Raw genomic sequence first — 115,343 nt, 5'->3', positions numbered from 1 at the left:
GTCTTGCATAGAATCAAAATCTATTAATTCCAACTGATAGTTATTCCCACGGTCTTGATAGTCCTTGATAGCTTCATAATCGTACTTTGGTTTTCCACCACTATCGGGATCATAGAATACCAGTGCACCATCAGTATGTTCTAGCATAAATTCTTGCCATAGTTTCAATTGCCTAGGATTATGATAACTCATATTACTAACTTTATTAACATAGTCCGCATTTCTTAAAAAAACATTTAACAATGTCTGGTTGGCCTCATTCCATTGACTACCGAACTCTGCAAACGGCAACATTACTGCATGTTTAATATTATAGTCTTTTTTCTTAATTTCTTGAACTGCTTTTCCAACAATTTGTTCTGTTCCCATTTGCGCGCCAGTTAGAATCCATTCGGTCCCATCTTCGGCGTAATTGGTAATCCTTTGTTCAAAAAAGTCTTGAATTACTTTAGCTTTTGGGTCATTATCTTTAAAAATACCTAACTCATAAGAGCGGTACCCGGTGATCCATAAATTTTTAATCATAAAGAATCCCCCCAATAATTAATATCTTTACCATCATGGTATAATTTGCACAGTAGGAGTTGATATTTTGAAAATAAACTACCCCGATGGACGAATTTTTAACAGTCCATCAAAACCTTCTCCAAAGGTTAGCACCGAAACGACTGCCAAAAAGAAAATGATTTTTGGTGATCGTGGGATGACTTTGGAAGAAGAAATTAATGAAAGCAACAAGTATTACCGTAGTCACGAAGTTGCCGTAATTTATAAAAAACCAACACCGCTTCAAATTGTTAAAGTTGATTATCCTAAAAGAAGTCGGGCTGTCGTTAGAGAAGCCTATTTCAGACAAGCATCAACAACTGACTACAATGGCGTTTACCGCGGTTATTACGTTGACTTTGAGGCCAAGGAAACCAAGAATAAAAATACCTTTCCATTGAAGAATTTCCATCAGCACCAAATTGACCATTTGAGGATGTGTCAAAAACAAGGTGGCATCTGTTTTGTTATTATAAAATATGTAACCTTAAAACGCTATTTTGTAATGCCAGCAGATGATCTCTTCGAACACTGGGATGCGCAAAAACATGAGGGTGCCAAATCGATCCAATTGCAAGATATCATCGACTGTTCGATTGAAATCAAAGCTAATTACGATCCTACTCTACCCTATATTGATGCGGTACAACAATTAATAGAAAGTGGGAAGGAGAAACATGAATAATAAAAGTATATTCACCTTCAAAAATATTTTTAAATGGATTGCATCTATCCTTGCAGTTTTAATCGGAATATTTTTGTTTATCTTCGTATACTATGCCTTCAGCGCTCCAGCAGTCAGCCAGGAGAATCTCCAAAGCGGTGGTTCTTCAACCATTGTTGATTCATCTGGTAAGACGATTGCTTCACTAGGAGACAATAAGAGAAATTACGCAACAATCGACAAAGTTCCCCAAACAATGCAAGATGCTGTAGTTTCAATTGAAGATAAAAACTTCTACAACGAACCACTTGGAGTTGATCCAATCAGAATTGCTAAATCAGCCTTCAATAATGTTACTAAAGGAACGCTGCAAGGTGGTAGTACTTTAACGCAACAATTGATTAAGTTGACCGTCTTCTCGACTGATACCAAGGATCAAACCTTTAAACGTAAAATGCAAGAAGCTTGGCTGGCCATGCGTGTCAGTCAAAAATTCTCTAAGCAACAAATTTTGGAATTTTACATTAATAAGGTTTATCTAAATAATGGTATATACGGTATGGAAACCGGAGCTAAATATTACTATGGTAAGACCTTGAAACAACTGACCTTGCCAGAAATGGCACTTTTAGCGGGTCTGCCAAACGCGCCAAGTAATTACGATCCGTATACCCACCCTACTGAAGCAAAACAAAGACGTGACCTCGTTATTAGAGCTATGTATGATAACAATAAAATTACCAAAGCCCAAGCTGAGGAAGCTATCAATACGCCGATCAGCAGTGGGTTGCAACCCTATAAGAAAGTAAGCAACAGTAATAATAACAAACGTATTATTTCTGATCCTTACATCAAGGAAGCTATTACTGAAGTTAAGAAGAAAGGCTTTGATCCATATCGAGACAATTTAAAGATTACTGTCAATATGGATTACGATGCTCAAAGAAAACTTTACAACATCGTTAACTCTTCTAATTATGTTCAATTCCCTGATTCCAAGATGCAAGTTGGAGCTTCAATCGTCAACCCTAACAATGGTAAGGTCGTTGCCATGGTTGGTGGTCGTAACTTAGGCGATATTCAATTTGGTTTGAACCGAGCTGTTCAGACCGGCCGTAGCAATGGTTCAACTATGAAACCTATTTTGGACTACGCTCCAGCGATTGAATATCTTAACTGGTCAACGTTCCATCAAGTTGATGACTCTGAGTACACCTACCCTGGTACCGATATTCAGTTGAAAGACTGGGATGAACAATACGAAGGTGAAATGAGTATGAGAAAAGCGCTTGTTAACTCTCGTAATGTTCCCGCCATCAGGACTTTATCAGCGGTTGGCTTTACTCAAGCTAAGACATTTGCTAAGAAACTTGGCATTACCATCGGTAGCGACGAAGGATTATCAGCTGGTATCGGTAGTAAAGTTTCTTCACTTCAAGGAGCTTCTGCTTATGCAGCCTTCTCTAATGGTGGAACTTATTACAAACCATATTATGTTTCAAAAATCGAGACAGCTGATGGTTTAGTTCACAACTACAGCAAGTCTGGTACTGAAGCAATGAAAGATTCAACAGCTTACATGATCACCGATATGCTCAAGGGCGTGCCTGAATCATACGCTACTTACGCTAACATTTCGGGATTACATCAAGCTGGTAAGACTGGTACAACTAACTATTCTAATGAAGCTATTGCAACAAATGCTGCTTTAAGTGGTACGGCAATGGATTCATGGTATAACGGTTATACAAAGAATTACTCAATGAGTGTTTGGACGGGTTATGATTCACCAAACCAAAGTGGTATTTCATCAACCTACCAATCAGTTGCTGGTAAGATTTACAAAGCTGAAATGAGCTACTTGGCAAATCAAACTAACAGCAATCCTAACTGGAAGAAACCTAGTTCAGTTGTGTCTGCGATGATTAAAACTTCAAGTACAAGCACACCAATTGTAGCTTCTCCAAGTTCTAGTTCATCATCATACACAAGAGAATTATTCGTTAAGGGACACGCTCCATATGACCCTTATAAAGACTCTGATTACAGTACAAGCAGCGCTTCTAGCTCAAGCACTAACCAAGTAACAACTAGTCGTCCATCAAGTAGCAGTTCTGAATCTAGCGATGAGGAAAATGACACTACTTCCGATAGCAATAGTGAAACTGGTACTGGTTCAGATAAGGATAATTCAACTAACAGTAATTCCACGACATCTGATAATAATTCAACAACCAATAACAACAGTAATACCGGTTCAAACGACAGCAATGGCGGTACCACTTCAAATAACAATAATGGTAGTACTTCGACCGGTAACAACAATAGTAACGGCGGTGGTACAACTACTGGCGATTCTAACGGTGGTGGCACATCCACTGGTGGAACTGGTAACACTGGTAGTACAACTAATAGTGGTGCTACTACAAATAGCTCATCCACTGCTGAATAAAAAAAGTGGAACGGAACATGTTCAACTTTCGAGTATTAAGTTAAAAAAGTACCCTGTAATCCGATTTTGGATTACAGGGTACTTTTTATTTTTCTTCATTTTCTTTATTTAAACGATCACAGTCTAAAATCAATTGGTTGGTTTCTTTAGCTGGATCAGTCTTCATCGAATACTTTCGACCATATTCAATCATCGTATGGTGTGCTCGGTGTAACTCTTCAGGTTCCATGACACCGACAATCTTTTTTTCAACTTGGACTGGATTAGACTTAGCATCAACGAAATGAAGTCGTTTGGAAATGGCTGATACATGTGTATCAACCGCAAAAGTTGGCTGACCGAAAACATCGCTTAAAACAACATTAGCCGTTTTTCGCCCTGCTCCTGGTAACTTCATAATCCCGGCCCGATTTTCTGGCACCACATCGTTCATCTCTTCATGGACAATTCTGGCCGTCTCAATGATGTTTTTAGCTTTGTTATGAAACAGACCGACACTCTTGATAATTTGTTCAACATCCGAAATATCGGCATTCATCAAGTCTTTTGGTTCAGGATATTTTCCAAACAAAACCGGAGTGACCTTATTAACTGAAACATCAGTTGCTTGAGCACTCAAAATAACTGATACCAAATATTGAAATGGTGTTCTGGGATCAAGGGATGGACCAACTGGTCCGACATCTTCTTCCATCTGGTGAATTGCCCAGACAATTTGATCATCTTTTAACATATTAATATCCCAGCTTCTTTCGACGTTCTTGTAATTGTTCCGCTGACTTAATATTACTCTTTTCCCAACTAATTAGGATTCGATCCATATATTTCAATGAATATGCTTGATTCAAAACAGCTTCACGCAATGACAAATCAATTAAATCAATACTGTAATGATCGTCATCAATCCACTGATGAATCTGTTCCTGTTCAATTGGTGACAATGGCCGCCCAAATTCAACTTCAACTTTTTTGAACAACTCTTCCGTATCAGACATCAATTTGTCCTTTTGGTTGGATTGTCTCTCCTGACTCAACAAGTTTTTAATACGATGAAAGATTGGTGTCAAAGAATAAATGTCACGTTGTTGATGATGATCCATGACCGTCTTCAATTCAATGATACCAAGTTTGATCATGCCCTGAATAACCGCATAAATACTTGTCTCATCCATACCGGTATCATTGGCTAAGTCCTTGGCCATAGGGAAAGTATTTCCTTGTTGGGCGTACATAGACAAAGCCAAATAGACTACCAAATCTTTTTCAGTCATACCTAATTTGTGGTAGTTTTTCAAAACTAAATTGTTGATATTAGTGCTGCCACTGTCGACAAAACTATTAAATAATTCATCGTTCATATTATTTACTCCAGTGAATAAAAAAAGCCCGAGAACACAATTAATCTCGACTTTTTTTAAGAAAATTTTATTATGCCGCCTCCGGTTGACAGCAATTTTCACTGCTATGGGGACCGGCGCGAGCCAAGGTCTCGCACCTCGATTTTGAACTTCGCAAAATACGCGAATTTCAAAATTCGTCCAGTGTTGTAAGAGCTAAAGCTCTAATAACACCTCCATTGCAGGTGAAATTGCTGTCAACCTCCGGCTAGGGTATTTATAACGCTAGGTTTTGAATTTCTAATAATCATAATTGAATGACTATTTATTCGATCTATATAATATTTAGAATTTGCTGCAACCGGCAAAAGAGTCGGAGGAGCTGAAAGGTATTAACATGCAGTGAAAGTGGCGTTATTGCTTTAGCAATTACACCACCGGGCGAGTTTGGATACTTGCGGTTTTTGCAAGCATTCAAACCGAGGTTCGAGACCGCACTTTGGCTCGGACCGGTCCGCACAGCAGGTTAATACCTTTCAGCTCTGGAGACGGAAAACCTAAATATTATTGATAATTTGTAAACTCTTCCCTGTTCTAAAATCAATCAAGTTATACCCGATACTGCCATTCTTCTTTTGGAATGCTACTTCCCAAGTTGGCTTATTTTTATATAAACCAAGATTGATGTGGAGAATCTTTTTAGCACCATAGTTAGAAGCAACGGTATCAACAACTGTTTGACGAACAGGAGCGTTGTTTTTATTGAAAATTTCTGTTTTACCACTTTTGGCATTGATGATAATATAGCGATACTTTTGGCCTTTAGTTAAACCGCCTACGGAATAGTATTGCTTTTCTCGCGTATAGTTACCGAAATAATCTGGTTGAATGATACCCGCTTTTTCTTTAGCAATGTCATTAGCTTGCGACTTTGCACTCGAATATGGTGCAAAAGAAAGATTCAAATAGGTTAACGCTGAGACCACTGCTAATGCAATCAGAGATAAAGTCAATAAGATTTTTGTACTTCTATTCATAATACGTCCTTTTTTAAATAACAAAGATATTAATAACGAGTAGTGCCGATTAAGTATGCAAACTCTTCCACCCATTGATGAGAAATTTCTATTCATTCATAAAAAATAAATTAGTTGGAAGAGCTGAGAGTATTCATATGCAGCGAAAGTGGCGTTATTGCTTTAGCAATTACACCACCGGGCGTATTGGAGACCTGCTGGTTTTGCAGGGCTTCAATCGAGGTCCGAGACCGTTCTTTGGCTCGGGCCGCACCGCGTAGCAGATAAATACTCTCAGCTCTGGAAACGGCACATCAACAAACACTACACGTTACATTCTAGCAATATTTTACCTAATTCAGAAATTCATTTATATCTTTCTTAATTAAATCCATATCCTCGTTGATTATTGGTAAACCCTTTGGCAATGAATCTAAAATCATTTTACCGTAGCTCTTCGTCAAAATTCGATTATCTAACAATAGAATGACACCACGATCTGTCGGTGTTCGAATCAATCTACCTAATCCTTGACGCAATTGTAAAATGGCGTTTGGCAAAGAGTCCACTTTAAAGACGTTCATATCTTGTTGCTTAAGAATGTCCTGTTTAATCTTCACATCTGGTTGTTCAGGAGATTCGAATGGAATTCTTGTTACAATCAAAATTTCGAGAACTTTCTTAGGAAAATCGACACCCTCCCAGAAGGAATTAGCACCTAATAGCACGGAACGTTGACCAATAGCAAAACGCTTCTTGATTTTCTCATTCGAGCCAGTTACGCCTTGAGCCAAAATTTCCCACTTCTCTTTGACATCAGTACCCATTAAACGCTCGTAGACTTTGCTCAACGTGTTCAATGAGTTGAATAGAATCATTGTTTGATGATCGAGATTATCTAGCACATCAACGATATAACTTGTCACCATGTCAAAGTAAGCATCGCTTGAAAGTGATTGAATATCTGGTAAGTCAGCAGGCAAGTAAATCTTACTATTCTTCGAAATACTATTGGTATCAGGCAGAATCACCATTTGATTAATCTGATTTTGATTGAGCTGTGTATCCAAGATGAAGTGTGAGAAATCCTTTTGAACGGTAATAGCCGCCCCAATCGCAAAAATTTGACTGAATCGATCAGTTGTTTCCGCAATTAAATCGTGAATATCATACTGTCTCCAGCTGATTTTCAACGTCTTAGGATCATAGTAGTCACGCATATCCAGTTGGACACCAAATTTATTATCATCACCTTGAAGTGCTTGCAATAATTCATCCAAGTTCTTCAAAACAGTTTCCAACTTACTATTCTCAATCGTCAAATTAGAAATAACCTTTGATAACTCAACCGAAATAAAGTTCTTTTGGAAATTATATTGGTCGAATAATGTCTCGACACGGTTAGAAATCAATGATAATTCCACAATCAAATCTGACAATAATTCAATCATTTCAGAATTTTTCTTACCGAATTCATTACTGCTATCGAGAATTGAAACAAAGTTCTCACGATCTTTGAATCGAACCTTGTTACGAACGTAGTTGCCAAATATATTGTATTCAAGGCGTTCCATTAATTCGTCAACCGCTTGGAAATGAGTCTCCATATTTTGAAGATCTTGATAATTCCAAAGTTGAGTTGTCACCTCAGTAAAGGCATAACGCAATGTAACTCGATTTTGGTACAAAATATCGCTGATTTTCTTGACGTATTCATTCATCTGCAAGAAATCAATTGTTGGTGAACTAGCATCCCGCAAGCCACCAGCAAAGTGATTAGCTTCGTCAATAACTAAATAAGAATTTCCACCCCAGAATTGACTATCCAAATGACGTGCTAAGAATGCTTGATTAGTAACTAGAATTTTTGATTCTAAATAACGATTCTGTTGATACATCCAGAAATCATCATTGCTAAAAATCGTATTTTCCTTCGGTTCACCGCGATGACGAATAATACTGAACAGCGGACTGTTGTAGTTAGTTAAATGTAACTCGCTCAAGTCACCTGTTGTTGTCATTGTTAGCCAGACGATAATTTTCATCTTCAAAATAGCAGTGTGACTGTGCAAACGATAATTATCCAGTGCTTCAAAAAATCTGTCTAGGTCGATAAAGTTATAGCTACTTTTGACAATTTCAGCGTGGTAATTATTATTCGTTACTTGATTCAACAATGGAATCGATTGCTCAAGAATTTGTTGCTGCAAGACTTTGGTAGTTGTTGCGACAACTAACTTCTGGTCATTATTGACCAAATAAGACAATGGCAATAAGTAACCCAAAGTCTTACCAGCACCAGTCGGCGCTTCAATCAAATTCCATTTTTTTACTTTGTCACGGTGTTGGCTTGTCTTGTAAATGTTATCCATCAATTTGGATTGATTAACTCGATAATCCAAAACGCCGTCTAATAATTCTTTTTTGGCTTCACGGGTTAAAGGATATTTAGTCGAGTGATCAATCTGTTCACTGACGTGATAATCCTTTTTGCGTAAGATCAAGCCATTTTTTTCAAACAGATAAGCTGGCAAAACTTCTGTCCGAGCTGTCTGTTCCCGTTCTTCCAAAATAGTTTTAAAAACTAAATTAGTTTCACGGATTGTATTCTTACCAAACTTAGTTAACATTCGTAACGTTTCCAACGGCAATTGTTGAATCCGTTTCAAAATGATTAAAAATAACTCAGCAGTTACGTGGGCATCACTGTTGGCACTGTGCGGATTCTTATGTTCAATGCTTAAATAATGCGTTAAATCTTGTAACTTATAACTGCTGATTGTTGGGAAAAGAATCTGCGCTAATTCAACAGTATCGATAGCTTTGATATTCAGTTGATTCATTCCGATACGTTTAAGTTCACGATTTAAAAAGGTCAAATCAAAATTCACGTTATGTGCAATAAAAACTCGATTTTTTAAAAGTTTAAAAATATCAGGTGCAACTTCTTCAAATGTTGGTGAATCCTTAACATCGTCATCACTCAAGCCGGTTAAAGCTGTGATGCGACCAGGAATTGGTACCTTGGGATTGATCTTTTGATCATAAATATGTGTAATTTCACCATCTTCGATAAGGGCACAGCCGAATTGAATTATACGCCCGTTGTCGTGCCAATTAGAATTGGTCGTCTCTAAATCAACAACAGCGTAAGAATTTTTCAAATCATTCACCTCTCATCTTTTGTTGTCCTAAAGGCTGACAGCTTCGTTAGTCTTCAAGAAATAAAGATATTTACCCTTTACGGGTTGATTTTTAATGGCAGAGATTGCCTCTGCATATAAATTGACTTGTCCAGAATATTTCGAAATTAATTCCGAATGATTTTCAGCTGTGACATGATCTGTCTTATAGTCAAAAATTGTTATTCCGCTGTCCAATTCAATCACACCATCAATAATACCATGAACTAATATTTTATCGTTAGTGGAATAGTCTTTGATGTCGGTTTTGAACAACTTTTCGGCTGGCATCAAGATTGAACATGGAAATTCTCGACTAACACGCTCATGATTTTGGACAATTAACTGTCCTAAGTCACTCTGATAAAAGTCAGCTAAACTTTGACGGTCAATCTTTTCAGCCAATTCGTCAGTCAATAATTTTTGATTGACCAAATCTTGAATCAATTCGTCAAAGTCTTCAATTGTTGGAGTTTTTTCAATAGAAATCTTTTGTAGGACTAAGTGAGTTGCACTACCTACCTCAGCGTTAGTGACTTTCTTTGATTTGGTCAAAAATTGTGGCTTATCGAATGAACCAAGATTGTAACGAGAACGGTCTTCAAGCAAATCTTCGGCCATGTTCTCATCATCTGGATCTGCGAATAATCCTTTGATTTCAGAAACAGATTGATATGCGGTTGTCTCAACTGATTCTTGATATGGATATTTGAAATCTAAAATACCAGCGACTGACTTTTTGAAGGTTTCATTGATTGGTTCTGGAGCAGCCTTAGGAATAATGATTTCTTTAGCTTGGTTAGTTGTCGAAGCAACGGGGATAACGTTAAATCGTAGCTTAATAGCTTCGTCGTAATATTCCTCAGTATCAACGCCATTCAAAGTACTCATCCCAACTAAATTTTGAAAACTATTAGCACCTAGTCTAGCTGAAGCATTGAGTCGTCCGCCAGTTGAAGGTTTATCAAATGCTTGGAATAACTTGGATTCATCTTTCGCAAATCCAAACATGATCAATTTTTGCTTAGCACGTGTTAAAGCAACATACAAAAGACGCATTTCCTCAGAAACTGTTGAGATCTTCTTTTGATTACTAATCACACCACGTTGCATAGTCCGATATTGTAAACGTGTCTCATTATCAGCTAAGGTGATTCCAATACCCTTTTGAGCATCAAAGACGGTATTGGAGTTAACATCCATCATATTGAAGTTCTTACTCATATCCAAATACATGACGATTGGAAATTCCAATCCTTTGGAACCGTGGACTGTCATAACTTTGACGGTATCATCATTGGCTTCAATACTATTTGGTTGTGCTAAATCTTTATCGAGATCTTGCATGCGTTGAATAAAGCTGATGAATTGGTGCAATCCTTTGAAGTTATTTTCTTCATAAGCATTAGCACGTTGATACAGAGCGTGTAAATTGGCAGCACGTTGTTTTCCACCAGGCATCCCTGAAACGTATTCCAACAGACCAGTTTCTTGATAAATTTTCCAAATCAAGCGAGCAATACTGTTCTTATTGGCAAAGTCACGATAACTTTCTAACTGCAACAAGAATGATTTCAATTTATTTTGAATATGGTTATTGGCATCTTCTTGGTTCAAATACTTCTGAATGGCTGTGTAATACATATTTCGCTTGTCGATCAAGCGAATTTCAGCTAATTCTTCTTCATTTAAACCAACAATTGGTGAACGCAAAACAGCTACCAATGGGATGTCTTGATACGGATTATCAACAATGTTAAGCATTGCCATCATGATTTGCAATTCAGTCGTTTGGAAATAGTTTTGAGCATCAGTCACCATTACTGGCACATTAACCTTCGAGAAATAAGACACAATATCAGTGTTGTTATCACGAGTTCGAGCCAAAATCGCAATATCTGAATATTTCAAAGGACGAATCTTCTCAGCTTCAGTATCTTTATCCATCTTACTATCGTATATTTCAAAACCACTGCCAACCAAAGATTGAATCTTAGCTGCAGCTGCACTGATCAATGTTTGACGTTTACTGATTTCGGCTTGATTACTGAGACTTTCCTCGTTCAATTCATCAGTTGGCTCTTCACTATCATCTTCGTCATCAGGTGCTAAATAAATGTTAAATTCATTTTCAGTGTCAACTGAGTCAGGAAAACTAGTTCCGGTAACTAACTTAGCTTTTTCATCGTAGTCAATATCCCCAATTTGCTTATCAAAGATACGAGTGAAAATTTGATTGACAAAGTCATCAACTGCTTTAGAAGAACGGAAGTTTTTGGATAATTGAACTAATTCAGCATCATTGTCGTCCCTTTGGAAACGGTCGTATTTTTCTGTGAATAGTCTAGGGGCAGCTTGACGGAAACCGTAGATTGACTGCTTGATATCGCCAACCATGAAGCGGTGATTGCTGTCACATGACAATAAATCAACAATTCGATCCTGCATTTCATTAACATCTTGATATTCATCAATCATTAATTCATTAAATTTATTTTGATAGAACTCTTGCGCAATCTTACGACCATCCACGGCACCGTTAAGAATATCAACGGCTTTATGTTCCAAATCGTTGAAATCTAGTACATGACTGTTGGTCTTTAAATCATCGAATTTCTTGATAAAGCGACGTTCCACTTCGACTAATTTATTAATTAAGGCTTCAGCGTCACGTAAAGACTGATTTATTTCATCTTCAGACCGCACAAAATAATCATCAACTAGCGTTTTACGACGTGTGGTGAAGTTTGAAGCCATTTTTCCCGCAGCCTTCATCAGGGTATCATCTTTACCCTCTTTGTCAGCCTTGCCCACTTTATCCTTCTTAGCATCAATCTTGAAAGTCATCAATTCTTCACGTAACTCTTGATAAGACATCTGTGACATTGACTCTTCCAGATGACCGATTTTTTCATCACGTTCTCTTAAAACGGGCATATATGAGTTTGCTAATTCATCACTACCAACAAAATCCACGGTCTCACGGTTATACTGACGTAAATCTTCTAGTCTCTGTTTGATTTGTGGCAAGAACTCCTGCTTATAAAAGTCTGTTTCAACAAAGCTATCTTTAAATTGGTAAGGTGTCACCAGATTATCCAACCAAGTATCAGTATCACGGTTAGTAATCGCAAAATTATAAGTTTTAAAGATAACGTCTTTCAAGCCATCATCGGAACGGTCATTAGTAAAGTTATTCGTTAAGTCGATAAAATCGGCATCATCTTTACTGTAATATTCGTCACGAATCAAGTCATAGGCTTGTTCTTGAATAATCGATTTTTCGGTATCATCACTCAATAAGCGGAAATTTGGATCCAAATCAATGACGTAGTAAAACTTCTTGATAACACTCAAACAAAATGCGTGAATCGTACTGATATTAGCCATCGGCACATGATAAATTTGTTTCTGTAAGTGATGTTTAACTGCAGAATCATCAGTCTTATTAACTTCTTTTTTCAGAGCACGTAAGAGTTTTTCTTTCATCTCTTGGGCTGCAGCTTCGGTAAAAGTCACTACAAGTAAATGTTCAATGTCTTCTGGCTGATGATTTTTGTCACCAATTAGTTCACGCAAGATACGTTCGATTAAGATTGTCGTTTTACCAGAACCAGCCGCAGCTGAAACTAAAACATCATGTCCACGATGTTCAATCGCTTTTTTTTGATCATCAGTCCATTTAGGCATTATCTTCCTCCTCTAAAACTTCACCGATTTTATCTAAGACGTCTTCCTTGTTGTAATTAATGATGTCGTGATATTCATTTTCAGGCAACATCGCATCAAACTCAAAAATTGGTCGATAGTCACTGTATTGCAAAGCTGTCTTTTTAGCGTAGCGATATGGATTCAATTGCAATTTTCCAGAATAAATCTTTTCACCAGCATTTTTAATCAAATGACGGTTGTAATTGAGAATCTTAAATAAATCGTCGTCAGTAATAACTTCTTTTTTGCTAAATCCAACGACTGGCGACTTATCAGATCTCTTAGTATTTTTATTTCTAGCTTCCAAATCAAAATTATCTAGTAATTCTTCATCATTGAGTAGAATCCCTTGCAACTTGAATTTACTCAAAATTTGTTGCTGCAATGGAGTACCGGTTTTCTTCAATGGAATAAATGGATTAACGATGTGCTCGTATAAAGCCCCGCCAATTTTGATGTCCTTGTTACCATCTTTGAAACGGTCCAAGTTTTCGCTAACACTCTGGATATATGTTGGCATTTGCATCGTAATTCCATCAAGAAATTGTGAGTAATCAAATTTTCGATCACTAGATTTGTAGTCAATGATTGCTAAATATGAACGGTCGTCAAGTTCCATTTCATCAATTCGGTCGATTTTTCCACGAACATAAATCTCATGTCCATCAGGCAAGTGATAAACCATATATGGTAAATCCTCTTCATTATTCAAACGCCCAAAGGTAACTTCAGAACGCTTAGGAACAAACTTATTCCGTTTATACTGCAATTTCATATTCTTAACCAATTGCACCAAGGTACTCTGCAACTTACTAGAAATATAAAGCATCCGGTCAGATGACTTAAAAATTTTGTTTTCTGGCAATTCAGCTTGCTCAGCAAATAAATTGCCGACAAGAGCTGTGATTTCGGTATCTTCAAAGTCTACTAGGTTCTTCCCCGTCTTATTCAAATACTTAACTAGTGCATCCAAAACAGCATGGAAAATTGATCCTGTTTGAGCTGGAGTGATTTCGAATAATTGACGCGGATATAAACGCAACCCATATTTCAAGAAATACTCATATTCGTTCATATAGAATGTTTCCAACTGTGAAATCGAAACTTGAATCTTGTCACCATACAAGGCACTTACGGTTTCAGGGGTCAGAGCACTAGGCTCATTTTTGTACGCTAATGAACTCAAGGCAAAATCGGCGACTTCTGGTTCACGTTGTGTTAATTGATTTTTGACAAAGTTCCAAGCATTCGGCACGTCAACTCGTTTATCCAAAGCGGCACGTGATACACGAATCAAATAATTCAATGTCGATGCTTTGGAACCGATATATTCTAGGACATGACTATAATCAGCTTCCACAATTTCGGGATTTGCCAATTTATCTTCAATCGTCAAATCAAAATGTTGTTGAATGCGTTTAACATAACTCGATAGATCCTGCTGTTTACTATCTTCCGACAAGTTTGGATACGTGAAAATCAAACGCGTTGAACTAGTTGTAAACGTAATGTCATGCAAGAATGGTTCCGAATTATTGACGACTTCATCAGAATCTTTCAAGAACTTACCATCGGTTAAATTCTCATTTAAGAAACCACGTTCATCATCGGTTACCAAATTATTGGAAACGGTCGAACCGGGCATGTTGCTCGTTGTACTACCTAGAATAAATGTAACTTTTCGATTATCTGGTTGAATCATCCCTATTTCAGAGATACTGACAGCATCCAAGGTTGATGGAACTTGTGAATATGTGGCGCTTTCAAAGGCAGCATCCAAAATACTGATGAAATCTTTAGAATCGAATGTCTTCTCACCAAAGACTGATACGTATTCATCAAGAATTTGATTGAATAAATTGACAATTTGAACTGGTTGATCGGCCAAAGTGAGATTTTTCTCTTCGGTGGCCTGTTGTTGCCACTTTAATAGCTCCGTGAAAACACCGTTTTTATTTAAAAATTCATAGAGAGCGGCAGCACTAGTAGTTGAATCGGCTGGATCATCTAAAAATTTGGTCAATTGTTTAGCGATATTTTTAATAAATGCCTTGATAACGTTAATTTGTTTAAATTCATTCAAACGCACTGAATCAGTCTTTGAATCTAATTTAACAGTTGGACTAAAGGTATCACCCATCCAATTACGCTTGGTAATTCCGTTCGCCAAAGCATAGTTTTCAGTTAAATCGACTGCCTGACGGAATCCTTCAATGTCATTAGTGTATTCTTCGGGAATTAACAATTCCGTCCGCAAGAGACTGATTACGTCATCTTCTTGCATCCCGCGGTCGTGAATTGCAAATAAGAGATCCAACAAACGTTTGAAGGGATGGTTAGCCATTTTCTTTTGTAAATCAATGAAGTATGGCACTTCATTATTTTCCATAAACGACTCAATAAAGGAACCATATTCAGACAGATTACGGGCTACAATCAAAAAATCTTTATAACGATAATCTTGGCGGGCCACTAATCGTCTGATATACGAACTAATGGCTGATACTTCAGTCTGCTTATCGGTTGCTTTCCAAATCTGAATTGAATTCTTGTTATCCAGCGTACTAGGCTTAATCGTACCTACTCCACTAGATTGAATCCAATAATCTTCCAATTTAGCTAAATCTTGGTTAATACGTAAATCTTTGGCAAAAATACTGTGTGTTTCCATACGTTGATTGTGAGCAAATTCAGTTAATTGCTGATACGTACGTACTGGACGCATGAAAAACTCTGAATCATCTTCGTCATTGATAGCTTTGTCGGTGAGCACCAATGAAACATTGAGATTATGACTATTAATAGCCATCGTTTCAACCAAATTAAGTTCAGCGGCTGTAAACGTTGAGAATCCCTCAATATAAAAATGATAATGTGATGTATCAAGTCGTTGATTGAGAAAATCTGCTAAAGCTTCTAATTGAAAATCATTTGTTTTATAACCTTGAATTTTTTGTAAGTATTCACTGTAAATTAAGTTAAGTTCAGCAATTTTGTCAGCGAAGACATCTGTCTGGTTTTGAGCCAATACAGAGCCGATATCATCTGGTTGAACTTGACCATTCAAAAATTCGTCGAATTGGGAAATCATCTGGTCGATAAAACCAGGTTTATCGATCATGTGTTTAAAAATCTTCAAGTCCTTTTGATGTGCTTGAACAATTTCTTTTAGTAACATGGCTGATTTAGTTTGCGTTAAGGTTTCTAAATTATAATCACTACTGTCACGCAAAAAATACCAAGCCAAACGTGAGAAGGAGAAAGTTTGAACATTGTTTGTCGCAACAATCTTCCCGTCTCCTTGATCAAATGATTTGAGAATATTTATTTCGGATTCAAATTTAATATGATTGGGAACAAGAAAGAAAAATTGTCCCTGAGGATCTTTTTGGAAATCTTCTTGAAACAATTCCATCATCTTTTGATGGTGGTCATATTGATTTTTACCAAGTACAAAATTTAATGTCATTTTTAATCACCCGCAAAAATTTTATCATAGTTAATTGTAAGAAAGTGGAAATCATTGGAATAGATGTATAAAATAAAGACTTAGAGAATATGAGGTGAGCATGTGCTTAAAGGAATAGGTAAAAGTCATGGAAAAACGATTATTATGGGAGAACATGCGGTAGTTTACGGCTACCCCGCCTTCGCAATTCCCCTTTTGAGTACCCCCGTGATTGTTAAAATAAAACAAAGTCAAGCAAATTTTCTAACTTCAAAGTACTATGCCGGAAAAATTGACAAAATCCCTGACTCATTATCAGGCGTTAAATATTTAATTGATTTATTAGATAAGCGCTTAAATCAAGAACATATCAAGTACACCATCAGTATTGACAGTGGTTTGCCAATCGAGCGTGGTATGGGTTCATCAGCTGCCATTGCGGCCGCAATTACTCGTGCATTCTTTGACTGTTTCAATCAGCCACTGGATCACCAGCTATTATTAGATTACGTCAACAAGTCGGAAACTATCACACATGGTAAAGCAAGTGGCTTAGATGCTTTAACTGTTAGTTCTGAAGATCCAATTAAATTTGGTAAAGACGTTGCTCCCAAACACTTTAATTTCAATTCTGATGGTTTTATCGTGATTGCTGATTCAGGCGTCAAGGGTAAAACTAAAGAGACTGTCGCTGATGTCAGAAAAATGTATGAAGCTGATCAAAAAAAGACTGGTGCCTACTTACAACAATTAGGTGACTACGCGACATCTGCCAGTGAATATTTAACAACTGGACATCTCAAGCAATTAGGATTGGTTTTTTCTTTAGCCAATGAAATTTTGACTAAATTAAATCTTGCCATTCCTAAAACTGACAAATTAATCGAAGCTGCTAACAGTGCTGGTTCCCTAGGTAGTAAAATCACTGGTGGTGGCCGTGGTGGCTGTATTATCTGTCTAGCTAGAAATTTGAAAAATGCTCAGATGATTCAAAAAGCTTTGGTTAAAGCTGGAGCCGAACAAACTTGGATTCAGCCACTATCAATTTATGGGGAGGACTCAGACGTTGACTAGAACAGCTCGAGCCTATACAAATATTGCTTTGATCAAATATTGGGGTAAGAAAAATAAACAATTGAAGTTACCCTATACAAACAGTTTATCCTTAACACTTGATCGGTTCTATACCGAAACTAAAGCAACGATTATCGATTCTGACAAAGATGTTGTTTACCTAAACAATCAATTGCTCGATGATACGCAGAACAAACGAATTCTCAATTACTTAGAAACAGTTCGAAATTTCTACTCTTTTACGGAACACTTTCAAATAGACTCAGTTAATCACGTTCCAACTTCCGCTGGATTCGCTTCATCAGCTTCAGGTTTTGCGGCACTTGCAGCAGCCATCAATGAGACCAAACAACTCGACTTAAATCGCCAAGAGTTATCAATCTTAGCTCGTAACGGTTCTGGATCGGCTAGTCGTTCCATCTATGGTGGGTTTGTCGAATGGCAAGCGGGACATGACAATGAGTCTTCTTTTGCTGTGCCAATTGACGAAACGCCAGAGATTGATTTAGCTTTATTGTCGGTAGTGATAAATAAGCATAGTAAGAAAATTTCTTCGACTGTGGGGATGGAAAATAGCGTAAAAAGCTCCCCTTTTTATCCAAATTGGGTTACACTGGTGTCTTCAGAGATAAAAGAAATTAAGCAAGCAATTGCCCAAAAAGATCTTCAAAAAATTGGTGAAATTTCGGAACACAATGCGATGAGTATGCATGCTCTGACACTTTCTGCCGATCCTTCGTTCACATATTTTGCACCGGAAACTATTCGGATTATTCAACTAATTCAGGAATTACGTCGAAAAGGTTTGTTTGCGTATGCTACAATTGATGCCGGTCCAAATGTTAAAATTATATGTACGAAAGAATCGCTTCCTAAGGTTCAGACATACATCGAACAACAATTATCAGATGTCACAACCGTTGTGGCCAACATTGGTCCTGGTATCCAATACATCTGATACAAATTGAAAGGTATGATATTTTTGTCTACAGGAAAAGCACCTGGAAAATTATATTTGGCTGGAGAGTATGCTGTTGTTGAAACGGGCTTCCCTGCTGTCCTAACTTCAGTTAACAAGTACGTTACCGTGACAGTAAACAAGTCTCAAAATGGTGGTACTATCCAATCCAAAAACTTAAATAAGGAATTGATCCACTGGAACCGTCAAGGTACGGAACTAGTCTTCGACGATTCAGAAAGTCAATTGCAATATATTTTGGCAGCTATCAAGTTCGTTGAAAAGTATGCACTTGAAAGTGGTAGTAAATTAAGTTATTACGACCTACTTGTAACAAGCGAACTTGATTCTGAAGATGGTAAAAAATATGGTTTAGGCTCTTCAGCCGCTGTAACTGTTGCCGTAGTTAAAACTTTAGGTGATTTTTATCACTTAGGTCTTACAGCAATGGATATTTACAAAATCTCAGCTATCTCCCACTTGTCAGTTCAAGGTAATGGTAGCTTAGGCGATATTGCTGCAAGTGCCTTTGGTGGCATCGTAGCTTACTATTCACCTGACCGTAACTGGATTTTCAATATGATTAGAAATCACAGTATTACTGAGATTTTGACTCTTGATTGGCCTCAATTACAAATCAGTAGTCTTGAATTGCCAGACGACTTGGAATTAACCGTTGGTTGGACTGGTTCTCCAGCTTCAACTTCAATCCTAGTTGACCGGATTGCCTTAACAAAGGCACAAAAGGTCGAAAAGTATCAAAACTTCTTAAGTGCTAGTCGTCAAAGTGTTGAGAATTTAATCAACGGCTTTAAGACTAACAATGCGACATTAATTAAAGAAATGTTCAGCAAGTATCGTGAACTATTGAAAGATCTTGCTGAATTTAGTGATGTTCATATTGAGACAGAACTCTTAACGAAGCTCTGTGATATTGCCGAGAATCTTGGTGGTTCAGCTAAGACTTCTGGTGCCGGTGGCGGTGACTGTGGAATTGTTTTGAGTGACAAAAAACTTGATGTTGCTGAACTTAAAAAAGAATGGCAAGCAGTCGGCATCACCCCATTAACTCTAAAAATCGGAGACACAATCGCTCATGCCTAAACAGGATGCACAAATGCAACGTAAGGTTGAACATCTTTTCTTAGCGGAAAAGTTTTTTACTGACGAATCATTTGCTGATTTTGACAGCGTTCGACTATTGCACGATGCTTTACCTGAATTACGTCTACAGGATATTGACTTATCGACTAATTTTCTCGGTAGCAAGATGGCTCTACCAATCTATTTCAATGCAATAACCGGTGGTTCTCGTCAATCAGCTCAATTTAATGAAGAATTGTCACAATTAGCTCATACGCTGTCTATTCCTGTTTCCAGTGGCTCAATGGGCGTTTATTTGCGTCTACCAGCGGAAACTAAGGCCTCATTTACAACTCTTCGGGAAAATAATCCGGACGGCTTTGTCATGGCTAATGTATCCGCCAAAGCTAATGCCACTCAGGCTCAAGAAGCAATTGATTTGTTAAAAGCTAATGCTTTGCAGATTCATCTAAATGTTTTGCAAGAGTTGGCTATGCCTGAAGGTGATCAGGAATTCTTTTGGTTAGATAATATTAAAGATATCGTCAGTCATGTGTCAGTTCCTGTGATTGTTAAAGAAGTTGGCTTTGGCCTCTCTCAAAAGAACTTAGCTCAATTATATCGAGCTGGCGTGCGCAATGTTGATATCTCCGGTTTCGGCGGTACCGACTTTGCTCAAATCGAGAGTGCCAGAAATCATGAATTAGATTTAACTTATCTTGACCGTTTTTCTTTATCCACGGTTGAATCACTTTTGGAATCTCTTCCCTATCAAAATAAGATGACCATTTTCGCTTCTGGAGGCGTTAGAACACCAATGGATGTTATCAAGGCGATTCGGATGGGTGCTAGCGCTGTAGGGATGTCAGGCTTAGTCCTCCACCATCTACAGAAGTATTCTCTCAGTGAAACGGAAATCTTCTTCGAAGAATTTACTAAGCAATTACGTTTGATTATGGCCGCAATCGGTGCTAAATCTATTGCAGATATAAAAAAAGCTCCCATCGTATTCGATGAGAACTTAGTAAATTATATGAAACAACGAAATATTAAATTCTAACGTCTAAGCCCTTTGGGATAGACGTTTTTTATTTGTTGATTACTGTAACGACCCCAACTGAATAGTTTACCTTGATATGATAAACCAATCCATTTGTTGTCAAAATCGGGTTTCGAATCTAAAATAACTGACTCACCATGCAAATATTTTTCAAATTGCTCTTGAGTCAATTCATAAACTGTCTTCAATTCCTCAGGTTTGAGTGCTAATATCCACGCGATATCAGGCTCAAACCTATTTTTTTTGAATTCACCTAGCTTTAGACCATTTCTCAAAATATGTAATCCTTTGAATCGATTATCCAAACTAGCTGCTTGATACAAGAAATCACTGATTTTGAGCCAACTTGTTTGTGCTAACCCATTGAGGTTAGTTTTGGCAAATTGCTGAACAAACTTGAAATCATCTTTCTTGAGACCGTCATTGATTTGGCGTTCCTTTGGTTCAACAGTTTCGCCATCTTTAACTAGCTTACACATGAAGTGTCCTTCACCGTTGAATTGATCAGGAAACATACGTAAAGCTTTTTTTAATTCAGGATTGTCCTTTGCCCACTCAGGACGTCCATCTTCCATACCAGGATATTTTTTAACTTCAGCCAAATGCATATCAGGATACTTGTCCAAGAACCAAGCCACATTTTGTTCGTTCTCTTCAGGTGAGAAAGTACATGTTGAGTAAACTAACGTTCCACCTTGGTTCAACAATTTATAAGCTGAATCCAAAATATGTTGCTGACGATTGGCACATTGTTCAACGTAATCTAGTGACCAATATTTAACTGATTCAGGATCCTTACGAAACATACCTTCACCAGAGCATGGAGCATCAACTAAAATTTTGTCAAAGAAGTCATCAAACTTTTTTTCAAAGTCTTTGGGTGAATTATTAGTTACAACTGTATTTGTAATACCCATTCTTTCGATGTTAGAAGACAACACCTTGGCACGCTTAGCATTTATCTCATTGCTGACCAAAAGTCCCTGAGAAGCCATTTTTGAGGCAATATAAGTAGTTTTACTACCAGGAGCCGCACAGAGATCCAAAATTTTCTCATTTTCTTGAGGATCAACGATTTCTGTAACATACATGGCACTAGGTTCTTGACTGTAAACATAACCAGATAAATGATCAATCGAATTACCGTCAATATCACCAAAATAACCAATATTGCTGTATTCCAATGATTTATCTAAGGAATATGAAACATTTTGATAGTTAGCCTTGAGGGGATTTAGACGAAAAGCTTCTTGACTATCTTCTTGAATAGCCGCAAAAAGCTTTTCAGCTCGCTCTCCCATTAAATTACGATATTTTTCTTTAAAGTCATTACTCAAATCGACTTTCATTAAACTACTCACTCCGTTTTACAAAGAATATTTGCGACACTCCAACTAAGATGGTAATCAAAATTGCGACTGTCATGAACAAATTAAATGTACCATGGCTGATAATAACGATTCGCCAATTGACGAATGCAAAGCCGGCAGCGAATGGCAACAAAGTATAGATCAGATAGCGAATCAATAATCCGTTACGATAATTATTCTTCAAATCACCAGTTAAATGAGATCTCGATAGATCAAATTTTAATGGGATTAGGATGTAAAAATCAATCGCAATAATCAGGAATAGTAATAATACAATTCCAACAAGATATAACTCACCATTGTTACTTGCTTCAACATTGGTAAAGTCATCAGTCTGTGGCACATACTTATGCATTGATTTAACATGCAAAACCTTTTTGATTTTATTGAGACTCTCTTTATTCGATAAGGCTCGACCATCCAAAACTGTCGTCACTTGATTCAAGTGATATTTAGATTTCGGCTGATTAGGCGACAGTGATACCAATGTCTGTAAATTCAAAATATCAGCCCCATCGAAACCAACATTTCCGATAACAGAAATATAACGATTATCAACCTTGATATATGATTGGCTCTGAGGTTTATACGCTTCAATTTCTGACGACTTGCCTTGTACCGCAAATGGAATCTGGGAAGTAAAGTCATCCATTGAGAAATAACGGCCGGAGGTAATCGGTAACTTGTTGATCTTAGTATGACCATAAATATAGCCAATATCACTGTTACCCTTTTCAAAGAAGATTAATTGATAATTAGCGACCTTCTTTTTTTGATTCAATTCTTGGACAGCAGTGACTAAATTCTTCTTGGATTTAGTATGCAAAACGACTGCATCTTCACTCATACCCAAGCGATTCATCGTATTATTATACTTGATAGAATCACTTTTCGAGACAGCGACACCAGTCAAAAGAATTGCCAAGAAAATAATAATACTCGAAATTATTTTTTTCATAAAAAATTCACCTATAAATTGTCTTACTGTGTTCCGTCTCCAGGTATGAGAATATTTACCTGCTATGCGGACCGGTCCGAGCCAAAGAGCGGTCTCGAACCTCGGTTTGAAGCCTTACCATAGACCCGTAAGTCTCCAAACACGCCCGGTGGTGTAATGGCTAAAGCCATAACACCACACCCACAGCGGGTAAATATTCTCATACCTTCCGACTAATTTAAATTTTTATTAGTATTACAACTAAATAAATGTAATAAATGATTACTAATTAAGATTATTAAAATCAATTATTAACTAGTACTATATTTTACACTATAACAACAAGCAAGGCTGAAACAAATTTACATTGTCTCAGCCTTGCTTATCTTATTGGATTAAATATAACTGGTCATGAACTAAATCATAACGTGAATAAACTGAATTAATTGCATCTATTCGAGGATCATCGACTATTTTAGCATCATCCCAGAACTCTTTACTATCAGTTGCTCCATACTTCTCACCGATCACTAGGAAGTTAACATCCAATTGACGAATCTTTTGTAAAATTTTGAAATCAATATCTTCACGGTCAGGGCTCCAAGCAACAATCACATTGTCGACTTTTTCACCATATTTATCCAAGGCTGCCAATGCATCTAAGGACTCAATTTCAGTCATCTTCAAATTACCGGTCTGATTATATTTTGACCAACTCAAATCGTCGGTACAATACGTTTCAACATCTTCATCACGCAATCCTTTTGACAAATAGCCATTTCCAGCCATTAATTCCAAGAAACTTTCTTCAGGGAATTGCTTTTTGATTTCAGCTGTAAAATCTTGGGTAATCGTTGCCCAATAGCCAAAGCGTGTTTGCAAATATGTTCGAAATTCGCCTAAGTCATGATCAAATTTTTCTAAATGAGCCGACATAGTTTGAAATTCAACCTCATCTAAACTGACATTATTTTCCATATAAGACGTTATTTCTTTTTCAGTCAATTGAAGCTGTGGAAAGTGATACTTAGGCAATTCATTATTATTCAATGCTTGGCAAATGCGTTCCATGAATTTAATGCGTGCATTAAAAACCATCCCATTCGGCAAAACTGCAGTATCTTCACGTAATCCATCAATATAATTCATAACTATCCCTCCAGAAAAATGCTTACCGATAATTCAGTCATATATCGACAATCATGTTACTAGAAATTTAGTAATACTTAAAGGATTAAGTTGTGCTTTCCGTTTCCGGAGGTTAGAGTATTCATCTGTTGCGCGGCACAGTCCGAGCCAAAGTACGGTCTCGAACCTCGGTTGAAGCCTTTTCAAAGAACGAAAAGTCTCCAACACGTCCGGTGGTGTAATTGCTGAAGCAATAACGCCACTTTCGCTGCGAATGAATACTCTAACCTCCTCCAACTAATTTATTTTTTATTATTATTGGAAAACTAGATCACAACTTCTGACTATTTTAATAAATTAATGATGTCATTGTTAACAGCAATCGCTACAAGTGGTTAATCCACATCAGGCACAATCCTTCGCTCTCGCTGGCGGAATACAAACAAAACATTAATATTCATTTAAATTTTGACGATGAAAATACCACAATTATTTCCAATAATAACGAAAAAGTGTAATATCTTAGGTAGTACATGTACGAGGTGAAATATGGCAGAAAATAATAAGAGACGACGGTCTCAAAAGGAAGAAGAAAGCGGTTGGCAATTCTGGTTACAGACCATTGCTCTAACAATTGCAATCTATGCAGTTTTCTTCCTCGGATTTAAGTTCATTCTTTCCAATGATAAAGTTTCTGGACCTTCCATGCAGCCGACCTTTGAAAATAACGATAAAGTTATTGCGACAAGACATTCTAGCATCAGTCGTGGTGATGTTATCGTTTTGAAGGCGCCTGACGAACCAGGATCATTTTATATCAAGAGAGTTATCGGTTTACCTGGCGATACAGTTGTTTCAAAAAACAACAAAATTTATGTTAATGGTAAACTGTATAAAGAAGACTTCCTCAATGCGGGTCACAAAGTTAAGGAACCTGATACTAGTCTCTATGCGGGCAAGCCATACAGCTATACGTATAATTTCACTTTAAGTACTTTAGCTAAGAATTCTCCTGAATGGCAACAACGTTATAGCAGTTCTTATCTAAAGAAAATCGAACAGACTAACAAAGTTCCTGCTGGTACCTATTTTGTAATGGGAGATCACAGAACCGTTTCCAAAGACAGTCGAATCATTGGTTTTATCAATAAGAAGAGTGTTATTGGTGAAGTCAAGTGGCGTTACTGGCCATTGAATAGATGGGCAATCTTTTAAATCGAAGTTAACAGATAACTTATTGGAGGTATTTTCATGGATAAACCAAATATTGCTGAAATGATAATTCAGTACGAAAAAGATAAAGATATGACTGATACACAATTTGCTTTTGAAAGTCACATTTCAGTAGAACGTGTTCATAATTTAAAATCAGGTGATTACGAACCAACAGCAGCTGAAACAAAGACAATCTTAGAATACATTAAGCTACATCAATAAGGCAGTATTTGTAGTTTACCATGATAGCGATGACCATTTGGTTATCGCTATTTTTGTGCTCTAAATAAAAAATATCTCACGAAAATTAGATGTTAATCCAACATTTGCAAGATATTTTTTTAATGATTTTCTTTTAAATAATCGTAAATACGTGAATCATGAAAATAAACATACACGCCTTTAACTCCCCGTTTTAATAAGACATTGATTGAATTCAGAATTATTGCCCTTTTAGCAGCGTCCACGTCAGTTAAATCTGCTTGATGACGTTTCTTAAAAGCTTCTTGATCTTCATACTTAGCAATATCAACTTTTATCCTACCATCACCATCATAAACAACTGACGGACCGATAATCACTGCCACATAGTTGAGGTCAAATCCTTGCACTGTATAAATTGAACCAATTTCATCAATTGTCGATTCTTTTTGCGCCCACGTGACATTGGAATAATTATATTGGTCCCAAGGTAAATGAAATTCCCCTTCATTAACAAAGTGTTTCTTGCCATCAAGAGTTGAAGGATAATCAGCTGTCGCAACGATGCGAGACTTTTGATAAGTTGCATTATCCTGGCGTAATTGCTGGTACATTTTTTCGGCATCTGGGTAGATTCTAAAATCATAGCCATTATAATTGCCACCAAAAAACTCAGAATTACGTTGTTCCACCAGGTTTATTTGGAGGTTATTCGTCAAATTATCAACCCACTGAATAATTCTCTTAGGTGCTTGCATACGCATTTGAACATGGAGAGTTGCCAATTGGTAATGTAGCTGGAATCTTTGGACTAAATTATCGATAACCTTCTGTGACCAAAAACTCTTTAATTTCAAAACTTGTCGTTCATCATAGACGATTATGACCACTTTGCTCAGCTTGATTATTTCTTCTAGCTGATTGTTTTGTTCAAAGTTATTGTAACGATCGGCTTCACTCAACAGCAAATGGGCCTCATCAATTACAACGACATCCGGTGACTTATTCTCTTTATTCATGCGATTGATAAAAGTTGTTGGACGTAAAAAACGATTCTTGCGTAATTCCTTGTAACCACTAGCGTTTTCTTGATAGACCTTTAATAGTTCGGGATGGTTAACTAAAAAATAATTGTCAGTTCCATTATCCTTAGCCATTTGTTCCAGATGTAAGAATAATTGCGTTAAAATGACACTTTTTCCAGTACCAGCATCCCCATTTAGCTGAAATAACCCTTTAGTTTGGTTGCTCAAATTATTTTGGCAAAAATCAAATATTTCATTAAAAACATCTTCTTGTTCTGCAGTCAGATGCTTATCAGGTAAAACAGAATCTAACATATGTATCTCCTAACAAAAATAGCACACCCTAAGGTGTGCCAAAGTTAACTATTCGTCACTCTTTAAAACTCCGCCAACAGCGTAGTGTTCTTTTTCCATTTCGTTCAAAACAACGTGTACGTGTTCTGCAGGTGCACCAGTGTTTTTAACAATGGCGTCAGTAACGTCTTTGACCATTCCTCTTAATTGAGCTTCGGAACGTCCGGCGATTAAATCAATATGTACCAATGGCATAAGCTTTCTCCTTTGATTACTTCATAAATTCGAATTAAAATTCATTTAAATTGTCTCATAAAATAAGCATTTTATAAACCATTATTCCATTTGATCAACCTGAGATTTACTTAGTTAGACTTTCTGCAATATCCGCAAAAACAGTATTAATATCGTCATGAATAACTAAAGACTTATCCTCAATCTTGGGATGAGTCATATGGCAGCCTTAGGATTTATATTAACGTATGAGGCTTGTGGCAAATTATATGTTAAATTCCAAAATGGCTGCTGAATAAACATTGGCGTCATACGTCCTACACCTAACTCCATTAATAATAACTTTTTAATCTGATTACTTTTAATAAAGCTATTTACTTTATCATATTCGGCATTAAACCTCTCATCTTCAAGAAAAGTTGGTGATCTTACCCAAGGCTCCAATTCAACACGGTCGACTTCGCTTCTAGGAATCATCTCAGATGGAACTTGCATGTTCTTGATATTCTTTATAAGTTTTTCCATATACGGTCCAGTTTCATATAAACTCTTATCCGTCAGTGGATTTGAACTTTGAAGAAACTTCCAATCACCTTGAATGGCACTAATTTTATCGTCCTCAAAGTAACGATTAAACATCTCGTCTTGGTTAGTTGTCATAATATGAAAATTTTTGCCAGCAAGCATTTTCTTTAAATTATCATAAACAGGTTGCGTTGCAGATGTGTTAACCATTATTGAATATAGTTTGGCTAAAAAAGCCCAGCGCGTTTCTGAATTAGGATATCTCGTATAGAATCCGTTGAACATACCATTAAATTTATACTTTTCTACAAAATCTCCCATCTTTTCCATAACATTTTCATCATTTCGATACCAAAAATCTAAACCAGCAGCGACTGACATTCCTGATCCCGCGCACACAAGAATCGCATCAGCATCGTTGATTTCTTCAAGTAATTGTTCCTCATCGAAATTCATTCTAATTTTCCCCCATTGCGGTTGCTATTTTATTAAATGTTTCAGTTAAGTCCCCATCTATCCCAAATGATTTGGAGCTAATAGTATTTGGAATATTTAACTCACCTTTGTTAATTGAAATATAAGTAACATCAGGCATCTGACCAACCAAACTCATTATCGGTGCCTTAATCAATTGATTTCTAGGACCGATACCCATTTCTAAAATAACTATTTTTTTATTGACGTTTTCCTTAATAAAATTAGCAAATCTATCCTGAGCAACTTTAACAGTTATAAAAATTGGTTCGGATGAAACATTCAAACGCATTGGTTCATCATCATTTTCACATTTCGGCAATAAATCTGGATTTGATACACCCGCTGCATCGTCAGTTCCAAATTTCTTGGCTAATTCAATGGTTGAAAAGAATTCGGGATTAGCCTCTTTCTGGCAATGCATCTGAGTCAAATTACCTTCAACCTCAAAAATTCTTTCAGACTCCAAACCAGCCAAATTAAATTGGCAAATAAGTTAAAGACTTCAGAAATCGAGAAACCATTGGCGGCCGTCACCAATACTGCATCGGCTTGTTTTATTTTTGTTGCTATATCTTCTATTTCATTATTATCCAATTAAATTCATTCCTTTGCTGTTAATTTAAAAATAACAGCAAATAAATTATACTTAGTAACACTAGATACGTTGGAGGTATTTTTATGAAAAAATCTGTTAAGTTAAGCGATAGTGTTCATGCTCTAGTTCTCATTACCACTGATCCCTTCCATAATCTAAAATCTAACGAGTGCTCGCCTAGCTGAAAGTATCAAAACTAATCCTTCATTTGTTCGTCAAATCATGAGCAAGCTTAAGCAAGCAGGAATTATTGAAAGTGTTACCGGCCATCCTCCACCACACCTAGCGCTTGATGCTAAAAACATTTCATTATTGGACATTTATCGTGCAGTTGAAGGCGACACGCCTCTATTGCAATTGGATACTAACATTAATCCCGAATGTGGTCCTGGTGTTAATATTCAACTTTCACTAAAGGATTACTACGGTGAAATTCAAAAAAACATTGAAAAACAGATGGCAGCTGTTAATCTAAAAGATATTATCGATAACTATGAACAGCGTTTAGATAACCCTAAAGAAGATTACTTACAATTGATAGCCGATAAGTAATCAAATAACCCAATTCCTAGAAATACAGAATTGGGCTATTTTTTAATTTGATCTCTAAACGACTGAATATTATCCGCAAATAATATTGTAATAATAATCTTGGCTAATTCTTTAGGTGTTTCTGACATCCCATCCTTAACCCATCTCTTCATAATAGCCATCATCCCTGACATCATGTAAACCTCTTGATACTTATCATATTCGTTGATTTTTGGTTTTCCGGCCGCACCATTTTCAATTGTTTGCTGAATCCTATCAATCAACTTGGTCTTGCCTTCAACAAATACTAAATTACTCAAACGTTTCTGATTATAGAAAGCATTCAGTAATTTCTCAAATGCTTCAACCGGCTTCATATTATCGTCTGTATCTATTGATTCGATAAACTCCGTCTCGATACTTTCGACACATTCAAAAATATCATCGTAGTATCTGTAGAAAGTTGTACGATTTATGTCAGCCATTTTACAAATCTCTGTTACTTTTATATTTCCAATAGCCTTATTTTCTAATAATGACAAAACAGAATCCTGAATGACTTGTCGAGTATATTGAGCTCGACGATTATTCTTAACTCCAACCATAGCTAATTTCTCCATACAGCGTTATTCATGCAACAGAATACGACATTATGTTACAATTACAACAAATTATTCATAATTGATGATTGTTTTTTGAATAAAATGTTTCTATTATATGAAACATGGTGTTGCACTAATGGAATTTTAACAATTCTGTATGAACATTACAAATTTAAATAAAAGGAATTAATTAAATGCTGGAACTTAAACATATTAAAAAGTATTTCTATGTCGGTGATTCTGTAACTAAGGCACTTGACGATGTATCAGTATCATTTCGACCTCAAGAATTTGTGGCCATACTGGGGCCTAGTGGTTCTGGTAAAACTACCATGCTTAACGGTATCGGTGGTTTGGATATCTACGATTCTGGTGATTTAATTATTAAGGGTAAATCAACCAAGGACTTCTCCGAATCTGATTGGGATGCCTATCGTAATAATTCTGTTGGTTTTATCTTCCAAAGTTACAACATAATTGGACACTTGAGTATCCTTGATAATGTTGAAATGGGAATGACCCTCAGTGGCGTTCCAAATGAAGAGAAAAAAGAGAAAGCTATCAAGGCATTAGAACGTGTAGGATTGGGTCCACACATGAATAAGAAACCTAATCAATTATCTGGTGGTCAAATGCAACGTGTGGCTATTGCTCGTGCGATTGCTAATGACCCTGAAATTTTACTCTGTGATGAGCCAACTGGTGCGTTGGATACTGAAACTAGTGTTCAAATCATGGAACTAATCAAAGAATTATCAGCCGAACGATTGGTTATCATGGTTACTCATAATCCTGAATTAGCCAAACAATACGCTGACCGTATTATCAATTTTGCGGATGGTAAAATTCAAGATGACTCCAATCCCTATGTTGAAAATGAAAGTGAAGATAGATTTGAATTAAAGAAAACTAAAATGACTTTTTGGACGGCTCTTAAGTTGTCATTTACTAATATCAAAACTAAAAAAGCTCGAACTTTCTTAACAGCTTTTGCCTCAAGTATTGGTATTATCAGTATCGCTATCGTATTGGCATTGTCATCAGGTTTTCAAAAACAGATCGACAAAACACAGTCTAACACTTTGGCACAATTCCCAATCACTATTTCACAGGTAGCTTCTAGCCAAACTGCCCCATCAAATAATAATAAGAAGTTGACCAAAGCAAAGAAAACCAAAGTTACTGCCAAATTAAGTCAAGCTGACAAGTCAACTCACGTCAATAAAATCACTAATAGATATCTCAATTACATCGACAACATTGATCCAGCTTTGAGCAAGACAATCACTTACACTTACTCAACTGGTATGAATTTATTAAGTAACGTTGATGGCAAGATTAAAAATGTTACTTTCTCTAATACTGACAACAGCAGTGCTAATTCAGCTAGCGCTATGCAAAATGCAATGGCAACTTCAACTGGTATCGGCGGTTCAGTTTATCCAGGTGGTAAGAACGGCCAAGTATTCTTAAAAAAGCATTACAAAGTTGTTTCTGGCTCAATGCCAACAAGCGCTAATGACATCGTGTTGATTGTTGACACTGACAATTCTACCAACATCAATGCCTTGAAAAACTTAGGTTTATCTGTCAAAGATGGTCAAAAGCTCGATTTCAACAAGCTAGTTGGCAAAGAAATCAAAGTCGTTAATAACAATGATTATTACAAGAAGTTAGGAACTGGAACTTTCCTACCTAACTCCGCCAATGAAGGTCTCTATAACAATAATGCCAATACAACTTTGAAAATTTCAGGTATTTTACGAGTTAAATCTAAGTCATCTGAAAACATTTTAGCTTCTGGTATTGCTTATAGTGATCAACTAACGAAGAACATTATCAACAACAACAAGAACTCTGATATTGTCACTGCTCAAAAGAGTAGTAATAAAAACGTCTTGACTGGTGCTAGTGTCGATGATGCTCAAACAAAAGCTAATTTGCTCAGCTATCTCGGTGGTTCAACTACACCTTCAAGTATTATGGTTTATCCTAATAACTTTAAGAATAAAGATAAGATTCTCAAGTACTTAGATAAGTACAACAGTGGTAAGAAGAAAGCTGACAAAGTCATCTACACAGATATGGCTGGTTCAGTTTCTAACTTGACCGGCGGACTAATGGACGCTATAACTTATGTTCTAGTTGCCTTTGCCGGAATCTCGTTAGTAACAAGTATGATCATGATTTCAATCATTACATATACATCAGTGCTCGAACGTACCAAAGAAATTGGTATTTTGAAAGCTCTCGGTGCTAGAAAGAAAGATATCACTCGTGTATTCGATGCTGAAACAACCATCCTAGGTGTAGCATCTGGTGTCCTCGGTGTTGTTATCGCCTATCTAGCAACCTTTCCTATCAATTCAATTTTGAAGAGCATGACTGATTTATCAAATGTTGCACAATTGAATCCGATTCATGCAATTATTCTAATAATTGTAAGTACAGTTTTAACCGTAATCGGTGGACATATTCCAGCTCGAATGGCTGCGAAGAAAGATGCTGCAACAGCATTACGTTCCGAATAATCTAATAGTTAAACTGCAAAGACAAAGTCCTGATTTTTTAGGGCTTTTTTTGTTATCTGCAACAAAAAAAGACAAACCTAAGATTACCTTTCGATAATTTCAGTTTGTCTTTAGATTTACAATCAATATTGAAATAGTTTTATTTAATCAGACTAATCATAAAGTAATTTTACATTAATAAAATTTAAATTAGTCGGAAGGAGCAGGTGAATATTCCTGTTCCTGGAGATGACTACCCTTCAATCTTTTTTATAGATTAATGGAATACACGTTTTACACCAACAATGTTTCCACGTGATGAGTAGATTGAGTGTACTTGAACGGCAAATGGCCATGATTCAATCATTGTATCCTTGTTCAAAAGAATACCAACGTGCCAAACAACACCAGTTGATGGATCAGCGAAGAAAATTAAATCTCCACGTTGACGGTCGTTAAAGTTTACACGAGGTAATCTGTTATCAGCCCAGTAATCACGGCTATTCCATTCGTGACCTGGTTGAGCGTGTTGAATATTTGAAATTGGTGATGAATCAATACCAGAAGCGTAAAGTGCTTGAGTAACTAATCCAGAACAGTCAACACCATATGATGGGCTTGAAGCTGCACCAGAAATCCAAGGTTGACCAAGATACTTGTATGCTTGGTTAATCATAGCTTCAATATGATCTGAACGAGTACTTGTCATATTAGTTTGTAATGGAGCAACATATGAGTCGATACCGTACCATGTGCTCTCAACAAAGCCCATAGCTTTCCATGTAGCCAAGTTAACAACACCTGTTACAGGAAGACCTTTTCTTGATTGAAGTGCTCTAACACTAGCAGCTACAGAACCGTCATAGATTGTGTGGGCATTAGAATAACCGAAGTACTTTCTTACTAAATATGTCTTGATACCTTCAACACCATTGTACAAATCATAACCAACGGCACCACCAGAAGGTTGGATTTGGCTGTTGTGAATTTGTAGCCAACCATTTGGGTTTTGATATGCGGCAGCAGTTGTAGCATCGTCACTATTTAACCAAACATTGTTAGCAATTTGGTAATAAGTCAAACCATTAACTTTGTCAGTACGGTTGTATCTCCAGACAGTGTTAGCAGCTTGGTTAGCTGAACCATTTCTAACAAATCCTTGATCAGTACGTGAAAAGTTAACAGCACCAGATGATTTAACACGAATGATACCGTCAGCGGCGTTACCATATGTCAAAACAACATCTTGACCATCAGTATATTCGTTAGTAGCAACACGGTAGTAAGTTTTACCATTGTATTGTAACTTTTGGTCAGTGAACCATGGAGTGTTAGGTCCAAGTTGACGGTCAGTAATAGCTGAACCATCTTGTTTGTAAAGTGGAGTTGCTTGGTTTCTAGTTGTAACAATTCCTCTTAATTGTGTGATGTTTGAAGCTGTAGCATCTGCTTGTGTGTCTGCGTTTTGATCAGTGGCTGCATCGGTAGTTGTAGCTGTCGTTTGATCATTAGTTGCAGTTGCATCAGTAGTATTAGCAACTGTTGCTTGAGCATTGGCTGTATCGTCAGTTGCTGCAGCAGGAGTATCAACGGCTTTTTGATTGTCAGTTGGTGTTGTTACTGCAGTAGCTTGAGAAACGGCTTGGCTTTGAGTGTTTGTAGTTGTTACTTGATTATCAGTAGTTGTGTCAGCTTTAACATTTTGTTGAGTAGTAATTGCCAACATTGTTAGTGCCATACCACAAATAAATGATAGTTTTGCTTTTTTATTCATTTGTTTCTCCCCTAATAACTTATTGCACGTCTATTTTGCGTGTTCCAATTGTTAATGAATTGGTTAATCCCCATTTGAAGTGTTTGGTCAGTCCAACAATCATTGTAGTAAACATAATTTGGATCATAACCTGTGACAACTAAAGCATGGTATGGGAAGCCATACAATGTATGCCATGTTACAACTGGATGGCCAATATCAATTTGATACTTGATTGCATCAAAGTTTTGACCAGTTAAATCTTTGGCCGTTCCAGCATACTTCTCAACTAAGTTCATCAAAGCTGATGGGAAAATAGTAATCCCTGTTTGATCCCATGGTTGACCAATATAACCGTAATTTGGATTGCTGCTACGTGGCATTTCACGGGCCATTTGCATTTTGTTCACTTTGGCACCGGCATATTGTAGCATCATTGTTACTGCCGTAATTTCACAGCCATTTGGCAATTCAGGACGTTGTGCAATCAAAGGCACACCAGAAATCCATTTAGATTCCTTATATTGGCCTTGGTTAATAACGACATAATCTTGTGGAACCCATGTGTCATTACCGATTTCATACCATTCTTTACCATTGATTTTAGCGTGATTGCTTACTTTCCACGTACTACCGGTTGGAACATTGTGGCCTTGATAAGTGGCCTTGTTACCATAGTGTAAGAACGTGTGGGCACTAGAACCCTTTTGATAAACAACTGTTGCATTACCTTGGTAAGGTTGAACATATGATGTGAATGTTCCGTTGTTACCATTGGCAAATTCATCAGTAGCTACCCGATAATAATTGTTTCCATCGCTCATAGTCATGTGAGTATCGGTATACCAAGCAGTGTTTGGACCCAAAGCTCGGTCAGTTATTTGTGAACCATCAGCATGGTGTAAATATGTCAATTGTCCCCCGACAGTGTAAACGCCATCAACAGGTTGTGATTGAACTTGTGATGGTTTGCTAGCAGTGCCGTTCACTGTTTGAGCTTGAGTCTGTGTTTGTTCTTGTGTTGGAACTTGAACTGGTGCTTGCTCTTGTTTAGTCTGATCAGATGTTGCAGTTTCAGCATCTGCAGTTTTAGCTGTTGCTGGTTCAGTCGTATTAGTCGTTTCTTTAGTATCAGTAGTTGCAATACTTTGACTAACGGTTGCTTCAGCGTTGTTATTTACAGTGTCAGCTTTAACAATATTCGTTGAAAGCAGACAACTAGACGCAAATAAAGTTGCGTAAAGTAGTTTCCTTTTTAACCCCATATACTTTTACCCTTCGTCTCGTAGATTGAAAACAGATATTTTATTTGCTAGCATGCCCCCTATGACATTTTTTGATAAAAAATTATAGTTAGATAAATCTTAACCCCGTTCATCTACGATAATTTTTATCAATATTTCAATACAATAAGTATAACATCAGACTAATTCAAAAAAGAATAGCTATTCCTAAAAAATCGGGATAAATTCCTATTTTTATGATTTATGTTATGCCGCCGGAGGAAACCAGAAAATTTCGCCAGCTATGGGGACCGACTTGAGCCAAGGTCTCAAGTCTCGCTTTGAATCCTTGCAAGTTCGGCAAGTATCCAAAGTCGCCCCGTGGTGTAATGGCTAAAGCCATAACGCCACCTTCACAGCAGTTGAATTTTCTGGTTCCCTCCGGCTAATGTATTTTTTTTAATTGTTCAATATATATAATTTCTTGATATTTATTGGAACTCGAGTATTATTTTTTATTTGGTTTGTGTTTTTAAGATATATGTTTTCGTAAAACATATATCTTAATTTAAATAACACTGCAATTTGTTTTTTCGTTAAGGTTACATAACTTATTTTTCAAGAAGTTAAAGACACACAAAAAAACAGGAGTTGATAATTTAACGATTATCAACTCCTGTTTTCCAAATTTTTTTAATTTATTTCTTTTGACTATTTAATCTAATAATTTCAAGAACCACATCAACAGCCTTTTCCATAGCTTCCTCAGAAACATATTCGAAACGTCCGTGCATGTTCTCTCCACCAGCAAATAAGTTTGGTGTTGGCAAGCCCATGAATGAGATTGTTGAACCATCTGTACCACCACGTACTGGTGTTTCGTCAGGTTCAATATCCAAGTTCTTCATAGCTTCTTCAGCAATTCTTACAACATCCATATGATCCTTCATAATATCGTACATGTTGTAATATTGATCAGCCATATCTATCTTAACTGTGCCCTCTCCGTGTTTTTCATTGAGAGCCTTAACGATTTCAATAACCTTGTTCTTACGGGCTTCTAGGCCATCACGTTTGAAGTCACGGATGATATAAGACATATCAGTGTGATCAATTGTACCTTGTTCATCGCATAGTAGGTAGAATCCTTGGTCGCCTTCAGTCTTTTCTGGAACTTCATCAGCTGGTAACATGCTTTGGAATTCACTAGCAATCAACATGGAGTTGACCATGATTCCCTTAGCACCTGATGGGTGAACATCTTTACCAGTAATGTGAACTTTCAAGCCAGCAGCACTGAATGTTTCATATTCTAGTTGTCCAACGGGACCACCATCGACTGTATAAGCGAAGTCAGCACCGAAGTCTTTGACATCAAAGTGATCAGCACCAGTACCAATTTCCTCATCTGGGCCAAAGCCAATCTTAACCTTACCATGCTTGATTTCTGGATGATTGATCAAATATTCCATAGCGGTCATAATTTCTGAGACACCTGATTTATCATCTGAGCCGAGCAATGTGTCACCACTTGTTGTGATAAGTGTTTGACCAGCATAGTTCTTCAATGAAGGGAACACTGCTGGGTCAAGTGTATATTTGCCTGCCTCATCAAGCTTGATAACACTCTTACCATCGTAATTTTCAACGATTTTTGGCTTAATATCCTCAGAATTAAAATCAGCAGTATCAACGTGAGAAAGTAATCCCAAAACTGGAACATCATAATCAATATTTGAAGGCAATTCAGCGGTCAAATATGAATCAACTTTGCGAATCTTAACATCGCTCATACCGATTTCCATCAATTCTTCAGCTAACTTCTTGAGAAATTCTGTTTGTCTCTCAGTTGAAGGAATTGTTGTGGAATATTCATCTGAACGAGTATTCTGCTTTGCATATTCCAAAAAACGTGGAATCAATTTTTCATATTTTATTGCCATTTTTATACGCTCCCTATAAAAAATTATATGGTTCTGTATCTACCTCTGATTGTACTATATCTAATTCTAATTTATTAGACCTTTTCCAATCATTTAGGATATTTGCCATTTCTTTTATAAAGATTGCTTCAACATGGTGTCCAGGATCAACAACATTCAAGCCATTAGCCATCATATCGTGAGCTGTATGGTAATAAACATCGCCAGTAATGAAAGTATCAGCACCAGCTTTTAAAACCTCAGGATAAAACTTACCAGCATCACCACCAATAATGGCAACCTTGTGTACTTTCTGACCTAAATCAGATTTTACATAACGAAGATTCGACAAATGATAAGCGTCGCGAACCATCTTCGCAAAATCAACTAGATCCATTGGTTCTTCTGTTTCACCCATACGACCAATTGAGTAGTCGTCATTTTCATCTAAAAAACGAACGTTTTTCAGACCGAGTTCTTCCATTAGCCAATCATTGGTTCCACCATGAGCTTTATCAAGATTAGTATGAGCAGCATAAACAGAAATATTATGTGACAACAAATCACGATACATTTGGTTTTGTGGTGAGGCCAAATCTAAATTATGTGCAGCATGAAACATTACTGGATGGTGTGCCACGATTAAATCAACTTTCTTATCGATTGCTTCAGCCACAACATTTGGACGCACATCAAGTGTTGTCATAACGCGGTTCACTGTTTGCTCACGGTCACCTAGTTGAAAACCAGTTGGATCGCCATCCATTTTAATTGATAATGGGGCAAATTCTTCTATCTTATTCATAATATCTTGAACTTTAACCATTAGAGTATCTCCTCAATATATTTAATATATTGGTTCATTACATCAATTTTATCTTGATCAATCTTTTTAGCATGTTTCATATTAGCAACGGCTTTGTGATAACCATTCAACTTATGTTGCCACTTAGCGATAAATGTTGCCGTCTTTTTCTGCATCAAAACTGGTCCCATCAAAAACTCTGCTTCGTTCAAAGTAACGGGTGCAGTGACTTTCTGGGCTTTGATAATTTCGTAAACGTGATGATCTTCTTCAACGATATCTTCATCAACGATGGCAAAATCATTTTCAACCAACCAGTGACGTACAAGCGGTTCACCGATATTTGGTTGTAATACTAAAGTTTTGACATGGGATAATTGCTCAGCAGTTGCACGGGTCAGAATGCTTTGAATCAGAATTCCTCCCATACCGGCAATTACAACTGTATCAATTAAATCATCGGCTTTAATGACAGCTAAACCGTCACCCAATCGAACGTCAATTTTGTCACTGAGGCCAAACTTTTCAACGTCCTCTTTTGAACGTGACATTGGCCCTTCGGCAACTTCTCCAGCAATAGCAAAATCTGCCACTTTTTCTTCTATCAGTTCCACTGGTAAATAGGCGTGATCTGATCCAATATCAGCCACTCTTGTATGTTCATCAACCATTTGGTAAACGGCTTGTAATCTCTTCGAAAGTAAAGTCACTTTAACCTCTATTCTGCAGTCTTCTTGTCTAAGTCTGTCATGTATTCACGTGTCATTGGCATAGCAGTACCACTAGGTCCATTTGTTAATAAGAATTGGATAACATCAATGTTACCACTTTCAAATGAGGCAGCACAGGCTTGAAGATACAAGTCCCACATACGAACAAATCTTTCGCCGTACATTTCATCAACTTTATCTTCAACCTTGTGGAAGTTACGATCCCAAATTTCAACGGTCTTTTGATAGTGACGACGTAATGGTTCAAGGTCATCAATTTGTAAACCAGCATCCAAGATGTGACCAACGTTTTCCTTAACATCAGGAATATAGCCACCCGGGAAGATGTACTTAACTAACCAAGCATCGACACCAACACCATAATGTTGACCAGTAATACCATGAATCAAGGCATTTCCGTTTTCTTTCAAAAGCTTCTTAACCATTTCGAAGTAACCAGGCAAGTTTTCCTTACCAACGTGTTCGAACATACCTACAGAAACTACGTGATCGAATTTTTCGTTAACTTCACGGTAGTCTTCAAGCATAACTTCCATTTGGTCGCCAAGATTTTCGTCTTGAATCTTTTGGTTAACAAAATCGTATTGTTCTTGACTAAGAGTAACACCTTTAGCCTTCAAACCATATTCTTTAGCAGCAGTAAACATCATTGTTCCCCAACCACAACCAATATCAAGAATAGTTTCGCCCGGCTTAGTATTCAATTTGTTCAAAATATGGTGCACTTTATTCATTTGAGCTTGTTCCAAAGTATCTTCTGGTGTGCGGAAATAAGCACATGAGTAAGTCATAGTGTCATCAAGCCACAACTTGTAAAAGTCATTACCGATATCATAGTGCTCTTGAATTTCTTTTTTATTGCCCTCTTCAGTATGACTGAACTTAGGGATATACTTCTTCAATTTCAAACTAGACATAAAACTGTCGGATTGAGTATAAGCAGAAGTAATCAATTTTTGAATTGAACCTTCAATCTCAATCTTCTTATCCATATAGGCTTCACCTAAAGTCAAAGTAGCGTGTTTAACAAGTTCTGAAACTGGAACCTTTTCATTAAATTTGATAGTTATATCAGATTTTCCCTCTGGTCCATAACTCTTTTCTTTGCCATCCCAGAAAATCACTTTAATAGGAATAGTAAAGGAACGTGAAAATATTTCATCATAAATCTTTTTATCTAACATAACATCCTCCAAAAAAATAGATATACTAATTGTAAATCAAATCCTGAAAAAATATAAACGAAAAGTGCTATTTTTTCAGAAACATATTCAATAAAACGTCTCTTTTATTGCTTTTTATCTAACATGATATTTAATTTGCCGTCTCCGGTTGTGAGGGAAAGAAGTCTGCTGTGGGACCGGCTCGAGCCAAAGTACGGTCTCGACCCTCGCTTTTGAACTTCGCAAAGTGCGCGAATTCCAAAAGACGTCCTGTGCTGTAAAGCGAAAAAACACCGTTATAACACCACTTCCACTGCTAACTTCTTTTCCTCACAACCTCCGATTAATGTATTACTTGATTCTAATTTTAAAAGTTTTGTATCCAAATGCATAAATACTTAATACAAATATATTAATCGCTAAACATCAGCAACTAACACAAATAAGCTGATATTATTGATATTAAATTTAATTTATTAGACACATAATTAGTTGTAACAATTTCAATTTTCAATAATAAATGTTAAAAATAATAATAACCATAAATCAAAAACTTTATGTATTCTATTCAACTAGTACAAACTTTACATCCCAAACCAACAGATAAACTAGCCTCCGGGTGCCAGAGATTTCACCAGCTATGAAGTTGGCGTTATTGCTTCAGCAATTACACCACAGGGCGACTTTGGAGACTCGCGGGTTATGCGAGGCTCCAAAGCGAGACTTGAGACCTTGGCTCAAGTCGGTCCTCATAGCAGGCGAAAATCTCTGGCACCCGGAGGCGGCATATTTAAAAAACAAAAAAAGACCACCATTTGGCAGTCTTTAATTTTTATTATTCAAGGAAATCCTTAAGTTGTTTTGATCTTGAAGGATGACGCAATTTTCTCAATGCTTTAGCTTCAATTTGACGGATTCTTTCACGAGTAACACCAAAGACTTTACCAACTTCTTCAAGTGTTCTTGTACGACCATCATCCAAACCGAAACGAAGACGTAGCACGTTTTCTTCACGGTCTGTCAAAGTATCAAGTACATTTTCCAATTGTTCCTTCAATAATTCATAAGATGCATGATCTTCAGGACTTGTTGCATCAGAATCTTCAATGAAGTCACCCAAGTGAGAGTCGTCCTCTTCACCGATAGGTGTTTCCAATGAAACTGGTTCTTGAGCAATCTTCAAGATATCACGTACCTTACCAGTAGGCATATCCATTTCAGCACCGATTTCTTCAGGAAGTGGTTCACGACCTAAATCTTGAAGTAATTGACGTTGAATTCTGATCAATTTGTTGATAGTTTCAACCATATGAACAGGAATACGGATTGTTCTAGCTTGGTCAGCAATAGCACGAGTAATAGCCTGTCTAATCCACCAGGTTGCATAAGTTGAGAACTTGAAACCTAGACGGTAATCAAACTTTTCAACAGCCTTCATTAGACCCATATTACCTTCTTGAATTAGATCCAAGAATTGCATACCACGTCCAACATATCTCTTAGCAATTGAAACAACCAAACGCAAGTTAGCTTCAGCTAATTTTTGCTTAGCTTCTTCATCACCTTGTTCGATCTTCAAAGCCAAGTCAACTTCTTGTTGAGCATTAAGCAAAGGAACACGACCAATTTCCTTTAGATACATACGAACAGGATCATTAACTTTAATATCTGTAGCAGCGGCAGTAGCCTCTTTTTTACTCTTGCTAGCTTCCTTCTTTTCCTTTAGAAGAGCAAGTTTACTAGGATTACCTTTTTCATCAACAACACCGATACCGACATCTTCAAGTTCACTAACAAAGTTAGTTAAAGCATCACCCTTAAGTTTGTAAGGTTTGATGATTTTTTCTTGAAGATCATCTTCAGTAATCTTACCGGTCTTTTTAAGATCTTTTATGAGTTTCTTTGTTGCAGCTTTTAATTCTTTTGATACTGCTGGTTTTTTAGTTGCCATATATATTTATTCCTCCAGTATGCTTAATTGCTAAGGATTCTTCTTACATCAACCAATTGCTTCACTAATTCCATCTGCAATTTGTTGTCACCGACCATCGCCGCTTTTTTGAGTTGTTCATTGAGATCAGCTAACTTATTTTCCAAATCAGAGTTTTGAATGTTACGAACGTAATCATCAATTTCTTGGTCATTATATTCGTCAGGCATATTCATCATTTCTAGCTCAGCCAAAAGATTTTTATCGTCATTATCTAAAACATTCATGAAATCGGAGATATTAATCTCATCATCATCGACATCATCTTGTTCTACATACGATAATAAAGCGTCAAAAATTCTTTGGTAATTTTGATGAACAAACTTAAAACCTTCACCCTTTAAGTTGATTCTGACTTCTGGAAAGTTAATCGCCCAATATAATAAGAAACGTTCGGACTTCTCCAAGCGGTTATATTTAGGCCTGACGCTCGATGTAACTTGCTCTAAAGCGTGTTGTTGAACATCTTTATAATTGTTAGCAGGCTTTTGAATTGCTTGCTGGCGACGCAATGCATCTAATTCTTTATTGATGGCTTCCTTAGACACATGCATTTCGTCAGCGACCTTGCCAACATACATATCGATTTCAACTGGTGATTGTAATTTTACTATTTCGTGTAACGACTGATTCAGAAATTCCAACTGATCATGTTCGTTGTTCAAGTTATAGTTACGTTTGAAGTAATTCAGGATAAAGGCAATTGGCGTTTGAACACCACCACTAGCCAAATTCTGAAACTTTTCAAAACCTTCACTTCTGATATATTCATCAGGATCCATTCGATTAGGGATACTGATAACACCATAGGTGAAACGTTCATCCGTCAACTGGGTCAAAGCACGATAAGTAGCTTCAACACCGGGATCATCGCCATCGTAACAAACATTGATTTTGTTGGTTAAACGGCTCAACACGTAAAGCTGCTGATCCGTCAAACTGGTACCCATTGATGCAACACCATTGGTAACACCGGCTTTATAAGCACTAATAACATCCATGAAACCTTCAAACAAGATTACGTTGCCTTTTTCACGGATTTCCTTTTTGGCATTATTCAAATTGAATAATGTTTTACCCTTATTAAAGATTTCCGTCTCCGGACTGTTGAGATATTTAGCCGTTGAAGCTTCTTTATCTAAAATACGTCCTGAAAAAGCAATGATATTGCCGGATTCATCAGTTATCGGAATCATAACTCGATCACGAAAGCGGTCGAATAATTCCCCTTCCTGATTTTCAGCAAATAGTCCTGATTTTTTCAAAACATCTTCACTGATATCACGGTCCTTGAAGAACTGTAACAGTAGATTATTGTTATTAGGCGCATAACCGATTCCAAAAGTCTGAATCAAGTCATCCGAAAGGTCACGATTCTTGAGGTACTTCAAAGCTGGAGTACCATTTTCAGTCTTTGTCAAAATGTGGCTGTAAAGCTTAGCCGCATCGGCATACATTTTTAACAATGTTTGACTGTCAGAATTTTGATATTGCGTGTTTCTAGCTTCATATTGATCGGGAACAGAGATATTTCCCATCTGAGCGACTTCAACCACCGCTTCAGGGAAAGTCTTGTTCTCCATCTCCATGATGAACTTATAAACATTGCCACCACGACCACAACTAAAGCAATGAAAAATTTGTTTGTCCTCTGCGACTGAAAACGAAGGAGTTCGTTCTTCATGAAACGGGCAAAGTCCAAACAAATTCTTACCTGACTTCTTTAATTGTACATACTTGCTGATAACATCGACAATATCTGTCTTCGAGGTAACTTCATCAATGAATTCCTGAGGAATTCTCGTTGCCATGGCCGTCACCTCCTCATATGTTTATAAAAACCGAGAAACATAATCTAACACATTCATTTTTGGAAAACAAACATGTTGAATCGTACACAAGCGACTAAAAATAAAAAAGTGCTCCCATAAAAAGTGCAAACTGGGACCACTGTTTGCTTGTCAACTTCTTATTATACACGGTTGTATGTAAAAGTCTATATAAAAGACTACAAATTCTTTACAATTAACAGTCGACAAATTAAAAAAAGATTAGTTTTAAAAGTTGAACGAATACACTATAAATTCCGTATTGTACTGATAATTTAATTATTTACACAGTCTTAGTAATTGCTATACATTCTTAACATAACTACAAATGAAGGGCATTAATTTTCTACTTTCTTATAATTATCGTACCAAAAAAACAGTCCAACTCCCATTTAAGGAAATTAGACTGTTTGGGTAATTATCTTTTAAAATTGAAATCAAGTTATTCTTATATCTGGAGACGGCAAATCTATTTTGTAACAATCTTAGACAAGTCACCCAAGTTTTCGATCAAGTGATTAGCAATAACTAATTGAGTCAAACGGTTATTCTTAACATTCTCATCCTTAGCCATAATCATGTTTTCATCAAAGTATGAATCGATTACAGGACGTAAAGCTGCCAATTGCTCGAATAAGTTTTCTGCATTGTCATCACTGACTTTAGCAACTTGTTCCTTCAATTGTGATTCTGAAGGATTTTCGAATAACTTATCATCAACTGTTAAGTCGTCTGAGTAACCAAACTTAGCTTTCTTAGATAAGTTAACGATTCTGCCAAGTGCTTCCATGACAACTTTGAAATCATCATCTTTAACATGGTTTTGAAGTACTTCGGCAACATCGATCATTGCGATTGGATCAACATTTGAACCAGATGCAACTGCATCAACGATATCATTTCTGATACCCTTTTGATTCAACAATTGACGTACACGGTCAATCATAAATTCATTGATAGCTTTTTCATTCTTAGCAAGATCAAGTTTTTCAGGAACGGTTAAGTTAGCCTTCAAGTAATCTTGTAAGTCTTCAAGGTTCAATGACCATTGATAGTTATCAAGAATTCTAACGATACCATATGCTTGACGACGCAATGCGTATGGATCATTTGAACCACTTGGAATCAAATCAACAGCATAAAATGTTACCAATGAGTCAATCTTATCAGCAATAGCTAAAGCAGCACCAACTTTACTTGCAGGTAAAGCTCCTTCAGCTGAGATTGGCATGTAGTGTTCACGAACGGCTTGAGCAACTGCTTTAGTCTCGCCCATGATTTCAGCATATTTCTCACCCATAACACCTTGTAATTCAGGGAATTCGTCAACCATGCTTGTTACAAGATCAAACTTGTAAATATCGCTGGCACGTAACAAATCCTTTGTTTCAGTGTCATTAAGTTGGAACAATTTAGCCAAATGTTCAGCGATTTGATGAACACGAGCCATTTTTTCAAACATTGTACCAATCTTAACGTGGAAGTTAACTGACTTAAGTTTTTCAACGTAATCAGCGATTGTCTTCTTTTGATCTTCTTTGAAGAAGAAATCAGCATCTTCAAGACGTGCAACAAGAACTTTTTCATTACCACGAACAACATTTTCGATATGTTCTGAGTTACCATTTCTAACACCGATGAAGTAAGGAGCTAACTTGCCATCTTGGTCACGAACATAGAAATATCTTTGGTTATCTTTCATTGAAGTGATAAGAACTTCTTCAGGAATTTCCAAATATTTCTTGTCGAATGAACCGGCAAAAGTAGTTGGGAATTCAACTAAGTTGTTAACTTCTTCAAGCAAGTCAGGGTCAACATCGATATCCCAGTTGTTGTCTGAAGCAATTTTGTCGATTTGGTCAGAAATAATTTGTTTACGTTCTTTAGCATCAACAATAACGAATTGTGACTTAAGTTTTTCAACGTAATTCTTAGCGTCGTCAATTTCAACATCTTCACCTAAGAAACGGTGTCCACGTGTCATGCGGCCAGATGTAACATCAAGAATTTTTACAGGAACTTCTTCATTATCAAGTAGTGAAACTAACCAGTGAATTGGACGGATATATTCAAAGTCGTATGAACCCCAGCGCATTCTTGTTGGGAATGTAATTGATTTGATAACTTCATCCATGTGGCTCAAAACATCTTCAACTTTTTGACCGTCTTCATGTTTTTGAATATAAGCATATTCAACACCTTTTAATTCTTCAAAGAAGATATCATCTGGTGTCATCTTTTGTCCACGGGCAAAACCTTGAGCAGCCTTAGTCCAGTTGCCATCAGCATCTTGAGCAATTTTCTTTGAAGGACCTTTAGCTTTGATATCGATATCAGTTTGTTTGTCAGCAATACCTTTAACTAAAATAGTTAAACGTCTAGGAGTAGAAAACTTTTCGATTGAGTCAAAAGAAATACGATTTTCCTTGAGAAACTTTTCAGCTTTTTGTGCAAATTGGTTAACACTCTTTGTTACAACATGGGCTGGCATTTCTTCCAAACCGATTTCTAGTAAGTAATTTTTAGTCATTTTCGTTCTCCTTTGCTGCATTGCTATTTGCCAAAAGTGGGAAGCCACGTTTCTTTCTTTCTTCAACGAAGGCCTTAGCTACCTTGTGAGCCATCTTTCTGATTCGTGACAAGAAGGCAGCACGTTCAGTAACAGAAACGGCACCACGGGCATCAAGTAAGTTAAATGTATGTGAACACTTCAAGATGTAATCGTAAGCTGGGTGAACTAAACCTAGATCCATCAAACGGTTAGCTTCTTTTTCGTAAGCATCAAAGAATGTGAATAACATATCTTGATTGCTTTCTTCAAATGAGTATTTTGAGTGTTCGTATTCTGGTTCTTTGAAGATATCTCCATAAAGAACACCGTCGCCCCATTCCAAATCGTAAACTGAGTTAACGTCTTGGATGTATGAAGCTAAACGTTCAACACCGTAAGTAATTTCACTAGTTGTTGGGTGACATTGGAGTCCTCCGACTTGTTGGAAGTATGTGAATTGTGAAACTTCCATACCATCAAGCCAAACTTCCCAACCAACACCGGCACAGCCCATTGATGGGTTCTCCCAGTTATCTTCAACGAAACGAATATCATGTTCTAGTGGTTCAATTCCTAAAGCACGCAATGAATCAAGATAGTATTCTTGAATATTTTCTGGAGCTGGCTTCATTACAACTTGGAATTGATGATGTTGGTACAAACGGTTAGGGTTTTCACCATAACGACCATCAGCTGGACGTCTTGATGGTTCAACGTAGGCAGCGTTCCAAGGTTCTGGTCCAATTGCACGTAAGAATGTGTAAGGACTCATTGTCCCGGCACCCTTTTCTGTATCGTATGCTTGCATCAACATACAACCTTTATCACCCCAAAATTTTTGAAGTGTGAGAATCATATTTTGAACATTTAACTTCTTTACCATTTTTTCTCCCTTCAGGCAAAAGCACAAAAAAATCCCTTGCAGTGTACACTTAGGCACTTTCTGCAAGGGACGAGTATTCGCGGTTCCACCCTAATTCAGGACCGAAGTCCTGCACTTTTATATTCGAATTAATCGTACGCCATAAATCTGATCGAAGCTTTCACTGTCCTTCGTCGCTGTTTCAACATAAATCAATATAACCATTTTTTTGGTGATTGTCAATCGGTTTACTGAGACACCTCCAGGTACTAAGAGAAGTAGTCTGCTGTGAGGACCGGCGCGAGCCAAGGTCTCGCACCTCGCTTTTGAGCCGAAAACCACGTCTCAAAAGTCGTCCGTGGTGTAAGAGCTAAAGCTCTAACGCCACCTTCACTGCATACTACTTCTCTTAGTACCTTCCGGCTAGATATTGCTTGATAACATTTGTGATAGCTATATATTTCTCATTCATAATATCAGAAAAATAATATAATGAAAAACTACATATGCCATCTTTTCATTTTATCAATAAACGTCTTGCTCTTAGGATAATATCCCACTGTACCAAGGTAAATTGAATCTATTGCATGTTGAATTAAGTCTTTATTATTCTCTTTAATCTCAATTCTTCCAACTTGATCTAAGCTGATTTTACTGAATAATCGTAGAAAATATACGATTCGCTTGGGAATATGCAATCGATGAATATCGCTGTCAAAGTGTTTTGAGCATAACAATCCACCCAATATGACTGAGAAATCGAAATTCCCTTCTGTTTCTCCGCCTACTACACATGAATCCATATTTGGCGATACTCCAAATGCATCTAACAACTTCATCTGCATAATATTGACGATAATTTGAGCGTCATAGCCATTCTCGATATACAACAGCGACTTAAACAACAGTCTGTACCAGCTGTCTGGTATTGGATCATCAACAAACGCTTCATGATACAAATCAAACAAGAATGTTGCATATGCATTTAACTCAATGTCTTGCATAATCTCATCAAATTGCTTGATATTACTAGCTGAATTTAGAAATGACAGGCCATTATCTTTAATAACACCTGAGTATTCGCCATATGAAAATGTAATTACTGAGCCTGATATTTTCGACTTAGCATTTTGCGTTCCCCGGACGAAAAAGGTTCTAAAACCATATTCTCTGGTTAAAATGGTAACTAGTGCATCCCGTTCTTTGTAGCGTTGGCGCCGAACTACGATACCAAAAAAATTAGTAGGCGTGTTAGCCATTAATCTTTCAAGTCCTTCATTGAGTATCCAGCACTTGCTAGGAATGCTTTATCATCACGCCAGTTCTTCTTTACACGAACCCAAAGTTTTAAGTTGATCTTTTCGCCAAGCAAATGTTCGATCTTGATACGTGAACCGATACCGATGTGCTTCAACATTGCACCACCACGGCCGATAACGATTGGCTTTTGACTATCACGTTCAACATAGATATTAGCTTCAACTTGAAGTTTTCCGGCTGCACTACGTTGGTTCATTGATTCAACAACAACGGCAATTGAGTGAGGAATTTCGTCACGGGTATCCTCCAAAATCTTTTCACGAATCAATTCTCCAACGATGAAGTACTCAGGGTGATCAGTAATTTGGTCGTCAGCATAATATTGTGGTCCAACTGGTAAATGTTGTGTCAAAGTATCGATTAAATCGTCGATATTGTTACCATTTGTTGCTGAAATAGGAATAATTTCAGCAAAGTCCATCAAATCTTTGTATTCATCAATTTGTGGAGCCATATCGTCAGGGTTGATCAAATCAATCTTGTTTAAGACTAGAAAGACTGGTGCCTTAACCTTCTTTAATTCTTCGATGATAAATTTGTCACCAGGGCCTGATTTCTCGCCGGCTTCAGTCATGAATAAAACAGCGTCAACTTCTTTCAGAGCTGAAATGGCAGCCTTGTCCATGTATTGATCCAAGTCATTGTGAGGCTTGTGAATACCAGGTGTATCCAAGAAAATAATTTGACGTTCGTTGTCAGTATAAATTCCTTGAATCTTATTTCTAGTTGTTTGTGCCTTTGGTGAAGTGATAGCAATTTGTTCCTTGATGATGCGGTTCATAAAGGTTGATTTACCAACATTGGGGCGTCCAATAATGGCAACGAAACCTGATTTGTAATTTTTATTATCCATAATTAATCCATGTCCTTATCACTGAATGCTAGTGGCAAAATTTCTTTAAAGGTATATTCTTTAAAATCATTCGTGTTGTTAGCTAAAAATACTGTATCTTCTGGTCCCATAAATTCACTCATAACTTGACGACAAGCGCCACAGGGCTTCGATAGTTCTTTTGTCCCATTGATGATTATAATTTTAGAAACGTGCTTAGCACCTTCAGAAATAGCCTTGAAGATGGCTGTTCTTTCAGCACAATTTGTTAAACCATATGAGGCATTTTCAACATTAACACCAGAGTAGATTTTCCCATCGTCACACAGAATGGCAGCGCCAACCGTGTAATGCGAATAAGGAGCATAGGCGTTAGTCATTGCCTTATTTGCTACATCAAATAATTGCTTCTCATTAATTTCCACTAGTTCAGTCTCCTTTTTTGTGTATCTCAGTTAATAATTATAATACAGATGAATGGTCAAAAAAAAGAATATCGGGCTTATCGTCCAATATTCTTTTTAATAGTTATTTTTCCAATCCGTAAGCACTCAAAATTTTCTCTTGTAAACCGATCATAACCTTCTCATCTTCAGGTTTGATATGGTCGTAACCATTCAAATGCAAGATACCGTGAACAATAGTATAACCCAATTCACGGTCAAATGAGTGTTCATAATCTTTGGCATGTTCATCAACGATTTCAACACTGATGAATAGATCACCTAAATCAACTGGTAAATCAGGAATTTGTGCTTCCAAATAATCCAATGAATCTTCACCATCATTGATAGCAAAGCTGATTACATCAGTTGCTCGGTCGGTATCACGGTATTCCTTGTTGATTTCATGAATCTTATCTTTAGTCACAAAATGGATTGACAATTGTGTATTGTCCTTCAACTCCAATTTGTTAAAAGTAAATTGGACGATATCTTTCACCCAATCTTCACGTTTTTGATCAATTAAATTATCATCATTATAAATTTCTAAGTCCATAATAATCCCCAGTAATTATTTTTCGATTTTATCTGATTCATCGTAAGCATCAATAATTTCTGCAACAACTGGATGTCTAACAACATCAGCTGAACTGAAATTAACGAATTCAACATGTGGTAAATTTTTCAAAATTGATTGTGCTTGAACTAATCCACTGCGAGTGTGTCCAGGTAAATCGATTTGAGAAATATCACCGTTGACAATCATCTTTGAACCAAAGCCTAGACGAGTTAAGAACATTTTCATCTGTTCACGAGTTGTATTTTGAGCTTCATCTAAAATGACAAAAGCTTCATCCAAAGTACGACCTCTCATATATGCCAAAGGAGCTACTTCAATAACGCCACGTTCAAGTAACCGACTAGTGTGATCTGAGCCCATAATCGCATATAAGGCATCATAGATTGGTCGCATATAAGGATCAACCTTTTCCTTCAAATCACCTGGTAGGAAGCCTAAGCTCTCTCCAGCCTCAACTGCAGGACGAGTTAGAACGATTCTTTGAACAGTTCCTTGTTTTAAAGCTGCCACAGCCATGACTACGGCCAAATAAGTTTTACCAGTACCAGCTGGTCCAATTCCAAAAGTAATGTCATTATGATTGATGGCATTCACATATTGTCTTTGACCAAAGTTACGTACTCGTACAGGTTTGCCACTAAAGTCTTTGATTAACTCATCTTTATAGAGATCACCGAAGTAATCCAAAGTACCACGTTCAAGCATCTTCAGACCGCTGACAACATCAGCAGAACCCAGACTAATCCCAGATTGAGTTAATTCCATCAGTTTCCTTAGTAATGCCATTGCATTATTAACATCACTCTCAACGCCAGTAACATCTAAACGGTCGCCGAATGCATGGATCTCAACATTCAGACCTTCTTCGATTAAATGTAAATTACTGTCATTAACGCCAAAAAGGTTAACTGCATTTTGAGGATTTTTGATCTGAATGCTTTTTTTAATTTGTTCAACGTTTTCTGTCAATAAAATTCGACCCTCCGTATATTACATTAAATGATAATACTATACGTGTGATGCTGGTTAAATATGCCGTCTCCAGAGCTGGGAAATATTCTCAAGCTGTGCGGAACGGCCCGAGCCAAAGTGCGGTCTCGAACCTCGGTTTGAAGCCTTGACACAGTTCGTCAAGTCTCCAAACACGTCCGGTAGTATAAGTACGGAAGTTTCCTCCCGTACTTATACCACTACCACGGCACACAAATATTTCCCAGCACTTCCGACTAGTTAATCGTTATTAGTTTAATGTAAAAAACGTTTAAACAAATTTAAACTACGGAATATTTGTGGTAGGTTATCAACTAGCACCATGCGCAATACTATGGCTCCTATCATTTTACCACTAACATAACGCTTGTTCGACTGTAGACTCCCTCATCTCTTCCGACTAATTATAATTTATTAGTTCATATAAGATATTTAAACATTAGATTTTTAGTGGTCAGATTAAATCACTTAATGTGAAAAGTAAATTAGTGAAAAAAATAAGAACAAAAAAAGTCCTGACAGGCATATTTGCCAATCAGGACTAATCCTTTAGAAACTATCGAATTAACGACGTTTCTTATTGCGCTTACGAGCAGCCTCAGACTTTAACTTTCTCTTGACACTTGGCTTTTCGTAAAACTCGCGTTTTCTATATTCTTGAAGAGTACCACTCTTTGAAACTGAACGTTTGAATCGACGAAGAGCATCATCAAGCGACTCGTTTTCACGAACGACGGTTTTTGCCATATGATAATCCCTCCTTCCGATTTAAAACGTAACTGTACTATTGCTCTAGCAGTTCATATGTTATTATAACAAAAAGAAGCTAATGTTCAAATATTTTTTTACATTTTTTTTGGAGGAATTTATTATGAAACAGGAATTAGACGTTTTTGTTCTGTCTGATGGTGTCGGAGAAACTGCCCTAAGAGTTGCTAGAGCAGCATTCATACAATTTCCAGAGATGGATATTACTTTTACAAAATATCCATTCATTAAACAAGATGATCAGCTAAAAACCATCTTAGATCAGGCAAAAGAGAAGAAAGCAGTGGTTTTACACACGATTGTCTCAAAAAAAATCTGCGAAATCATCAATGAATTTTGTCAAAACAACGGAATTGTTTACTATGATATCCTAAACCCAATCATCGGAACCTTCTCACAAATGACTGGTCAAACACCTTTACGTAAAAAAGGTTTGCTCCATGAACTTGATAAAAACTACTTCGATATGATTTCTGCCATGGAATTTACCATTACAAATGATGATGGTCAAAATCCTAAGGGTCTTCTGGAAGCTGATTTAGTTTTACTAGGAATCTCCAGAACTTCGAAAACACCGTTGTCACTCTATCTCGCCAACAAAAATATTAAGGTAGCTAATCTACCATTAGGTCCAACAACTAACCTCCCAGAGCAATTATGGGACGTTGACAAGAAGAAAATCATTGGTCTAACTAATGATATGAATGTTTTGCTTAAAATTCGTCGTCAGAGAATGATTGCTTACGGATTGAATCCCGATACAACATATTCTGACAGTGATGAAATTAAAAAGGAACTTGATTACTCAAATCAAATTTACAAGGAACTTGGTTGCCCCGTAATCAACGTTGCTGACCGTTCTATTGAGGAAACCGCCGCAATTATTATGGAAAAGCTCAATTTCAACGGTTATCAAAACAGCTAAAATAAATTTCTAATAAATACGCTTGTAATCAATTTAACGATTACAAGCGTATTTTTTATGCTATTCTCCAGCAATCAATTTATTCTTCATGTCTGGATCAAACACATTATTACGTAACATTTCAATTTCCATCTTATATGGAGCAACGCCCTTCTTGTCATTCTCATCTTTCTTAACATAAGGTGTTTCCATAATTTTAGGAACATTTTCCAATTGTGGATGGTTGGCAACATAACTCAAAGCGTCGAATCCAATCGTACCAAAGCCAATATCATCGTGACGATCTTTGTGTGAACCCATCTCATTTTTCGAATCATTCAAATGAATCACTGATAATTTATCCAAACCGATAATATGATCAAATTCATTCAACACACCATCGAAATCGTTTTTGACATCGTAACCAGCATCGCTCATGTGACAAGTGTCCATTGTGACTGATAACTTATCATTTTGTTGACAATTATCAAAAATTTCGGCAATTTGTTCGAAAGTAATTCCAACTTCTGTTCCCTTACCTGCCATAGTTTCAATCGCTACACTGACTTTTTGATCAGGCATGATAGCTTCATTTAGAGCTTGACCAATTTGTTTCAAAGCAACGTCTGGCTCGGCAGTCAGATGTGCTCCGGGATGAAAACTGATAGCTTCAATTCCCAATGCATCAGCACGCAAAAATTCGTCGTGCATAAAGGCAATCCCAAACGGTAGTTTATCTGGCTTAACAGTATTACCAAGATTAACGATATATGGAGCGTGACCGATGATGTGGTCAATCCCATATTCTTTCAAAAGTGCCTGTCCTTCAGGAATTCTCATCTCTGAAACGTCCTTACGACGAGTATTTTGTGGGGCACCAGTAAAAATCATCATCGCGTTGGCGCCATAACTGTGTGCTTCTTCGGCCGAACCAACAAGCATCTTGGGTGCTTTCATTGCAACATGTGAACCAATTATCATCAAAAAACCTCCCTGATTTAACTACTGAAATTATATCATAGGAAAAAGCCAACAAAAAAAGCGAAACCAAATGATTTCACTTTTACGTAATTAATATATATGAGCCTGATAGAACCGTCCCATAATCGTGATTGTATCAGTAACACTCACGAACGCATGTTGATCGGATAGAGCCATCGCATTTTCCAAATCGTGCAATTCAGAACGTGAGATAACTGTGAAAAGAATAGTCTTTTCTTCGTGCTTATAAGCACCTTCCGCATCATGGACAATTGTAATACCACGGCGCATTTCATTTTGAATTTGTGTAATAACGTTTTTAGGTTTAGAAGTAACTATCATAACTTGAAGTTTTTGATCCTTATTGTAGATCATATCGATAACTTGACCATTGATGAAAATACTGACCGCACTGTAAAGCGCATGTACCCAACCGAATAAGAATCCGGCACAGGCAACGATGAAAATGTTGAACATAATATTAATTGTTCCGACACTTTTACCAGTTTTCTTACGCAAAATAATTCCTAAAATATCAATACCACCGGTAGAAATACCATTTCTCAATGCCATACCAGTACCAAATCCATTAGCAACCGCACCAAAAATGGCACAAACTAACGGATCAGCTGTAATTTTAACTGGTGGCAATAAATGCATCATTGTACTGGCTAAAGCAACCGCAATTATAGTAAAGAATGTAAATTTGTGGTCGATTTTACGCCAAGAAAGTACAAACAATGGTGCATTTAAAGCGAAATACATTATTGAAGTTGACAAATTGAATGGCAACCATCGATGTGAAATTGTCGAAATCAACTGAGCAGCACCGGTAACACCAGAACCGTAAATCCCACCTGGTGTCCAGAACATGTTAACCGCAATTGAAACAGCAATCGAATATAAAAATGCTATTGAAATTTTGGATAAGTTCTGATGTCTTTCAATCAGCTTATCTAATTCACCCATACTAAAAAGTTCTCCTAGTCGTCATAAGTTACCTAAACATATTAGCACAAATAGCAAAGTTTTTAGCTTATTTCTGATGTTTTTTCATAAAATCAGCCCGTCCGCCACTCTCTTCGAGCTCAAAACGTTCAGGATTCTTTTTATAGAAGTCTTGATGATAGTCCTCAGCAGGATAAAAAGCTGTTGCTGGTTGGATTTTGGTAACGATAGGGTCAGAAAACTCACCAGATTCAGCCAAAGCCTTTTTAGAAGCTTCTGCGATTTCTTTTTGAGTTTCATTTTGATAGAAAATAACTGGACGATAACTATCGCCACGGTCTTGGAATTGTCCCATTGCATCCGTTGGATCAGCGATTTGCCAGTATAGTTCGACTAAATCTTTATATGAAACAATCTCACTATCAAAAGTTATTTCTACTGATTCAGCGTGACCAGTTGTCTCGGTACAAACTTGCTCATACGTAGGATTTTCAACGTGTCCACCACAGTATCCAGACACAACTGAGATAATACCCGGTTGTTCATCAAATGGCTTAACCATGCACCAGAAACAACCTCCAGCAAAAATTGCAGTTTCTTTTTTCATTTATTCCGCATCCCCATTTTCAACGTATTTTTTATAATCAGTATATCCTTGTTCATCCATATCATCATAGGGAATGAATTTTAACGCTGCTGAATTGATACAGTAACGTAATCCACCCTTATCTTGTGGACCATCAGTAAAAACATGTCCTAAATGCGAACCAGCTGATTTACTAGTAACTTCTGTTCGCTCCATGCCAAACGATTGATCACGATGTTCCTTTAACTTTGCAATTGGTTCAGTAAAAGATGGCCAACCACAACCAGCATCATACTTTTTAGCTGATGAAAACAAAGGCTCACCACTAGCTACATCAACATAGATTCCCTTTTTATAGAAATCATCATATTTTCCAGTAAAAGCACGTTCAGTGGCCGCATTTTGAGTCACTTGGTATTCTTCATCAGTCAGATTAGTTAAATCTTTCTTATATTCCTCAGACATCAAATCGCTCCTTCTCTTATATACGTTTTAGTATATGCTTCCACTAAATTATTTCTAGATATTTGCTTATTCTGGGGAGGCCGCCGAAGGCTGGCAGTGATATAACCTGCTGTGTGGACCGGCGTGAGCCAAGGTCTCCCACCTCGCTTTTGAACTTCGCAAAGTACGCGAATTTCAAAAGACGTCCTGTGATATAAGGATTCCATCCTTATATCACAACCACTGCGGGTTAATCACTGCCAGCCTTCGGCTAATGTACTTGTTAAATGGATATACGTCTTTACTCGCTAATTAATTTAAGATTCCTAATAATCTAAGACTTTAACCGAATTGCATACAAAATTTAAAAATAAAATAATTAACAAACACATTATCCATTATGCGACAAACTAAAATTTAATTAATCAAGATATTTAAACGAACTATCCTTCGGGCGTCAGTAATTGTAGTCCGGAGGCGGCATCCTTCAAAACATAAAAAAATCCCAAGCAATAATTTGCTTGAGATTAATAATTATCTAGTCTTTTTTACTAACTTCAATTCCAAGATCGTCCAATTGTAGTTTTGCAACTTCAAGTGGAGCGTGTGTCATTGGTTCAGTAGCATTTGAGTTCTTAGGGAAAGCAATGACGTCACGAATGTTGTCTTTGCCAGAAAGAAGCATTGCAAATCTATCCAAACCGATAGCCAAACCACCATGTGGGGGACAACCGTATTGTAAGGCATCCAATAGGAAGCCGAATTGTTCGTAAGCTTTTTCTTTAGTAAAGTCCAAAGCCTTCAACATCTTTTCTTGAATCTTGTAATCGTGGATACGGATTGATCCACCACCAAGTTCGTAACCGTTCAAGACGATATCATAACTTTGTGCGTATGCCTTGTGAGGATCTTCGCCATCGTTTAGATAGTGAACATCTTCTTCATTTGGCATTGTGAATGGATGGTGAGCGGCAGTCCAACGTTGGATTCCTTCATCATATTCGAACAATGGCCAGTTAACAACCCAGATGAATGCAAATTCATTAGGATCATATAAGTGTTGTTCCTTAGCAATAGCTTTTCTCAAGTAACCTAAAGCATCAGCAACAACCTTCTTCTTGTCAGCAACGAATAGTAACAAGTCATCGTTTTCAAGACCAAGACGTTCAACTAAAGCAGCTTCTTGAGGTTTGATAAATTTGGCAACACCACCGGCTAATTCGTTGTCATTGTATTTAGTCCATGCTAAACCTTTGGCACCGAAACGTTTGATGTATTCTTGGTAAGCTTCAATATTCTTTCTTGAATACTTGTCAGCTCCACCTTTAACGACGATAGCTTTAACTTGACCACCGTTATCGATAGTACCCTTGAAGACCTTGAATTCAGTATCTTGGAAGACATCGTTCAAGTTTTGTAATTCCATACCGAAACGAACATCCGGTTTGTCTGAACCATAGCGATCCATGGCGTCATCCCAGTCGATTCTTGGGAATGGAGTCTTAACTTCGATACCCTTTTCGTCTTTCATAACACGAGCAATAAGTCCTTCAGTAACAGTTTGAATTTCTTTCTTGTTCATGAAACTTGTTTCAATATCAATTTGTGTAAATTCAGGTTGACGATCACCACGAAGGTCTTCGTCACGGAAACAGTGTGCTAGTTGGAAGTAACGGTCAAATCCACCGACCATCAATAGTTGCTTGAACAATTGTGGTGATTGTGGAAGTGCAAAGAAACGTCCAGGGTAAACACGTGAAGGAACTAAGTAATCACGAGCACCTTCTGGTGTTGATGGTGTCAAATTAGGTGTTTCGATGTCAATAAAACCATTGTCATAAAGATATTCATTAACAGAATGTTTGATTTGAGCACGTGTTCTGATAGCTTTTTGCATTTCAGGTCTACGCAAATCAAGGTAACGATACTTCAATTTAGTTTCTTCTGATGAGTCGATACCGTCTTTGATTTCAAATGGTGGTGTCAAAGATTTGTTGAGGATTTCAACCTTTTCAACAACAACTTCAACTTTACCAGTCTTCATATCTTCGTTAGTAGCACCTTCGCCACGAAGTCTAACAGTACCAATAACGTTAACAACGTATTCTGATCTAAGTTTTTCAGCAGCATCAAGTGCTTCTTGATTATCCGTATTGAAAACCAATTGGACGATACCCTTATAATCTCTAAGGTCAACGAAAATCAATCCACCTAAATCACGGCGTCGTTGAACCCAGCCATCTAAAGAAACTTTTTTACCAACATACTCTTCAGTAATGTTGCCACAATATTCTGTTCTTTCTTCCATGTTTATCCCTCGATTTTTTTCAATTCTTCGGCCAAATTTTCCAATGATACACTGACTTGCTCGCCAGTTGCCATGTTTTTAACACTAGCAGTATCATTTTCCAATTCTGAATCACCAATTGTTACCGTATATTTAGCATTTAGGTTGTTGGCAGTCTTGAATTGAGCTTTGATTTTTCTTTGTAGATAATCTTTATCCGCACAGAATCCAGCTCTACGTAAGCTAGAAAGAATTTTCACTGAAGCACGTTCAGCTTTTTCACCAATTGTTACTAAGTAAACATCAAGATCATTGGCACTTGGAAGATCTTCATCCTTCAAAAGCAACATCAAACGTTCCACACCAAGTCCGAAACCAATACCAGGTGTTTCTGGACCACCAAGTTCTTCAACCAAACCATTGTAACGACCACCGGCTAAGACAGTAATCTCCTTATTGTCAAATGCAGGATCAGTTACCATGAATTCAAAGATTGTGTGGTTATAATAGTCAAGGCCACGAACCATTGTTGAATCAACTTCATAGTTAATATCAAGGTCATCCAACAAATTCTTAAGATATTCAAAACGTTGTGCTGAAGCATCGTTCAAATAATCTAAGATTGATGGAGCATTAGCAACGATTTTCTTATCATTAGCATCTTTACTATCAAGAATTCTTAGTGGATTCTTTTCCAAACGGATTTTAGAATCATCACTTAATTGTTCTTTAAATGGTGTGAAATAATCAACCAAGGCTTTGTGATAAGCTGCTCTTGATTCTGGATCACCCAAAGTGTTGAGAGCAACTTTCAAATTCTTGATTCCTAAACGGTTCAAGAATTCCAAGCCAACTGAAATAATTTCTGCATCTAATTCTGGAGAATCGGAACCGAAGGCTTCGACACCGATTTGATGGAATTGACGTTGACGGCCTGATTGAGGACGTTCATATCTGAACATAGGACCCTTGTACCAAACTTTGTAAGGCTTGATGTGTTCTGGTCCATAAAGTTTATTTTCAACGTAAGCTCGAACAACACCAGCGGTTCCTTCGGGTCTCAAAGCTAAACGTCTGTCACCCTTATCTTTAAAGTCATACATTTCCTTTGAAACAATATCAGATGTATCACCTGATGATCTTTCAAAGACTTCGTATGATTCAAAGATTGGCGTTCTTATTTCTGAAAAACGATATTTATTGAAAGTATCTTGAGCGATTGATTCAACATATTGCCATTTTTGAGATTCTCCAGGCAAAATGTCCATCGTCCCTTTCGGTTTTTGATAACGCATATAATCCTCCTTAAATAAAAAACACCCTTGTCTAAATAAGACAAGGGTGCATTATGCACGGTACCACCTAGTTTTTTTGCTGCAGTTAACGCCTGCCAAACGATAAAAAGTCACACAACCAGTCGTTATCTGCTCTCAGCCACCAGATTCTCTGTAAAACGATTTACTTGATTACGAATATACTTATAAATTATCCAAAATGACCCAAATTGTCAAGTTAGTTTGGTTATGTTTACGTTTTCAAAAATATTAAAAGTTGATAGTTTATTGAAGTTTGCCGTTTCCAGAGCTGAGAGTATTCATCTGCTGCGCGGTACGGTCCGAGCCACAGTGCGGTCTCGAACCTCGGTTGAAGCCTTACCACAGACCGGTAAGTCTCCAACACGCCCGGTGGTGTAATAGCTAAGGCCATAACGCCACTTTCGCGGCTGATGAATACTCTCAGCTCTTCCAACTAATTTGTTTTTTGAATTAATAATCAAATGAAGAATTTGAAATATATAAATGATAATTGGGATTGTCACAGTAGTCTATTATATCTTCACTTTTTGGAATATTTACCTGCTGTGGGTGTGGTGTAATGGCTTCAGCCATTACACCACCAGGCGAATTTGGAGACTCGCGTGTTTTGCGAGGCTTCAAATCGAGGTTCGAGACCGCTCTTTGGCTCGGACCGGTCCGCATAGCAGGTAAATATTCCCAGTCCTGGAGATGCTCAAAAGCCAGATTTACCAATATTTTGTGCAAATTCGCAAAATTATACGAACAATAGTTCTAAAAAGGTAAAATTTATTACAAATTTACAAACATTTCTTTCAACTGGCCGCTATATTAAGTAATATATAAAGTGTACAAACGTCAGTAATTTGACAACGAAGGAATCAGTTAAATGAAAAAGACTATTAAATTTTTTATTAAAAACCGGATTCTTGTTGCTATTTTGTTATTACTCGCCCTTTCGAGTTGGTCAACAGTGGCTTTAGCAAGCGCCAATGCCGTTGTTGTGCAATCTGACTCAGTAAATGTTCGTGTCGGCCCAGGATTATCATATGCTAATATGGGTCAAGTTAAAAAAGGTGACAAGTTAGCCATCTTGGACGAAAAAAACAAATGGTATCAAGTCAGATTATCCGGAGACAAAATTGGCTGGGTCGCCAGCTGGTTGATCGACAACACAGATGTTAGTTCGGCAACCAATAAGGTCGGAATCGTCAAAGTACCTAATACAACAGTCTTCAAGAATGCCGATGCCGGCAGTAATGTTTTAGGAACAATTGAGCAATCGCAAAAAGTTACTATTATGTACCAAGAACAAGATTGGACGCAGATTCTTTATAATGGAACCGCCGGATGGGTTAAATCCAGTTTCATTCAAGGTACCCAAGAAACTTCTGGTTCAGCAAACTCTTCCAATACGTCTGACAATAACATCAAGAAAGTCACAGTCACACAACCTAATACCAAATTACGTATCGATCCAGATCAAAACGGTCGTGTCGTTAAAACTGTTAAAGTTGGTAAACAATTCGATTACTTGAGTAAGGATGGTAAATGGTACAAAGTTCGTGACGCTGACGGCTCAGTTGGCTACGTTGCTAGCTGGGTTGTAACAATTTCTGGTACCAAGAGTGCTGTTAAGTCCGCCGCAACCAATATTTCTGAAGCCACAATCGTGATTGATCCTGGTCACGGTGGTGATGATTCTGGTGCAGAATCAAAGAAGAACACTTACGAAAAGAACTTTACCCTCGCCTACGCAAAAGCGATTAAGAGTAGCCTAGAAAAAACTGGTGCTCGTGTAGTCTTAACTCGTACTGGTGATGACAGTAAATCATTAGGTGATCGAGCTCGTCTATCAAGTAAGATTCAAGCTGATGCATTTATCAGTTTGCACTTTGATTCCAGTGCTCAGGCTAATGCCGGTTCTGGTGTGACAACTTACTATTACAATAAGAGTAAAGATGGCACCCTAGCTGATGATTTGAATAGCCAGCTCAAAGGTTTGCCAATTGGTAACCGTGGTACTGCTCAAAAAGACCTTTACGTCTTACACTACAACAGTCAACCATCAGTCTTGATTGAATTAGGTTATATCAATTCAAAGACCGATTATAAACATATTAATTCCAGTGCTTATAAAGAGGCTGTTGCTACAGATGTAACTAATGGATTAAAAGAATATTTTAAATAAATTGAAAAGAACTGTCATTTATTAGTTAAATGGCAGTTCTTTTTGTTATAGTTGAAACAAATTATTAAATATTCCGTCTCCAGAGCTGGGAAATATTCTCAAGCTGTGCGGAACGGCCCGAGCCAAAGTGCGGTCTCGGACCTCGGTTTGAAGCCTTGACACAGTTCGTCAAGTCTCCAAACACGCCCGGTGGTATAAGGACGGGATAATATCCCGCCCTTATACCAATACCACGGCACACAAATATTTCCCAGCTCTTCCGACTAATTAATCGATATAAATTGAAAATATGAATACTCCAGAATCTCTACTCACTCTATTTTAGATACTAAAACAAACTTAATATAAATATTTGTAATAAATTATCAACTAGCACCATGAAAAATTTAATTAAAAATCAATCTTAAACTAAACCATATTAAATTCTAATCGGAGATTTTGCCTATGAAAGTTTACTTAATTCGCCACTCTCAGCCAGATTTTAAGCAAGTCGATCAAGCTGGTTACGTTGGATATGGGCGTGACTTGACCCGATTGACTCCCTATGGCATTAAGGTGGCTCAAAAAGCTGCACTGGACCCCATTTTTGACCAAATGCAGTTACTGTTGGTCTCGCCTTATACTAGAACCATGCAAACTGCCATGGAAATTGTCAAAGTCCACCCAGACTTACCGACACAAGTTGAATTGATGTTGCACGAATGGCGTCCTGATTTGACGGGACGTAAATTGACTGGCTATCCCCAAGTTAAAGCAGCGTATAATGATTATTTAAACAATACTCATAATTCGGGTATGAATTACGAAACTGCTGACCAAATTGTCAATCGTGTTAGCTCTGTCTTGGATAAATATAAAAAGGATTATGATTGTATTGGCTGTGTAACTCATGGACAAGTTATTCGGCGCATGAAAAACATGGATATGCAGACACAAATTCCATACTGCGGTATTTATAAGCTCGATTATTAACAAATTTGAATTTATCATACTTATCATATTTACTACTCACTGGGGGAATCAATTATCAAAAATTTCGAAAAATCACTACCTACAAAAACTAGTCGTGAACTTTACGATGAAAAACAAAAGTTACCAAAACTATTTAGAACTTACAATCGACGCCAATTTTTCGAATTACTGATTGGACTAGCTACTCTGGTAGTCCGTGGCATCGGAATTCTATTCTTAATCGCATCCCTAATGGATCTGTACTTCTTCTCAACTGTCTATAAAGTTAGAAATATGCAGACGGGTGAAACATTTTTGATGGAACGAAATGAGTGGTCACATTATCGAAAACTATATAAAGAACAAAAGAAAAGCCAAAACTAGAGCTAACAAAAAGAAGCAAGTAATTTATAAAAATTACTTGCTTCTTTTTCATTCACTATAAGGATGAACACAATCAGCCAATCTAGATTGAATATAATTGAGCTCTGTCTTTTTCAATTCACGAGCTTCCTTAATTGTTTTAACAAGTCCTAAAATAGTTTCTTTATCCATTTCATTGCCCAAATCCAAACAATACCCGTTTCGACGTAAGAAAAAGTCCATTGCGGCAATCGCTGTTTGAGTATTATATTTAGCAAAAATATCGTCAGAAATGATAGTACAGAATAAATGTGTCAAATAAACGTTCAAATTATCGAATTGATTTAAAAACTCGACGTTACTTTGAAGTCGTTTCTCACTGAAGGTAATTTCTTCACTATCTTCAATTGCCAAATGTATCGCAACGATTTGGTCGTAAGTTAATCTTTCCAGTTTGTTATCCATATTTACATCCATTAAATTATTTTTTCAATTTCCAGTAAATCGCTAACTTGATAATCAAAATCAAAGTCAACTTTTTCTGAATTCAAAAGAATTGTCTGCGCCCCAACGCTACGACCAAAGTCGATATCAATCTTACGATCACCTACGACCCAAAGGTCTTCTTTTTTGAGATCATACTTTTCAATCAAGTAATCCAACATTTCAGAATTAGGCTTACGCTTGAAATCATCGGCAACACTGACAATTTCTTTGAAATAATGTTCAATACCCAAAGATTTAGCCAATGGATAAATTGAGTCATCACGATGTGTCACAATAAATTGCATATAATGTTTCTCATCGCAATACTTCAAAATGTTCTTAATATGAGGAATCAACGTGATTTTATCATGGTAATCTTTCTCATATCGATAATAGCTGGCATAGAAGACTTTGACAGCCTGTTCTACGTCCTCTTGGTCACTCAATAATTCGGTGACAAATTTTCGTACTGAAGTCTTCTTGGCTTCTTTAAAAATCGTATCTTTCGACAAACTAATGTCAAAGTTTTCGCGTAGAGATTTTTGTGTAGCTGAGACAATCCCCGGATAACTATTGGCAATAGTATCATCAAAGTCCCAAACAATGCTTTTCATATTTATCTCTCCATTAAAATAGTCACTGGTCCATCATTGGTAAGTGATACTTGCATATCGGCACCAAATTCTCCAGTTTCAACAGTTAGACCGTACCCTCTCAATAAATCATTAAATTGATCATATCGCTTGTTTGAATCAGCAAAGTTACCAGCACCAGTAAAGCTAGGTCGATTGCCATGTTTCGTATCTGCATAAAGTGTGAATTGAGAAATAGATAAGATTTTACCATTGACGTCATTTATCGCTAAGTTCATTTTATCATCAGCATCGGAAAAGACACGCATATTTGCAATTTTGTGTGCCATATATTCGAGTGTTTCGTCGGTATCAGCGTCCGCAAAAGCTACTAACAAACAAAATCCTTGATCGATTTGACCAAGGATTTTGTCGTCAACAGTAACTTTAGCTTGAGATACTCGTTGTATTACAACTTTCATTAAGCTACCGTCCTCTTGATTTCATAGACATTCGGGATATTCTTCAATTTTGAAATAATACTATCCAAATGTTCCTTATTATTAACACCAATACTTACGTGAATAATTGCCATCTTCTCTTTATCAAGACGACCAATCACATTGTTTAGTGTATTTGTATTCGAGTTAATTACTTGCAAAACTTCATTAATCAATCCATTACGGTTAAAGGCATAAACATCCAATTCTGCTGTATAACGCTTCTCTTGGGTAACATTATCCCAACTAACTTCGATGAAGCGTTTTTTAGCATCTTCACTCTGAACGTTAGGACAATCGGCTCTATGAATTGTCAAACCACGACCCTTAGTAATGTAACCGACAATTTCATCCCCGGGAATAGGGCTACAACATTTAGCCAAACGAATCAATAAATTATCGATTCCTTGGACGGAAATGCTGGTATTAGCGTTATTACGTTCCTTTTTAAGCTTAGGACTATCAACTTGAGGTTGAGTTGTCTTGTTATCATCGGTATTAGTGATAACCTGCTCCTCAAGCTCTTTTTTCTCGGCCTCTTTCTTACGGTCAGGGTCCTCACTAACTAGCTTGTGAACCACGTTAATTGGCGAAAGCTCACCATAACCAACGGCATTGAACAATTCATCAGGTTCAGTATAGTTGAAAATCTTCATCGCAATTTCCAAATGTTTCTTATCAAGATATTTCTTACCCGATAAAGAACGATTCTTCAATTCATTTTCAATCGACTCACGGCCAAGAACAATATTTTCTTCACGATCCTTCGTTCTGAAGTAACGTTTGATTTTGTTTCTAGCACGAGACGTATAAACGACATTGACCCAATCACGACTTGGTGATGTGTTTGAGTTCGTCAGCATTTCAACGATATCGCCATTCTTGAGTTGATAATTCAAAGGCACCATTCTGCCATTGATTTTTGCACCAACAGAGTGATTTCCGACTTCAGTATGGACTTGATAGGCGAAATCAAGTGTAACCGCACCCTTTGGAAGCTCGATAACCTCACCTTCAGGTGTAAAGACGTAAACACGGTCATTAAAAATTTCACCCTTAACTGACTTCATAAAGTCGGAAGCATTGTCAGAGTTTTCTTGCAATTCCAAAATTTCACGGAAGACATCAATCTTTTGTTCATTGTCATCCAAGTGAACGCCTTCGAAATTACCTTCTTTATAAGCCCAGTGAGCGGCAACACCATATTCAGCGACTTGATGCATTTCAAAAGTTCTAATTTGAACTTCTAGTGGTTGACCACCAGGTCCGATGATTGTCGTATGTAATGATTGGTAACCATTGGCTTTAGGAACGGCAATATAATCCTTGAAACGGCCCGGAATTGGCTTCCACTTAGAGTGAATTGAACCTAGAACAGCATAACAATCCTTAACTGAATTAACGACAATTCGGATAGCTAACAAATCGTATAGTTCAGAAAATTGCTTGTGCTTATCACGCATCTTTTTATAAATTGAATAAATATGCTTAGGACGACCATAAATATCATATTTAATACCCAAAGCATCAACACTTGTCTTGATATAGTCAATTGCTTCAGCAATATAAGCCTCACGCTGATCACGTTTACTATTCATCAAATGAACAATACGGTAATACTGTTGCGGATTGATGTAATGTAACGACAAGTCCTCTAGTTCCCATTTGATCTTACTGATACCTAAACGATCGGCTAGTGGAGCGTAAATTTCCAAAGTTTCATTGGCAATTCGACGTTGTTTATCAGGACGTAATGCCTTCAAAGTTCTCATATTGTGCAAACGATCAGCCAACTTGACCATGATGACACGCAAATCTTTAGCAGTTGCTAAAAGCATCTTGCGGTGATTTTCAGCTAAAAGTTCTTGATGTGAGTGATATTTATACTTACTAATTTTGGTAACGCCATCAACGATAGTCGCAACTTGGTCGCCAAATAACTCTTGGACATCCCCCAAAGTTACATTAGTGTCTTCAACGACATCATGTAAGTAGCCAGCTGCAACAGTATATGGATCCATGTGTAATGATGCTAAAATTTGTGCCACTTGAGTTGGGTGAATAATGTAAGGTTCACCAGTCGCACGTTTTTGTTCCTTGTGCACGTAAGCCGCAAACTGATAGGACTTATTGACAAATTCGACGTGTTCCTCATTCATGTATCCACGACAAATATCTAAAACTTCTTCTGGTGTATAATCTTTAATTTTTTTCATGAAATATTCACCCCGTTACAATAAAAAGCACTCATTGAGTGCTTTTAGTTTACATATTATTATGATTACTTTATTGCTAATAAGCAATTATTTTTCTTTATCAAATAAGAAATAAATCAAAATACTTAATACTAGGTAAATTCCAGCTAAAAAGTAACCATAACGTCCGTATTTGACGAAAACACTGATAACAAATATTACTGGAAAAATAACTAAATTATAGAAAGATAAATCATATTTCTTCGAGAACCAACCAATAAAACTGGCAAACAAGATATTGATAATAAAGAATAGCCAGATGATACGGTTTGTTCTGCCCAGATGGAACAGATTAAACAAGATTGGCATGATAAATACCAATATGATTGAGATTAGTGCAATGTAAGTTGTTTTTGATTTTTCAACTTTATTCCAAATATTTTTCACGATTTGTTCCTCATTTTACAGTTAGTTCGTATTTATATGATAGCACTGATAGGAAGTACATGGGTGCTGTTTCTGCTCGCATAATACGAGGTCCTAAACCAACTGACAAGAAATCAGCTTGATTTAGAAAATCAATTTCATCTGGGGCAAAGCCACCTTCAGGTCCAAACGCACAGAGAACTGACTTAGGAGTCTCATCTAACGTCTGTGCCAAACGGCTGATTTCACCCTGTTTAGCCGACTCTTCATAAGCAACCAAGTTAGCTTCAGCCTTATATTTCAACAAATCTTGCAAGTTATCGACATAAATGACTTCAGGAATAATACGTCGCTTTGACTGTTGCGCCGCATTTTTAGCAATTTCTTGCAAACGAGCTAATTTCTTTTCGACAACATTTTTCTTCCATTTCATAATGGAATACTTGGAATCAAAGAAAATAATCGTTGTTGCTCCTAATTCAGTCGATTTTTGAGTAATCCATTCAATCTTGTCCTTTTTTGACAACGAGCAAGCCACTGTAACTGCTGCTGGCATCTCGGTGCTAGGACTGTCAACTAACTCAACAGACGTCATAATTTGTGAATTATCAATATCGATTTTAGTAATCGTCGCCGCATATAATTTTTCATTTGTATCAACTAGGTAAACAACATCGCCATTCTTATGACGCATAACTTTTGCTACATGCTTAAAAGTTTCTGGATTATCAATGGCATAATCATTCCCGCTGATAACATTTTTAACGAAGTATTGCTCCATCTTCCGCCTCGTACTCTTCTTTTCTTCTACAGATTAACGTTGACCAACCCTTCAAATGGAAAGCTTCCAAGACCATAAAGCCTTGTTCTGCCATCTGTTCAGTGATCAATGCTTCTTTTTCATTAATAATACCTGATAAAACAACAAATCCGTTAGCATTTAGGTGTCCGTCAATATCAGGAATAAATTGTTGAATTACATCAGCCAACATATTGGCAACAATCACGTCAACTTTTCCATCAACACCATCAAGCAAAGAATTCTCGAACACTTCAATATCTTCACAACCAGGATTCAATTGAATATTTTCTTTAGCAGCGCGGACAGCTTCGGGATCAAGGTCATAAGCCTTAATGTCCTTTACGCCCAACAGACGAGCTTGAATAGACAAGATACCTGAACCAGTACCAACGTCATAAAGTGAGTCAGCATCCCCCAAAATCAATTCTAGTGCTTGCATACACGAATAAGTCGTTGGGTGCGTTCCTGTTCCAAAAGACTTACCCGGATCCATAACAATGATATGTTCATCTTCGTATTTAGGTTGGTAATCAACCCAGTTAGGCACAACCGTCAGATAACGACTGATTTTCACTGGATGATAATATTGTTTCCATTCATTTTCCCAGCTACTGTCGTCTAATTCACTTACAGAAACCTCAACACCAGTAATATCAAAGCCAAATTCTGGTAACTTTTTAATTTGAACCTTTAAATCATTTAGAATTGCTTCATTATAACTATTTTCATCAAAGTATGAATTAATCTTTGTTTTAACACTATCATTTTCATCGTCAACCATTTCAGTTCCGTTAGCACCTACGCGCATAAAGACATCTGAAATAATCTCGGGATCAAAATCATTCGGAATCGCAACCGATATTTTTTTCCAAAGCATAAAAGTTCCTCCATTTTGAACTGGGAGTCGTCTCCAGGTATGAGAATAATTTAAATTTTGCATATATTGTTTAATACTAATTTAAAATCATCAGTATATATTGAATAGAAAAATAATGCATAACACAATCCATTAGCCGGAGGTTGTCAGTAATACAGTCGGCAGTGAAGGTGGCGTTAGAGCTTTAGCTCTTACACCACGGACGACTTTTGAGACGCGATTTTCGGCTCAAAAGCGAGGTTCGAGACCGACCCTTGGCTCGAACCGGTCCTCACAGCAGACTGTATTACTGACAACCGGAGGCGACCCCCACTTAATAATAAGATTACTAGAAATAGCCCACAAAAAAAAGACGTTACCGCCTTTATTTAATGAAAATATTAATTGAATTAACGAATTCTGCTTGACTAGCTTTAATTTTTGACCGCGCTTGTTCCATACTTGCTTGATTCAAAGCATTATTCTCGGTATCTAGGCAGTTGAGCGCATCAATCAAATTGATAAAATAATTGTTCAATTTTTCGGCCATTGGGCTGTTCTGTAGACTGTATTTCTCAATGTAGGAATTGCACAGCTTCATAAACCGATCAATATTTGAAAGATAATTATCAGCTAAGCGTGAATATGTTTCATATCTCAACGCTTCGCCCCTTTCGATAATTTTCATCGTCTTAAAATGTTCCATGAAGACCTCGTTGTAAGTAACAAATCTTTCTAACAGGACATTTGTTTCTAAAATACGATATCTACTTGTCATTGCTGTCATGTACTACACCTCTTTTTTTCCTTTTTTACATAATATCATATGAATATAATTATGGAAAGCATAAGTTTATATTCATATTCATATTTCTTACAAATATAATTTTCTTCGCTAACGGTGTCATATCACTACTTACATCGATTTCTATTCAAACAACAATTATTTAAAAACAAAAAAATAAGATAATTATCTATAAAATTTAGATAAATTATCTTACTTTTTGAAAATAAATTATTTGTAAGAGCGTCTTACATACGCAATTTCACTTAAGCTACTCCGTAAATCATTATTGTCCAGCGTGTTTAGGAGATTCATAAATGCAGCATAACTATATTCATCGTCATTAAATGCATCTGACAGTTTTTGCTTTAAATCAAAACTAATATATGCTTTTTGCAATCTATTATTAAATTCCTTCTCCGCTGCCCGTCTGTTATTATGATAAGTTTTTACTGAAATATTTCGGTGTTTTGGAATAATATCGTCGGGATCAGTTACTTTCCACTTTAATGACTTTTCCAATTCATTCCAAGTAAATAACGTTTTAGCAACCTTATCACCTAAATGCTCCACCATTTCAAAATTACCGTCACGTCCTGCAAACACTTCAATTTGAATGTTATTTGGTAAATTATCCAAATCATCCATGTAATCTGGATTTGTTACGATTAAACTTCCCTCGCGAATGAATACCGGAATCATGTTGCTATCTCGATAAGTTTTAATAACCGAATTTCCACGATAACGCAGATGACTGAAATAATCGATCCATTCACCTTCTGGTAGCCAAGTTTCACTGTAAGCTGACTGAGTTTGTTCATCATGTGGTCTAGTGATTGGGGAAACCAACATTTCTGAACCAAAAAAGTATTCATTCTTCATTGTATAAGCTTCGGTTTTATCCGGATAATCATAATAAAGCGGCTTGACCAAAGGAACTCCCTTGGTATGTGTTCTAAAGTTAGCCGTATCTATATATGGAACCAATTTTGTTCGTAGACGCAAAAACTCCTCTTGAGTCTCCTCAAAGTCAGCACGGTAATTCCATGGTTCTTTACCACTAAACGAATTATTCGACGAATGCAATCGATTAATTGGACTGAAGACACCAAATTGGAGCCACCGAGTCGCCAATTCAGCATCAAAACTCCCGTGCATGTGACCGCCAATATCATGACTCCACCACGTATAGCCGATATTAGCTACCGTAGCTGTGAAATATGGTTGAAAGTTTAATGACTTCCATGATATGACTGAATCTCCCGAGAATCCCAAAGGATAACGATGCGACCCTGGACCTGCATAGCGACTGAGAATTAAGCCGTTACCGTTAGTTCGTTGATTATTGTCAGTAAAATGATAATAATTCAACAACCACAACGGATCCATTTTCCGAGCAGACTTAGCAGTTCCTTGTTGCCAATCTAACCACCAGAAATCAATTCCCTCATCCTCTAATTTATGATGAACATCACTAAAATATGCTTTACGGAACTTTTCATTGGCCAAGTCAAACGATGCTGGTTCAGCTTTCTCAACATCCAAGTCCAAATCCTTCGCAACTGCCGGATAACTATCCTCGAATGCTCTTATACCGGCCGCTGGATGAACATTTACGGTGACTTTTTTGCCATCGTCATGTAGCCAATTTAATAGTTTTTGATGGTCTGGGAACAATTCTTTATTCCATGAATAACCCGTCCAACCAGAACCATACTTTTGTGGAACATCAACCTTGTGCCAATCCATATCCAATACTGAAACATTAATTGGTACTTTTTTCTGATCAAATTTTCTCATTAAAGCTTGATAACCGGCTTGAGTGTAGCGATAATATCGACTCCACCAATTACCCAAAGCAAATCTTGGCAACAATGGCGTTGGACCCGTCAAATTATAGAAATCTGTCAAAGTCTGCTGATAATTTCGACCATAACAGAATAAATAGCCATCAGTCACTGAATTATCTCGAGCTTTAAAAGAATCTGACTCTTGCAGATAAATAAACGAGTTGGAATCATCCAAATAACTGTACCCATCACGAGACATAATCCCCTTATCTAGAGGAATTGCTCCGTCAGCGTGGTCAAGCGTCCGCACAGTTCCTAGAAGATTCTGTTGGTGATCATCGTTATCCTCACCAAAATACCAACGATTTTGATAAACGGAATAGGCCTTTTTGATATCAATATAAAGTGACTCAGCCGAAAATTTTCCACCGTCATAATATAGATGAAAACCTTTCGTCTCAATCTCAATTTCATGACCGTTGGAACCACGTGAAACCTCAACTTCTGGCTCATCAAAATCCCGGTTAAGAACAGTTTGCGTCGGTCGGTCTTCAAATTTACCAGTACTATCCTCTTCAATTCTCAATAAATAATCAGTAATAACTGTAAAACGGTAGGTATTTCCTACAATTATCCTGTTCATACGACAGTCCTCCATTTACTAAAAGGTGTTTAAATTCAATTTACTTAGTCATCTAAAAATACGAAGTTTTCCTTTAATATCTATTATTAAATTACAATATCATCCATAAATATAAAATCATACGGAGGTTGTCAGTAATATAGTCCTGCTGTGGAGGTGGCGTTATGGCTTTAATCATTACACCACGGGACGAGTTTGGAGACTTAACGAACTGTGTTAAGGCTTCAAATCGAGGTTCGAGACCGTACTTTGGCTCGGACCGGTCACCATAGCGGACTATATTACTGACAACCGCAGTTACACGTATACAAAAAGCGGCACCCATGCTTAACATGAATGCCACTTTAGTTTATTACTTATCGTCATTTTGAGATACCCGATTTGGGCCATCAACAACTTTTTTTCTTAAAGATTCATTATCCTTAAATAACTTTTGAGCCTCGGATAATTTTTTAGGACTATTCTTAATTTCTTGAGAAATTTTACTAAAATCATTCTTGGCAGGATCTTCTTGATGTTTTTTGAAAAAACTCATTCTAATCGCTCCTTATCCTGTTGTAACGCTAACAATTATATAACAGTAAAAATGAAAATGAACCTGAAAATTAAAATTAATTTTCTAGCTGTTAAGGTCACTTCACTTTTAAAAATTATTAGCTTTGTTATTATATACTAAGTAAGCATTAAGTTTTAGGGGTTGAATAGAAAAAATGAGTAAAAAAAAGAAAATACAAAAAACATTAGTAGAAAAAATTCTTGATAAAGAAAAAGTTGATTACGTTCCAATGACTTTCCCAACAAAAGCCGATGGTGATACTCAAGAGCTTGTCACCGACAGCAGTACCCAAGATGGCTATAAGATTTACAAGACACTAGTTTTAACTGGTAATAAAACCGGCCCACTCGTTGGTATGTTGCCACTTGATAAACACTTGAGTTACAAAATGTTAGCTAAATTATCCGGTAATAAAAAAGTTGGAATGGTTCCTTTGAAGGATCTTATCAAAACCAGTGGCTTTGAACATGGCGCAAATAGTCCCGTCGGAATCCATTCACTGCACAATTATCCGATTTTCTTTGATAATGAAGCAGCACGTTCTGAAAAAATTATCGTTTCTGCTGGTAAAGTTGGACAGTCCGTTCTAATCGAGCCACATGCTTTAGCTAAAGCTGTCGATGCAACATTCGGTGACTTTGCTGTCGATAATCCAGAGTAAAAAAAATCGCCAATGACCAAAGTCATTGACGATTTAATTTTTTATGCAGCTTTATTGTTGTTTTTTAAATTTGAAATAGCTTTTTCAATGGTTGTACCGTTACCAAAGTTATTGCTATCGTTAACATCAACTGCGGTGAATAATTGATCTTTAAGATCTAATAAAATTCTGTATTTCATATTATTCACGCCTCCTTTACGTTCCGTATCTTTTAGAGGGTAGCGACTGATTGTTATATTACATGCCTCAACAATTAAAGTCAACGAAAGAGTCTTTCACTTGACTTTATTACGGATTTGAATAGAATTTAAGACACAATAAAAAAAGAGGAGAACTAAATGAACAACATTTGGAAGTACATTTTGGGATTCTTCATCGCCCTACTATTATTTTCATTCTTCATCCATATAATTTTGCCACTAATCGTAATTTTAGCTATTATCGGTGGTATTTATTATCTTTATAGAAGACATCAAAACAACAAATACACGCCCGATGGTCGTAAAAAGGTAAACTAGTTTTATGGTTGGCCGCCTCCGGCTAAGTTAACTTTAGAGTATTTTGTTGTCTTTGCTGAATATTTAATTAATATAAAATCAAAAAACACGAGCCAGTAATCTTATTAAGTTAAAGATTACTGGCTCTTTTCATGTATTCAATTTTAATTAAATCATATATGACAAAATATCATTCCCATTAAAACAATAATATTCATCCTAAAAATACACTAGCGTTCGGGTGCGAGGGATTGAGCTAGCAGTGATAGTGTTGTTAGGCCGGCGATTTTCCGGTCTTACAACACAGGACGTATTTTGAGATTTGCGGTCTTTGCAAAGCTCAAAATCGAGGTTCGAGACCGCACTTCGGCTCGAACCGGTCCCACAGCAGACTCAATCCCTCGCACCCGAAGGCGGCATTATCTATTAGGTCGATCAATATCAGCAGTAGCCGAAATCAACAATAAAACTGCTCCAGCAACTGCAGCTGATATTAAATTAGAATTGCTGAACCACTTGAAAATAAAACCCAATACAGCAACAACTAATAATAAAATCCCCAACCAACGGTCTAATTTCATTAATAAATTCATTTTGCACGTCCTTTTATTATTAATTTTGAATAAAGAATACTAAAATAGAATGTGATACGATTATTATTAATATTATACATTATCTTGGAGGACTAAAAATGGATAAAGCACAAAGACTAGGTGTTTTGGATGATTTAATCAAGTTGGAAACGGTCAACGGTAATGAGGAAATCGTGGCCCACTACCTAAAAGATTTATTTGAAAAGAATGGCATTGAAACTGAAGTTAACGAATACGCCGATAATCGGACTAACCTTATTGCTACTATCAAAAAAGGTGATGGTAAATTCTTAGGTTTCACAGGTCATGAAGATGTTGTTGGTACAGTTGACAATGACAAATGGAATTATGGTCCCTTCAATCCTAAACATATTGATGGCAAAATCTTTGGTCGTGGCACATCTGACATGAAAGGTGGATTAGCTGGAATGGCTATCGCCTTGATTGAATTAAACGAAGATCCTAATTTCAAAGGCAACATTAAATTTATTGCAACTGTTGGTGAAGAAGTTGGTGAACTTGGTGCCGCAAAGCTTTCTGAAGAAGGTTATGTCGATGATGTTAGTGCTTTAGTCGTTGGCGAACCAAGTAACTCATCTTCACGTTTAGTTTTGGAAAAATTAGTAGGTGCTGGACTCATTGAAACTAATGGTCAAAAACCAGAATCACGTATGGCTGCCTTCTGTGCTCACAAAGGTTCAGTAACTTACAAAGTTATTTCTCACGGACGTGCTGCCCACAGTTCAATGCCTGAGGTTGGGATCAACGCCCTAGACAACTTAGTGGCTTACTACAACAAGCAAGCTGATTACTTCAAGGATATTGTTAAAGCTGAAGATGATGTTCTCGGTACAACTAAGCCATCAGTCACAATTATGAATGCTGGTAAACAAGAAAATACCATCCCTGATTACGCTGAAATGACTGTTAAAATCAGAACTATCCCTGAATATAACAATGACAAAATTATTGGTGAATTGAAGGAAATTATCGACCAGATGAACCAAGCTGACCCAAGAATGAATTTGGAATTCCAACTATCAAGTAGCAACTGGCCCGTTAAGACCGATATTGATTCCGACTTCATCAAGCTTGTTCGTGAAAGTTACAAGGACGTTTTAGGTATTAACATTTTGACTGTCGGTGCGCCCGGTGGAACAGATGCTTCTCAATTTATCAAAGCAAATCAAGATTTGGACGTTGTTGTTGCTGGTCCCGGAAATGAATCAGCTCACCAAATTAATGAATTTGTCTTTGAAGATGATTATTTGAAATATATCGATATTTACAAGACACTTGCTAATAAGTATTTTGCTTAATAAATTGTAAAAAGCTAACCTTAACGGCTAGCTTTTTTTAAATACTCGACTAATTTGTTTTCAGTTCCATTCTCAAAAATATATTCCAAAACATCTTCTTTACGATAAATTGAATTTAAAAACTTGTCATCTAACCCATCTAAAATATTAACCATATTTGTTTGAGCTAGTTGTTTTATATTTTGTTGCATTGTCGCATCATATTCTTTACGTTTAGAAGAATCTTCTGGATAGCCAACGTTCATTGGTCCATCGAATAACTTTTCCAAAGTGAACTTCAAATTCAATTCGCCGGACCAGCCAAAGTTCAAACCCAATGGAACTGAAGCACAATTTCCGTGATTAATCCGTCCAAAAAGATAAGCATCGCTTGGCGTAGGCAAATATCCACAAGTCACGTTTGGCAAGCTGTTGCAGGCAATATCCATTCCATTTCCGGAACTACAACCAGTTACAACATAGTCCACTGCTTTACTATTTAACAATAATCCTACCAAAACCGAGACTTGAACATACGACAAAATCGGATCACCCTCAAAAACGCCGAAGTTAATTACCTCATCTGAATCACTAACAGCAGCTTGAGTGGCCTCAAAAAGTACCTCATTCCTACTCATCCGTGTAGTTTCTTGAATTACTGCAATTTTCAAAATTAAGACATCCTTTCTCTCAAAAATGTATTTAATAACAATAATAATTACTTATTCAAGCATATTATAAATTATTTTATTATTAGTTGTGACCACAAATGTACAATTTTATTGTCAATAATTGACAACTACAAAAAAACGGATTACCTCAAAAAATTAGGTAATCCGTTTTTTTAGTTATTTCGATATTCATTTAAAATATCTGGCCAATCAGTCTGAATGGCATTGATTCCAAGCTTCAAGATTTTATCCCAGCTCTGATCAGTCCCCTCCAATAGAGCTAGATTATCATCTAACCCGCCGAACAAATTGGTCTTATCATTCAATTTAATACTATTACACAAAAACATATAATCGCCATTGCGATATTCGTCAAACTTCGCTGACTTAATAAAATCAAAATCATTACCCTTTTCAAGAATTTCAAATCCGACAATATTCAAATTAGGATACTCAGCCAAAATCTTCAATTCATCCAAATTCGAAATGATTGGGAAATATAGGTATTGAATCTGATGATTATTCAATTTCTTCAAATATTCACGTTTGACTGGTGACTTCAAAACAAAGTACTCATGCATTTCAGAATACTTATCTAACTCTGGTAAAAATGTATCCCAGTAATCCCAAGACCGATCAATGTTCAAAAATATTTCATGATCAATATGATTATAAAAATAATCGAACGTTTCAACCTGCTTAGTTATTTTTTCACCTAAAGCATTTCGAAAATGTTTTGCTTGAATCTCAGTCGTCGAAAATGTTCTGATATTACGTGATTCATTCAATAACCGTGCTTCCCCACCATCGTGAAAAATGAAGAAGTCACCATCAGTTGACATTGAAATATCCGTTTCAACAATATCAGCATGTTGGAGTAATGATACTTTTACTGCATCACTGGTATTTTCAACAATATTTCCACCATGAGATCCACGATGAACTAATATTAAAAATTTATTGCTATGTAGTTTTTCTATAAATTTATTCTTATTAACTCTCATTTTTTATCTTTCTACTATTGAATAGATTCTTTATCACATTTTTACCATCCGCATAAACAAAGAAGAAGACCAATGAATTAATTGTCATCAGCAGAACTGAATAAACAAAGTTCAAAGCGATTCCTTCGATTCCTGATTCGGAACTGGAATTACTTCTGATAACAACACCAACTGGTTTAGCAATCGGATTATATAGGAAAACGGACAAGTCATAGTCACTCAATTTACCGTTAAAATTAATCGCCAACATTGCCAATACTGTCGGCAAAATAATTGGTAAAACAATTTTAATATATGAATATAACGGCTTAGCTCCTAGAATTTTAGCAGCATCTTCTAGTGATTGATCCACACCATAATAAGAGGCTTTCAAAAATCTGAATGTCTTGGGCATCAGCACAACCACGTAAGCAATCAACATGATTACCAATGAACCTGTCAGAACATTATTAAAAACGATTCCATGTGGATGTGAGTATGTCATGACCATCCCTAGCGCAAACATCAACCCCGGAAATACCCAAGGTATATGGATCAACATTTCTAAAATGGTTGAGAATCGATTGCGATTTTTGAAGATAAACCTAGCAACAATCATCATCATCAAGACAACGATAATTGAGGCTGCTGTTGCATAAAATACACTGGTCACGAATGGTCGATAAGCCGTATCGCTCGTCAAAATCAATTTGTAATTTTCCAAACTAAAACTCTTCAAGGTCAAATGTCTTGAGGAAATAGTTTGATAATCAGTGAATGAGAACAACAACACAACTAACAGCGGCGCTACATTGATGAATGCAAACGCATAGGCTGTTAAATGAGCCAATAAATTGAAAGGCTTGCTGTGAATACGAACTCGTTTAATTGTTGTTTTAACTTTTGAAATGGACAGAAAGTTACCTTTTCGTTCGTTTCGCTGAATAACGTACAACAATACCAATTGCATTAATCCTAGGAAGAATGACAAAACGGCTGCCAGGGTTCTCGATGATGGACGTTGGGTAAAGGTCAATATCAACGGACTAATAGTTTCAAAGCTTCGGCCACCAATCATCAAAGGTGCTGCCATGGCCATTAGACCAGTTTGGAATAGCAAAATGGTACAAGTTAAGAAGATCGGCTTTAATGTAGGGAAGACCACTTTCAACAGAATCTTAAAATCAGTTTCACCCAATCCTCTGGCCGCTTCGATTGTTTGATAATCAATATTGGTGAATGCGTTTCTAAAAAAGATCATATAAGTTGACGTACAGGCAAACGACATCAAGAATAGCACAGCTCCATAACCACGAAACCAAGTTGGATTCATGTGTGGAAATACCGTCAACAAAGTAGTGGTAATGAACCCTCTGGAACCATAAGTAAACATGTATCCATTAGCCAACATAACCCCACCAAATACTAGCGGAATCATATATGCCACTTTAATTAACTTACGACCTCTAATTTCAAAATACTCCAAGAACAATACTTCCAAAATACCAATAATTGTCGTTGTTATTGGTAAAGTCACTGCTAATAAAAAGGAATTCTTGATACCTCTGACAGCACGTTGAGAACTGATAATTGCCTGCAATCGTTCTGTTGAAACCCCATCAGCTGAGAAAAATACTGATTTAAGAATCGAGAAGTTGGGAACGATGACAAACGCCAAAATGAACCATAAAAATATAGCTAAGAAAAGCCAGATTCCCACGTTGAATTTTTTTAGTCTAATCATACCGATTGAACCTCGTCTGAATAGTTTAAAATATCATCCAAATTAACAAACACTGACACTTCATCGCCGATTTCAAACATCTCGGTATTACTTTCACTTTGGAAAGACAAGAATTCCACGCCATTAACGTCAATTTTATAGTAGGCATACATCCCATAGAATTCTTTAGAGACAATCTCACCATTGATCAAACTGCGCTTTTCTTTAGATAGAAAAACTTTTTCCGGACGAATATAAAATTTCTGTGAATTTTCAAAACGCTTGGCATTCAATCCGATATTTTCCAAATCAGCCTCTGAGAAATAATTGGCATCCCCAATAAACTTACAGACAAATTCTGTTGCCGAGTGATTGTAAATCTCATCGGGTGTACCAATTTGATCTAATTTTCCCTGATTGAAAACAGCAATTCGATCAGACAGCATCAATGCCTCTTCTTGATCATGCGTTACATATACCATCGTAATGTCATATTTCTTTTGAAAATCACGAATATCTTTACGCAATGATTTTCTCAATTTAGCATCCAAGTTAGACAGCGGTTCATCCATAACAAGAATCTTCGGTTTCTTAGCCAAAGCACGCGCAATTGCCACACGTTGTTGTTGACCACCAGACATGTTAGAAACATTCTTTGCCAACTGTTCCTTAGTCAGATCAACCATGGCAGCCAATTCAGCAACACGCTCGGCAATATATTCCTTGGATTGCTTTTCAACTTTCAATCCAAAAGCAATATTTTCATACGCTGACATACTAGGGAACAATGCATAACTTTGGAAAACCATCCCCACTTGTCGTTCATGAACGGGAACGTCAGTAATATCTTCATCGTCAATCGTAATCACACCATTGCTAGTCTTTAAGAAACCTGCCAAAGCACGCAAGGTAGTCGTTTTACCGCAACCAGATGGTCCTAATAATGTAAAGAATTCACCCTCTTTAACATCAAAAGTCAAATCCGGTATCGCCACGAAGTCGTCATATTTAATTTGGATATTTTTAAACGTAATCATCGATTTATTGCTCCTATTTCAAAATATTCAATTCAATATTTTCGGCCCACTTGGCTGTATGATCATTAACAAAACTGTAGTCAAGATCTTGTGCTTTTGTTTCATCCATTACTTCTTTAACACGTTTATTCATTGATGATTGTGCATCTTTATTTACTGGTGCTGTACCGAACTTCTTAGCCCATTTGCCTTGGAATTCAGCAGTTCCCAACCAGTCAACAAATTTTTTAGCACTGGCACTAACATGTTTCTTCTTCAAAATACCGACTTGTTCAACTGTTTGTGGTACGCCATATGGAGGATTTACAACACCCAATTTAACGCCAAGTTTTTGTTCAACAACTGGAATGTTACTTAGGAATGTGTATGAATAGTCAACGTCACCATTAGCTAAAGCCGCAACTTCTGTTTGACCTTCTGATAAAATAGCACCATTCTTGAAGAATTTATCGAGATTCTTCCATCCCTTATCTGAGATACCTAACTTACCTTTTTTATCTTGGAAATTCATTAATTGTGTGTAAACAACGGCATTAGAAGTTGCTCCACCCAGGTTAGTTGGTACAATATACTTACCTTTTAAGCTACTTGTTGTATAAAGGTCTTTCCAATCTTTAATTGCTTTGTCTTTTTTAATCTTATCTGAGTTATAAATCATAAATACACGTTGTTCTGATAATGGTGAGAATTTTGAATCCTTGTCGATCAATTTCTTATCAACCTTATCAAGCCACTTAGGAGAGTATGCTGAAAGCATGCCTTTTTTCTTAAGTGTTGTGAACATCATTTGATTCATACCGAAAGTTACATCGGCAACTGGTGCATCTTTTTCAGCAATAAGACGATTGAATAAGTCATTACCACCAAGATCCACAACTTCTAATTTAAAACCTTTCTTTTTGGCTTCTTCTTTCAAGAAGTCCCCACGTCCGTTACTGACTGAGTTAGAATAAACGACAATTTTCTCGTTCTTTTCTCCCTTAGATGAGTCCTTACTTGCACTTTGGCTAGTTTTGTTTGCCCCACAACCTGCCAAAATACCTAAAAATAGTGCAGAAACAAAGAATATTTTAAAAATGTTCTTCACAATCTGTTCTCCCTTATAATGTTTCAATATTTTTTCACCCAAAATTGAAACGTTTTAATTTTAGATGATATAATCATTATATGGAAATTCTCTCAGTCTTCAATCATATTAATGTAAAGATTGTGTAAATTTTTCAAAAAGCCTATTATACTAGCCTTCGGGAGGCCAATATGAGTAATGCAACCATCAGTGATATTGCAAAAAAAGCTAACGTCAGTATTGGAACTGTCTCAAATGTTCTAAATAAAAAAGGCAACGTCAAAATTGAAACTATTCGCAAAGTTGAAGAAGCTGCGAAAATGCTCAGTTATGTACGTAATACCAATGCCTTATCGATTCGCCAAAAGGAGTCGACCATTATTGCATTGGTAATGCCACAGTTAAATGACCTGACTAGTGCGCTATATACTAACCTCTATCACGAATTAATTTTACGTAATTTAACTTTGCAACTATATGAAACAAATTCAAATATAGAAACAGAACGCGAATGTTACCGCCAGATCAATCAACAGAATTGTCGGGCCGTATTTGTTGTGAATCCAATTGATTCAGTTGAAAATCTTAAATCTTGGTTAGATGATTCGACTGATTTATTTGTTTTATCACCTTCGGCAGAAAGTTTAAAATTTGATTTATCAAAAATAACTAAAAAAATAGACAACGAAAAAGTTTTCGTCGTCAAAGATGATTTAGCATTTGGATTTTACAAGTATTTCAAAGATTACAAAGTTATCAAAAATAGAATGAATGTTATCTATCAGGAACTCAAGACCAATGATAATTTATCTATCTTAGTTTTTGACGATAAACTAGCCAGTCGTATTTCGACAATCCTAGAGAATATGCCTGATAAAAATATCAAGACTTTTTTGTTAACATCTAAAAATATCGTTTCATTCAAGCAAAACGAGAACAAATACGTCTTTCATTACTCTGCAAATAAGATTGCTCTGGACTTTCTGAGTTTGCTAGAAACTCCAACTGCTAAAACAGTAAATATTTATCAGACTAATTATCAGCTGTTCCAAAATAATTCAAATAATTCATCAATTGATTTATTGATGCTCGAGACTCCATTCTCCAAAATTTTAACTGGATTGGTTGATGACTTTTATAGTAAATATCACATCAAGGTTAACATCCACACGAAGAGTTTCAGTGAAATGCGAACAATTCTTTCTGCCGGAGAATTAACTGATTATGATTTAATTAGACTCGATATTAGTGATTTTAATTGGTACGGTCAGAAAATATTCCAATCACTAGCTGACCTACCTAATTTGAATCCGATAATTTCCAAACTAGATAATTGGCATAAATATATTTATTTAGATAAAGTACCTTATTCAATTCCACTTGATCCTAGTTTTCAAATGATGCTTTACCAAAAGGATATCTTCAGTAATTCCATTCTACAAAAACAGTTTATTGAGAAATATGACAAAGAATTGCTTCCACCAACCACCTATTCTGAATTAGCTGATTTTTCTGAATTTTTGAGTAATTTGAATATCCCAGAAAAAGATAATTACTATCCAATATCATTGATCGACAGTGCTGGTACATTAATTGCTTCAGAATTTTTACCATACTACTATTCAATTGGTGGCAAGGTAGAATACCGTGATGGACTATTCCACTTTAAAGCTGAAGAATTCATTCAAACATATAGCTTGTATCAAAAAATTAGGTTGCAGAGTAAAATCGAGAATAAGTCATGGTGGGATTCAGAAACGACTGACTTTGACAACAAGGAAACCGCACTAGTTATCGGATTTACCAACCATTTGAATAATATTGATCAAACCAAATATGGCATTGCGCCCATCCCTGGCAATAAACCGGCACTGGGTGGTGGCGTAATTGGTATCGGTAAATCCTCAAGAAAAGTCACCGAATCAACTTTATTCTTACAATGGTTATATCAATATCAAATCCAGCACGAAATTGCACTAATGGGTGGCGATGTGCCCGCAACTGACTTGTTCTTTGAACGGGAAATCTATGAGCAATTTCCATTCTTATCCTATTCGACCGAACTCTATTCAACTGGTGTTAGGAAAACTAAAGTTGGTCAGAATCAGCCTATTAACACACTGTTATTTGAAAACATCATTGGCACAGAAATTTATAATGGTATTCAAAATACACTTGATGCGACTGATGTTTTGATAAACATCAACAATACGCTGATAAAGAATATTACAAAAATAATTGATAATAATTAATAGCTTCATTAACTAGACTCTTTCAATAGTAATTGAAGGAGTTTTTTTTTGATGGCTACTCTAGCCCTTGAGTAACCGCTTGCATTGGAATATTATTAAATAGTATGACTACGTGTCGTGCTAGTTGATACTCTGTTATCAAATGTTCACACTCAATTAATAACAATTAATTAGTCGGAAGAGCTGGGAAATATTTGTATGCCGTGGTTCGAGACCGCACTGTGGCTCGGGCCGGTCCGCACAGCTAGTGAATATTTCCCAGCTCTGTAGACGGAATATTTAACTAGTACCGCATTATAGTATGAATAATTAGGAGGTTTAGGATATGTATTCTGCTTCAGAAGATCGTTATAAAAATAATTCTGTTCGTCACGCTGGTCAAACTGGATTAATGTTACCACCTATTTCTTTGGGATTATGGCGTCATTTTGGTAGTGCTGACCCATTGAGTGACAGACGTGATGTGATTTTACATGCTTTTGATAAGGGTGTTTTCCACTTTGACGTTGCTAACCATTATGGTGATGGACAAGTTGGCTTTGGTAGTTCTGAGCAATTGCTAGGACAAATTTTGAAAAATGATTTGAAACCTTATCGTGATGAATTAGTCATTTCAACTAAAGTTGGCTACGAAATCCACGATGGCCCTTACGGAATTGGAACTTCTCGTAAATCCTTAATCCAAGGTATCAACGATTCATTGCAACGTTTAAACTTAGACTATGTTGACATTTATTATGCACACCGTTATGATGACAAAACTCCAATTGAAGAAACCGTTCGTGCTTTGGATGACATTGTTCGTTCTGGTAAAGCTTTATACGTGGGTGTTTCTAACTATGAAGTACCCGAATTAAAGAAAGCTATTGCCCTCTTCAAACAACTTGGTACACCATTTGTCTTAGATCAAATGAGTATGAACTTGTTGAATGACCACGTTGAAACTAGTGGTATTGCCCAAGTTCTCAAAGATAATGGTGCTGGTGCAATTGCTTATGGCCCACTCTGTGAAGGTTTGTTGTCAGACCGTTATCTTGATGGTATTTCTAGCGATTTCAAGATTCACCATACCAACGCTAGTCTATTGGACAATGGCCCTGAAGCCTTGGTTGCTAAATTGAACAATTTAAACGACATTGCTAAGAATCGTGACCAAACACTCAGTCAAATGTCACTTGCTTGGTTATTACGCGACCCAGTTGTTGCCAGTGTTATTATCGGAACAACTAGCAACAAACATTTGGATGAAAATCTACAAGCTTTGGATAATTTAGACTTTTCAAACGACGAAGTTGACCAAATCAATAAATTAATCAAATAAAAAATGATTCCTAAACTGAATTTCAGTCTAAGGATTCATTTTTTTGTATCAACTTTTATAGAACAAATTTATTAATGACTTCAGCCAAAGCATCATGGTTATTATCAGCTTCGGTAACATATTTGGCCGCATCTTTGACGGTATCAATTCCGTTAGAAACGCTGACTGGCAAACCAACTACCTCTAACATTGGCAAATCATTACTATTATCACCAGCTGCAATAATTTCTTCTGGTTTAATATCAAGCAATTTACCTAGTTGAACTGAGGCGCTACCCTTGTCAATTCCCGCCGGATTAAATTCTACGTAGCGACCGGATGAAAAAGTAACTGCCAATTGACTTGGGTCAACTTTACTTTGAACAGCATCGCGCATCGCTTTACGTTCATCAACTGTTGGCAAAGCCATGATAACTTTCATAATGTTCATATCCTTGAACTGATCAAAATCAGGCGTATCCATTACTTCAAACGATACACCACGTGTCTTCAAATAATTGGAATCATCAGGCGTTGGATTATAAATATACAACACATCTTGAGTATAGAAATGTGTCGCTGCTGCATGATTAGCAGCTCCTACTTCAAAAACACCTTTAGCAATATCAAATGACATTGCGTTAACAATCAGTGGTTTATTATTTTTATTTTCCAAAACTAAGCCACCATTATAAGAAATTGAATACTGATTAGGTTGATCACGTAAGTGCATTTTCTCTAAATCATTTTGAAATGATGTATAACTGCGACCTGAGTTTACAACAAAGTGAACTCCCTTGGCTGTAGCAGCTTGAATGGCTTCAGCATTTTTATCTGACAGACTTCCATCATCATTCATTAACGTTTCATCAAGATCGCAAACAATCATTTTATACATAATAAAAACCTCTCACCTTTAAAGATTACTTATTAACCTTAACGAAGTATTGATGTAAACGCAACCACTTGGGTGTTTCTGTTTGATATTAATAATAATCAAAAAAATTTTGAAATTTTGTTCATAAATGTACTTTGAAACTAAATTTTTATTTTTTATTTTTTTCAAAATCTGTTGAAGATAAATGATTTAATTCATTTCGGCCTTTAAGATCACTTGCAAATTTGAATGATCTATCAAATTCTATGTATTTCCCAATTTTTGAACTTCTATCCTTATTAATAGCTGTTTTTAGATTGGGCGAGTTTTCCACTGTTCCAATTCTATATTCTTGTTGTGATGAATACTTAGAATCTTTATAACCCATCATTACCTCTGAATATTTCGTTCCCTTTTTAGGTTTTGTATACTTTACTTCCCTGGTAAAAAAACTATCTCCATTCTCATTATATAATATGCTTTGCTTAGCACGCTTAATAAATTCAGTCATATTTTCTACCGGAATTATTATAAAAGGCCTATTTGAATTATTACTAATTTCAGAATTTATGATTGGTTTTACGAATTCTCTCTTTAGTTTTCCGTCCAAAGAAAAATTAGACATTTTCACTATTGTAAACGATGAAATATACGCATTCATAGCACTATTATTACCTATTTTTCCTTCATTACTGTCTGAAATCAATCCATTTTTTCCAATATCCTTAAAGCTATTAAATTGTTCAATTCTCGTGACCCATAACTTATTCATATCAAAAAAATCTTTTTTATGTAATTCATCAATAAATTTTATAAATCCTATTGCCTTGTCTTTATTCATCAATTATTATCCTCAACTTATTATTTTAGAATCATCATTCTCTGGAAATCACTTGACAAGAATAAATTCTTTTTTTCCAAAAACAATTGCCTCTTCACTGGAACGTTTAATAAATTCCCCTGTTAAATTTTCATAATCTATTCCATACATATCTCTAATTGCATTTTCTTGTAATGAAGATGCAATTAATGTCACGATACCACTTATTCTATTAAATTTCGATTTGATAGAAAACTTAGATAACTTTTCATCAACAATAAGATCATCACTGCATTCAACTCCATTATCTACTCGATAAGTTATAAACAATTTAGTGCCCTTCAATAAATTAGTATCAATGATTAAACCTCTATCATATAACTTAACTTCTAGTGATACTTCTGTTGCATCTGGATTAACTTGAAGATGCTTAAATCTTGAAGTCGAATTTTGAATGAAAACCTCATAAGGAATAAATCCATGTCCGAATTCATCATCTAATTTTAGTTGAGCATATTCTTTGCCATGCCAGCCACATTCCGCTTCCAATCTTGACGTAAACCAGTGTTGAATTAAAATATTATTTCCTGCTGATGCACCTTTTCTTCTATACCAAATCCATATTGACTCGGCTCCCGAATTAATAGCACGTTTATAACCCCAAGCATCAATTTCATCCAAGGTATTCAATCTATCGAATTCAACAGTTTCTGAATATTGCTTATAAAGACCCTTATTAATGAATTCTGGCTTTATTTCTTGATAACTATTATCATTCGATTCAGAATACCTTACTGAGTGTCCCGCCTCACCATAGAGTCGTTCCCTTGTGTAACCTTTGGATCTTAATTCTTTACGAATGCTTTTCTGAAATTCAAAGGGAATCACTATTTCTTCGTATGAACCTTCGTTTTCAAAGGGAATGATATCCATAATTTTATTATTCTCAACAAAATTTCCAGGAATGGCAAATGTTCCCTTTTGTTCATTCATTCTTCTATTTTCTGTATCAGAAAGGGAACCAGGTCTTAAAAAAACACCATTGCTTAATAATGATTTTGCTTTCTCAACGGATACATTAGTATTAAATACACTGTTAAACTGCGTAGTTATATATTTAATATTTCTATTATTTTGGGTAGCAATAAATGACAGAAATTTGACCTTAAGTTCATCAATTCCGCTGCTCGGTCTGATAAATAGATATATACTTGAATCCTCTCTTTTTTCATTTTGCGTTGCGAAAAATAATGCCACGAGCGGATCAGTTGTAAAATCTAATAATCGAGTCGGTTTTCCGTCATGTTGCATTTTAGCTAAGTTTTGAAGAATATTTTTCCCCTCAATTTTATTTTCATTGAAAATATCTGATTCGTTAATAAAATTTTTTTTATTTCTGGCAATCGATGGTTTCATATCTGAAAAGCTTGAAAGCTGACCTCTAAAAAATAATTTACCTTTTCTGGAGTAAACATTAAATTTTTCCAAATAACTTAAATATTCAGATACTGAATTCATTTGATTTTCCTTCAAGATAATCTTCTCCTATATTCAAATTAATTTAACAATTAAATCAATTGAATAAATTATACTAGTCTTATTAAACATGGCAAATCGATATTGTCCTGACTTTATTTTAAAAATACTCATCTGATATTTAAAGCCACTACATCTCGACACCCCAGAATCCGTTATCAGTCAACCTGATTTGATCAAGCTGTTGTGATTACTTATCGAAAATTTTCATATAAAATGATGGATTTTTGTAATCCGGGTATCAATGTTATCTACAATGAAAGATTAGAAGAAAAGCGCCATTGGTAAGATAAAGAAAATTAAACATAATGACTACGAGTTCAGAAATATTGACCATATGTCTAGAAGAATAAGACTGATTTGTGCATAAAAAAAAGCACCTCAATTAGGAAGTGCTTTAGGCTCAAAATCATTCATCAATACGATTTGACAAAAAACCATTATTTTTCATCTGATATTTACATAGGTAACATGCTACCATATATCGAAATATTATTTATCCATTGGTTGTTCCCAGCCACCACGAGTATCTACATTCGCCGCATCTGCTAACTTTTCCAAAGTCTTAATATCTTCGTTACTCAATTTAATCTTATTAACTTGGACTTCATCATCAATGTATTTTGGCTTAGTAACTCCCAAAATTGGTGTTGTTCCCTTGGCAATTGCCCATGCTGTAGCAATATCAGCCGTTGAAACATTTTGTGCTTCACCCATAGCCTTCATCTTATCTGTTAAAGATTCTAGTTGTGGCAATAGTTGATTATAAATAGCAGCACGATCACTACCAGCAGGTAATGGATTGTCTTGATTATATCTTCCAGTTAAAGCTCCTTGTTCTAAGACCATATATGCAAAGAATTTAATATTATGTTCTTTACAATAATCCAAAACTCCAGCCTCTTCTGAACTACGGTAAAGCAAGCTAAAGTGATTTTGAACAGCCTCTACTCGATAACCAGCTTTATTTAAAATACTGTCTGCTAATTTTATTTGATCAATATTATGATTTGAAACACCAACATGTTTAATCTTGCCGTTTTCAAGCAATGGGATAATATATGGTGTCCACTTTTCTACATCAGCCGGATTATGAATCCAATAAATATCTATATAATCTGTTTTTAGACGTTTCAAACTAGCGTTCAACATTGTTTCCACTGGATTATCACTATTATCAGCAATTTGTGGTGTAAATTTAGTTGATAATTGATATTCACTCCGGTCATATTTCTCTAACATTGTACCTAGAACTGTCTCTGAATGTCCCATACCATAAACGGCAGCTGTATCCCAAAGTGTAAAGCCATTCTTAATGGCGTTATCAGTAACTGCTTGAAGATTTTCTTGAGTTAATTGACTACCAAAATAGCCTTCTCCTTTAGTACCACTATCGCCCCAAGCCCAAGTACCGATTGCAATTGATGGTGTTTGAATCATTTTATCTGACATTTAAATTCCTCCATTTTATGTTCGTCCGTTATTTATATAAATCGATTAATTAATTATCTAATCATAGTGTAACTGACTGACAATTTCTAATACTTATTATGCATTAAACATTATGCATATTAGGTATTGTTTATCCACCTAAATAACTTAAAACTTGTTGTGTAGGAAATAAATATTATTCAAATTGAATTCTTAAATCACCTAATCCTGTACTACTCCATTGATATCCTTCTATACGAGCAATCCTTGTCAATTCAGAAATCTCTCGACCAATTTCTGGCCCAAAGCTTTCATCAATATGCGTCATAACATACAAACTAAAGCCATTAACAGTCTTAGTTGCGACAATCTGTGGTGGAACATTTTTATTTAAAGCGGCACCAGCTTTTAACAAAACATTCAATATTTGCTGATCCCGTTTTTCGTTGTGCAATTGATTATACATTGCATCAATTATTTGAAATGTTTCTGTTTCCAGATTTTCTGCCATAATAATCTCCTTTCAAACTCATAATGATTATAAATAATTGAGGGATTTATAGATAGAAAACATCCTCAAGGACATTTTTTAAATCCTCAATTAAATTATTGTTGACATATCTACTAGCATAAAATACAATATGTTTAAACCTTTAAACATATTGGAGGCAAATATGGCTGAAGAAACAATGGCAATATTCAAACGTGGCATGCCGATTTTCTCAATTTTTCAAGATGAAAACCGTCAAAAAATTATCTTATTGCTATGCAAGAATAACGAATTAACCGTTAATCAAATCACGGATCAACTTGAACTTTCACGCCCTGCTGTTTCACACCACCTTAAATTAATGCTCGATGCGGGTGTTATCGCAGTTCAAAAAGTTGGTAAGGAACGACTATACAAAGTTTCATTAGCTGATACTGTACAATTGCTCAAAGATTTAACTAAATCATTAGAAGAAAGTATTTCATCCAAATAGGGTGAAATTATTTTTTACACTATAGGTTTAAGAGTTTAAACCTATCAACAGGAGAAAAAGTATGACAGATATTTTTACATCACTAGAATTACCCAACGGAACTACCATTAAAAATCGTTTTATGAAAGCTGCTACCAGTGAAACTATGGGCGATAAACATTACCGTCCAACATCAGAATTAATCAAGCTATACCATACTTGGGCTCAAGGTGGTACTGGACTGATAATCACCGGTAACGTCATGGTCGACAGTACTGCACGCGGGGAATTCGGTAATGTCGTTATTGAAGATACTAAAGACTTAGCTTTACTCAAACAATGGGCTCAAGCTGGCACTGAGAATGGTGCTAAAATTTTCATGCAGTTAAATCATCCCGGCAAACAATCGCCTAAAACTATCAGTAAACAACCAGTATCGCCTAGTGCTGTGCCAATGGCTGGTTCTAACAGTTATGCTTTCAACACTCCACGAGCTTTAACACGAATAGAAATTAAAACTATCATCCAAAAATTTGTCAATGCGGCGGTAGTTGCTAAGGAAGCTGGTTTCTCAGGTGTTGAAATTCATGCTGCCCACGGATACCTACTTAGTCAATTTCTTTCACCACATGATAATCGTCGTGTTGATGAATATGGCGGTAACTTAGAAAATCGGATGCGGGTTCTAGTAGAGATTTATCAAGGTATGCGCGAAAAATTAGGAACTGATTTCCCAATTGCGCTAAAGATTAATTCCTCTGACCTACGTAAAGGTGGCTTCTCTCAAGAAGATTCCATTAAGGTTATTCAAAAAATGGATCAACTCGGAATTGATTTAGTTGAAATATCAGGTGGAAATTACGAAAAGCCAACTGTTCAAGGTATTGGTAAAGGTGCTTTCTTCATTGATTACGCCGCTAAAGTTAAACAAACTATCACCGCACCAATCGCAGTTACTGGTGGATTCAGTTCTGCAAATGGTATGTCAAAGGCAATCGAAAATGATGAAGCTGACTTAATTGGTTTGGCACGTCCAATTGTTTTAATACCTGATCTACCAAATCAATTTGAAACTGGCAATTTTACTAAAATCAACCTGCATCATCTCACAACGAAGATTAAGAGTTTGGATAAAAAAGTCGGTCCATTAGTTGGTTTGAGTTATTATCAACAACAAATGTTTCGAACAGCAAAAGGTTTGCCTATCCAGATAACTGACAGTGCTTGGAGTTCACTTGGCTTTGCATTCAAACGCCAAGGATTATCCGCTCTAATACCTCAACGAGGATAAAGAAAAAAGTATTTGAACTTTTCAATAAAGTTCAAATACTTTTTTAGATCAAACGACTCAAAACATTGAGTACGCCCTCATCATTATTTGATTCAGTATAATGGTTAACTGCACCCTTAATTTTATCTGTCGCATTAGCAACCGCATAACCGTAAGGTGTCAATTCCAACATACTCAAATCATTTTCATTATCGCCAAAAGTCATAATTTCATCGTCAGCAATATTGAATTTATCCTGTAATTCACGTAAACCAGCAGCCTTATTAACTGAGTTTTCACTTATTAATTCCGTATTATAACCAGAAGTTTGACTGGATAAACCATTTGGCAATGATTGACGTAAACCAGTCAGTGCCTTTTTGAAATCAACGTGTTCTGCAAAAGTTACACCAATACTAGTAACTTGATCCTGCAATTTCTCAGGTGTCACAGTTGGCAAGTCATCAACTCGTTGTAAATGATTGTAGTAATGATAAGTTAAATCATAAGCCGCTTGCGAAATAGTTTTGTCAACATAAGCTGACTTCACTCCAACAACTAAGTGTTCAGCAATATCAGTTGAATCAAACTGATGATTAATAATATTTAAAGTTGCCGTTACGGCCTCTTCAGGCATTGCTTGAATCAATAATGGCTGACCATTACTGTAAACTGCCGCACCATTTTGAGAAACAAAATCCATTTCAGTCTTGAATTCGTCAAATTGGTCCAACAAACGTTGATATTGTGAACCACTGGCAGCTACGACTCGTGTACCTTTAGCACGTAATTCTTTTAAAATTTCACCAAAACGTTGGTGATTGTATGTATTTTGATCATTTAGGAAAGTTCCATCCATGTCAAAAGCAACTAATTTAATGGTCATAAATTTATCTCCTTAAAAGCATTATTTTATAATATCACAAAGTGGACCATTTTCCGAAAAAAGTCAGTGCGACGCTTTACTTTAATCGTCTTAATAACTACTATATCAGCGTGAATTAAGTGTTACTTTAATACTTATTTTTATATTAGAACTATAATTGCATTAATGAATAGTATGAAAATTTTCTAAATTGTAATCCAATTTCATTATTTATGAGGGTTTTTCAAAAAAAGATGGTGAAAAAAATGAAGGACATTCATGCACAAGATTCTAAAGAAAATTACGCTACAGAACCAATTGAACAATTACTTGACCACTTGAAGACTACCACGGCAGGCCTGAGTCAAACCGAAGCCACTAAACGTCAAGCTCAATATGGACCAAATATGATTCATCACAGTAAACAGAAATCACAGATTAAAGCTTTTCTGAAAAATTTTATTAGTCTAATGGCGATTCTTTTATGGATCAGTGGTTTGATTGCTATTTTTACCGGCTCAGTTGAGTTAGGTATCGCAATTTGGTTAGTTAACATCATCAACGGTATCTTCAGCTTTTGGCAAGAACATAAGGCGGCCAAAGCAACTGACTCCTTGATGGCAATGTTACCAACCTACACGCAAGTATTTCGTGATGGTGAGGAACAAAAATTAAACGCCACTGATTTGGTTCCTGGTGACGTCTTCAATTTACAAGCTGGTAACTCAGTTCCCGCTGATGCTAGACTGCTTGAAGCAACCTCGATTCAAATCGATCAATCAGCCTTAACGGGTGAAACTGTTCCAGAATCTAAGAATGTTAAATTTTTACCCGGTGAAGGTAAATTTTCTGAATCCAATCTAGTTTATGCCGGAACCACAGTCGGGGCTGGAACTGCTAAAGCTGTTGCTATTACGACCGGTATGCAGACTGAATTTGGGAAAATTGCTTCATTAACTCAAAAGCAAAATAAAGAAACTAGTCCTCTACAATTGGAATTAAATCGACTAACCAAGCAGATTTCACTGATTGCCATGGGTATTGGTGTGGCCTTTTTCGTGGCCGCAATTCTCGTTGTACATCACCCTGTTGCCCAATCATTTATTTTTGCATTAGGTATGATTGTAGCCTTTATTCCCGAGGGACTCTTACCAACCGTCACATTATCATTGGCTCAAGGTGTTCAACGGATGGCTAAGAAACACGCTTTGGTAAAGGATTTAAACAGTGTTGAAACTTTAGGTGAAACGACCGTTATTTGTTCCGATAAAACTGGTACTTTGACACAAAACCAAATGACTGTTAACAATATCTGGTTGTCTTCCGGCGTATATACCATCTCTGGTCAAGGTTATGTCAACAACGGTACCATTCAAAGAAAACAACAAAAAGTTGATTATCAAACTGATCCAGATTTGAAACAGTTATTGACCATTGCTGCATTCAATAACGATACAACGGTCGAATATGCTAAAGATACTCAGAAACCAAAGATTTTAGGTACACCAACCGAAGCCGCATTAGTTATTTTGACTCAAAAAGCTGGCTTCAAAACAGCAGAATACTTGAAGGATAACCCACGTCTTAAGGAATTACCTTTCGACTCTGACCGTAAACGAATGACTACGATTCACCAACAAGGCAAGCAATTATTAGTTGCTGTCAAAGGGTCATTGAGTGATCTTTTGAAACAGTGTTCGACCATTCAAGATCACGGAAATATTCGTCCTCTAACAAGCGCTGATCAAACTGCTATCAATCAAGCTAACAAATCTTACGCTACCAAAGGATTACGTTCATTGGCCTTCGCTTATCAGACCATCCCTTATAGTGGTAAAGATCAGATTGATTCGTTGACCATTGACAGCGTTGAAAAGAATTTAACGTTCGTTGGTTTAACAGTCATGGCTGATCCCCCTCGTCCTGAAATTTACGATGCTGTTAAGAAATGCCACAATGCTAAAATCAAAATCATTATGGTTACTGGTGACAGTGAAATTACCGCTAAATCAATCGCCGTTAAAATTGGTATCACGAGTGACAAAGCACGTGTTGTCACCGGTTCTGAATTGGACCAAATGAGTACAGATGAATTAAAGCAAGCTCTCAAGGGTGAAATTATCTTTGCTAGAGTTGCTCCTGAACAAAAATATAAGATTGTTTCAACGCTACAAACAATGGGTCAAATCGTTGCTTCAACTGGTGATGGTGTTAATGATGCCCCAGCCTTGAAGAAAGCAAATATCGGTGTCGCTATGGGTGTCACTGGTACAGATGTTGCTAAGGATGCTGCCGATATGATTTTAACCGATGACAACTTTGCTTCTATCGTGGCCGCCATTGAAGAAGGTCGAACAGTTTACAGTAATATTCAAAAGTTTCTGCTGTATATCTTCAATTCCAACGTACCAGAGGCTATCCCTTCAGTTCTATTTCTATTAAGCCGTGGTTTAATTCCATTGCCACTAACAGTTCTACAAATTTTAGTTGTTGATCTTGGTACCGATATGTTACCCGCCTTAGGATTAGGTGCTGAACAGCCTGAACCTGGTATCATGAATCAAGCTCCACGTTCTCGTAAATCTCACCTACTTGATAAACATTTAATTCTGACAGCATTTGCTTGGTATGGTGCGATTGCCTCACTTGTTTCAACTTTGGCATATTTCTTCGTCAATTTCGAAAATGGTTGGCCTGCCCAACACTTGTTATCATCAGGTATTGGTTATAACCGTGCTACAACAATGACCTTAGCAGCGATTATCTTCTGTCAAATTGCCGCCGCACTTAATTGTCGTAGTAAATATACTTCAGTTCTCAAACTGGGATTATTCAGTAACCACAGAATCTGGGCAGGTATTGTCTTTGAAGTACTTTTATTGGCAATTCTCGTTTACACACCTGGTATTCAGGGAGTATTCAATACTGCCCCACTACAAGTTAGAGATTGGATTTTCTTATTCATTGTTCCAATCCCAATCTTCCTAATTGAAGAATTGAGAAAATTAATTGTTAGATATAGACATCCACAAACTGCATAATTTATACCAAATAAATATGGTGTAAAAATTGAAAAAGCAGAATGGTATATGACCGTTGCTATATCACCATTAACCAATATTTATTTAACTAATCGGATGCTATCATTTGATTATTACTCATAGAAAATAAATTAGTTGGAAGAACTGAGAGTATTCATCTGCCGCGAAAGTGGCGTTATTGCTTTAGCGATTACACCACCGGGCGTGTTGGAGACTTACTGGTCTGTGGTAAGGCTTCAACCGAGGTTCGAGACCGCTCTTTGGCTCGAACCGTACCGCGCAGCAGAATGAATACTCTCAGTTCTGGAAACGGAATATTTCAATAAACTTTAACTTTTGAATATAGAGCCAAAAAGACTGAATTTACTTTTCAACTAGTAAATTCAGTCTTTTTTTAATCAAATTGATTCCAAAATTTAACTCGATAATGTCTCAACAATAACCATGATGCAATTAAAATTACCGCTAAAACTACGACATTAATCATTGCCGCCCACGGTGTATTAATTAGCAACATACTATAAGCTACAAGAATAATTACACTAATGAATACTGATGCAAACATAGTGGCTACCATCCCTAAATTACCGCCACCACGATTGAACAGTTCTGTTATATTTGTCCAGTTAGTCAATCTTAAACGATAATCACGGCTGAAGTAATGCAAGCTCATCAAATAAGTACCCCATGCGGATCCACAAATTAGTGCCCATGCCATTATCAGACCAGTCTTCAAAAAAACTGACATAATAATGACTATCACAACATTGAGAATAACTTGCATTAGATAGCCAAATAAAAACTTTCGACGTAAATATTGTTTCAATGAAAATGGTAATGATTTAACAAATTCAAAATTAGCTCTATCTAAGGAAATTAGATTACCTACTAAAGCAGACTGATTGGTTGTAAAACTACTAAACGCAATCCCAGCCACGAAGAAAACACCCATCCATTTGAGCGGCAAATCACTTGGCAGTTTGGCAAACGAAAAAGAAATAACAAAAATTACTGGAATCATAACTGAATTCATTACGACTTGTAACAATAAATTAGGCTCTTTCCATAATTGCCAATTATATGAATCTAAATTGGCGTTTAATCCTTGACGTTTGACAGCTTTTCGTTGGACTGATCCTTTCAATGACGCTGAATTAACGGCGGTTAATTGCTCATTCAATTGAGGTACAATCAAATATTTCAAAATACCACCAAACACGGCTAAGAGAATCAATAACCCTAGCCATGAAATCCCACTATTTATGGAAACAGGTACATTAAAGATTTGGAATATTGGCATAAAAATACTGATTACAGAGCGGTCATAACTTGTTCCAGTTACATTATTACCACTGCTCATCAACATAATTCCGCCAATAGCAATTACCATCGTTATTCCCATCAGACCATTCATTACTAAACTCTGATGTTCACGGAAAACTTTAGTCTTCGTCAATGCAAAGACTATTAGCGCACAGAACATGAAGATAATCGTCATAATCAATAAATAAACGATCAATGACATTAACACCGCTATTGGTATCATTATCCCAGAGTGCCAGCCCGTTAAGAAGAATGCTATCAACAGTGGCAAAGTAAAAGGAATCACATTGAACGCCACAATCAAAACTTTGCTCAAAAAAATCTCACTTTGACGAAATGGCAACGGTAAATAACTATTGATATCCTTTCCGGAAAAGAAAACATTATACAAACCAGAAATGCTTTGAGATATTCCCAATAAAACAAATAGTCCAACGTAAAAGGTAAACATTCCTGGCTTCTTGCTAAAGTCAATTGAAAACATCGTAAAACCATAAATTGCCAAGAAAAGTATTGTATTGGTTAAGAATTGTAACTTCAGTTTATTTGTTAACTCAGCACCAGTTTTACCTTTCTTACGATAGCGGTCAGTCACTTGTGGATTAACCAAACGCAAATTGACCGCTAATAAAGCACCCAGTTGTCGTTTATTCATGAGTATCACCTTCGATATCGTCAACTAAGTGACCATCACCTTGACGGCCAGCCATCTGTAAGTATATTTCTTCAAGTGACTCATTCTCGTGTTGAGCTAATAAATCCTTAACTGAACCGTTATATATCAACTCACCAGTTTTCAAAATGGCTAACTCATCGCATAATTGCTGAGCTGTATCCAAATTGTGGGTCGAAAAGATAACTGTTTTTCCCTTTTTAGCGTGAGCTTGCATCAATTGTTTTAAATCATAGGCTGCCTGTGGATCTAATCCTTGCATCGGTTCGTCCAATATCCAAATATCAGGGTCAGACAATAATGCTCCAATTAAAACAGTCTTTTGACGCATACCATGTGAAAAACTAGCCATAGTTTCATCCACATGTAAGCCCATATTGAATAGATTTACTAACTTTTGACGGCGAGATTTAACTTCATCATCAGACAAATCATAGGCTGCTGCCAATAAATCCCAATATTCTGTAGCTGTTAACTGCAAAAAGATATCTGGAGTATCCGGAACATAAGCAATTTTTTGTTTAATCTCTTGACGATGTTCTGATAATTCTAGACCGTCAACTTTAATTGAGCCGCTAGTAGGTTGAATAATACTGACTAAATTTTTGATAGTAGTCGATTTACCGGCACCATTATGACCCAAGAATCCGAAAATTTCCCCAGGTTTAATTTGCAATGTTAAATGTTGTAAAGCTTTTTTATTACCATAGCTCTTTGACAGGTCGTTGATATCAATCATTTGTGCACCCCATTAACGTTATGTTAGTAATAAGCATAACAAATTTTTGTATTGAACTCAGGATATTAAAAGAATTCTAGATAAATTATTTGCTATTTCCAATTGACAAAATTTATTTTGCTAAATCATAACTTTCTTGCAAACGGTCAAAAATCTCTTGATTATCAACTGAACCATTTAACATAATTGTGTACCAACTTCGCTTGCTCATATGATAGCCAGGAAAATATTTTTTATTGTCAACAAGTTTTTCAATCATCTCCGGATCAGCTCGCATATCGATCACCGTAACGGTTTCATCAGAATCCAATCCCAACTTAGACTTAGGAATTACCGATAATAGGCCGAACCATTTATTTGTATCGCCGCGACGCCAAATTGCATTATGTATAGATCTTTTCCAAAGAAATTCCAATTGACTATCATAAGTATCATTTATGTAGTCGCTAACATCCTTGACTTGCGGTTCCTTAAAAACATCTTTCTCATAACAAGCAGCCTGTATCTTATCCAATACAGCCTGATATTCATTGGCAACTTTAGTAACAAATTTTCCAGTCGCACCAGGCTGTAAATGTAAAACATATTCTGCTTTAGTTTCGGAGTCAATTACTTGAGTTTCCAAGCCACCGTCTGTATTAACAGTTACTTTAAGCAAAAATTGGTTATCCACGATGGTCTCCTGATATTCATAAACCGTACCATTTTTAACAAAACCAAATTTTACTAACTTATCAAAATCAACTTTACTATCTTTAAATTGAATTGCTGCCATTATACTCTCCCCCTCAACCTATTTGAATCCTATTATAGCAGAGCAGATGAATCGTCTATTTTGAAATAAAATGTCAAGCAATTATTCCAATTAAACTTTTAATTATTTAACAAAATCGATGGTTTTAAATTGAATTTTCTTCTAAATTGAACTAATAAAGATTAGCACAATCCACTTTCTAGGAGAAAACATGAATTATAAATTAATTGCTATCGACATTGACGATACACTTTTGAATAGCGCTAAAACTATTTCGAATAAAAATAAACTTATGATTAAATCTGCCTTAGCACAAGACATTAAAGTCGTTCTATGCTCAGGTCGACCACATAAGGCAATGGAAAAGTATGCCTCAGCACTCGGTATAGAAGGCACCGAACAATACATGATCACTAACGGCGGTGCCATTATTGAAAACATGCATGGTGAATTTATCATGCAACGAACACTTTCAAATGAATTCTATCGAGAGTTTGTTGAATTTACCCAGACCAATGACCTTTCCTACTGTGTTTTTGACGTTAATGGCAATATTTATACTAGCAATAACTATGATATCAACCGTTTTACGATTGCAATGGCTTTTGAAGGCAACGATGATTTACATATCAGGCGACCTGAAGACTTACCACTAAACTTTGAAATTACTAAGGCTGTTATTAATGCTAAAGAATCTAAATTGGATGAGATCACAAATTTCATCAAGGCATCATTTACTGATTACTTCGTTGTACGTACCGGTGTCGGTTATTTAGAGATTTTTCCTAAAAACGTTAATAAAGGTAATGCCGTGAAATTTCTAGCCGACAAGTTGGGAATCAACATGGATGAAGTTATGACCTTGGGTGACCGTGACAACGATATTTCAATGATAGAAGTTGCCGGAACTGGAGTTGCCATGGCTAACGCAACTGAAGGCGTTAAAGCTGTTGCTAACTATGTAACTACCGACAACAATCATGATGGCGTTGGTAACGCAATCGAAAAATTTATCGAATAAAAAAGCTTTGACTAAACTTGAATTAGTCAAAGCTTTTTACTTTTCATCCCTCACAATTTCTCGAACCTGCTGAAAATTGTTAGCAACAAAAGTTGGTTGAATTTCAGAATTATTTATTTGTTTCCGTGGATTGAACCAAATACTATTCAGGCCCGCTCGATTTGCTCCCAAGACATCGGATTGTAGACGATCCCCAATCATCAACGCATTATCCTTATTCAAATTAGGGTGTCGCTGAAATACTGGCTTAAAGAATTCAGCACTCGGTTTGGAAAATCCAATATCTTCAGAAATAAAATAATCGTCAAAATACTTATCTAAGCCAGAACCTTTCAACCGTTACATTTGAGTTATTTTAACGCCATTGGTACCAACAAATAAATTTACTCCTGACGCTTTCATGCTAGCTAATAATCCCTCTGCATTTGGAACCGTATAAAAATTATGATTCAACATCTCACGATACTGTGCTTCTAACTTCACACCATCAACATCAATACCAAATAAGGCCAGCGTCTTTGAAAATCTAGTATTCAACAAAGGCTGTGGCGATGCTCCGGTTTCAATACTTTCCCAAATCTTTTTGTTCAACTCTAAATATGATTGCAACGCTTTTTGAATATTGACAACACCTTGTTGCTTCAGAATCTTGGTAACTCCGTCAATTTCACCTTTGTGAAAATCCAGAATAGTATCATCTAAATCAAAAATCATATATTTAATCATTCATAATTCCTCATTCATTTTAAACACATTTTTAAAATTCCAACTAATTCATAAACATCGCTACATCAATAAGTACAGCACCAATGATTAGAATTACCCACCAATTCTTAGTCATATAATCCCAAAAATTCATTTTACCGTAACGTCTCACATAGGTGTGTGTCTGAGGATCCATGACAAATTCTTCATGATCAACTTTCGTCTCATCCGTTAAACCAAAGACCAATGCATCGAGACTTACGTTAAAAATCTCAGTCAATTTAACCAAATTGTTTAAATCAGGAGTAGATTCGCCAGATTCCCACTTTGAAATTGCTTGCCTTGTTACAAATAATTTACTAGCTAAATCATCTTGGGTGATTCCTCGATCCGTTCGATACATCTTAAGTTGCTTTGCAAATTCTGTCATCATTCTCTCCCCTTTTCATTTTCAATTAATCCTTACCTACATTCTGTTATAGATTACTGAATTGGACAAGCAATTTTTAAATTGATTATGTATCAAGTAGAGTACGATTTGCGCAACTAACATTTGCTAATTCTGCCACAAACATTGAATTAACAAGAATCATATGGTTGATTACCTGTAATCTTATGTTAACAAGCACAACGCCGTTATGAATTTTTAAAAACAAAAAGGGGTTGTGACATAACTACTTTTGTCTTAAATATGCAGCATAAACGTGCAACAAAACATAGCTTTTTCCGCTTAAAACAAATAGAGCAGTAATCCAAAATCGGATTACTGCTCTATTTGCCTTAATGCTCGAAAGCTGACCATGTTTTGTCACACTCTCCTGTTTATTCTAAATTTTTTCAGATAAATTCTTCTCATAAGCATGGTAGTAAACCACGGCCAAAATTGCACCGATGGCAATGCCGATTCCGTTAGCCAAAACATCATTAATATCACAGACTCGATTAATCAAGAACGTATGTGATAAATAATACTGAGTCAATTCAAAGCCTGCTCCAATCATAAATCCAAGTGGCACGATTAAAATCAGCGACATATTTGGAAAAACTTTCTTAATCAAAAATCCCAATGGAATTGTTAAAATAATATTTTCAAAGAATCCCAGACCAACATAAATATAATGCAAATTAACTCTACCAATTCCGGCTGGCACAATATAAACAGCTATACCATCGAAAGATAGCGGCGTAAACAAAACTACTCCTAGAAAGGTCAAATAGGCCAATCTAATCAGAAATACACTCCGACGTTTTGCATCATCAATACTACCAAGAATATGAAGTCCACTTATAAACGACAGGCTCAGTATTACTAATAAAGGTATCCAACGCAATTACATCGCCCCTTTTTCTTATTATATTACCATTCAAATTATACTGCCCTTTAGTTTAAACAATCCGAAGAAAGTACGATTTTTTTGTGAAGAAAGTAGGATTGATTCCTTAAAGTAGATTCTGCTGTACAAATATAGCCTCATTAATGATCAAAAAAAAAGGCATTATGAATTTTCTTATTCATAACGTCTATTATCTTCAAATCCATTTTTCCAATGATTGTTTTTCGTAAACATAGTGGTAAACAAAAACTAAAGCCCCACCAATCACGATGCCAATTCCATTGGCAACTACATCGCTGATATCACTGGTTCGGTTGATCAAGAACATGTGTGACAAATAGTACTGCATTGTTTCAATCACGGTACCAGTCATTAAACCAATTGGAACCATGGAAACTAATGATATATTTGAGAAAGCTCGCTTAATTAAGAAGCCTAAAGGTACGGTTAAAGCAATGTTTTCGATGAATCCTAAATCATAAGTAATATGGTACAAATTTACACTCCCAATTCCTGACGGCATGATATAAACCGCTGTACCAGTAAAAGACATTGGAGTAAATAAGATGGTTCCGAGAAAAGTTACATAGATCAAACTGATTAACGCCACACGACGTCGATTAAATTCTTTAATATTATTGAAAAGATAGATTCCACCTAATATTGACAAAATCAAGATAATAAATAATGGCATCCAACGCATAAGCAACACTCCTTCGTATAAATTTACTTTTAAGTTTTTGATTGTTTATATTTAATTTATACTTCAATCCTACTATCAGTAAATTTAAGGAAGCTTAAACCAATGCGACTTTTCTGTGATAAATGTGAAGAATTTGCAAAAAAATCCCGTAATCAAGAAGATTACAGGATTTGATTTTTAAAATTTAGTTTTCGCCATCTAATTCAGCAATTTGTTTTTCAACTTGAGGATTCAAACGGAATTCATCATATGTTGTATCAGCACGGTCAACCACACCCTCGTTTGTTAAGTAAATCAAACGATTAGCGATTGTTTGGATAAACTGATGATCATGTGAAGCAAATAAAATTGAGCCTTTGTAGTCAATCAGGCCATCATTCAATGAAGTGATTGATTCCAAATCCAAATGGTTAGTTGGATCATCTAACATCAAGACATTAGATTTCAACAACATCATTTTAGATAACATAACACGAACTTTTTCTCCACCAGATAAAACGTCAACGTGTTTTGTTACGTCATCCCCAGAGAATAGCATCCGGCCTAAGAATCCACGCAAGAAAGTATCGTCGTCTTCGCCCTTTTCAGCAAATTGACGTAACCAATCAATAATTGGTGTTTCTTCATTAAACATTGCGTTGAAATCTTTTGGCAAGTAAGCACGGCTGGTTGTTACACCCCAAGTGATTGTTCCAGAATCAGGAGTTAAATCACCAGATAGAACTCTGAACAAAGCGGTTGTCTTCATATCATCTTTAGCCAAGAAAGCCACTTTATCATCTTTGTTAAGGATAAAACTGACATTCTTCAAAATTTGTTTGCCATCGATAGTAACTGACAAATCATCAACCTTCAACAAGTCGTTACCGATATCACGATTAGGCACAAACTTGATAAATGGATAACGTCTTGAACTTGGTTGAATATCATCAAGGGTAATTTTATCAAGCATCTTCTTACGAGAAGTAGCTTGTTTTGACTTCGAGGCATTAGCTGAGAAACGTGCAATAAAGTCTTGTAATTCCTTGATTTTTTCCTCTTTTTTAGCATTTTGATCTTGCTTCATGCTTTGAACAAGTTCAGAAGATTGTTGCCAGAAATCATAGTTACCGGCATAAAGGGTAATCTTGCTGTAATCGAGATCAGCCATGTAAGTACATACTTTATTCAAGAAGTATCTATCATGGGAAACAACGATAACAGTATTTTCAAAGTTAATTAGAAATTCTTCTAACCAGTCAATTGATTCAACATCCAAACCATTAGTTGGCTCATCCAATAACAAAACATCTGGTTGGCCAAACAAAGCTTGAGCTAACAAGACTTTGATTTTTTGACCAGCAGTCAAAGTGTTCATTTTTACTTGGTGTAACTTTTCGGGAATATTCAAGCCTTGAAGCATTTGTGAAGCTTCACCTTCGGCTTCCCAGCCACCCATTTCACCAAATTTTGTTTCCAAGTCAGCTGCTCGCAAACCATCTTCTTCACTGAAGTCTGGCTTGGCATAGATAGCGTCTTTTTCTTGCATGATTTTATAAAGTTCAGCATGACCCATCAAAACAGTTTCCATAACTGAATATTCATCGTAATCATAATGGTTTTGTTTCAAAGTAGCTAAACGTTCGTTAGGTCCCAATTTAACAGAACCAGTTGAAGGGGCGATTTCGCCTGATAAAACTTTTAGAAAAGTTGACTTACCGGCACCATTGGCGCCAATCAAGCCGTAACAATTTCCCGGTGCAAATTTGATATTTACATCTTCAAATAGCTTTCGATCAGCAAAGTGCAAACTAACATCACTAACAGTAATCAAATATATAATCCTCATTTCTTCGTACTAGTCTAGCTTGCATTATACGGGGTATTGCCATGATACGCAACGGTTTCTTTACTTTTTCAACCAATCCGTGCCAGCTTGTACATCACTCCAAGCAAGTGCTTCGTACTTATTAGTTTCCACCCGAGCCCAATAATACAGCTCAATCAGTGACTTCGGAAAATCTTTGGGACTCTCCATATACTTGATACTTATTTCTTGGAATAATTTTGGAGCCAATTTATCCAAATTCTCGTTTTTCTCAAGTATCTTAATATCTTGAATAACAATAGCTTTCAAATCAGGTCGCTCTTTCATGGCTGGATCAGCAGCAACTTCCTTCATTTGTACGATAAACTCAGCCACAATTTCTTCAAGTCGCACATCCTTAACTTGTCTATTCATAAGCCCACACCCTCTAATATTTTCATCCTAAAATTCCACCCATAATATAAAGGTAATGAAAATATTTAGCTACAAAAATATGCAATTAATTTCAAAAAAAATAAGCCTGATTTCTCACACTTATTGTTTAAATTAACGTTGTTAATAAATAGTACATACCGCTGATACCAATGAATCCATAGATACAATAAGTCATAACTTTCAAATTCAAGTGTTTAACAAAACGATTGGCCAATATCGTACCAATGATTGCTCCAACCATTCCCACTAAAATGTATTTAATATTACCAAGCGTTAAAATTCCTGTGGCAAAACGCATAGTAGTAATGAAAAATGTGTCTATTAAGAAAAACGTCTGAATACTTGCTAAATAATTTTCTTTAGAATCAGAAATTGTCAAAAAGTACAGTGCCATCAATGGACCACCGATTCCAAACATTCCATTGAAGAAACCTGAAATCAGCGCAAAGATTACCATCACGTACACTGGAATACTCTTCAACGTTACCGAATGAATATTCATGAACAGATAGTACAAAGATAAAGCCACCAACAGTAATCCTAATAACATTTTCAGATATCCAGTAGCTATAAATTTACTCAAATAAACTGAGAAAATAGCCATACACATGTAAATTATGAATGGCACAACCAATTTCTTCCATTCTAAAGCTTTTCGATAATGCCATGCGACCATTATAATCGCAATCACCATTGTTAATGTCGACACTCCAGCGCTTTGGTTGATTGGCAATAAACTTGGTAAAAAGATCATCATGATAATTCCCGAACCAAATCCAGTCACACCTTGAACAAATCCTGCTACCAATGCGGCAAATAGCATCACAAATACCCAACTCACGATAGTAATTCCCCCTTGATTACTATCATAACCTATAGTTGTGAATACAAAAAAAAAGAGAGTGCAACAAAACATGTTCAGCTTTCGAGCATTAAGGCAAACAAGACTAGTAATCCGATTTTGGATTGCTAGTCTTGTTTGTTTTAAGCGGAAAAAGCTATGTTTTGTTGCACGTTTATGCTGCCATATTTAAGACAAAAATAATTACATTCCCCAGCCCCTTCATTTAATTATTTTCGATTAAATTGCTGAGTCATACCATTGATTCCCTTATTAAAAGTGGGATTGACAACTAATTTCTTAGCAGCCAGTGGATTATTTAAGTAAAATTTCTTTTCGTTGGGCTTCTTAACCCAAAGGTTAAATTCAGGCATCCCTAAAACATAAGTCTTTTTGAAATTAAATTTGTTTTTCCTAATAGCCTTCATATAATCTGATGGTTCACTTGAGTCAGCTTTCGACAGACCAGTGATTATCTGCGAACCAATTTCAGGTATCGGATATTCATCATATTTGATGAGCACCTTGTGATCTTCATCTTTGGGACTAGGCAGACCAGCGTACCACTTATCAAAAGTCGTGACACCACCATTTAAAGCAACCGCAATAGTCTTACTTTTTAAGGATCTTTTACCATGAAAAACCTTATCGATTTTGATGGTCGCTTTGGTCAAAGCCATATTATCAGGATTATCCATTTTCTCTAACTTAATGACTGTCCCTTTAATAACCAACTCATTGGCCTCTTTAAGTTGCAGCATTGAATGGGCGATATAACCACGATTATCAACTTGCCCGTCCATATCAATAATGTCAGAGTCTTTGATTGTCTTCTGCCAAGCCTTTTTATTCTTTTTGATCAAAGCGGCAGTGCTTAAATGACCTGTTTTTGAATCTGATTGATGATGCTGAAACGGCCATGTGAATGCGAACAACGGTAAAACAAAGACTAGTAGACTTAAAAGTATTAGTTTTTTCTTCATCGTAGTAATTTACCTCGGACATTATTATCTCATGAGGTTAGTCCCAGTTGTAGCACATTTTTCTAATAAAAATTAATGAAATAATATCTAGAACTCCTATTATTGCACTCATATCAGCTATACAATTATATTAATGAAAATGATAACAACGGGAGGATTAAAACCATGTCATACTTACGTAAACATTCTTTCTTTCTAATAGTTGTTTTTGCGATGGGAATATTTGGAAACAGATTTTATTTCTTAGATTTAAATATGTTTTATCAATGGTCATTTAGTTTCATTTTGACCATAGTTGATCTGTTTGTTTTCATTCCGCTCATGTGGTTTTGGACGGAGAAACGTTTTGATGCCAAACAGTATAGAAAAATTAAATATTTGAACGTACTCCACAATCACCCATATCGTCTTTTACTACAATACCTTGCAATCATTTTGGGGGATTTGGCGGTTTCTCGACTTTCTCAGCTACCTTTAATAATTGTATTATTAATCAGTTTCATTACGATAGTTATTTTGACACCAGTTCACGAGGATTATTTTAATAATGCACACTTGAAATTTGTATAGTAAATAAAGGTTGAAAGTTGCTCGTAAAATAGGTTATGATCTTAAACTAAATAAATAGTCCAAAGTACATGCCATTTTTGATAATTTGGCATGTTTTTTTATTTTACCCTTGGTATCGAACCGGTTCGATAAACTAAAATTAATGTGAATTAAGTACCAGTTGCAGACCAATTTACAACACTTTGATTTTCACCCTTCATTATTATCACGAAATATATTTCAAATTGATTCCCACTCTACTTAATTCAATAATTTTTTTGAGGGGATGTTTTTAATGTTACATTATTTTGATTTAAAGCGACCTGCAAAATTAGGACTTTCCATCGATGAACAAAAAAGTCGTTGGTTCAAGGAATTCCTTAAGTCCTTCTTGGTTGTTTTCTTGGTTTACTTTTGTATGTATTTGATACGGAATAACTTGTCAGCTGCACAGCCACTTTTGGTTAAGCAAGGTATTTCAACCACCGCTTTAGGTTGGATTGGTTACGGATTCTCTCTTGCTTATGGAATTGGCAAAACAGTTTTAGGTTATGTAGTCGACGGTAAGAATACAAAACGGTTCATGTCATTCTTACTTATTTTAGCTGCTATTATGACTTTGATTATTGGTGTTGCTTTATTAATGAACCAAGCTCCGGTTGGTTTGATTTTGGTTCTTTGGTCATTAAACGGTATCTTCCAATCACCTGGTGGTTCTGCCTCACTATCCACTATCTCTCGTTGGACAACAACGACAACTCGTGGACGTTATATCGGCATCTGGAATATTTCACACGAATTTGGAGGTGCGGTTGCTGGTGTCATTGCACTTTGGGGTGCTAATCATTTATTCAGTGGTAACGTTGGTGGGATGTTCATCTTCCCTGCCGTTATCGGATTAATCGTTGGTTTCTGGGGACTATTTTTCGGATCCGATGATCCTCAAGAATTAGGCTGGGATTCCAGTGAAGTTATATTTGGAGAAAACATTTCAAAAGCTGATGAATCAGCTGCAAAAATGAGTAAGTGGGATATTTTTAAAACTTTTGTTATGAAGAGTCCTTGGGTTTGGCTACTTTGTATTGCAAACGTCTTCGTCTACGTTGTCAGAATTGGAATTGTCAATTGGGCACCATTGTATACTGTTCAACAACTTCACTTTACCGTTGCACAAGGTGCTAATACCTTGTTGCTTTTCCAATTAGGTGGAATTATCGGTAGTGTTGTCTGGGGCTGGTTCTCTGATCTTCTAAAAGGACGCCGAGCCGTAGTATCAATTATCTGTTTAGCTTTAACAGCTTTTGTCGTTTTAGGATATCGTTATGGTACAACTCCGATGATGATTAACACTTCACTATTCTTCTTAGGAATGTTGATCTATGGTCCTCAACTTCTAATTGGTGTATCTGTTATCAGCTTTGTTCCTAAAAATGCCTTAAATGTTTCTGATGGTCTAACTGGTACTTTTGCTTACATCTTTGGTGATCTAATGGCACAAGTTGGATTTGCTGCAATCGCCGATCCTAAAGCCAATGGCCTATCAATGTTGGGTATGAACTTACACGGTTGGAATGATACATTCATCGTCTTCTATCTAGCTGTAATTTTAAGTATTATTGTCTTAGCAATAATCGCTATTGGAGAGGAAAAACGTATTCGTCAACAATTATCAATTAATAAATAATGGACTAAAAAGGTTCAAATATTGACGCAAAAATCAATACAAAACAAGACTAGTAATCCGACTGTGGATTGCTAGTCTCGTTTGGTTTAAGCGGAAAAAAATATATTTGTACAAAAATAATCACAAAGTAAAGTGGTTCCATCAAGATCCATAAATACTGAATTTTTTAGCATTGTACCTAATTATCTACTCTGTTGGTCATTTTAGCCCATAAATTCTACTTTAGACTGACTAACTAATGAATCCACTTTTAATAATTTTATATCTGACTCATTAGAGAATCGCCTAATACTTTGATCAAGTACCGATTCAGAATCATCTTTAACTAATTCCAAACTCAACCAATCAGTTTCTGATGAGTCAATTGTTGCTAAATAAACCGTCGATTCTGGTTGATAATTTTTGAGCTCGCCTTTAAATTTTACAACCATATCGGCACTAATACTAAAATTCGTCAGTTTCAAATAATAATCATTCTGCTCACTAACGACTAAATCATCATCATTTGTCCTCAAAAATTGTGGATGCAATTCCTGCATACTCTTATCAGTAACAACTTTTTGAGCGACTTGCCCATAAGCCTTAAATTGTGGGGAGTTCGCATGAATTTGATATTGATCATTATTTTGATATAGTTCTACCACAAAATTATCAATACCGGCATCATCCGAATGTGTATCATACATTGCTAACGTACCGGGTTCTTCTTTATGTGACGTCAACAAATTATGAACGCCCGCAGCAAGAAAATCATCACGTTTTGAACCATCGATTGTTAAATGATACATTCTTAAAATTGGTACCTCAGTTAACTTCATGCTTACCCTACTTTCAAAATAATTATTTTAATGGAGCTAATGACTTGATAACTTTGGCTGGAACACCGCCAACAATACTATTATCAGGAACATCTTTAACAACTACCGCACCAGCAGCGACAATAACATTATTACCGATATGTACGCCGGCGATAACTGTCACATTTCCACCAATCCAAACATCGTTACCAACCGTGATTGGTTCAGTATAGGTAATTAAATAACGACTGCCATCCTCACGCACGCCAAAACGTTTTGTAGCATCCAGTGCATGTTCCCCACAATAAAACTTCGTATCAGGAGCGACAATAACTCGGTCTCCAAATGTAATTAAATTAGAATCTTGGAAGAAACAATTGCCATTGATAAAATCATCGTCACCAAAGCTGATATGTTTACCATAAATTGCTTCAAAATGACCATTAATCGTCAATCTTGTCCCAACTTTATTAAACAATTGTTGCGTAATAGCTGCTTTTTCAGTTGGGGCAGTTGCTTCATTTAATTGCTTAACAAGCTTGCGACCATTACTTAACATCGCTTGTAACTCTGGATCACGATAATCGTAATCTTTACCAGCCAAAAGTTTCTCATGTTCTGTCATTGTCATAAAATAATTCTCCTCATCTAATAATCTAAACCTTCATCGATTAAATCCATATAATGCTTGGTACTGCTGAGTGTGTGTCTATTCGGAGAAAACCACTTATTCTTGTCCAAAATTGCTAATTGGTGCATTTCTGATAATGATAAATCAAAATCCCAAATATCCAAATTATCACGCATATGACTTCCCTGAACTGCTTTAGGAATAATTACTGCGCCGAGTTGCACTAAATAATGCAATAGTATTTGTGCGGCAGTTTTGTGATATTTCTCAGCAATTTGCAAAACAGCTGGTTCCTGTAAAATTGAACCATTCACTTCACCTAATGGCGCCCACGCTTCAATCGCAATCTTTTTTTCAGTTTGAAATTTTCTTAAATCTGTTTGTTGCTGATATAAATTTAATTCTACTTGATTAACTGCTGGAGTAATCTTCATTTGATGATCCAAGTCTAACAACTGTCCAGCATCAAAATTGGAAACGCCAATTGACTTAACTTTACCTGCTACAACCAGTTTTTCCAAGTCGCGATAGGCACCATAGTAATCACCATATGGCTCATGCAACAATACCAAATCTAGATAATCTAATCCCATTCGTTGCAAAGAATTTTCCACAGATTGTGCTGTAACATCATCACCGAAAAATGGTAACCAAACCTTCGTTGTGACAAAGATCTCTGAACGTGGCACCGATGTTAACTTCAATGCTGCACCAACTGCCCGTTCATTTCGATAAACTTGGGCCGTATCAATCAACCGATATCCCATGTCCAAAGCTTTTAAGACAGCATTTTTACACGTTTCAAAATCTGTTATTTGAAAAGTTCCAAACCCCTCTTGGGGCATCTTTTGACCATTATTTAATTGAATCATCGGAATCATTTGCATTACCCCCTCATTACAATATCTAGGATAATCCCGTCATACTTATATGTAAAAGACTTATAATGAATATATGACTATACCTAAATCGTATTGTGAGGTTAAAGGATATGGAAACAAGAATCTTGAACTACTTCTTAACCATTGCCAAATCAGGAACTGTCTCTTCGGCAGCTCGTGAATTGCATGTAGCGCAGCCAACACTCAGTCGTCAAATCCAACAACTGGAATCAGAACTGGGAACCCCACTATTTACACGAGAGAAACATCGAATGATTTTAACAAAAGCTGGTTTGGCATATCAATTACACGTCCAACAAATTTTAATTGAATTGGATCGAGCTAATCAGTTGGTTAGAAATCTTAATAACGACGAACTGACTGGAACTCTTGGAATCGGGAGCGTCGAATCAACGATAACTAAATTTTTGACACCGCAATTAATGAATTTCCACCAGGAAAATCCCAATGTTATCTTCGATTTATTTGATGCGGACGGAACTTCGATTAAGGAACGACTTGATCAAGGATTATTGGAAGTTGGATTCGTTTCGACACCCATTAATACTGCCAAATATCATTATTTAAAATTGCCCATTGAAGACTCTTGGGGTATCGCTGTTAACCGAGACAGCCCTCTTTGGCAACAGGAAAAAATCTCAATTAGTGATTTAAAGGACCAACCGCTAATCATCCCCCACCGGCAATTAGTTCGTGATGAGTTATTCGATTGGTTGCAGGCAGAAGAAATCTCTTCACAAATTGTAGCCGAATATAATCTACTGACCAATGCTATTTATTTGGCTCAAGCTGGTTTAGGCGCACTAGTTTGTATATCAGGCGTTGAATTGCCAGCTGATGGAAAATTAAAGTTCATTCCAATTGAACCAAGACGTGAACTCAAACACTTCTTGATTTGGCGAAAAGGTTCACCACTAAGTGAAGTCGCACAGACATTTATTAACTTTCTTAAAGCACAATTATCAGTCCAATAAAAAAGATGAATATTCTAACTTATGATAATTCAAAGTTAGAATATTCATCCTTTATTTTCTATCTATGTGAATCAAAGTAGCCTCTCTTTACCAACTGGGTCTAACTCCATCAATTCTGGAATTTCTCTAAAATCAGCTCGAAAATCATAATCTTTTAGTTCTGGAGAAGTAAATATATTAACATGCTGGGCCGAAAGTGATTTATACATCATATCTTCATCGACTACTTTTTTATCTCTTTTTCCCATATATAATCCAACCTTTCCTTACCAACTGGGTCTAACTCAGCTGCTTCTGGAATTTCTTTGAGATCAGCTCGAAAATCATAATCTTTTAGTTCTGGAGAAGTAAATATATTAACATGCTGGGCCGAAAGTGATTTATACATCATATCTTCATCGACTACTTTTTTATCTCTTTTTCCCATATGTAATCTAACCTTTCCCTATCGACTGGATCAAGTGGTCTAAGCTCAGGATCATTTTTCAAATCAGCTTGAAAGTCGTGATTTCGAAACTCTGGTGTGGCAAATATATTTATATGCTTCTGCTTATTTGCCTTTTCTGGTTGTGACTTTTTTTCTACCATAATATGACCTCCAAAGTTCTAGTACGTTCTATTATAATCCCTTCCCACAAAATATCACTACAAAACCTACTTATACAAAAGTCCACTAATCAAGTGCATTTTTTAATATAATTTATTACACAAGTAATTACCTAATAAATAATAAATAGCTGTAGAATTATAAGGCAATCTAATCAACAAACTAGGAAGTGTTTTAATGAGCAAATTAATTCCAAAAAAAGTTGAATTAACCGAGTTATTTTACGATTTAGTCTTTGTCTACGCTGTTTCAAAGCTAACTGGATTAATCAGTCATGTACCTGAGGGAACATCATTTTTACAGCAATTTATCATCTTTTCTATCGTGTTAATTGTTTTCATCAATACTTGGATGGTTGAGACAGTTTTCACTAACCGATATGGTAAAAATTCGATTGAAAACATCCTATTTTTCATGTTTGATATGGCAATTGTCTTATTCATGTCGAACAATATTGACGGTAGTATTCAACACTGGTTCCGACCATTTACATTAGCAGCCGCACTATTATCAGCAACTTTGGTGTTGCAATACCTCTTGGTCCACATCCGAAGTCACAAACAGGTCGATAGAAACCTTACAATATTATTTGTTTATATTCTATCACTCCGAACAATATTGCTATTAGCTGGTGCTTTACTGCCATTTAAAACTGGCCTAACTGTCGCTCTGACTGGTGTTTTAACTAGTTGGATCTTACCAGGTATTTTCACATCAAAAATGACCGGCAGAGCCATTAACTTTCCTCATCTTTTGGAAAGATTAACAGCTTTAATCATCATCAGCTTTGGTGAGACCATAGTCGATATTGCCGATTATTTTAAAATTAGTGAATTTAATATTTATTCTATCCTGATATTTGTCATTATCTGTGCATTATTTATGGTATATATCACTCAATTTGACCATTTTATCGATGAGAATAAAACCAATCAAACCGGTAATCGATTAATCTATCTTCACTATCCAGTTCTCTTTGGTCTGAGCTTAATTACAGTTTCATTGGACTTTATCAGCGAGACAGAGTTCTCAAAGACTGCAGCTATTATGATTCTTTACACTGGATTGATGATGTTTTATATAGGAACTTTTCTAGCCGATGTTTATAATAAGTCCAATATAAAAAAGGAACGTCACGTTAAGATAATTTTCGTAGTATCAACTTTAATAGGACTATTATTGTGCTACATATTCCCGAACCTCGATGCCATAGTAGTCATTACAGCCATAGTAACTGTGATAAACTCATTCACATTATCACAAAGCATCGTTCACCAAATTAGTTAATTGAGCTAATAATTTGTCAAACGCAATCTTAAGAACTAAATTGTAAATGAGAAATCGGTTTTACACGAAATAATTTTTCAAAATCAATTTTGGGGGGTATCTTAATTATGAAAGCAGACTTTAAACCTGAAGCATTACAATACTTAGCTGACAAAATTCCCAGTGGCAGTATCGTTATTTTAACTACTGACGATGGCTCAAATAAATATTCCAGTATCGGCGCTACATGTGAATTGGCCGACAAATTTCAACTAATCATTTTGAATCAAGCTGACGAACACTTCTCTATTAAAGTGGAAAACAACGCCAACTACCAATTGAGCATGACTGAAACCGAAAAGTATTTGGTAAGTGACAATATAACAATCGGCTTTGATCACGGAACCTTAACATTGGGAGATAAGAGTGGAATTCTCGACAACGCCCTTGCAGTTATTGACTGGCGCAATGTCAGCCCGGAATCAGAGAAGGACCGTCTTAACGAAATGGTTACTTTAGGAGACCCAATTTGTTAAATGGCAAATAGACCCATAATCGACAAGGATTATAGGTCTATTTTTATACAATAAATTTAATCGAATGTTAAAACTATTTTTCTAGCCTTGGTTTGACCATCAACTAGCACCTCTTGTGCTGATGCCGCCTTTTCCATTGGTAATTGCATAATTTCATCATCCAACAGCTTGCCAGCAGAAAAACTATCATTTAACAATTCACTAGCATGTTGCAACTGTTCAACCGATGCATGGCTGATAACAAATCCCTTAATTGCTTGTACATTCGTGTACATTTGACGAACATTGAACGTAAATTGATTGGTTTTGGGTGCCGTTATCAATCCAACTTGACCGTACAATGTTAATTTTGCCAAATTATCTTGCAAGTCAACTTTTCCAGAAGTATCAACCATATATTCAAACTTATCAGCAATTGCTGAAATTGAATCATGATAATCGTAAGATTCACTGATACCCAAAGACCTTAATTTTGAAAAATCACGGGTATTGCTGGTTGTCGAAACTTTTAATCCCAATGACTTAGCTAATGTTACCAATTTCGTTCCAACATGACCGGCAGCACCTTCTATTAAAATTTTATTTCCAGACTGAACTTGCAATATATCTGCCAATAAAATGGCCGCTGTTGCTGAAGAATGAACTGAAGCAACTAGTTTAATTGGGTCAACGACCTTAGGGACAGAGTATACCCTTGTC

The 115,343-nt window shown here is 36.3% G+C and carries 107 protein-coding genes and 1 pseudogene (2 of these 108 running past the window's edge); 27 read left to right on the top strand and 81 right to left on the bottom strand.

What is annotated here, in order from left to right; translation table 11 throughout:
* Positions 1-525: the 5' portion of an SLOG family protein gene (locus AAA923_RS02295; RefSeq protein ID WP_338214350.1), read on the bottom strand. Its footprint begins 27 nt before the window's first position; the window shows 525 of its 552 coding nt (coding positions 1-525); its start codon is at positions 523-525; the stop codon falls past the left edge of the window.
* Positions 526-592: 67 nt separating this feature from the next.
* Between AAA923_RS02295 and recU the strand changes: the two genes are divergently transcribed.
* Together recU and AAA923_RS02285 are read left to right on the top strand one after the other, a co-directional pair.
* Positions 593-1,231: a Holliday junction resolvase RecU gene (recU, locus tag AAA923_RS02290; protein ID WP_338214349.1), complete on the top strand. Its 639-nt coding sequence runs from the start codon at positions 593-595 to the stop codon at positions 1,229-1,231.
* On the top strand, positions 1,224-3,662 hold the full coding sequence (locus AAA923_RS02285) for a transglycosylase domain-containing protein (protein ID WP_338214348.1): 2,439 nt from the start codon (positions 1,224-1,226) through the stop codon (positions 3,660-3,662). Before recU ends, AAA923_RS02285 begins: the two co-directional genes overlap by 8 nt.
* Positions 3,663-3,747: 85 nt before the next feature.
* On the opposite strand, the gene AAA923_RS02280 is transcribed toward AAA923_RS02285, so the two are convergent.
* The 6 genes from AAA923_RS02280 to AAA923_RS02255 form a co-directional block, all read right to left on the bottom strand.
* Positions 3,748-4,395: an endonuclease III domain-containing protein gene (locus AAA923_RS02280; protein WP_338214347.1), complete on the bottom strand. Its 648-nt coding sequence runs from the start codon at positions 4,393-4,395 to the stop codon at positions 3,748-3,750.
* A 1-nt stretch (position 4,396) separates the two neighbouring features.
* On the bottom strand, positions 4,397-5,020 hold the full coding sequence (locus tag AAA923_RS02275; protein WP_338214346.1) for a DnaD domain protein: 624 nt from the start codon (positions 5,018-5,020) through the stop codon (positions 4,397-4,399).
* A gap of 536 nt (positions 5,021-5,556) precedes the next feature.
* Positions 5,557-6,036: a hypothetical protein gene (locus tag AAA923_RS02270; protein WP_338214345.1), complete on the bottom strand. Its 480-nt coding sequence runs from the start codon at positions 6,034-6,036 to the stop codon at positions 5,557-5,559.
* Positions 6,037-6,368: 332 nt separating this feature from the next.
* Positions 6,369-9,188, bottom strand: coding sequence for a helicase C-terminal domain-containing protein (locus AAA923_RS02265; protein WP_338214344.1), 2,820 nt, complete (start codon positions 9,186-9,188; stop codon positions 6,369-6,371).
* An 18-nt stretch (positions 9,189-9,206) separates the two neighbouring features.
* Entirely contained in the window at positions 9,207-12,887 is a 3,681-nt protein-coding gene (gene addA / locus AAA923_RS02260; protein ID WP_338214343.1) for a helicase-exonuclease AddAB subunit AddA, read from the bottom strand.
* Entirely contained in the window at positions 12,880-16,377 is a 3,498-nt protein-coding gene (locus AAA923_RS02255; protein WP_338214342.1) for a PD-(D/E)XK nuclease family protein, read from the bottom strand. Before AAA923_RS02255 ends, addA begins: the two co-directional genes overlap by 8 nt.
* Before the next feature lie 102 nt (positions 16,378-16,479).
* Between AAA923_RS02255 and mvk the strand changes: the two genes are divergently transcribed.
* From mvk to fni, 4 genes are read left to right on the top strand one after another with little or no spacing between them, the layout of a single operon-like run.
* Entirely contained in the window at positions 16,480-17,430 is a 951-nt protein-coding gene (gene mvk / locus AAA923_RS02250; RefSeq protein WP_338214341.1) for a mevalonate kinase, read from the top strand.
* Positions 17,423-18,388 (top strand): diphosphomevalonate decarboxylase, encoded by a 966-nt coding sequence (gene mvaD, locus AAA923_RS02245; protein ID WP_338214340.1) that lies wholly within the window; start codon positions 17,423-17,425, stop codon positions 18,386-18,388. The genes mvk and mvaD overlap by 8 nt, the downstream gene beginning before the upstream one ends.
* A gap of 24 nt (positions 18,389-18,412) precedes the next feature.
* Positions 18,413-19,492, top strand: a complete 1,080-nt coding sequence (locus AAA923_RS02240) for a phosphomevalonate kinase (RefSeq protein ID WP_338214339.1) — start codon at positions 18,413-18,415, stop codon at positions 19,490-19,492.
* On the top strand, positions 19,485-20,531 hold the full coding sequence (gene fni, locus AAA923_RS02235; protein ID WP_338214338.1) for a type 2 isopentenyl-diphosphate Delta-isomerase: 1,047 nt from the start codon (positions 19,485-19,487) through the stop codon (positions 20,529-20,531). Before AAA923_RS02240 ends, fni begins: the two co-directional genes overlap by 8 nt.
* Here the strand turns inward: fni and AAA923_RS02230 are convergent.
* The 3 genes from AAA923_RS02230 to AAA923_RS02220 all read right to left on the bottom strand — a co-directional run bounded on the left by AAA923_RS02230 (position 20,528) and on the right by AAA923_RS02220 (position 23,987).
* On the bottom strand, positions 20,528-21,880 hold the full coding sequence (locus AAA923_RS02230) for an RsmF rRNA methyltransferase first C-terminal domain-containing protein (protein WP_338214337.1): 1,353 nt from the start codon (positions 21,878-21,880) through the stop codon (positions 20,528-20,530). The two genes, fni and AAA923_RS02230, sit on opposite strands and share 4 nt — an antisense overlap.
* A gap of 4 nt (positions 21,881-21,884) precedes the next feature.
* Positions 21,885-22,859 carry a hypothetical protein gene (locus AAA923_RS02225; RefSeq protein ID WP_338214336.1) on the bottom strand — a complete coding sequence of 325 codons (975 nt, stop codon included), beginning with the start codon at positions 22,857-22,859 and terminating at the stop codon, positions 21,885-21,887.
* A 366-nt stretch (positions 22,860-23,225) separates the two neighbouring features.
* Positions 23,226-23,987 carry a hypothetical protein gene (locus AAA923_RS02220; protein WP_338214335.1) on the bottom strand — a complete coding sequence of 254 codons (762 nt, stop codon included), beginning with the start codon at positions 23,985-23,987 and terminating at the stop codon, positions 23,226-23,228.
* Positions 23,988-24,515: 528 nt separating this feature from the next.
* On the opposite strand from AAA923_RS02220, the gene lepB reads away from it, so the two are divergent.
* Positions 24,516-25,181: a signal peptidase I gene (lepB, locus tag AAA923_RS02215; RefSeq protein WP_338214334.1), complete on the top strand. Its 666-nt coding sequence runs from the start codon at positions 24,516-24,518 to the stop codon at positions 25,179-25,181.
* A gap of 36 nt (positions 25,182-25,217) precedes the next feature.
* Entirely contained in the window at positions 25,218-25,403 is a 186-nt protein-coding gene (locus AAA923_RS02210; protein WP_041501047.1) for an LBP_cg2779 family protein, read from the top strand.
* Positions 25,404-25,522: 119 nt separating this feature from the next.
* On the opposite strand, the gene AAA923_RS02205 is transcribed toward AAA923_RS02210, so the two are convergent.
* The 5 genes and pseudogenes from AAA923_RS02205 to AAA923_RS02185 all read right to left on the bottom strand — a co-directional run bounded on the left by AAA923_RS02205 (position 25,523) and on the right by AAA923_RS02185 (position 28,531).
* A complete protein-coding gene (locus tag AAA923_RS02205) occupies positions 25,523-26,722 on the bottom strand; it encodes a DUF2075 domain-containing protein (protein ID WP_338214333.1) in 1,200 nt (399 codons plus the stop codon).
* A gap of 48 nt (positions 26,723-26,770) precedes the next feature.
* A pseudogene (gene thmT, locus AAA923_RS02200) lies at positions 26,771-26,959 on the bottom strand (2-hydroxymuconate tautomerase); the annotation flags it as partial.
* Positions 26,960-27,151: 192 nt separating this feature from the next.
* Positions 27,152-27,916: an SIR2 family NAD-dependent protein deacylase gene (locus tag AAA923_RS02195; RefSeq protein ID WP_338214332.1), complete on the bottom strand. Its 765-nt coding sequence runs from the start codon at positions 27,914-27,916 to the stop codon at positions 27,152-27,154.
* 1 nt (position 27,917) lies between these two features.
* The gene (locus tag AAA923_RS02190) at positions 27,918-28,367 is read right to left on the bottom strand and encodes a hypothetical protein (protein ID WP_338214331.1); all 450 of its coding nucleotides are present in this window, start codon (positions 28,365-28,367) and stop codon (positions 27,918-27,920) included.
* Positions 28,364-28,531 carry a hypothetical protein gene (locus AAA923_RS02185; RefSeq protein ID WP_338214330.1) on the bottom strand — a complete coding sequence of 56 codons (168 nt, stop codon included), beginning with the start codon at positions 28,529-28,531 and terminating at the stop codon, positions 28,364-28,366. Before AAA923_RS02185 ends, AAA923_RS02190 begins: the two co-directional genes overlap by 4 nt.
* A gap of 223 nt (positions 28,532-28,754) precedes the next feature.
* Between AAA923_RS02185 and AAA923_RS02180 the strand changes: the two genes are divergently transcribed.
* Positions 28,755-29,084 carry an Rrf2 family transcriptional regulator gene (locus tag AAA923_RS02180; protein WP_338214329.1) on the top strand — a complete coding sequence of 110 codons (330 nt, stop codon included), beginning with the start codon at positions 28,755-28,757 and terminating at the stop codon, positions 29,082-29,084.
* A 35-nt stretch (positions 29,085-29,119) separates the two neighbouring features.
* Here the strand turns inward: AAA923_RS02180 and AAA923_RS02175 are convergent, their stop codons facing one another.
* Positions 29,120-29,668: a TetR/AcrR family transcriptional regulator gene (locus AAA923_RS02175; protein ID WP_338214328.1), complete on the bottom strand. Its 549-nt coding sequence runs from the start codon at positions 29,666-29,668 to the stop codon at positions 29,120-29,122.
* Positions 29,669-29,859: 191 nt separating this feature from the next.
* Between AAA923_RS02175 and AAA923_RS02170 the strand changes: the two genes are divergently transcribed.
* Positions 29,860-32,196: an ABC transporter ATP-binding protein/permease gene (locus AAA923_RS02170; RefSeq protein ID WP_338214327.1), complete on the top strand. Its 2,337-nt coding sequence runs from the start codon at positions 29,860-29,862 to the stop codon at positions 32,194-32,196.
* A 256-nt stretch (positions 32,197-32,452) separates the two neighbouring features.
* Here the strand turns inward: AAA923_RS02170 and AAA923_RS02165 are convergent, their stop codons facing one another.
* The 16 genes from AAA923_RS02165 to rpsU form a co-directional block, all read right to left on the bottom strand.
* Positions 32,453-33,949, bottom strand: coding sequence for a C40 family peptidase (locus tag AAA923_RS02165; RefSeq protein ID WP_338214326.1), 1,497 nt, complete (start codon positions 33,947-33,949; stop codon positions 32,453-32,455).
* An 11-nt stretch (positions 33,950-33,960) separates the two neighbouring features.
* Entirely contained in the window at positions 33,961-35,193 is a 1,233-nt protein-coding gene (locus AAA923_RS02160) for a C39 family peptidase (protein WP_338214325.1), read from the bottom strand.
* 656 nt (positions 35,194-35,849) lie between these two features.
* A complete protein-coding gene (gene pepT / locus AAA923_RS02155) occupies positions 35,850-37,094 on the bottom strand; it encodes a peptidase T (RefSeq protein WP_338214324.1) in 1,245 nt (414 codons plus the stop codon).
* 13 nt (positions 37,095-37,107) lie between these two features.
* Positions 37,108-37,899: a Nif3-like dinuclear metal center hexameric protein gene (locus AAA923_RS02150; protein ID WP_338214323.1), complete on the bottom strand. Its 792-nt coding sequence runs from the start codon at positions 37,897-37,899 to the stop codon at positions 37,108-37,110.
* The gene (locus AAA923_RS02145; protein WP_338214322.1) at positions 37,899-38,588 is read right to left on the bottom strand and encodes a tRNA (adenine(22)-N(1))-methyltransferase; all 690 of its coding nucleotides are present in this window, start codon (positions 38,586-38,588) and stop codon (positions 37,899-37,901) included. Before AAA923_RS02145 ends, AAA923_RS02150 begins: the two co-directional genes overlap by 1 nt.
* An 8-nt stretch (positions 38,589-38,596) precedes the next feature.
* Positions 38,597-39,793 (bottom strand): class I SAM-dependent methyltransferase, encoded by a 1,197-nt coding sequence (locus tag AAA923_RS02140; protein WP_338214321.1) that lies wholly within the window; start codon positions 39,791-39,793, stop codon positions 38,597-38,599.
* Between the two features lie 814 nt (positions 39,794-40,607).
* Entirely contained in the window at positions 40,608-41,723 is a 1,116-nt protein-coding gene (gene rpoD / locus AAA923_RS02135) for an RNA polymerase sigma factor RpoD (RefSeq protein WP_338214320.1), read from the bottom strand.
* 23 nt (positions 41,724-41,746) lie between these two features.
* Positions 41,747-43,573, bottom strand: coding sequence for a DNA primase (gene dnaG, locus AAA923_RS02130; protein ID WP_338214319.1), 1,827 nt, complete (start codon positions 43,571-43,573; stop codon positions 41,747-41,749).
* A gap of 487 nt (positions 43,574-44,060) precedes the next feature.
* Positions 44,061-46,121, bottom strand: a complete 2,061-nt coding sequence (glyS, locus tag AAA923_RS02125; RefSeq protein ID WP_338214318.1) for a glycine--tRNA ligase subunit beta — start codon at positions 46,119-46,121, stop codon at positions 44,061-44,063.
* Positions 46,114-47,025: a glycine--tRNA ligase subunit alpha gene (gene glyQ, locus AAA923_RS02120; protein ID WP_338214317.1), complete on the bottom strand. Its 912-nt coding sequence runs from the start codon at positions 47,023-47,025 to the stop codon at positions 46,114-46,116. The genes glyS and glyQ overlap by 8 nt, the downstream gene beginning before the upstream one ends.
* A gap of 479 nt (positions 47,026-47,504) precedes the next feature.
* A complete protein-coding gene (gene recO / locus AAA923_RS02115) occupies positions 47,505-48,263 on the bottom strand; it encodes a DNA repair protein RecO (protein WP_338214316.1) in 759 nt (252 codons plus the stop codon).
* A complete protein-coding gene (era, locus tag AAA923_RS02110; protein WP_338214315.1) occupies positions 48,263-49,177 on the bottom strand; it encodes a GTPase Era in 915 nt (304 codons plus the stop codon). The genes recO and era overlap by 1 nt, the downstream gene beginning before the upstream one ends.
* Before the next feature lie 2 nt (positions 49,178-49,179).
* Positions 49,180-49,611 (bottom strand): cytidine deaminase, encoded by a 432-nt coding sequence (locus tag AAA923_RS02105; protein WP_494515734.1) that lies wholly within the window; start codon positions 49,609-49,611, stop codon positions 49,180-49,182.
* Between the two features lie 73 nt (positions 49,612-49,684).
* Positions 49,685-50,155, bottom strand: coding sequence for an rRNA maturation RNase YbeY (gene ybeY / locus AAA923_RS02100; protein ID WP_041501065.1), 471 nt, complete (start codon positions 50,153-50,155; stop codon positions 49,685-49,687).
* 15 nt (positions 50,156-50,170) lie between these two features.
* Positions 50,171-51,148: a PhoH family protein gene (locus tag AAA923_RS02095; protein WP_338214313.1), complete on the bottom strand. Its 978-nt coding sequence runs from the start codon at positions 51,146-51,148 to the stop codon at positions 50,171-50,173.
* 585 nt (positions 51,149-51,733) lie between these two features.
* Entirely contained in the window at positions 51,734-51,916 is a 183-nt protein-coding gene (gene rpsU, locus AAA923_RS02090) for a 30S ribosomal protein S21 (protein ID WP_010019742.1), read from the bottom strand.
* 124 nt (positions 51,917-52,040) lie between these two features.
* Here rpsU and AAA923_RS02085 point away from each other — a divergent pair, with 124 nt between their 5' ends.
* Entirely contained in the window at positions 52,041-52,862 is an 822-nt protein-coding gene (locus tag AAA923_RS02085; protein ID WP_338214312.1) for a pyruvate, water dikinase regulatory protein, read from the top strand.
* 60 nt (positions 52,863-52,922) lie between these two features.
* Here the strand turns inward: AAA923_RS02085 and AAA923_RS02080 are convergent, their stop codons facing one another.
* The 7 genes from AAA923_RS02080 to AAA923_RS02050 form a co-directional block, all read right to left on the bottom strand.
* Positions 52,923-53,822, bottom strand: coding sequence for a deoxyribonuclease IV (locus tag AAA923_RS02080; RefSeq protein WP_338214311.1), 900 nt, complete (start codon positions 53,820-53,822; stop codon positions 52,923-52,925).
* Between the two features lie 90 nt (positions 53,823-53,912).
* Entirely contained in the window at positions 53,913-54,791 is an 879-nt protein-coding gene (locus AAA923_RS02075) for a YitT family protein (RefSeq protein WP_041501069.1), read from the bottom strand.
* A 67-nt stretch (positions 54,792-54,858) separates the two neighbouring features.
* Positions 54,859-55,377, bottom strand: a complete 519-nt coding sequence (gene msrA, locus AAA923_RS02070) for a peptide-methionine (S)-S-oxide reductase MsrA (RefSeq protein WP_338214310.1) — start codon at positions 55,375-55,377, stop codon at positions 54,859-54,861.
* Positions 55,378-55,821 carry a peptide-methionine (R)-S-oxide reductase MsrB gene (gene msrB / locus AAA923_RS02065; protein WP_338214309.1) on the bottom strand — a complete coding sequence of 148 codons (444 nt, stop codon included), beginning with the start codon at positions 55,819-55,821 and terminating at the stop codon, positions 55,378-55,380.
* Positions 55,822-56,338: 517 nt separating this feature from the next.
* Complete coding sequence (aspS, locus tag AAA923_RS02060) at positions 56,339-58,108, bottom strand: aspartate--tRNA ligase (protein ID WP_338214308.1); 1,770 nt, start codon at positions 58,106-58,108, stop codon at positions 56,339-56,341.
* A 2-nt stretch (positions 58,109-58,110) separates the two neighbouring features.
* Positions 58,111-59,382, bottom strand: coding sequence for a histidine--tRNA ligase (hisS, locus tag AAA923_RS02055; protein WP_338214307.1), 1,272 nt, complete (start codon positions 59,380-59,382; stop codon positions 58,111-58,113).
* A 471-nt stretch (positions 59,383-59,853) separates the two neighbouring features.
* On the bottom strand, positions 59,854-59,976 hold the full coding sequence (locus AAA923_RS02050; protein ID WP_338214306.1) for a hypothetical protein: 123 nt from the start codon (positions 59,974-59,976) through the stop codon (positions 59,854-59,856).
* A gap of 295 nt (positions 59,977-60,271) precedes the next feature.
* Between AAA923_RS02050 and AAA923_RS02045 the strand changes: the two genes are divergently transcribed.
* Complete coding sequence (locus AAA923_RS02045; RefSeq protein ID WP_338214305.1) at positions 60,272-61,573, top strand: N-acetylmuramoyl-L-alanine amidase family protein; 1,302 nt, start codon at positions 60,272-60,274, stop codon at positions 61,571-61,573.
* A 444-nt stretch (positions 61,574-62,017) separates the two neighbouring features.
* Positions 62,018-62,545: a histidine phosphatase family protein gene (locus AAA923_RS02040; RefSeq protein WP_338214304.1), complete on the top strand. Its 528-nt coding sequence runs from the start codon at positions 62,018-62,020 to the stop codon at positions 62,543-62,545.
* Between the two features lie 411 nt (positions 62,546-62,956).
* On the opposite strand, the gene AAA923_RS02035 is transcribed toward AAA923_RS02040, so the two are convergent.
* The 10 genes from AAA923_RS02035 to AAA923_RS01990 all read right to left on the bottom strand — a co-directional run bounded on the left by AAA923_RS02035 (position 62,957) and on the right by AAA923_RS01990 (position 72,476).
* Positions 62,957-63,352 (bottom strand): hypothetical protein, encoded by a 396-nt coding sequence (locus AAA923_RS02035; protein WP_338214303.1) that lies wholly within the window; start codon positions 63,350-63,352, stop codon positions 62,957-62,959.
* A gap of 11 nt (positions 63,353-63,363) precedes the next feature.
* Positions 63,364-63,987: an HAD-IA family hydrolase gene (locus tag AAA923_RS02030; RefSeq protein WP_338214302.1), complete on the bottom strand. Its 624-nt coding sequence runs from the start codon at positions 63,985-63,987 to the stop codon at positions 63,364-63,366.
* Between the two features lie 2 nt (positions 63,988-63,989).
* Positions 63,990-64,427, bottom strand: coding sequence for a D-aminoacyl-tRNA deacylase (gene dtd / locus AAA923_RS02025; RefSeq protein WP_338214301.1), 438 nt, complete (start codon positions 64,425-64,427; stop codon positions 63,990-63,992).
* Complete coding sequence (locus AAA923_RS02020) at positions 64,427-66,661, bottom strand: RelA/SpoT family protein (protein ID WP_338214300.1); 2,235 nt, start codon at positions 66,659-66,661, stop codon at positions 64,427-64,429. The genes dtd and AAA923_RS02020 overlap by 1 nt, the downstream gene beginning before the upstream one ends.
* An 87-nt stretch (positions 66,662-66,748) precedes the next feature.
* Entirely contained in the window at positions 66,749-67,087 is a 339-nt protein-coding gene (locus tag AAA923_RS02015) for a hypothetical protein (RefSeq protein ID WP_041501079.1), read from the bottom strand.
* Positions 67,088-67,097: 10 nt separating this feature from the next.
* Positions 67,098-67,847: an RsmE family RNA methyltransferase gene (locus AAA923_RS02010; protein ID WP_338214299.1), complete on the bottom strand. Its 750-nt coding sequence runs from the start codon at positions 67,845-67,847 to the stop codon at positions 67,098-67,100.
* Positions 67,828-68,745: a 50S ribosomal protein L11 methyltransferase gene (gene prmA, locus AAA923_RS02005; RefSeq protein WP_338214298.1), complete on the bottom strand. Its 918-nt coding sequence runs from the start codon at positions 68,743-68,745 to the stop codon at positions 67,828-67,830. Before prmA ends, AAA923_RS02010 begins: the two co-directional genes overlap by 20 nt.
* A gap of 364 nt (positions 68,746-69,109) precedes the next feature.
* The gene (locus AAA923_RS02000; protein WP_338214297.1) at positions 69,110-69,511 is read right to left on the bottom strand and encodes a hypothetical protein; all 402 of its coding nucleotides are present in this window, start codon (positions 69,509-69,511) and stop codon (positions 69,110-69,112) included.
* A gap of 228 nt (positions 69,512-69,739) precedes the next feature.
* Entirely contained in the window at positions 69,740-71,941 is a 2,202-nt protein-coding gene (locus tag AAA923_RS01995) for a glycoside hydrolase family 31 protein (RefSeq protein ID WP_338214296.1), read from the bottom strand.
* Positions 71,942-72,293: 352 nt separating this feature from the next.
* Positions 72,294-72,476: a hypothetical protein gene (locus tag AAA923_RS01990; RefSeq protein WP_041501866.1), complete on the bottom strand. Its 183-nt coding sequence runs from the start codon at positions 72,474-72,476 to the stop codon at positions 72,294-72,296.
* A 175-nt stretch (positions 72,477-72,651) separates the two neighbouring features.
* On the opposite strand from AAA923_RS01990, the gene AAA923_RS01985 reads away from it, so the two are divergent.
* Positions 72,652-73,158, top strand: a complete 507-nt coding sequence (locus AAA923_RS01985; protein ID WP_338214295.1) for an aminoacyl-tRNA deacylase — start codon at positions 72,652-72,654, stop codon at positions 73,156-73,158.
* A gap of 41 nt (positions 73,159-73,199) precedes the next feature.
* Here AAA923_RS01985 and AAA923_RS01980 read toward each other — a convergent pair whose 3' ends face one another.
* Entirely contained in the window at positions 73,200-73,337 is a 138-nt protein-coding gene (locus AAA923_RS01980; protein WP_166667201.1) for a hypothetical protein, read from the bottom strand.
* 159 nt (positions 73,338-73,496) lie between these two features.
* Between AAA923_RS01980 and AAA923_RS01975 the strand changes: the two genes are divergently transcribed.
* Positions 73,497-73,676: a hypothetical protein gene (locus AAA923_RS01975; protein ID WP_338214294.1), complete on the top strand. Its 180-nt coding sequence runs from the start codon at positions 73,497-73,499 to the stop codon at positions 73,674-73,676.
* Positions 73,677-74,074: 398 nt separating this feature from the next.
* On the opposite strand, the gene AAA923_RS01970 is transcribed toward AAA923_RS01975, so the two are convergent.
* Positions 74,075-74,248: a hypothetical protein gene (locus AAA923_RS01970; protein WP_338214293.1), complete on the bottom strand. Its 174-nt coding sequence runs from the start codon at positions 74,246-74,248 to the stop codon at positions 74,075-74,077.
* A gap of 98 nt (positions 74,249-74,346) precedes the next feature.
* On the opposite strand from AAA923_RS01970, the gene AAA923_RS01965 reads away from it, so the two are divergent.
* Positions 74,347-75,567: a M20/M25/M40 family metallo-hydrolase gene (locus tag AAA923_RS01965; RefSeq protein WP_338214292.1), complete on the top strand. Its 1,221-nt coding sequence runs from the start codon at positions 74,347-74,349 to the stop codon at positions 75,565-75,567.
* Positions 75,568-75,587: 20 nt separating this feature from the next.
* Here AAA923_RS01965 and AAA923_RS01960 read toward each other — a convergent pair whose 3' ends face one another.
* The 5 genes from AAA923_RS01960 to AAA923_RS01940 form a co-directional block, all read right to left on the bottom strand.
* The gene (locus tag AAA923_RS01960) at positions 75,588-76,217 is read right to left on the bottom strand and encodes an RpiB/LacA/LacB family sugar-phosphate isomerase (protein WP_338214291.1); all 630 of its coding nucleotides are present in this window, start codon (positions 76,215-76,217) and stop codon (positions 75,588-75,590) included.
* 173 nt (positions 76,218-76,390) lie between these two features.
* Positions 76,391-77,221, bottom strand: a complete 831-nt coding sequence (locus tag AAA923_RS01955) for a glycerophosphodiester phosphodiesterase family protein (protein ID WP_338214290.1) — start codon at positions 77,219-77,221, stop codon at positions 76,391-76,393.
* On the bottom strand, positions 77,211-78,944 hold the full coding sequence (locus tag AAA923_RS01950; RefSeq protein ID WP_338214289.1) for an ABC transporter permease: 1,734 nt from the start codon (positions 78,942-78,944) through the stop codon (positions 77,211-77,213). Before AAA923_RS01950 ends, AAA923_RS01955 begins: the two co-directional genes overlap by 11 nt.
* Positions 78,941-79,960 (bottom strand): ABC transporter ATP-binding protein, encoded by a 1,020-nt coding sequence (locus AAA923_RS01945; protein ID WP_338214287.1) that lies wholly within the window; start codon positions 79,958-79,960, stop codon positions 78,941-78,943. The genes AAA923_RS01950 and AAA923_RS01945 overlap by 4 nt, the downstream gene beginning before the upstream one ends.
* A gap of 13 nt (positions 79,961-79,973) precedes the next feature.
* Positions 79,974-81,047: an extracellular solute-binding protein gene (locus AAA923_RS01940; protein WP_338214286.1), complete on the bottom strand. Its 1,074-nt coding sequence runs from the start codon at positions 81,045-81,047 to the stop codon at positions 79,974-79,976.
* A 170-nt stretch (positions 81,048-81,217) separates the two neighbouring features.
* Here AAA923_RS01940 and AAA923_RS01935 point away from each other — a divergent pair, with 170 nt between their 5' ends.
* Positions 81,218-83,278, top strand: coding sequence for an extracellular solute-binding protein (locus AAA923_RS01935; RefSeq protein ID WP_338214285.1), 2,061 nt, complete (start codon positions 81,218-81,220; stop codon positions 83,276-83,278).
* A 325-nt stretch (positions 83,279-83,603) separates the two neighbouring features.
* Positions 83,604-84,599, top strand: coding sequence for an aldo/keto reductase (locus tag AAA923_RS01930; RefSeq protein WP_338214284.1), 996 nt, complete (start codon positions 83,604-83,606; stop codon positions 84,597-84,599).
* A 55-nt stretch (positions 84,600-84,654) separates the two neighbouring features.
* Here the strand turns inward: AAA923_RS01930 and AAA923_RS01925 are convergent, their stop codons facing one another.
* From AAA923_RS01925 to AAA923_RS01905, 5 genes are all read right to left on the bottom strand, one after another.
* Positions 84,655-85,476, bottom strand: coding sequence for a Cof-type HAD-IIB family hydrolase (locus tag AAA923_RS01925; protein WP_338214283.1), 822 nt, complete (start codon positions 85,474-85,476; stop codon positions 84,655-84,657).
* A 148-nt stretch (positions 85,477-85,624) separates the two neighbouring features.
* A complete protein-coding gene (locus AAA923_RS01920; protein ID WP_338214282.1) occupies positions 85,625-86,296 on the bottom strand; it encodes a hypothetical protein in 672 nt (223 codons plus the stop codon).
* A gap of 48 nt (positions 86,297-86,344) precedes the next feature.
* Positions 86,345-87,808, bottom strand: a complete 1,464-nt coding sequence (locus AAA923_RS01915; RefSeq protein ID WP_338214281.1) for an FRG domain-containing protein — start codon at positions 87,806-87,808, stop codon at positions 86,345-86,347.
* A gap of 495 nt (positions 87,809-88,303) precedes the next feature.
* Positions 88,304-89,263, bottom strand: coding sequence for an aldo/keto reductase (locus AAA923_RS01910; protein WP_338214280.1), 960 nt, complete (start codon positions 89,261-89,263; stop codon positions 88,304-88,306).
* A 175-nt stretch (positions 89,264-89,438) separates the two neighbouring features.
* Positions 89,439-89,753: a bacteriocin immunity protein gene (locus AAA923_RS01905; protein ID WP_338214279.1), complete on the bottom strand. Its 315-nt coding sequence runs from the start codon at positions 89,751-89,753 to the stop codon at positions 89,439-89,441.
* 163 nt (positions 89,754-89,916) lie between these two features.
* On the opposite strand from AAA923_RS01905, the gene AAA923_RS01900 reads away from it, so the two are divergent.
* Positions 89,917-90,225: an ArsR/SmtB family transcription factor gene (locus AAA923_RS01900; RefSeq protein WP_338214278.1), complete on the top strand. Its 309-nt coding sequence runs from the start codon at positions 89,917-89,919 to the stop codon at positions 90,223-90,225.
* Positions 90,226-90,286: 61 nt separating this feature from the next.
* On the top strand, positions 90,287-91,495 hold the full coding sequence (locus tag AAA923_RS01895) for an NADH:flavin oxidoreductase/NADH oxidase family protein (protein WP_338214277.1): 1,209 nt from the start codon (positions 90,287-90,289) through the stop codon (positions 91,493-91,495).
* 43 nt (positions 91,496-91,538) lie between these two features.
* On the opposite strand, the gene AAA923_RS01890 is transcribed toward AAA923_RS01895, so the two are convergent.
* Positions 91,539-92,360: a Cof-type HAD-IIB family hydrolase gene (locus AAA923_RS01890; RefSeq protein ID WP_338214276.1), complete on the bottom strand. Its 822-nt coding sequence runs from the start codon at positions 92,358-92,360 to the stop codon at positions 91,539-91,541.
* A gap of 245 nt (positions 92,361-92,605) precedes the next feature.
* On the opposite strand from AAA923_RS01890, the gene AAA923_RS01885 reads away from it, so the two are divergent.
* Positions 92,606-95,380, top strand: coding sequence for a cation-translocating P-type ATPase (locus AAA923_RS01885; protein WP_338214275.1), 2,775 nt, complete (start codon positions 92,606-92,608; stop codon positions 95,378-95,380).
* A 394-nt stretch (positions 95,381-95,774) separates the two neighbouring features.
* Here AAA923_RS01885 and AAA923_RS01880 read toward each other — a convergent pair whose 3' ends face one another.
* From AAA923_RS01880 to AAA923_RS01870, 3 genes are all read right to left on the bottom strand, one after another.
* Complete coding sequence (locus tag AAA923_RS01880) at positions 95,775-97,358, bottom strand: ABC transporter permease (protein ID WP_338214274.1); 1,584 nt, start codon at positions 97,356-97,358, stop codon at positions 95,775-95,777.
* The gene (locus AAA923_RS01875; protein ID WP_338214273.1) at positions 97,351-98,115 is read right to left on the bottom strand and encodes an ABC transporter ATP-binding protein; all 765 of its coding nucleotides are present in this window, start codon (positions 98,113-98,115) and stop codon (positions 97,351-97,353) included. Before AAA923_RS01875 ends, AAA923_RS01880 begins: the two co-directional genes overlap by 8 nt.
* Before the next feature lie 112 nt (positions 98,116-98,227).
* Complete coding sequence (locus AAA923_RS01870) at positions 98,228-98,890, bottom strand: MmcQ/YjbR family DNA-binding protein (RefSeq protein WP_338214272.1); 663 nt, start codon at positions 98,888-98,890, stop codon at positions 98,228-98,230.
* A gap of 190 nt (positions 98,891-99,080) precedes the next feature.
* Here AAA923_RS01870 and AAA923_RS01865 point away from each other — a divergent pair, with 190 nt between their 5' ends.
* Positions 99,081-99,890 (top strand): Cof-type HAD-IIB family hydrolase, encoded by an 810-nt coding sequence (locus AAA923_RS01865; RefSeq protein WP_338214271.1) that lies wholly within the window; start codon positions 99,081-99,083, stop codon positions 99,888-99,890.
* 36 nt (positions 99,891-99,926) lie between these two features.
* Here AAA923_RS01865 and AAA923_RS01860 read toward each other — a convergent pair whose 3' ends face one another.
* The 9 genes from AAA923_RS01860 to AAA923_RS01820 all read right to left on the bottom strand — a co-directional run bounded on the left by AAA923_RS01860 (position 99,927) and on the right by AAA923_RS01820 (position 106,698).
* Positions 99,927-100,226, bottom strand: a complete 300-nt coding sequence (locus tag AAA923_RS01860; RefSeq protein ID WP_338214270.1) for an HAD family hydrolase — start codon at positions 100,224-100,226, stop codon at positions 99,927-99,929.
* 3 nt (positions 100,227-100,229) lie between these two features.
* The gene (locus AAA923_RS01855; protein ID WP_338214269.1) at positions 100,230-100,616 is read right to left on the bottom strand and encodes a YjjG family noncanonical pyrimidine nucleotidase; all 387 of its coding nucleotides are present in this window, start codon (positions 100,614-100,616) and stop codon (positions 100,230-100,232) included.
* 43 nt (positions 100,617-100,659) lie between these two features.
* Positions 100,660-101,025: a helix-turn-helix domain-containing protein gene (locus tag AAA923_RS01850; RefSeq protein WP_338214449.1), complete on the bottom strand. Its 366-nt coding sequence runs from the start codon at positions 101,023-101,025 to the stop codon at positions 100,660-100,662.
* Between the two features lie 397 nt (positions 101,026-101,422).
* A complete protein-coding gene (locus AAA923_RS01845) occupies positions 101,423-101,926 on the bottom strand; it encodes a VanZ family protein (protein WP_338214268.1) in 504 nt (167 codons plus the stop codon).
* 199 nt (positions 101,927-102,125) lie between these two features.
* Positions 102,126-102,632, bottom strand: a complete 507-nt coding sequence (locus AAA923_RS01840; protein WP_338214267.1) for a VanZ family protein — start codon at positions 102,630-102,632, stop codon at positions 102,126-102,128.
* Positions 102,633-102,816: 184 nt separating this feature from the next.
* The gene (locus AAA923_RS01835) at positions 102,817-104,445 is read right to left on the bottom strand and encodes an ABC-F family ATP-binding cassette domain-containing protein (protein ID WP_338214266.1); all 1,629 of its coding nucleotides are present in this window, start codon (positions 104,443-104,445) and stop codon (positions 102,817-102,819) included.
* Between the two features lie 75 nt (positions 104,446-104,520).
* On the bottom strand, positions 104,521-104,853 hold the full coding sequence (locus AAA923_RS01830) for a bacteriocin immunity protein (RefSeq protein WP_338214265.1): 333 nt from the start codon (positions 104,851-104,853) through the stop codon (positions 104,521-104,523).
* Positions 104,854-104,980: 127 nt separating this feature from the next.
* Positions 104,981-105,715, bottom strand: coding sequence for a sulfite exporter TauE/SafE family protein (locus AAA923_RS01825; RefSeq protein ID WP_338214264.1), 735 nt, complete (start codon positions 105,713-105,715; stop codon positions 104,981-104,983).
* A 230-nt stretch (positions 105,716-105,945) separates the two neighbouring features.
* On the bottom strand, positions 105,946-106,698 hold the full coding sequence (locus tag AAA923_RS01820) for a hypothetical protein (RefSeq protein WP_338214263.1): 753 nt from the start codon (positions 106,696-106,698) through the stop codon (positions 105,946-105,948).
* A gap of 165 nt (positions 106,699-106,863) precedes the next feature.
* On the opposite strand from AAA923_RS01820, the gene AAA923_RS01815 reads away from it, so the two are divergent.
* Positions 106,864-107,268 carry a hypothetical protein gene (locus tag AAA923_RS01815; protein WP_338214262.1) on the top strand — a complete coding sequence of 135 codons (405 nt, stop codon included), beginning with the start codon at positions 106,864-106,866 and terminating at the stop codon, positions 107,266-107,268.
* A 274-nt stretch (positions 107,269-107,542) separates the two neighbouring features.
* Positions 107,543-108,931, top strand: coding sequence for a hexose-6-phosphate:phosphate antiporter UhpT (uhpT, locus tag AAA923_RS01810; protein ID WP_338214261.1), 1,389 nt, complete (start codon positions 107,543-107,545; stop codon positions 108,929-108,931).
* A 203-nt stretch (positions 108,932-109,134) separates the two neighbouring features.
* Here the strand turns inward: uhpT and AAA923_RS01805 are convergent, their stop codons facing one another.
* The 3 genes from AAA923_RS01805 to AAA923_RS01795 are packed head-to-tail and all read right to left on the bottom strand — an operon-like array spanning position 109,135 to position 111,240.
* Positions 109,135-109,749, bottom strand: coding sequence for a putative quinol monooxygenase (locus AAA923_RS01805; protein WP_338214260.1), 615 nt, complete (start codon positions 109,747-109,749; stop codon positions 109,135-109,137).
* Between the two features lie 22 nt (positions 109,750-109,771).
* Positions 109,772-110,359: a maltose acetyltransferase domain-containing protein gene (locus AAA923_RS01800; protein WP_338214259.1), complete on the bottom strand. Its 588-nt coding sequence runs from the start codon at positions 110,357-110,359 to the stop codon at positions 109,772-109,774.
* Between the two features lie 17 nt (positions 110,360-110,376).
* Positions 110,377-111,240, bottom strand: a complete 864-nt coding sequence (locus AAA923_RS01795; protein WP_338214258.1) for an aldo/keto reductase — start codon at positions 111,238-111,240, stop codon at positions 110,377-110,379.
* Positions 111,241-111,350: 110 nt separating this feature from the next.
* Here AAA923_RS01795 and AAA923_RS01790 point away from each other — a divergent pair, with 110 nt between their 5' ends.
* Positions 111,351-112,235 (top strand): LysR family transcriptional regulator, encoded by an 885-nt coding sequence (locus AAA923_RS01790; RefSeq protein ID WP_338214257.1) that lies wholly within the window; start codon positions 111,351-111,353, stop codon positions 112,233-112,235.
* Between the two features lie 71 nt (positions 112,236-112,306).
* On the opposite strand, the gene AAA923_RS01785 is transcribed toward AAA923_RS01790, so the two are convergent.
* The 3 genes from AAA923_RS01785 to AAA923_RS01775 are packed head-to-tail and all read right to left on the bottom strand — an operon-like array spanning position 112,307 to position 112,823.
* Positions 112,307-112,483: a hypothetical protein gene (locus AAA923_RS01785; RefSeq protein ID WP_338214256.1), complete on the bottom strand. Its 177-nt coding sequence runs from the start codon at positions 112,481-112,483 to the stop codon at positions 112,307-112,309.
* A complete protein-coding gene (locus AAA923_RS01780) occupies positions 112,459-112,662 on the bottom strand; it encodes a hypothetical protein (protein WP_338214254.1) in 204 nt (67 codons plus the stop codon). Before AAA923_RS01780 ends, AAA923_RS01785 begins: the two co-directional genes overlap by 25 nt.
* A complete protein-coding gene (locus AAA923_RS01775; protein ID WP_338214252.1) occupies positions 112,638-112,823 on the bottom strand; it encodes a hypothetical protein in 186 nt (61 codons plus the stop codon). The genes AAA923_RS01780 and AAA923_RS01775 overlap by 25 nt, the downstream gene beginning before the upstream one ends.
* Positions 112,824-113,019: 196 nt before the next feature.
* On the opposite strand from AAA923_RS01775, the gene AAA923_RS01770 reads away from it, so the two are divergent.
* Together AAA923_RS01770 and AAA923_RS01765 are read left to right on the top strand one after the other, a co-directional pair.
* Positions 113,020-114,129, top strand: a complete 1,110-nt coding sequence (locus AAA923_RS01770) for a low temperature requirement protein A (RefSeq protein ID WP_338214250.1) — start codon at positions 113,020-113,022, stop codon at positions 114,127-114,129.
* A gap of 107 nt (positions 114,130-114,236) precedes the next feature.
* On the top strand, positions 114,237-114,644 hold the full coding sequence (locus AAA923_RS01765) for an iron-sulfur cluster biosynthesis family protein (RefSeq protein ID WP_338214248.1): 408 nt from the start codon (positions 114,237-114,239) through the stop codon (positions 114,642-114,644).
* Positions 114,645-114,700: 56 nt separating this feature from the next.
* Here the strand turns inward: AAA923_RS01765 and AAA923_RS01760 are convergent, their stop codons facing one another.
* Positions 114,701-115,343, bottom strand: partial view of an alcohol dehydrogenase catalytic domain-containing protein gene (locus AAA923_RS01760; protein WP_338214247.1) — the 3' portion only. Its footprint extends 320 nt past the window's final position; 643 of the gene's 963 nt are visible here — the last part of the coding sequence; the start codon falls outside the window, past its right edge; its stop codon occupies positions 114,701-114,703.

The sequence above is a fragment of the Companilactobacillus muriivasis genome (genome assembly GCF_036246245.1).
Lineage (GTDB): Bacteria > Bacillota > Bacilli > Lactobacillales > Lactobacillaceae > Companilactobacillus > Companilactobacillus muriivasis.
Note: the sequence above shows the minus strand (reverse complement) of the source record. Positions and strands in the feature narration are given on the sequence as shown.

Excerpts from the sequence above, each read along its gene's own strand:
- AAA923_RS02285 (WP_338214348.1), top strand. The coding sequence starts at position 1,224 with ATGAATAATAAAAGTATATTCACCTTCAAAAATATTTTTAAATGGATT.
- AAA923_RS02280 (WP_338214347.1), bottom strand. The coding sequence starts at position 4,395 with ATGTTAAAAGATGATCAAATTGTCTGGGCAATTCACCAGATGGAAGAA.
- AAA923_RS02275 (WP_338214346.1), bottom strand. The coding sequence starts at position 5,020 with ATGAACGATGAATTATTTAATAGTTTTGTCGACAGTGGCAGCACTAAT.
- AAA923_RS02270 (WP_338214345.1), bottom strand. The coding sequence starts at position 6,036 with ATGAATAGAAGTACAAAAATCTTATTGACTTTATCTCTGATTGCATTA.
- addA (WP_338214343.1), bottom strand. The coding sequence starts at position 12,887 with ATGCCTAAATGGACTGATGATCAAAAAAAAGCGATTGAACATCGTGGA.
- AAA923_RS02255 (WP_338214342.1), bottom strand. The coding sequence starts at position 16,377 with ATGACATTAAATTTTGTACTTGGTAAAAATCAATATGACCACCATCAA.
- fni (WP_338214338.1), top strand. The coding sequence starts at position 19,485 with ATGCCTAAACAGGATGCACAAATGCAACGTAAGGTTGAACATCTTTTC.
- AAA923_RS02230 (WP_338214337.1), bottom strand. The coding sequence starts at position 21,880 with ATGAAAGTCGATTTGAGTAATGACTTTAAAGAAAAATATCGTAATTTA.
- AAA923_RS02225 (WP_338214336.1), bottom strand. The coding sequence starts at position 22,859 with ATGAAAAAAATAATTTCGAGTATTATTATTTTCTTGGCAATTCTTTTG.
- AAA923_RS02220 (WP_338214335.1), bottom strand. The coding sequence starts at position 23,987 with ATGAATTATATTGATGGATTACGTGAAGATACTGCAGTTTTGCCGAAT.
- lepB (WP_338214334.1), top strand. The coding sequence starts at position 24,516 with ATGGCAGAAAATAATAAGAGACGACGGTCTCAAAAGGAAGAAGAAAGC.
- AAA923_RS02210 (WP_041501047.1), top strand. The coding sequence starts at position 25,218 with ATGGATAAACCAAATATTGCTGAAATGATAATTCAGTACGAAAAAGAT.
- AAA923_RS02205 (WP_338214333.1), bottom strand. The coding sequence starts at position 26,722 with ATGTTAGATTCTGTTTTACCTGATAAGCATCTGACTGCAGAACAAGAA.
- AAA923_RS02195 (WP_338214332.1), bottom strand. The coding sequence starts at position 27,916 with ATGAATTTCGATGAGGAACAATTACTTGAAGAAATCAACGATGCTGAT.
- AAA923_RS02180 (WP_338214329.1), top strand. The coding sequence starts at position 28,755 with ATGAGCAAGCTTAAGCAAGCAGGAATTATTGAAAGTGTTACCGGCCAT.
- AAA923_RS02175 (WP_338214328.1), bottom strand. The coding sequence starts at position 29,668 with ATGGTTGGAGTTAAGAATAATCGTCGAGCTCAATATACTCGACAAGTC.
- AAA923_RS02170 (WP_338214327.1), top strand. The coding sequence starts at position 29,860 with ATGCTGGAACTTAAACATATTAAAAAGTATTTCTATGTCGGTGATTCT.
- AAA923_RS02165 (WP_338214326.1), bottom strand. The coding sequence starts at position 33,949 with ATGAATAAAAAAGCAAAACTATCATTTATTTGTGGTATGGCACTAACA.
- AAA923_RS02160 (WP_338214325.1), bottom strand. The coding sequence starts at position 35,193 with ATGGGGTTAAAAAGGAAACTACTTTACGCAACTTTATTTGCGTCTAGT.
- pepT (WP_338214324.1), bottom strand. The coding sequence starts at position 37,094 with ATGGCAATAAAATATGAAAAATTGATTCCACGTTTTTTGGAATATGCA.
- AAA923_RS02150 (WP_338214323.1), bottom strand. The coding sequence starts at position 37,899 with ATGGTTAAAGTTCAAGATATTATGAATAAGATAGAAGAATTTGCCCCA.
- AAA923_RS02140 (WP_338214321.1), bottom strand. The coding sequence starts at position 39,793 with ATGTTAGATAAAAAGATTTATGATGAAATATTTTCACGTTCCTTTACT.
- rpoD (WP_338214320.1), bottom strand. The coding sequence starts at position 41,723 with ATGGCAACTAAAAAACCAGCAGTATCAAAAGAATTAAAAGCTGCAACA.
- dnaG (WP_338214319.1), bottom strand. The coding sequence starts at position 43,573 with ATGGCAACGAGAATTCCTCAGGAATTCATTGATGAAGTTACCTCGAAG.
- glyS (WP_338214318.1), bottom strand. The coding sequence starts at position 46,121 with ATGACTAAAAATTACTTACTAGAAATCGGTTTGGAAGAAATGCCAGCC.
- glyQ (WP_338214317.1), bottom strand. The coding sequence starts at position 47,025 with ATGGTAAAGAAGTTAAATGTTCAAAATATGATTCTCACACTTCAAAAA.
- recO (WP_338214316.1), bottom strand. The coding sequence starts at position 48,263 with ATGGCTAACACGCCTACTAATTTTTTTGGTATCGTAGTTCGGCGCCAA.
- era (WP_338214315.1), bottom strand. The coding sequence starts at position 49,177 with ATGGATAATAAAAATTACAAATCAGGTTTCGTTGCCATTATTGGACGC.
- ybeY (WP_041501065.1), bottom strand. The coding sequence starts at position 50,155 with ATGGACTTAGAAATTTATAATGATGATAATTTAATTGATCAAAAACGT.
- rpsU (WP_010019742.1), bottom strand. The coding sequence starts at position 51,916 with ATGGCAAAAACCGTCGTTCGTGAAAACGAGTCGCTTGATGATGCTCTT.
- AAA923_RS02085 (WP_338214312.1), top strand. The coding sequence starts at position 52,041 with ATGAAACAGGAATTAGACGTTTTTGTTCTGTCTGATGGTGTCGGAGAA.
- AAA923_RS02080 (WP_338214311.1), bottom strand. The coding sequence starts at position 53,822 with ATGATAATTGGTTCACATGTTGCAATGAAAGCACCCAAGATGCTTGTT.
- AAA923_RS02075 (WP_041501069.1), bottom strand. The coding sequence starts at position 54,791 with ATGGGTGAATTAGATAAGCTGATTGAAAGACATCAGAACTTATCCAAA.
- msrA (WP_338214310.1), bottom strand. The coding sequence starts at position 55,377 with ATGAAAAAAGAAACTGCAATTTTTGCTGGAGGTTGTTTCTGGTGCATG.
- msrB (WP_338214309.1), bottom strand. The coding sequence starts at position 55,821 with ATGTCTGAGGAATATAAGAAAGATTTAACTAATCTGACTGATGAAGAA.
- aspS (WP_338214308.1), bottom strand. The coding sequence starts at position 58,108 with ATGGAAGAAAGAACAGAATATTGTGGCAACATTACTGAAGAGTATGTT.
- hisS (WP_338214307.1), bottom strand. The coding sequence starts at position 59,382 with ATGCGTTATCAAAAACCGAAAGGGACGATGGACATTTTGCCTGGAGAA.
- AAA923_RS02050 (WP_338214306.1), bottom strand. The coding sequence starts at position 59,976 with ATGGCTGAAGCCATTACACCACACCCACAGCAGGTAAATATTCCAAAA.
- AAA923_RS02045 (WP_338214305.1), top strand. The coding sequence starts at position 60,272 with ATGAAAAAGACTATTAAATTTTTTATTAAAAACCGGATTCTTGTTGCT.
- AAA923_RS02040 (WP_338214304.1), top strand. The coding sequence starts at position 62,018 with ATGAAAGTTTACTTAATTCGCCACTCTCAGCCAGATTTTAAGCAAGTC.
- AAA923_RS02035 (WP_338214303.1), bottom strand. The coding sequence starts at position 63,352 with ATGGATAACAAACTGGAAAGATTAACTTACGACCAAATCGTTGCGATA.
- AAA923_RS02030 (WP_338214302.1), bottom strand. The coding sequence starts at position 63,987 with ATGAAAAGCATTGTTTGGGACTTTGATGATACTATTGCCAATAGTTAT.
- dtd (WP_338214301.1), bottom strand. The coding sequence starts at position 64,427 with ATGAAAGTTGTAATACAACGAGTATCTCAAGCTAAAGTTACTGTTGAC.
- AAA923_RS02020 (WP_338214300.1), bottom strand. The coding sequence starts at position 66,661 with ATGAAAAAAATTAAAGATTATACACCAGAAGAAGTTTTAGATATTTGT.
- AAA923_RS02010 (WP_338214299.1), bottom strand. The coding sequence starts at position 67,847 with ATGGAGCAATACTTCGTTAAAAATGTTATCAGCGGGAATGATTATGCC.
- prmA (WP_338214298.1), bottom strand. The coding sequence starts at position 68,745 with ATGCTTTGGAAAAAAATATCGGTTGCGATTCCGAATGATTTTGATCCC.
- AAA923_RS02000 (WP_338214297.1), bottom strand. The coding sequence starts at position 69,511 with ATGACAGCAATGACAAGTAGATATCGTATTTTAGAAACAAATGTCCTG.
- AAA923_RS01995 (WP_338214296.1), bottom strand. The coding sequence starts at position 71,941 with ATGAACAGGATAATTGTAGGAAATACCTACCGTTTTACAGTTATTACT.
- AAA923_RS01990 (WP_041501866.1), bottom strand. The coding sequence starts at position 72,476 with ATGAGTTTTTTCAAAAAACATCAAGAAGATCCTGCCAAGAATGATTTT.
- AAA923_RS01985 (WP_338214295.1), top strand. The coding sequence starts at position 72,652 with ATGAGTAAAAAAAAGAAAATACAAAAAACATTAGTAGAAAAAATTCTT.
- AAA923_RS01980 (WP_166667201.1), bottom strand. The coding sequence starts at position 73,337 with ATGAAATACAGAATTTTATTAGATCTTAAAGATCAATTATTCACCGCA.
- AAA923_RS01975 (WP_338214294.1), top strand. The coding sequence starts at position 73,497 with ATGAACAACATTTGGAAGTACATTTTGGGATTCTTCATCGCCCTACTA.
- AAA923_RS01970 (WP_338214293.1), bottom strand. The coding sequence starts at position 74,248 with ATGAATTTATTAATGAAATTAGACCGTTGGTTGGGGATTTTATTATTA.
- AAA923_RS01965 (WP_338214292.1), top strand. The coding sequence starts at position 74,347 with ATGGATAAAGCACAAAGACTAGGTGTTTTGGATGATTTAATCAAGTTG.
- AAA923_RS01955 (WP_338214290.1), bottom strand. The coding sequence starts at position 77,221 with ATGAGAGTTAATAAGAATAAATTTATAGAAAAACTACATAGCAATAAA.
- AAA923_RS01950 (WP_338214289.1), bottom strand. The coding sequence starts at position 78,944 with ATGATTAGACTAAAAAAATTCAACGTGGGAATCTGGCTTTTCTTAGCT.
- AAA923_RS01945 (WP_338214287.1), bottom strand. The coding sequence starts at position 79,960 with ATGATTACGTTTAAAAATATCCAAATTAAATATGACGACTTCGTGGCG.
- AAA923_RS01935 (WP_338214285.1), top strand. The coding sequence starts at position 81,218 with ATGAGTAATGCAACCATCAGTGATATTGCAAAAAAAGCTAACGTCAGT.
- AAA923_RS01930 (WP_338214284.1), top strand. The coding sequence starts at position 83,604 with ATGTATTCTGCTTCAGAAGATCGTTATAAAAATAATTCTGTTCGTCAC.
- AAA923_RS01925 (WP_338214283.1), bottom strand. The coding sequence starts at position 85,476 with ATGTATAAAATGATTGTTTGCGATCTTGATGAAACGTTAATGAATGAT.
- AAA923_RS01920 (WP_338214282.1), bottom strand. The coding sequence starts at position 86,296 with ATGAATAAAGACAAGGCAATAGGATTTATAAAATTTATTGATGAATTA.
- AAA923_RS01910 (WP_338214280.1), bottom strand. The coding sequence starts at position 89,263 with ATGTCAGATAAAATGATTCAAACACCATCAATTGCAATCGGTACTTGG.
- AAA923_RS01905 (WP_338214279.1), bottom strand. The coding sequence starts at position 89,753 with ATGGCAGAAAATCTGGAAACAGAAACATTTCAAATAATTGATGCAATG.
- AAA923_RS01900 (WP_338214278.1), top strand. The coding sequence starts at position 89,917 with ATGGCTGAAGAAACAATGGCAATATTCAAACGTGGCATGCCGATTTTC.
- AAA923_RS01895 (WP_338214277.1), top strand. The coding sequence starts at position 90,287 with ATGACAGATATTTTTACATCACTAGAATTACCCAACGGAACTACCATT.
- AAA923_RS01890 (WP_338214276.1), bottom strand. The coding sequence starts at position 92,360 with ATGACCATTAAATTAGTTGCTTTTGACATGGATGGAACTTTCCTAAAT.
- AAA923_RS01885 (WP_338214275.1), top strand. The coding sequence starts at position 92,606 with ATGAAGGACATTCATGCACAAGATTCTAAAGAAAATTACGCTACAGAA.
- AAA923_RS01880 (WP_338214274.1), bottom strand. The coding sequence starts at position 97,358 with ATGAATAAACGACAACTGGGTGCTTTATTAGCGGTCAATTTGCGTTTG.
- AAA923_RS01875 (WP_338214273.1), bottom strand. The coding sequence starts at position 98,115 with ATGATTGATATCAACGACCTGTCAAAGAGCTATGGTAATAAAAAAGCT.
- AAA923_RS01870 (WP_338214272.1), bottom strand. The coding sequence starts at position 98,890 with ATGGCAGCAATTCAATTTAAAGATAGTAAAGTTGATTTTGATAAGTTA.
- AAA923_RS01865 (WP_338214271.1), top strand. The coding sequence starts at position 99,081 with ATGAATTATAAATTAATTGCTATCGACATTGACGATACACTTTTGAAT.
- AAA923_RS01855 (WP_338214269.1), bottom strand. The coding sequence starts at position 100,616 with ATGATTAAATATATGATTTTTGATTTAGATGATACTATTCTGGATTTT.
- AAA923_RS01850 (WP_338214449.1), bottom strand. The coding sequence starts at position 101,025 with ATGACAGAATTTGCAAAGCAACTTAAGATGTATCGAACGGATCGAGGA.
- AAA923_RS01840 (WP_338214267.1), bottom strand. The coding sequence starts at position 102,632 with ATGCGTTGGATGCCATTATTTATTATCTTGATTTTGTCAATATTAGGT.
- AAA923_RS01830 (WP_338214265.1), bottom strand. The coding sequence starts at position 104,853 with ATGAATAGACAAGTTAAGGATGTGCGACTTGAAGAAATTGTGGCTGAG.
- AAA923_RS01820 (WP_338214263.1), bottom strand. The coding sequence starts at position 106,698 with ATGAAGAAAAAACTAATACTTTTAAGTCTACTAGTCTTTGTTTTACCG.
- AAA923_RS01815 (WP_338214262.1), top strand. The coding sequence starts at position 106,864 with ATGTCATACTTACGTAAACATTCTTTCTTTCTAATAGTTGTTTTTGCG.
- uhpT (WP_338214261.1), top strand. The coding sequence starts at position 107,543 with ATGTTACATTATTTTGATTTAAAGCGACCTGCAAAATTAGGACTTTCC.
- AAA923_RS01805 (WP_338214260.1), bottom strand. The coding sequence starts at position 109,749 with ATGAAGTTAACTGAGGTACCAATTTTAAGAATGTATCATTTAACAATC.
- AAA923_RS01800 (WP_338214259.1), bottom strand. The coding sequence starts at position 110,359 with ATGACAATGACAGAACATGAGAAACTTTTGGCTGGTAAAGATTACGAT.
- AAA923_RS01795 (WP_338214258.1), bottom strand. The coding sequence starts at position 111,240 with ATGATTCCGATGATTCAATTAAATAATGGTCAAAAGATGCCCCAAGAG.
- AAA923_RS01790 (WP_338214257.1), top strand. The coding sequence starts at position 111,351 with ATGGAAACAAGAATCTTGAACTACTTCTTAACCATTGCCAAATCAGGA.
- AAA923_RS01785 (WP_338214256.1), bottom strand. The coding sequence starts at position 112,483 with ATGGGAAAAAGAGATAAAAAAGTAGTCGATGAAGATATGATGTATAAA.
- AAA923_RS01780 (WP_338214254.1), bottom strand. The coding sequence starts at position 112,662 with ATGGGAAAAAGAGATAAAAAAGTAGTCGATGAAGATATGATGTATAAA.
- AAA923_RS01775 (WP_338214252.1), bottom strand. The coding sequence starts at position 112,823 with ATGGTAGAAAAAAAGTCACAACCAGAAAAGGCAAATAAGCAGAAGCAT.
- AAA923_RS01770 (WP_338214250.1), top strand. The coding sequence starts at position 113,020 with ATGAGCAAATTAATTCCAAAAAAAGTTGAATTAACCGAGTTATTTTAC.
- AAA923_RS01765 (WP_338214248.1), top strand. The coding sequence starts at position 114,237 with ATGAAAGCAGACTTTAAACCTGAAGCATTACAATACTTAGCTGACAAA.